We start from the raw sequence: 98033 nt of genomic DNA on the forward strand, positions 1-98033 counted from the left end.
CGACGCCGGTATGGGACAAGAAGCAAGCCAAGCTGGGTTCCCCGCCTACGCGGGGGTGGACCGATTGGGCTTCCGATGGCACGTAACAGCGTACGGGGTTCCCCGCCTACGCGGGGGTGGACCGGTCCCTTGCGGGGTTCCGGCTCGTCTGGCAGGGGGTTCCCCGCCTACGCGGGGGTGGACCGTTCGACTCCCCGTCGTGCGTGACGTGCCAGGTGGGTTCCCCGCCTACGCGGGGGTGGACCGCGGTTCCTCTTCGAGCGCTGCATCGAGTGCGGGGGTTCCCCGCCTACGCGGGGGTGGACCGCTGCTGGACGAGCTGGAGGCCGCCCGTGCCGAGGGTTCCCCGCCTACGCGGGGGTGGACCGTCCTTCACGACGATTTCTCCTTCAGGGATTTCGGGTTCCCCGCCTACGCGGGGGTGGACCGCCAGAACGGTCAGAAAGTGGCCGGCGCGGGCCGGGTTCCCCGCCTACGCGGGGGTGGACCGCCGATCGTCACCTGACCGCCCTCACGGCCGGGGGGGTTCCCCGCCTACGCGGGGGTGGACCGACGGCGATGTGCGAGAACGCGCACGGGGCCGGGGGTTCCCCGCCTACGCGGGGGTGGACCGCCGTGGGCTACAACGTCGACCACCGGGTCGACGGGTTCCCCGCCTACGCGGGGGTGGACCGCCGCACCGGGCCCGAGGGTCCCTCGATGATCAGGGTTCCCCGCCTACGCGGGGGTGGACCGCCGCGGCCCCAGCCCTGGCCGCCCCGATCGCCGGGTTCCCCGCCTACGCGGGGGTGGACCGTGGTCGGCCCATTCGATGTGCGCGGCGGCCTGGGGTTCCCCGCCTACGCGGGGGTGGACCGGTCCTTCTTCTCCTGCTGTGTCACGCTGCTTCCGGGTTCCCCGCCTACGCGGGGGTGGACCGGCGTCGGGGAAGGCGTCCTGGAGGCTCACGCCGGGTTCCCCGCCTACGCGGGGGTGGACCGATGCTGTCCGACCGCGCCGAGAGTGACGGGGAGGGTTCCCCGCCTACGCGGGGGTGGACCGCCACCACCACCGCCGACCTCCACGAGTGGATCGGGTTCCCCGCCTACGCGGGGGTGGACCGAGGCTCCGGTACAGGCTGTTCTGGACCTCGGCGGGTTCCCCGCCTACGCGGGGGTGGACCGCCGGTCCCGCCTCGCAGCGCATGGCCACCGGGGGGTTCCCCGCCTACGCGGGGGTGGACCGCCGCTGCGCCCTTCGGCTTCGCCGTGCTCGCCGGGTTCCCCGCCTACGCGGGGGTGGACCGCGGGTGACCTGCCCCGGCAGGTAGGTCCAGGTGGGTTCCCCGCCTACGCGGGGGTGGACCGGTGATCGTGATCCGAGACGGGCGGCCCGTGGTGGGTTCCCCGCCTACGCGGGGGTGGACCGCAGACCATCGACACCGCCATCGCCGCGCAGAAGGGTTCCCCGCCTACGCGGGGGTGGACCGGCATCCCCGTGACCGATAACCACACCGAGCCGGGGTTCCCCGCCTACGCGGGGGTGGAACGCGCAAGTTCTCCTCCTGGTGGTCGGCAACGAAGGGTTCCCCGCCTACGCGGGGGTGGACCGCCGCCGGTGGCGAACTTCGAGGTGTCGTCGGTGGGTTCCCCGCCTACGCGGGGGTGGACCGGAAGACCGCCTCGGCATCTCGCCGTTCGAGCCGGGTTCCCCGCCTACGCGGGGGTGGACCGGAAGACCGCCTCGGCATCTCGCCGTTCGAGCCGGGTTCCCCGCCTACGCGGGGGTGGACCGGTCATCTCGTCCGACTTCGACGCGGACGCGCCGGGTTCCCCGCCTACGCGGGGGTGGACCGACGGCCTCCTACCTCGAGGTCATCACCGCCGAGGGTTCCCCGCCTACGCGGGGGTGGACCGGACTGGATCGACCTCTGCGAGGAGCTGAAGGAGGGTTCCCCGCCTACGCGGGGGTGGACCGGCGCTTCTCCAGCGCGAAGATAACGCCGCGGGGGGTTCCCCGCCTACGCGGGGGTGGACCGGCAGCCGGATTCACGACCCCCTCAGGCTCGTCGGGTTCCCCGCCTACGCGGGGGTGGACCGACGAGGTGGACGTTGTAGATGGTCATGTCGTTGGGTTCCCCGCCTACGCGGGGGTGGACCGACGAGGTGGACGTTGTAGATGGTCATGTCGTTGGGTTCCCCGCCTACGCGGGGGTGGACCGGCGCTTCTCCAGCGCGAAGATAACGCCGCGGGGGGTTCCCCGCCTACGCGGGGGTGGACCCCCAGCTTGGTGAGCAGGTGCCCCACGTGGGTCGGGTTCCCCGCCTACGCGGGGGTGGACCGGAACAGGGCGGGCTGGTCGAGGGCCATGAGCAGGGTTCCCGCCTACGCGGGGATGGACCACCACTGTCGCGAGCCCCGCTGGGGTACGCCGGATTCCCCGCCGTGCGGGGGTAAACCGTACCCGAACCGACTCAACTCGGCCTGAGCCTGGGATTCCCCGCTGCGATGGCATTGCGATCCGGTCGCCTACCGTTGACCGGGTTCGCCCCGGGTGCTTTAACTCAGGTTCACCAGATCGGTGACGGTGCCACGGGCAAGGACCGGGTCGAGGTGGTGGTCATGGTTGCCGTCAGTGGGGTCGGCGAGACTGGTGTCAAGCAGAGTCGAGCCGCCGGGGGGCCGTTCGATCACCACATCAACGTCGCCGATCACGAGCAGCCCGGTCAGATCGGGTGTCGCATTGAGATCGTCGACGACGGCGCCGTAAAGGTCAATGTGGGCGCGGTAGTACCCCTCAGTGGAAAGGAATTTGCGGAGTTCGAAGGTGACGACCGCGATGTCGCCGGCCGGGTCAATGCCGAGCCGTGCGGCTTCCTCGTCGAACTCCGCAGCCGTGTCGATCATGCAGCTGCCCCACCAGCGTTCACCGGTGATCGGGAAGGGCGACACCGGGTCGCTCCAAGTGAGGTCGAGCCGGGCCGTGAAGTAGGTCGAAAGTGCCGCTGCAGGTGCGACGGGACGGTAGTAGCGGTAGTCCATGGTCATCGCGGTGGCCTCTCCAGATCCAGATGACGGACATGACGGTCCTTGGGCACGGTCACTGCGGAGCGTCCGCTGTTCAGCGCACGTTGTGGCAGTGCTTCGGTCGCTTCCGGGGCGAGGACAATACCGTGCTTGCGGTGAAGCCTGCCGACGCCCTCAACGGTCATGACCGCAACCCGCTACGGCGGTCACGGCAACAAAAGTACCCCTCGCACGTATGCGGAACGGGGCCGTCGCCCTGATACTGATTGCCGAAGGCGTGTCCCACGGTACTGGTGGGGCCGCGGGGGCAGCAGGGATCGGTGTCACCGGACAACCGCCGACGCCTGAGCAGCACATCAGCGGCAGGGTGTCCTTGTCCAAGACCCAGCCGTTTCATTGGCGCAGCTCAAGACGTACCCACAAGCCGTGCACCGAGCGGACCTCGCCCGCTTCCAAAGTCGCGCCGACACCGATCGCGGTTCGTTCCCGCCGGGTCGGCCGGCCGCCAGCGAACCGTTCGCGCAGCCGGACAGGTCCATGACCGAGGACGATCGCCGCCCCTTCGTCGGGAATGTCGGCGCCGCGACGTGCGTGCTCGTCAATCCAGCTCAACCGTCGGGTTTGGCCTTGCGCCTTTGCCTGCCGTCTGGGCGCAGCGGTGACCACGGCAACGAGTGTGCCTTCAATGCCTGCAAGTTCAGCGGGAAAGGCGACGTCGGGTTGGTCGTATCCGGTGCTGGGTGTCAGCGCTACGACGTCGGTCCACACGTACTGTCCAGGGTCAAGGAGGTCCTGAGGGAACTCGATCCCGATGAGGCCTTCGCCGAGTGCGGTCGTAGTGGTTGCAGACATGGTGGGCAGGTCCTGTCCTGTGCAGTGGGCGCTGTAGCGGCAACACTGTATCGAAGGTCGGCCGAGTTGTTCTTCGCTCTGGCGTTCGATGTTGCGTAGGTCTGATCGATGCGCATGTCCGATCCGTGGGTTTTCAGCGACGCTTGCTGCAGCGCGGGTGGCAGGTGCGGCGGTGGGTGGGGACGCGAGCGAGTGTCAGGCCGTGCTGCTGCCTCACTGCGCGCAGGTCGCACGCTTCGAACGAGCAACGCGAACGGTCGACTGGACGCACCGGTGCCGACTGGTGCTTGGCGTCGATACGGCGTTGTCGGCGTTCGGGAACGAGGGCCTCCATGGTGCTCGCCGCGACCGTGCGGGTCGCCGGCGGCAGCATCGCGTGGGGCGCATGCCGCTGGGGCGACTGGGGGCCAGTGCCTGCCAACGGTGGTGCTGCTCCCGGCTCTGACGCTCTACGCTCGGTGTGCGTCGCTGTCACCGGCGGCATGACCGAACAGGAGTGACCTATTCATGACTGAGCTTGCTGGTACCGCCGGGTACCTCTTTGAAGCTGGATTGCTGAAACGCGCCAAGCGCACCGGTTGGTGGGTCACCGGGGTCAAGGACCCTGAGAGTATCGCCGAGCATTCGTGGCGGGCCGCTGTCACCGGCATGGTTCTGGCGAGCCTCGAAGGTGCCGACCCGGCCAGGACGGCCCTGCTGTGCGTCCTCCATGACACTCCCGAGACCCGCATCGGTGACATCCCGAAGCTCGGACGGGACTACTTGACCGCTGCGGACTCGGCGACGGTCGTCGCCGACCAGACGGCCGCGTGCCCTGAACGCGTCACGGCGACCATCCAGGAGGCCATCACCGAGTTCGAGACCGGCGAGACACCTGAAGCCACCTGCGCACGGGACGCGGACCGCCTCGAATGCCTCATCCAAGCCGTCGAGTACCGCCATCAGGGTGTGGCGACCGTTCAGCGGTGGATCGACACCAGCTTCAACGCGTTGGAGTCCGCAACCGCACGGGGGCTCGCGCAGGAAGTGCTGGAGGCCGACCCGCTCGCGTGGGAACTGTTGCGGCAGGACCCGCCGCGCGCCGCAAATGGGAGCGCCCACGGGTAACGCACGCTGGTAGTGCGATGCCCATGGTGTAGATCCGGTCGGGTGATCGCGACGCCAAGACGATGTTGTCCGTTCATGTCCTGTCGGAACCGCGAATCAGCGCCGACCACACCACACAGTGATTACCATGAGTGTTCACAGCGATACGAATAATTGTCGTGTCATCGGAGAGGAGCGCATCATGTCCGCATGGCGCACATCAACCCGAAGTGCCGGTGAGATGAACTGCGTGGAGCTCCGCAGCACCGCTGAGGGCTTCCAGATCCGCGACAGCAAGCTGGAGGAGCGGTCGCCGGTGCTCAACATGACCGACGCCGACCTCATCAGCTTGCTGCACGCAGCCAAGGCCTGATCATCCACCTTGCCGAGGCTCACGCACACAGGCGTGGGCCTCGATGTCGCATGCATCGTCACCCGACGCCCGGTATAGCTGGCGCCATGCCGGGGTCGCAATGGTGCATGAAGTCTGGCCGTTCGTTAACAACATGCTTGTTAGCATTTTGAACATGAAAACCCTGAGCTTGAGTGTCTCTGATGAGACCTACAACAGTCTCAAGGAAGCAGCGTCCCGCCTCGGCCGTTCCGTATCTGACCTGGCCCGCGGCCCGCTCGACGCCGAAGCGGTTCGCCTACGCTTCGCGGACATCACCCCGGTGTCCGCAACGGGCGGCGCTGACGCGGTACTCATGGCCGAACTGGACACCGCCGCCTCCGCCGCGAACGACCCGCGGAACCTTCGGTGAGCCCAAGGCCCGGAGAGGTCTACGCGCGGCGACCTACCCGGAGACCACCGAGTCGTGGTGCTCTCCCACTCCTCGTACAACACTGCGGCCGAACGCGTCTTCGTGTGCCCCCTCGTGTTGACCGAGCAGGTCGGCACGATGCCGCCTCCCGAACGGTTCCACACCCTGTCGGCGTCCCCGGGATACCTGGCACACGGCCTCGCCCTGCACCTGCCATTGGGAGCACTCGCGCAACTGGTCGGCGAAGTCGAAACCGGTGCGTTGGAGGCATGCCGAGACCTGCTGAAAGCCACGCTCACCGGCGGCCTCCGCGGTGCCCCCGCCTGAGCCTCGCGCACCTGCTCCCTCACGCCGGGGTCCTCCAGTGTTGCTCACATGAGGTACTGCGCCCATGCGCGGGCGTGCGCGGCCATGTCGCGCAAGTTCGCTCGCCCGGAGGCGAAGATGCGCCAGGTAAGTCCATGTCCCGAGCATCTGGACGGCGAAGCCGCGGCGTTCGTCCTAGGCAGGTACAAGGTCGGGGATCTGGTCAAGGCGCCATTGATTGGCCTTCTCGCAGGTATGGCCAGCGGCGACCAGACGCATCGTGACCATCTCAGCGTCGACCCAGACCGCGACAGGCCTGGCCCACGCCCGGTCGATGAAGTGCACCCGGCCGTTGGCGCTGAGCATGTTCAGCTCGTGAAGATCGGTAGGCGCCAAGAACCGTCCGGTGATGGCCGCGAGCGCGTCAGGTTCGGATGCCGCAAAGTCCACATCCGTGGAGAACAAGCCGGCAGGCACGCCCTGTGGCGCTTATTGAGACTATCGCCAATGCCCGACACTTTCGACAACCGTTACGAGGATTGAGCCGCCGATGCATGTGCATGAGGGGACGAAATACCACGGTGGGACACGCAGCTCTCCACCGTCATCTCCACCACGGCCATCGCCAGAAGGAGACTTGGTCGTCGCACGAGCCGATCCTCGCGGCAACCTGAAAATCGTAAAGGATCTTCCAGCGTCGACGCATGCGCCAAACAGGAGTCTCCAACAGCGCTGCTGCCACACTCAAGATTTCTGCCTCTTGAAGCGCGCGGCTCTCGCGACGTGTCTCTCCGTGCTCAAGTCTCGCTACCTGCCGCATCATGATTTCCGTTATCTCCTTGAGCGCTCGCTGGTTGTTCGCGTTCCGAAGCCGAGGCATCCGAGCCCGCAACGACAGAAAGTTCCGGCGAAGCTCGGGAAGCTCTACGTCCTCATACTCCAGCACCGTGACTTCCAGCCGCCAAGATTCTTCACGCGCAGCAGCGACAAGCTCACGAAAAACCTCGTGTCGCTTGAGAATCCGTTCCTTGCGCGCTTCAAGGGTGGGTTTAGCGAACCATTCGAGGCCGAGGGCAACGACCGCGGCGGTGACTGCAGAGATGATCGCGGTTAGCAGCAGAGACTGCGCGGTCGGGTCTCCGGCAGCGAGGGTGGTGAAGGGTGGCATAGGGACATGCTCTCAGCCGGAAGGCCGCCGGTGGGAACGGTCAGCGATCATGCAGCGAGAACTGGCGCCCGCTCGTACAGGTCCTCAACATAACCGTCGATCACGGCACTAGCTTCGATGCCGAGCGCTGCGGCGATGACGTGTGCCGCCATGGGTGGCGCGACGACGTCAGCGGCCTGTTGGAACTGCGCGGAGCGACTTCCCTGCCAGGGATAGTCGAGGCCGAATCCGTTCAAGTACCCCGCTTCACCGGGGGTGAGCCGGAGGCCGTCGTCGCGGTGCCAGCCGCGGGCTTTTCCGGTGAGGCACCAGGCAGGTCGGTCCGCTCGGAACGTCCCACCTCCCGTTGGCCTGCGGTTGCCGCGCGTTACCACGTGATGTCCCGGTCCCCAACTAAGCGCCGACGCCATCGACCGCGGTGTTCCTTCGGTTGGCGTCGGTAGACAGCCGGGCCCGAAGGGTGTGTATTCAGGGGCGAAGCGGCGAGCGGTGCGGGTCTGCCCGTGCCGGGAGGCGACCAGGTACGCCCGTTTGCGCCGCGACGGCAGGCCGAAGTTGACGGCGTCGAGCACGCCGACGTTCACGCTCGCGCAGCCGATCGCAGTGAGTTCAGCGGCGAGGTCTTCCCATGCGAACTCGACGGCTGGAACTTGTTCCATGGCAACGAATTCGCACTGTCCTGCCGTCAGCAGGGTCAGGGCCCAAATACCCGCGACCGTCAGGAGCGCAGTGCGTTCGTCTTGGACATCCGCAACGCACCGCATGGCCTCTGCCGCAGTCGCTCCCCAACCGACACTGGTCCACGAGTCAAGCACTGCCTGGTAATCCTTCCCCAGGCCGGTGCGTTTCCCGGAGACACTGAAGGTCGGGCATGGTGGCGAGGCCAAATAGCCGCCGCAGTGGAGGTAGTCCGCGGGGGCCACAGCCCGGACGTCAGTGTGCCGGCGCCTGTGCCCGGCGGCGCGAGCAGTCGCGCACGCGTCCTTGTTGATCTCGATCCCTTCGATCCCGAGGTCGAGGCCGAGGAGGCGGGCGCCTTCGTCCCAGCCGCCGGGGCCCGCGAACAGGTCGACGGTGCGACACGCTGGGGAGTGCGGCTCCAGCAGGGCCGGTTGCCGGTAGCCGGTCACGACGCCCGGCCAGTCAACGTCTCCACATGTGGCGGCAGCGCATCCCCTCTCACGGCTGTGCCGGGCCTCGTGGGCTGACGTCGATGACGTCAGCGAACCCTTCGGCGAGCAGGCCCGCTCGCGTAAGCATGGTCGTTTCTGCCCATGTCCCCTCGATGACATCGATGGGGACGACGCGGTCTTGGGCCGCGTTGCGCTGCAAGCAGAGATGCAGCGGGGTGCGGAACACGATTGCGCGGGCGCGCACGCCGAACCGGGCGGCGGTCTCAAGGTGTACGGCGCGCTGCCATGCGACGGTGCACGTGGCGTCGATGACGGCGAGGCGGCCCGCCAGGAGGTGTGCGTGGAGGTCTCGCTGCTGCCATGCGACCGCTTCGGGGTTCCGGGTCTGGTCGGTGGCGTCACCGGTCAGCCAGAGCCGGTACGTGTCGAGGTTGAACAGGTCTCTCTCGGACCGGTGCTCAGCACACCAGGTGGATTTGCCGGATCCGGGCGGGCCGATGAGGACTTCCATACGCAAGGGCGCGGCGACGTGCGCGGCCAGGCCCGCGGGCGGGACAGGGTGCATCGAGGGTCTGCTTTCTGCGCTGGGTCAGAAGTCGCCGAAGGCGACCTGGTAGACGAGGAGACCGAGTGTGCGCCACCGGTCGACGACGCGGTCGCGGTCGTCGAGGACGAGAACGACGGTGTACTGCGGTTCGATGTGCTCTCGGTAGAAGCCTTCTTTGAGGTCGCCGTCGTGCTGGCTGTCGCCGACGGCCCGCATGTGGAGCGCGGCGTAGTCGACGTCGAGGTGCTGCTTCAGCCACGTCTCAGTGTCAGCGCGGCAGGCGTCGGTGCGGCCAGAAGTGATGACGATCTGGAGGCCTTGCGCGGCGAGGGCACGCACGTTACTGATGACAAGTTCGTGCGGTTCGTCAGTGATGACTCGGGACTCGTCGTAGGGGCTGCGGTGCGCATGGAGGGCGAGGGTGCCGTCAATGTCGACGATAACGGCCCGTGGTTTCACGGGGGATGCGGCGGCGGTCATATCGCTCCAGTTCAGTTGCGTCATGTTCTGTCCATTATGACATAATGAAGTAACGCTCAAAATAACGAAACACCATGGTGTGCAATAGCTCTCGATACCAACTGCAGCGGTCGAGCTGCTGTTCGACGCACCAACGGCCATCGAGTCCACTCCAGGTTCAGGAGGACAATGCACCACTGGTTCGACGTGCTCGCTCTCGCGCTCACGCTCGGGGCCGGCGCTGCCGCCATCCCGGTCACCACAGCTGCATCCCGGTGCGCAGCGGTCCTGGGCCGCACGGTTCGCAAGGCGACCCATCAACGCTCGCACCATCTGGCCATGGGCAGCAGGGCACGCACAAGTCAAGCCGCGCACGACATCCCGTTTGCGGCACCGCAGGAACGCCCTCACACAAACCGGAAGCAGTCGTGAACAGGCATGCATTCGCTGCACGCATTTCGAACCACTGGCTCGTACGTGCGGCGTTCCGCTGTAGCCGCCCTCGCGCCCGGCCCCTGGGACAGGGAGCGTCTCCCGCCATAGCCGCTATCGGGGTTGCGTGCCTGCCGGTCGCAGTCCTCGGGTTGAGCACTGTACTCGCGCGCATGGTCCGTGCGGAAGTCGACGGCACTCACGAGACTTCCGGATTCACCGCCGTGATGGAAGGATAAGCAGATGACAGACCTGGACCTCATCGCATTCCTCCGCGACCGGCTCGACGAGGACGAGAAACTGGCAACGGAAGCCGCCGACGAAGGAGTCGGGGTCATCCTCGGGCGCATCTGGGCCGCGGCTCTGGACGCCAAGGAGATGATGCAGGAACCGGACGGTACCGAGGAGCGCTACCTCGACCAGCAGCGGCAACAAATCAGCCAGGCCCAGAAGATGCTTGCACTCGGCGAACCCCGGCGCGCCCTGCGGGACATCGATGCTAAGCGGAAGCTTCTGGATCGGTTCAGGCGGGCCGTGATACTGAGGTCGCACCCCGGCGGGAAGAAGGTAGGCAACAAGCACCATGCCGCGCTGGGGCCGGTTCTGGAGGTCCTCGCTACCGTGTACTCAGACCATCCGGACTACCGAGAGAAGTGGCTCGTCGGCGGCACCGACAACGCGACCGCCGAGCCCACGACCGCGCCGGGCTCGCCCATGGACGAGTTCGAGGCCGGCGACGACACCGACCGGCGGTGGGAGTGATGGCGACCGACCTGATTCCCGGGGGCAAGGCAAGGACTAGCCCGGCGTGCCTGCCGCTCGGGCAGTCCGCCCGGCGCTAACCTGGCGCCTCGTCCGGGCCTCCGGTGATCGGTGGGGATCGACCCGTAGAACCCGGACACGGCAAAGACCCCCGCTCCATGCGGAGCGGGGGTCTTGTCTGGCTACCGGAGCCGCAGGCGCACGGTCTAGTTGCGTCGGTTCCGGGGCCGACTCGCCCCGCCCTCGTTCCGGTTGAGCGACCGCCACACGTCATCGAACAGCGGGCGGTGCTGCTCCTGGTATTGCGCGACCTTGACCATGTGCCTGTCCACGAGGTCTTCGATCTGCGGCGGGTTGGTCCCGTACACGTCGATGTACTTCGCCTTCAGGCGCTTCCCGAAGACGCCACGCACCTTCTTCACCTCAGCGGACTTGAGGTTGAGACCATCGAGGTAGATCGACACCGTCAGCGGCTTGATCCGCTCGTCGTACTCCGGGCTCTCGCCCAGCACGCGCCCGGTCAGCTGCCGCGCTTTAGTGTCCCAGAACCCGGCGTCGCCGATGCCCGCCTGGGCGAACACGGCGATGACCTTCGCGGCCTGCTCCACGGACACCCGGGGGTTGATGGCGATCCCTTGAGTCCAGTAGTCCCGGAGGGCCTTGGCGCTCTCGCGCTGGTAGGCGATCACGAGCGAACGGGCAGCGAGGCTGACCTTGTTCTCGTCGATGTTCGCCAGGAGCATCGACCAGGTTTCGAGGTCGATGGTGACCATCATGTAGGTCTTGCCGTCAGTTCCAGTTGTGGGCGTCTCGCCCATAACTGCCCAGGACCTCGACTTGAGCTTCCGGAGCTGCGTCGAGTAGTCCAGCCCCATCGCCTCGATGGTCGGCTTGAGGACGATGGCGGGCTCGCCGTCGATCCCCAGGGTGGTGTGAATGACGCGTCCGTGAAAGGGCACGTGAACGATGTCGCTCGGCGTGTTAAAGCCCCCTTGGGGGTTCCCGCCTGCGGAAACGGTGATAGAGTTCAACTCATCTCCATGATTTAGATATGACCTTAAGCGGAGATTTCTGCCCGGCGTCGAGTTGCCGCTCGCGTCGGGCTTCTCCATGTCCGGAGACCAGCGGTTCGCTGGCTGGCATGCGTCGTGGTCTTCCCCTAGCCCTTCCCCCGGGGGTAGATTTCTTCGGCCCGCCGGGGAAGTGTGGCGGGCCGGAGCCTCGCCCGGAAGCTACCCGGGCGGTCCGACGGCGGCGATACGAATCGCGGTCGTCGAGAATCACACTACCATTCCCGACCGACTCCGGAAAGCGCCCGGGCGTCCGCCGGGAACCGTCGCTCTAGGAGATCCCCTACAGAAAGCCTTAAGAGTTTCCCTACGTATCCCGTGGTGTCCCGCAGTGACCCGGCAGGTCCAAGCCACGCAACCTGTGTGATCTGGGCCATCTTCGTAAGCTGCGCAAACATGTTCTGCTCTATCCTCTCGCCTGCGTGTAAATAGAACGTAACGTGCTCCGCTCATCCTACGGACTGAGCGGACTGATCAGACTGAGCGGTTCCATCGGGAGCATCGGAATCAGTAGACAGAAATAGATTTTCGTAAACTGGAATAGGCAGATGTAGGCGCTTGTCTGTACGTGTCAGTGCAAGGCCGTATAACGACATGCGGAAGTATGCGGCGATAAAATAATCCGAATCCATGCTCCGAAGATGCCTCCTGGGCAAGTTGAGCCCTCCGCGCGGGGTTGCAGTACTCCCTCAAGCGTAGGCGCTGGACGTGACAGGTTCAGCCGTCCGACCGTCAGATCCACGACGGCCCGACCCCGGAAACCGCTACGAGCAGAGCGAAGACCCCGTCTTCTACGCGTGAACAGGGCGTCCACGGCGGTCCGGCCGTCACCAGGTCTGGTGAGGAAGGAGAGGTCAGCGAATAGGATGAAGTGGTCGGTGACCCGGTAGAGGCAGGTCTTGAGGGCAGCGGTCGTCTACGGATAGTGCCAGGAGCACCCCTCGAGTGAACTCCTCGGTGGTGAAATACCGGACCGCGGGCACGACGAAAGGCCCCAGCCGAAGCCGGGCCCATCTGCCGCTGGTTGAGCCGCCGTCCCCACCGGAGACGGCGGCCTGGGAGTCAGTACCCCCAAACCTCCACCCGCGGCAGCCGTCAAGCCATCGCCTGAACGGGTGAGGCCGGAGGCTAGCGGAAACGCGTCCAGTCTTCAGCGGACATCCTCCGCAGAACCTCCTCGGCCACCGCGTTGCTGTCCACCTTCACGGTGAGCGCCTGCGTCTTGCGGTAGTTCGGCTGCATGGTCGGTCCCAGCAGGACACCGAAGACCGGCCGCTTCCACTGGAGCAGCAAGGCTGCGGCGTAGTGGCGTCCTCGACCGGATGCTCCGCGAAGTACGCCTTGACCGCCTCGAGAACCCGCTCATCGGTCGGCGGCACCGGCACCGGCTCAGCCGGCCCCTCGTACCCCGGGTCCTCGATCAGCTCCTCAGGTTCCGGGGCGACCGGGTCCTCCCCGGCGGCCTCGACCGCCGACTGCTCTTGACAAGTTGGTCCTGGCGCCGACGGAAGCTACAGGCTTGCGTACGTCCTTCACGTCTGGGACGCTGCACCCGTGACATTGAACAGTGCCAGCACCCCTCAACCCGGGGCCAACGCTGCCTCCGCGCCTTCAGCGGTTGACCAGCGACTAGGTGGCTGGACCCACGGTTGGGCAGCCGCAGCTACCGAACTCTACAACGTGATGGCGGGCTTTGAACCTGGCGACTTCACAGCGATCGGTCGACGCGATGTGTTGGCGCTGTTGCTGGTCAGCGCCGCACGGAACGTTGAACGTGGCGCCGCAGAACTGATCGGCGAACACAGTGCGCCCGTCAAGGGTTTCGCCCAGGCGCATCCCTCGCTCAAGGTCCTGCGCGACAGGATTGAGCACTTCGACGAGTACATTCGCGGCACGGGCCGCTTCCAGACGACCAGAGGTGCCCAAGGTCTCGCGGTGGACTTGGGAGGGGCCGCCGGATTGGATTTCCACAGCGCGTATGGCGGCGGCTCTGAAGGACACACCATCACGTTCCAGAGCACCGAACTGGATAACGGCAAGACCGTCAAGAAGCAGTATGTGGTGTCGATCCGTGCGGTGACCGTTGCCGTGCGGGCCCTGGCTCGGGACACCCTGAGCGAGGCTGGTCAACTGGACGACGAGCATCTTGCCAGGTGTCCGATGTGTCAGGCTCCGGAGAGGATCTGAGGGAGGTCCGAGGCCGTAGTCTCGGCGGGCGTCTTGGCGTCTGCTTTTCGTCGGGCTCCGGCGTAAGCAGCGACGATGGCTGCTCTCAGCTATAATATGTTATCGTATAGCTATGGCTACGGTTCCCATCTCCATGACCCTTCCCTCCGAACTCGCCCAGATGCTGCGCGAGAAAGCCGACAACGGTGAGATCCGGTCGGTGTCGTCCTACGCCGCGGACGCCATCGCCGAGCGCCTTCAACGTGAGGCCGATGCCGCACGGGGGCGTGCCCGTGTCGATGACTATCTCGCCAAGTACTTGACCGCTCCCGATGAGGAATCGGATGCGTTCGTCGCCGACGTCATCGCCGACCTCACCAAGAAGGCCGGCAACGCGTGATCGGCGTCGTGTTCGACACCGCCGCACTGATCCACCTGGGCGCCAACAAGCGCGTCTCGGCCTTCATCGCCGCGGCCGCTCGCGGGGAGCTCCACATCTGCGTCCCCGCCTTGGCTTTGGTGCACCTCGCCTCGGACTCCCCTACCGCCGACCTCGCCGTACATGCCCTCCGGCTGTGCTTGGAGGTACCCGACCAGCGCATGTACGTCGCACCGGTCGCCGAGAACGCCCTCGCCATCGGTGAGTCCATGCAGCAGCAGGACATGACGGCGGACCTGGTCCTCGGGCAGACCACGTTCGAAGCCAGGGAGCTTCGCTGGCCCGTGATCACCACCGCCGACCGCCTCGACACCTTCACTGTTGCCAAGGTCGAAGCGATCGCCGTCGATCGCTGAACTCGACGCGTCGTTCGACAGGCCACACTGCCTGCAAGTTCGGGCACGATGCACTCCAAAGCCACCTGAGCAACCCTGTCGACGATCACCGAAAGCGAACATAAACATGGCCGACCTGCGTTGGGAGAAGATGCGGTACTGCTTCGACCCCGAGTTGATGGGCGCACTGCCCGATCTTCATGTGCCGAGCACGTCAACCGCTGACTGGCAGGCGGTGCTCGACCTGGTCCGGGAACGAGAGTGGACGCACGAGTACACCGAAGGACGCTCGGTACTGTCCGTGCCCTCAGCGCAGACAGTGCTGTCGCGACCCGCTGATGCCGAGTGCGCGCAGTTGCGTGTCTGGTTGACGCCGGTGATGGTGGCGATCTTCCGCTTTTACGCAGAGGACCGGATTGACTTCGATATCGACCTGCGGGTGTTCCGAGGGCAAGCCGACCTCGACGTCTTCTGCGAGTTCCTCACCGTACTCGGGCAGCGGCTGGGGAAACCGGTGCTCATGGACGCCGAAGGCGGCGACGGCAAACACTCCGTACTCGGGTACTCCCCTACTCATGACAGGGTGGTGTGCTTTGTCGAGCCGGTTCGCCGCTGATGCCGATGTCCCCGGGGCACATTGCAGGAAAGGTGCCATGCTGCACGTCGGAGCGCTGAAGCGCCTCCTGCTCGATCTCCTCGCTGACTCCTCGATCGTGCGCGAGGCCATCATCGATGACGTACGCGACCTCGTGCACGCCGGCGAAGAGGTCCTCGGGTTCGAGTTACTGTGCTCATGGCTCTTCGAAGACGACCTTGCGATCACCCAGGCGTACTACGGCCGCCTCGTGGCGGCCGCCGAGGAGCTGGATGCGCCCGAGCCGATCCGGCGTTTGGACGAACTCATCCGTGTCAGCGATCGCTTCGAGGCCGAGCTCGCCCGGCACGACTGGCCCGCTCTCGACAGCTACGGTGATGCCGCTGATCTACCGGAAGCGCTTCGTGCGCTTGCGGCCGCCCGCACCGTCGTCGATCGCGTCGATCAGATCGTGTTCGCCGACGGGTTCCGCTTCCCGGCCGCGACTACGGTCGCTTCCGTACTCGCCCACTCCCTCGAGGTCTTCTCCCCCACCGCGCGCCCCCACGCACTCAATCTGCTCACTAAGCGTTGTCCTGTAAGCGTTCAGCGGAGCCGGTCAGTTGGCGTCCGGAGTTGCCGATGTCGTGCAGGCGTGGCGGGATGCTGGGGGACAATATGAGCGTCCGGCTCGAATCCGCGCTCGGTGGGCCTATCCGATCGAGGCGGTGGCTCCGGGGAAGGGATGGCCGCTGGGTTCGCCGCGTTCGGGGGCGTGACGGCCAGCAACGACCACAGGGCAATAGCGGATGTGCCGGAGTGAACAGAGGATCTGGGTATGCATCAATGGAGACCGGTCATCGAACGCGGTGACGGAGCGTGGATCGGTCGGATGGTCGACGGACGCCTTGGTGTCGGCGTTCTCGGCGAGGAGCGGGTGAGCCTGGTGCAGGCGAACATGGTCCCCATGTGGCCGTTCATGGAACGCCCGCTGGCCGATTGCCTCGGTGAGTTCTCCCAGCACTGGACTGACTTGTGTCCGGAGGAGTTTCGTTCCCCGTCGCATTTGCTGTCAACGGTCATCGGTTCGGCGCGACGATCTTGGTCGCCGTACTGGAGGGAGCGTGCTGCGCAATGGCTCCGGCAGGCCGCCGAGATGCAGGGATTCGATTCCAGTGAACTCGAATCCGTTCGCAGCGAGGTCTACTAACGCCTCCAGGTTCCTGCCCGGTGGGCGCTGACCACTCGCTCATCTCGGACCCGCCGGATCTGAAGCGCAACGGATCACGGTGTGGTGGCAGAAGTGATCACGGCGAAGGACGAGAATTTGGTGCTGTTGTTCAGCGGGCTGAGTCCTGGCCGGTTCGCCAGGTTGGTACGCCAGTAAGCCGCGACCGGCAGCACCCGGTCTTCGGAGGCGAGTTTCCAAGGTCGGCCCCGGAGCGCAGGATCGGCGACCTTCGCGGCGAAGCTGGCGGACCAGCTTGGCGAACCGGCCAGGACTCAGCCCGCTGAACAGGAGCACCATCGATTCGCCTTCGCCGCGATCATTCCTGACACAACATCATGATCTATTGCGTTCCAACGGCGTCCGATTCGGAAGGCTGGAGATGAGCGAGCGGTCGCACGCTCACCAGGCGAGATACCCGTTCGATCTGCAGGATGTCTGTGAGAATCTGTCGCGATGAGTACGTATAGCGAGGTTGAGGTGGGCGAGCGGCTGCATCAGGACGGCTGGCGGAAGGCGTTCACCGTTGCTGAGATGGTCGACAAGTGGGAGCGGCTGGCGGGCGAGGTCGAACAGGGCTATAGCCACACCATCTACGAGTACACCAACGACCTCTACAGCCGGAACTGGCTCCGGGAGGCATCCGGGCTGCTTCATGATTTCGTCGTCCAGGATTGGATGCCGAGGCTGATGGCCTTGGACAACCGCTTCACGGCAGCGACCATCGCCGACGACGGCGCAGCGCTCTCCCAGTTCCATAAGCTTCGTGAGCCTGACTGGTGGTGGTGGCGCCGGTATCCCCGCATCCTCACCGGGCCGCTGGGGAAGTCGCTGCGCGATGCTGGCGCCACCGGAAGCGCCCCCGAAGCGAACTGACCATGGTCCACCCACCGCTTACGGGACAACGCTTGGGATCGCCAGCCGCGAAGCATCCGACGACCGGCACCCCCGTCACGGACCACTGTTGTCCCTACGATGCGTCGAGGAAGTCGCGGTGGCGTTCGACCGCTACTGCGAATTGCTGCACACCAGCACCGACGAGTCCACGCTGCAATCCTGCGTCAGCATCGTCACCGTCTGCGGATCAGCGCTCCTGTCCTTGCACAAGCACGCACGTGCCGAACTCGCGGCCGGGCTCGAACGGTTGCATCGCAAGTGCCTGCACACCATGCTCGTGAACTCGATTGCGGAGCTGGAGACTTTCGCAGCTGGTAGATAACCGATTGGCTGATCGTCGTCATGAGTGCAACACGATAGCGTCGGCACCATGACGATATCGAGTGCACGACAGCGCAACGCGGTATCTGAAGGTATGGCGCTCGGGTTGGTGATGCACGGCCGCTGGTCACTGCCGTTCGACAAGCTCGCAGTCGACCTCGCTTTCGAGAGCGCCTGGCGGCGTTGGCTCTTCACCGGTCAGTTCCCGCAGGTGGACACCGATCTTCGGAAGGGCACAGACCCAGTCTGGGTAATCACCCACACCGACGAGCAGAAACATGTCCTCAGGCTGTACTGGGGCGAACCGGGACGGGAGCTCGCCATTCACGCTCGCCCGATCGTAGCAACAAGTGATGTTGACGCCGACGAGATCGCGGAGCTGATCGACGGTGATGTCCCGGCGAGCGGATGGCATGAGCTTGCAACCGCGTTCCTTGAGCGCTTTGAGCGCGACCGTCAGTAGCAGGAGGCGCCCCGTGCCGAACCCCAGGTCGGGCTGTTCTCTGATAGAACCGTTCCATGCCCTCCCCGCTCCGGTCAAGCCCTTCCCGTCTTCCCTTGTGGCTTCATGTCCTGCTCGTCATGGCGGTCGCGGTCGCAGTCCTCATCGGCATGTGGGTGCTGTTCACAAGCAAGCCAACCACGCCGCTGGCGGCCCCGCCGACCGACGCACTGCTGCTGGAGATCCTACGGTTGATCTTCTACGCCATCGCCGGCATCGGCGGTGTCGTGGCACTGACCATCGCCTACCGTAAGCAGCGCCTCGGGGAAGCCGCTGAAGCCAGGGAAGACGCAAAGCTGTTCACTGAGCAGTTTGCGGCCGCAGCTGACCAGCTCTCCTCCGACCAGGCCGCGAACCGGCTCGCTGGCGTGTACGCCATGGCCAGCCTCGCCGACGACTGGAACCGAGGCAGACAGCAGTGCGTCAACGTGCTGTGCGCCTATCTACAGTTGCCCTATGAGCCGCCGACACTACCGGAGGATCCCACTGCCGAACAGCAGGCAGCGTACAAACTGACCGCTCAAGAACGGCAAGTGCGGCACACGATTGTAAACATCATCGGCGAACGACTCCGCTTCGAACCGGTTCGCGGAAAAACGTGGCATTGGTGCACGTTCGATTTCGAACGGGTCACCTTTGACGGCGGTAGCTTGCACGGAGCGTCGTTCAAGGGCCATGTGTCCTTCAACCAGGCGCAGTTTCCAACGGGTTTCATCGGCTTCGTTGGAACGGAGTTCCCTACCGGTGTCGGGTTCTTCCAAGCTGAGTTCAGCGGCGCTACCGTCAAGTTCATCGACACCAAATTCGCTGGCGAAGTATGCACGTTCTACAGCGCGAAGTTCACTGATGGCATCATCAGTTTCCGGCACGCACAGATCACGGCCGACCTCTTCAACTTTTCACAAGCCAACCTGTCAGGCGGCAGCCTGCACTTCTCGCCGAACGGCAACCTTAACGGTGCTCGGTTCAGCGAAGGATCGGCCTTGTTCGAGGGCGCGTGCTTCTCGGGCGCCGTCGTCGACTTTCAAGGGGCACAGTTTGCAGGCGGCATTGTCGACCTCCGTGAGGTCGCCGACTGGTCGGTGCCGCCGAACTTTGATGCCTTCCCCAACGGGGTTCCTGCCGGGCTCTTGCTCCCCGGTAAGGCAACGGACGCTCCAGCGCCGCCGCGATCCCCATCATGAAGTGACCGTTCATCTCATCGAGGTGGCGGCGGCAACGTCGCGCAACGGATGCAGCGAATGTGGTTGATATGTGGGTGTCATCCGCTCAACGGTTATCTTCGACCACGTCAGGGCGCCCTGTCGTGGTCATGCCTCCGGAAGGATGTCCCCTCGGATGCTGACGAAGCGCTCGATACAGGACCTACCAGCGGTTCTTTCCTGCTGAGTGCCGCCAGCTACTCCTCAATGCGCTCATAGGTCGCTTGGAACTGTTCGTCGCGGCAGGTGTAGTAGTCGCCGTGGGCGTTGCGCACGATCCAGTCGCCGACGCGGGCGCGCAACGGTCCGTGCTCGGTGGCGAATACCAGGCCGCCGCCGGGTAGAGTGCTGCAGCTGCCGCCGACGAACTGTTCACCTACCGTCAAGTTGCCCGCGTTCACACGGACGGCGTGCACGGTCATGGCGCCGTTGCGGTAGGCCGCGACGCCGGTAGCGGCATTGGGACGCAAGGAATCAGGGGTCACAACACGGCTCCCTAGTTTGATACATGTGGAGTGTCCATCGTGCCCGGTCTAGCGTTGTGTCGCAACGTGGTGTTACGGCAATATGCCGTGTTGGTCGTCACGTGTAACGGTGGTAGGCGTCGGCGTCATCCTCGTCAAAGTCATCACCGGCATCGTCACCAGGCGCATAAGATCGCAGCGCAGGTCCACCCGATTGGTCACGGTAGCGACGATGGTGCGCGGTCACGAACGTGTAGCCGTCCGGGAGGGGACCATGGTTGGCGATCTGCCCGTGCTCTTGCGCTTCCTGGTGGGCTCGTTTGGCGTCGTCGCTCGCTCGCTGCCCTGGCTTGAGCTTTCGCGTATGCCCGTAAACGCCCGCTTCATTGTCGTAGCCGTCGCTTGCATGACCGTCAGACCAGGCACGGTACCGATCTGCTTGGAACCGCAGCAGCGGCACCTCGGGCATGCCCGCCACCGGTGGAAAGGTCACCGTGCCGTCGGGTCGACGGGACCCCGTGACGTCCTCGATCACGTTCCGGTGCAGGAGATCCTGGATCGCGAGCGTGATGGTGCGCCGGGTGACCAGGCTGCCGTTGATGGCATCCAACGCGCCCCGGATCGCGTCCTCGTGGAGGTATACCCAGCCGTTGACATCAAGGTAGCCGCGTTCGGTCAATACGAGTGCAACGATGACGTCGGCGAGCCGGTCGGCGGCCACCCGGTCAAGTCGTCCCTGATAGTACGCACGGAGTTGCTGGCGTGAGCGTGTCATGACCCCTAATTGAACTGCACTAAGGGCCGAAGCAGCAACCCGTGCGTGCACGCTGCCCTTACGGCAGCAACGGGACGCGGGTGCGTTGTGCCAGCTGATGTGGTGAACGGGTGGCCTCAAGCGAGCGTTGCACGGCCCATGTAGAGGGCCGCTCCGATCGCGTCGCCTGTTTCCTCGTACGCGTCCCTAGCGGCGGCTTCGGTTGCAGCATCGATCACGGTCGTCGACCCGAAAACGGTGATCACTGCCCACCGTTCGGTGTCGTCGACCGGGTCGGTGTATCGCCGCAGTTCCAGCACGACGTCTGGTCGCTCCGCCGGTGCGGGCCGGAAGGTAACCAGGGCCCCAGTGCGGGCGGCGGCGGTGCGAACGGCGGCGTGTTCAACCTGGTCTGCATCGCCGTTGGAGGCGTACAGGAGCCGCGGCCGGTCGGGCGTGGCTCGGCCTCGTTGTGCACCGTCAGGCCAGACGATGGTGACGTTCATGCTGCGTTGACGGGCGGCGTTGACAACGTCGGCGGTGCCGCCGGGGCCGCGGGGGGCTTGGCCGTCCCATACGGCGATTAGGTGGTCGGCGGCCTCAAGCATGACCAGGGAGGCGGCCATGTGTGCGGTCGCATCGGACGTGCGGTAGTCCAATGCGGTCACGGTGCTGGCGTTGGCTAGGAGGCGGTCGTAGTCGACGACGGCGACCGCGTTGAAGTCGTCACGGGTCGCTGATGCGGGCACGATCGCTTCGATGGTGCCACCGGCGTGCAGGACCGCGTCGGCGAACATTTGGTCGGCGCCTGCGGCGAGGCAGGTGATGCCGACCAGTGCGCGGCCGTCGTCGAGTGCGGCGAGAGCGTCACTGAGGCCGACGTTGACCAGATCGACGGTGGCGCCGTAGAGGTCGCGATGTCCGGAGATGGCAATGCGCATGGGGCGGTCGAGTCCTTACACACCTACAGGGAGAGCTTCAATCATAACGGCGCCACCACCGGGCCGGAGCACTCTGACGTTGGCCCACATCCGGTTTGCTGGTGGCCTGCTTGACGATGACGTTCCCAACGCGCCATGGTGCAGTGGTGCCGGAAACGGTGGCGAAGCGCCGCTCCAGCCGCGATCGCTTCCCAGGCTCGGCATCCAGTCCAATGGTTTGCTCCAGAAGCCAAGTCGAGTCTGCCAACGTCGGGACGATAAACGGATGGCCTGGCGCTCACCTCGTTTTCCACCGCTCGAAAGACTCGCGGATCCATGCCGCATCGTGAACGTAGACGCCCGGCCCGCCATGTGCGATCCAGGTACGCTCAGGATCGGTGTAAACCATGTCGAATCCATGCAGGGATTGGAGCACGTTCTCGATCGTCGGATCAACCTGCTCGAAGAATTCTTCAACCCATGGCTTCGCCCAGGCGTGCGCTTGCTCGCGTGTGATCTCGCCGCGGATCAGGTCGACCCACTGGCGTTCCACCTCCGCTCTCATCGGGGGTTTCATGTCACGCTTCCTTTCCGCCCCGGAACGAGGTCAGCTCACCGCGGATCGTCATTGGAAGGCTCGTTTTGAGGCCGATCCGCGTGAGCAAGGCAAACCTGGCGCTGTGACGGGTCAACCTCGACGATCCTCACCGCGATCATGTCACCGGTGACATAGTCCGGTCCCCCATCGGGCTCGTTGAGCACCAGACCTTCGAAGCCGTCGTCGCGGTCCTCGATGCGCACGAACACTCCGAACGGCACCACCTTCGTAATGGGGCCGCTGACGGTCTGGCCGACCCGATCTACAAGAACCTCCAGCGGGTTGCGGTGGGCGGCCCGCAGTGAGAGCGCCACCCGTTCGCGCACCATGTCGACGTCGAGAATCTTGACGGTGATCTCCTGACCAACCGAGACGACGTCGGTGGGGTGGTCGATGTGCCGCCAGGACAGTTCGGGAACGTTGATCTGCCCGGTGACGCCGCCGATGTCGACGAACGTGACATGGAACGGAGGGATGGCGGTGACGGTTCCGGTGCAGATCTGGCCCTTGCGCAGTGTCGTCAAGACGGCCCAGCGTCGGTCGCTCGCAGTGGGTTCGGTTCGCCACCTGGCCCGTAGCACCCCGTCCCGATCGGGGAGAACCGCAGTGAAGAGCGGCCGGCGTTCGCTGCCGTCGAACCAGACGGCTGCGGCCCGGGCGTTGCGAATGGTCGCGGCGAGCTCGGGGAATGCGGTGTCGTCGGCGAAGGCGCTCGTGAGCCGCCCGTGGTGGTCTTCCCAGACGAGTTCGGCCACGCCTGCTTCGGGAAGCTCGGTGATGACCGCTGCGGGGTCGGTGGAAAGGTCGGGCCACACGGTCAGCATCGCGCGCGGGGCGAGGCGGGCTCGCACGTCGTCTACGGTGTCGCGTGTGAGCCGGTGCCAGCGCGCAGCGCCCGCTACGGCGGTCTCCTCGAGGATCGCCGCCTGGCCCACGGCCACCGACCACTGGAGCCGGGCCCAGAAGTCGTCGTCGGCGGGTCGCTGAGCGACCTCGTGGTCGTCACCGGAGGGATCGTAGGGGGAGGCGTCCACGGGTTCGGGGAACAACCCGAGCGCGCGGGTTCGGGTCAGAGCGGCGTCGCTGGCGGCGTGCGTGCCGAGGTAGACGTACTGGTCCCCTCCGACGTGCACGGCGAACGCGCCCTCGGCTTCCAGGCGGCACCAGGCCCCGGTGTCGCGCAGCATCGCCCGGACCAGTTCCAAACCGACCTCGAGCGTGACTGTCGCTCCGTCGTGGTAGCCGGTCAGGTCAGGCGGGAAGATCCCGGCCAGGCCATGACCGGACACCTTCGGTGTGGCACTGCATCGGTGCACGCTGGTGACGCTCGGCTCCCGGATGGTGAGGCGGTCGATGCCGGCGTCGTCGGCGAAGGCGGCCACCGCGCGGAGATACGCCGCTTCGACCGGGCCGTGGTCGCTGTCGGTGTCTTCGGCACCGATGTAGTGGCCTGAGTCGTCACGGTCGGCAGGATCGTACTTGGTGAGGCGATAGCGGTAAGGAAGCATGCCGTCCTTCATCGTCGGCGAGGTCGAGGGTGTACCAGTGTCCGTCGGTCGTGATCCGGTGAAGCTGGGCCCCTTGGGCGCAGGTGTGGAGCAGGTCGTGGACGGGGCTGGCCCATGCGACCTCGATTCGACGGGTGTCCAACGTTGTCGTCCTGCCGTCCTCGAGCGCGGCCACGGTGAGGACGTCGCCGCCGAAGCCGTAGCCGCCGACGAAAGCAACGGTCGCATGGTGAACGAGAAGGTGGTGAGCTCCAGCGGCGAGTTCGTTGCGCCAGACGGCAATCTCGTCATCTTCGATGCGCAGCACCGGGAAATCGGTGTAGGGGCAGGCCCAAACGGTCTCACCGACAATGTTGAGCGTGTAGCAGTCGATGGTCGGCGGCGGTGACTCCTCCCCCACCGGGTACGTCCAGACCTGCTGCAGGTCGGCGTCGAATTCGACGAGACCGGGCGCGCCGATTGGGTCGGGTCCGTTCGGGCCGCCCCACCCGAGGTTCCCGAATACACCCTCGTCGAAGTAGCCGACGATGACGCGCCCGCTGGTGGTGGTCCGGACGTCCTCGATGCCGTCGCCGAGCACACCGGTCCGCAAGGTCGACCCGTCCGGGCCTATCACCACAGCGTTGTGCTGGGGGCCTGCAGCGGTGTATTCGCAGCGCGGACCGACCATCAGGAAGGCGCCGTCTGGCAGCGGCTGGATCATCGGGAACGTGATCGTCAAGCCGCCGATGTAGAGCACGTGGGTGCGACCGTCAGGGTGGGTGACGACCAGGCTCGCGGTCCATGGCGCGTCGGTGGCGGTTGCAGGGAAGCTCGGCTGGTGTTCCCCTCCGGTTCGGGCGTGCAGCCGTGGGTTGAGCGAGGCTGGGCCCCAGAGTGCGAGCGCTTCCCCGGCGGGGCCGATCGCAGCCGCGAGTGCCACCAGGTCGGGCTGCGGCGGGACAATGCGAGCTTGGAGTGTCATGGGGATCGTTTTGGCGTTCTTGAGTGCTCGCTCGTCGGTTCGGGGTTGGTGCTGCATCGATCGGCTCCAGAAGGGGTTTTGCATTCAGTGCACGAGCGAGAGTGTCGCACGCGTGCCACTGGTGTCCCCGGCTCCGGCCGGGACTGCGGTCGACACGGCAACGGCTGGTCTCCGAAAACACGGGGTTTATGTATGCATACGGTGTGGCATCAACTGCGGAGAGCTATTTCAACTGGTCGTTTTCGGGCATCGTTCTAAGCCCTCGGCGCCGCGTTCGGTCCGTGCGATCGCCGAATACAACCGTTCAAGGGTGACGCCGTGCCGGCTCCCGTGGTCAAGTATCCCGGCGTAGATCATCGTGTGCGTGTCGAACTCGTCCGGCAGCGGCGGCGGCTCCCCCAGCGGCAGCGCCTCGACCTTGCCAGCGCGAACGCCCCAGTGCGCGGCTACCGAGCCTGCTCCTTCGTCGGCGACCAGCCACGATTCGAGCTCAAGGTAGGGAAACGCGGCGGCGATCGTGGCCCATTCGGCAACAACGACTTCCGGTGCAGGCCACTTGCCGAGGTTGTACGTGTTCGTGCCGACCGCGCCCGTCCAGTCGCACCAGCCGTGCGGGCCACCGATCCACGACGTAGCGATGCGTTTGTTCGCGAGGTACCGGACGCGGAGGTTCCGGGTACGTTGCAACGCGTCGCCGATACGGTCGTTCACGATCCCGAACGCAACGTTGACGGCGTTCTCCCATTCGGGATCGTTGCACGTCAACCAGTTCAGGTCAGTGGTTCGGATGATGATCTCGTCGGCCTGCGTTGGGGTGACGTCGGTTCCGGTGACGACCAGCCGCGGCCATTTGCCCGGGTCGACGGGGCTCACGGCCGCCGCATCCCTTCAGCGTCGGTGGCCTCGTTCGCCTCGGCCATGGCGTCATACGACTCGTACAGTTCGGGCCAGTCGGCGCCGGGCTGGAGCGCTTCGGCGGGCAGCTGGTCGAAAGCGACGGCCAGGCGAACGGAGAAGTTCTGGCCGCCGCACGTCGCGAGCCAGCCAGCGCAAGCAACAGCGTCTTGCTCCGGCCGTTCGGGAACCATGTGGCATGCGAACAGTGCTTGCGGGGCACCGTCCCAGTTCTCGGGCTGCTCGCTGGTGTTCTTGAGCGCTTCGAACCGCTCGGGTGGGAACTTGCCCGGTTCAGCGGCGGTCTGCCACGGGCATTCGGTGCAGGGCCGCTTCTGACGGGGCAGTTCACGCTTGTCATTCATCGGTTAGCGCTGCTTTCTGGCGTTGGCGGCCCGGTTCGCTGCGGCCATCGCATCGTAGGAGTCATACAGTTCGGGCCAGTCCTCCCCGGGTTCGAGCGCGTCGGGAGCAATCGTGCCTTGCAGTACCGCCATGCGCACGCTGAGGTTGTCACGGCCGGCGACGGCCAGGAACCCAGCGCATGTCAGGGACGCGGGTGCACCTGTGGAGGGCGCGCTGGCATGGCATCCGAACTGGGCTTGCGCCTGCCCGTCCCAGTGCTCGGGTTGCACGCTCGTGTGTCTGCTGGAGTCGAATACCGAGTCGGGGAAGGCACCCAGGGGGGCGTCTTTGCGCCATGGGCACGTCGCGCACGGGCTTCGGCGGTATCCGGCGACGTTGTCTGTGCGGACGACGCCCCATTCGCCTGCGGGGTCTTCACAGACCCATTCGGGTTCGGTCATGGCGATGCGGTCCTTCACATGGTTCGGTGCGGGGGGCGCTGTCGGGCGTCCGTTCATTCTTCCTGATGCGCGGGGCGGTGTGCGGGCCAGCGCGGGCGGTGGGGTGCGTCTGCGGCGCCTGGACCGCACTGGTCTCAGAAATGCCACCAGCGGTCGTAGCCGTCCGGCACGGTCGGGAACGCCGCGAGCATCGGCCGCAGGATCGCCAGGTGCGCAGCCATGGTTACCGGTTCGTCGGCACCCCAGTAGGTGTGGCCGTCCCAGCGGCCGGTGCGCTTAGCGCCGCAGCGGCCGTCGAGGCCTGCGGTGAGCACCGAGCGCGGGCTGGATACGTCGACCGGTTCGGTGCGTGTGTGGCTCCACAGGCGCAGGGGCCCGAGGCAGGCGGGCGTGTAGCCGTGTTTGCGGCGGTACCAGAGCGCGTCGACGGTGCCGTTGACGGTGTACCAGGTGCGGCCGTACTCGATGGTGGCGTGCTGTTCGGCGGTGAGCGTGGCGAGGTCGCGGGCGTAGTGTCCGACGATGCGGCATCGGTCGGTGCGGTACATGGCGGCTCCGTGCGGTTCGGTGCGCGGCGGTGGCGGGGCGCGGGCGCCTGGCGGCCCGGGTGCGCGGGCCGCCAGCGCGGCGGTGAATTACGCGGCAGTGGCGAGCGTGCGGGCAGCGTGACGGCGGCGGCGTTCGATGAAGCTGCGGTGGACCTCGCGGGCCGCGGTGAGCGTTGCTTCGCGTCCGTTTGCGAGGTGTTCCCAGCGGGCGACGTCGGCTTCCGCGTTCGCTTTGGCGGTGACCAGGCGGGTGATCGTGTTCGGTGCGGTGGTGCCGTGTTCGGCGTCCCACAGGTCGCGGGCGGCCTTGGTAATTGATGCTTTCGCGTTGCGGACCTGTTGGCGCGCGTGGCGGAGCCCGTCGATGGCGTCGGTTTCGCGTGCGGCGAGCGCAGCGGCTGCTTTGTCAAGGATCGCGTCGAGGTCGTCGACGTGCCAGATCGTGGCCAAGGCCGCGCGTTGGGCGGGGTCAATGTCGGGGTCGGCGAGCCAGAGCGCGGTGTCGGCGCGGGCCTCGATGGTGGCGGCGTGGAACTTGTCGGGGCCCGGCAGCGGCAGGTTCGGGTCGTGCGCCCAGGCGGGCCCGGTGGGTGTCCACTGTCCGGCGGCCGGGAGTAGCAGGCCGCCCCAGGGTGTGGCGGGGCCGCGCGTCTCGCGGTGGCGGGGGTCGACGGTGGCGGCGACTTTCCGGATGTTGGCGGCGTGCCAGCCTTTGCACTTAGGGCGGTCGCAGCGGCAGGCGACGATTTCGGCTCGGTAACGGTCGGCGGCGGGGTCGATGCCGGTCACGGTCCAGGTGCCGGAGTCGGGACCCCACGTGTCGGCGCCGTTCGCGGTGCCGGTGAGCGGGTGCGGGTAGTGAGTGAGGGTGTAGCGGGGGGCGGCGGGTGTGCGTGCCATGTCGGAGGGTCCTTCCGTGGTGTGCGGTGCGGCGGGTCCGGCCGGACCAGTGGGTTACGCCCAGGTGCATCCGGGGAAGGTGAGGACGGTTGCGGAGGTGCCGTTGGCGGCGCGGCCGAGGGCGGCCCCGGCGCGGTCGCCTGCGGCGGCAGCGGCGGCGAACATGGCGCGGAATTGGTCGCAGGCGAGCGGTGTGCCGGTGACGGCGGGGGTGCCGCCTTCAGTGCCGGTGGCGAGCGCGAGGCCGGTGCTGGCGATGAGCGCGGCGAAGGCGGTGCGGTTGAGGGTCATGGGGTGGTGCTCCGTTCAGTGCTTGTCCGTGTAGGTCAAGCATAACCGAAGTGAAGACAATTGTCTTCAGTCGTTGCGGTGTTGTGGTCAGTTGCGACCGTTTCGTTGTCAATGGCGCGGTGGCAGCGAATCCCGCCCCACATACCACCGGGCAAACCGCGTCACCAGCTCGCCCCGGGTGAAACCGTCGTGGTCGGCCAGTGCCCCGAACTGTTCCCACACGCCCGTCGGCAAGGGCACCGTGACCGAGAGCCGCTCGTCGCGACTGGCGCTGCGACCGCTCCATTCGGGGCGCACCGGGGGGCGTCCCTCCCCGCACCACCATGCGATGAACGCACCGATGAGTTCGGGTGCGCGGGCTTCGACCGAGGCGGCGGCGGCGGTGAAGTCCGCCGCGAGCGCTGGCGGCAGTTTGACGACGGCGCGGGTGCCTTTCAGGTGGTCGGTCATGCGTGGCCCCTCCCAATTCAAGACGATCGTCTTCAATGGTAGCGGATTCGGGGCGAGCGCGCTCCCGGGCGCGCCGGCAGGGGGCGCCGGCCCCCGCAGCACCGGGACCCGGGCCCAGTGGCGGCACGGGGCCGCCCGCACACGCGGGCGGCCCCGTCGTTCACTGCTGCCGGTGGCCGAACGCGGGCGCGAGGTTCACGCGGGGCCTGCCGGTAAGCAGCGGGGCGGGTGCATGTTCCATAAGCGCCCCTATGGCCGCGAACGGCATCTCGAGCCACAGTGTCGCGCCTGGGCACCGGCGCGGCAGCGGCCGCGCGGGGCGGTGGGCGGCGACGCGATGCAAGGCGACGTTGACACCAACGGCGGCGAAGTCGGCGCCGTACATGCGGTGGTCGCACTCCTCGCAGTGCGCGACCCAGTCGCCCGAGGTCCGGCGGGGGCGGTGGATAACGGTCTTGTCGCGGGTCAAAGCAAGCTCCTTGATCAGATCAGCGGAAGTCGGGGCGGCCCGGCCGAGCAGGCCGGGCCGTCTGCGCGTCAGAACCGGTCGAGGGCCGCCTCGGCGTCGGTCGCCAGCGGCGCGGCGGCGGCGGCCGCTTTCGCACTGGCGGCAGCGTCGGCAAGTGCGGTCACGACGGCGAGCAGTTCGGCCGGGCATCCGGTGATCTCGACGCCGAAGCGTTCGCGCGCCTGCGTCCGCATGGCGTCGGCGAACGCCTCCAGGCAGGCCGCGCCAAGGGTGCGCGCGTCGGGCAGTTCGACGCGCTCCAGTCGCTTCGCGGCGAGCATGTCGGCCCATTCGGCCGGTCCCATCGCGCGGGTCTGCGAGATGTCGAACACCGACCCGACCGGGCGGAAGCACCGCTGGCCCTGGACGGTCTTGGGCACGAACACTTTCGCGGCTTTTTCGCCGTGGATCACGACGCGGCCGCGCTGGACCCATCCGGCCCACGTGTCGAGCGCAGTCGGCGCGATGGCCCGGCGGGTGAACTGGCGGTAGACGAAGTGGAGGTTGCGGGCCGAGTAGCCGGTCACGGCCGGGGAGGCGGCGACGAATCCGAGGATCGCCTGCTGGGCGGCGCGGTTCGAGTCGGCGAGCGCGACGGAGGCGTCCTGTTCGGCCTCGTGAGCCTCGGCCGCTTTGAGGAGGGCGGTAGCGCCGCGCTCGGCGGCGGTGCGGGTGGTGCTGCGGTACATGGTGTCGCTCCGTTCGTTGCTGGTCCGTGTACCGCCAAGTCTAATTTGATCTAAGACAATTGTCTTCACTTGTTGTCGTATTGCGATCGGACGTTGCGGAGTTGTTGCACCGCGATCGTCCGTAATTTTCGAGGAAACGAACGGATCGCAGCACGACTACAAGTCGACTACAACCCCCATCAGATGAAGACGATTGTCTTCATATCGAGTAGGCTTGCGGTACACGGACAACCAACCGAACGGAGCCACCGTGATCAAGCCAACCGCAGCCGCCGCACTCACCGCCGCCGCCGCCGCATTCGCGATCTGCCCCCAGGCCGCGCACGCCGCCACCCTCACCGGCGACGCCGCCCTCGTCATCGGCGGCACGCCCGCCACCGTCACCGTCACCGCACCCGCGCCCCTCAAGCAGGCCGTCACCGTCACCGTCGCCGTGACCGGCCTCGACGCCTACGCCACCGCAACCACCGACACCGCCGGATGCACACCCACCGCACCGGCCGTCATCACCTGCACATTCACCGACTCCAAGCAGGACATCACCATTCCCGTCCAGATCACCCCCGCCCCGGACGCAGGCCTGTATGAGTCCGAGACCGTCACCGGCGCGCTCACCGCGACCGACGCCACTGGAACGGCGACGCTCCCGGTCACCGTGACGGGGAGCCTCCCCGACCCGGACGTCTCCCCGTCCCCCTCGCCCGACCCCTCGGACTCGCCCCACCCGATCGACCCGACGCCGAGCCCGAACGACGAGCCGACCGACACACCCGAGACGAACACCGCCACCGACACCGAAACGGTGTTCCTCCCCGACCCCGCCGACCCCGGGACCGGCTACCACTACCCGACCGGCAGGACGGACCCGGGCACGGGCAGCGAATACGCGGCTCCCTCGGTTGCCGATGCGTCCCCGGCGGTCACCGAGTGGCCCTCGTACTCCCCCGAAGCGCCGAGCGCGGACACGTTCGTCATGCCCGCCGCCGCCACCGGTGACGACGGCGGCGGCATCAACTGGTGGATCACCGGCGGCATCGCTGCCGCTGCGGTCGGCGCAGCGACTGCCGTCGCCGTGCTCAAGCGCCGCCGCGCGAAGCGCGGCGCCGACGCCGGGGACACCGTTGCGGACGATGCCGAGGACACCACGAAGAAAATGCCCACAGTAGAGGCTGAGCGCGCGGCGGCACCCGCGAAGTAGACCGTACGGGAGAGCGGGGCACCAGCTCCGCTCTCCCGATCGAGACAGCTTTGAGCTGGTAATCAACTGTCTATAAGCGACGACAACAAGTCGACTACAACGCACCCGGATGCTTGCGTTTGTGGGTGCGCCACGACAGGATTGGTATATCGCAAGCAAGCAAAAAGTGTTGTTAGACAACTCAACAGGGACATCACAACGACAACGGGACCGCTCGCGCTGCCACGCGAACCGCCCCGAAAGCACGCCTCAACACCATTGTAAGGGAGCGAAACATGGCTCTTGAATGGACACACCTCGCGATCCCCTACCCGGGCAACCGGACCGTGATCGAAGCGCACGCCACCCACTGCCGACACGCTGCGCTCGGCTACGCCGCCGATCCCGCCCGCGACTGTGCCGACATCGAACACCGGCTTACCGCACTCGCGGCCGAAACGGCCAACCTTGCGCACCGCCTTACCGGCACCACACCGACCGTCACCGTCTATCAAGGCCGATGCCTGCTCGGCACCGACCGCCAATGCGTCACCGGCGACGGCATCCCGACCGACGCCCCAGCGCAGGCCGCCCCGGACACTGACGCTGCCGTTCGCGACCGCGCAATCGACGCAGTCATCACCGCACTCGGCGGCGACGAGACCCGCAACGGCCACACCGGCGACCTCGGCACGATCAAGGCGTATCGCGCGCTCGCGGCCGCCGCCGTCGACGCGCTCGGCACCCGCTTCACACTCACGCCCCGATCGGCCGACACCGCCGCACGCTAACCACCGGGCGGGCACCGCTCGGCGGTGTCCGCCCCGCCGTCAACCGCACTCACTGAAAGCGACCCAGTATGACCGCATCCGTCACCACGGCTCACGCCATCCTCGTCGGACACACCACGCGCCGTGCCATCGAACTTGACGCCGCACTGGTCTCGCTCTACCGCCAAGGCCACACCTGGGGCGAAACCTGCGTGAACGATGCCGCCGACCGCTTTCGCGACACCCGCATGAACCTCGCCGCGCTCGCCGGTCACGACCGGCTCCGCCGCGCCTGGCGTGAAGACATCAGAACCCTCGCGCTCCGCCATCACTGCGGCGTCCTCACCACCAGTGAGATCGCCGCGCTCGCGGTAAACATGCTCCACCCCGGGCCGCCTGGTCGCCTCGTCCGCAAGCGCGGCATGGTCGGGTTCCATATCGAACACGACTTCGACTATCTGATGACTCGCGCGCTCACCTCAGGCGCCATCGTCCACGCACTGAACGCCGCGCCGCGCTGACCACCACTGCTCCCCCGCCGGGCCCGGCTCCCGACGGGGGCCTCCAACGCACAGGACGCGCCATAACACACACCTGCCCCGATGCGACACTCGCACTCCGGCCGCGAACCTTCACGCCGACACCAACCACCGCGGCCGCACTACCCCGGGCGCCGACCCTCAGCAATCCCCCGGGCTCGCACATGCATCCACCGTCTCCCGACACCGACGCCCTCGCACCCGCGCTCCTGGCGCTCACCGACGACAGCTACACCATCGCCGACACCGCCGCTCAGTAAGGAAGGCACACCCGTGCACAACGGCCGCATCATGACGCTCATCGCGCACTGCCCCACCTGCGCTGACGACATCATCACCACCGCTACCGTCCGGTACGCGAATGACGGCACCGCCGCGGCACACGGCACGTGCGCGTGCGGTACCCGCGTCATGCGCCCCGTCCTCGGCGGACACCTGCCCCTCCGGCCTGTCTGCGCCTCCTGCGCACCTAGCCCCAGCCCCACCCGCGCCCACGCGCTCCCCGCCAAGGCAGGCGACACCTACCGGCTCGACCTGCCCACGGTCCCCGGCAACCCGACCTGGCCCGCTGACCTTTCCGCCGCCGTCCGCGACGTCGCCGCCCTCCTCGCCGACAACGCCGGCCACAACAACGCCAGCATGTACGCCCCGCTCGCGGCAACGATCGTCGAAGGGGTCTTCGGCCACGTGGCCGCAACCGCGTTCCACGCCGCCGAAGCATGGTTCATCGAACACCGCAAACAGCCGTTCATGGGATGGGGACACGACGCGTCCAAAATACTGCGGGACTGGGCCTGGGAGTATGAAGCGACACTGCCTGAACACGTCGACCGCTAACCGCCGCTACCGCGTACGGATGGGGCGGCGCTTGCGAACGCCGCCCCATGACCGCCCGGCCCTGCACCGTCCCGCTGTCCTTACCGCAATGGAGACCACCCGGCATGTCCACCACCGCATTCCGTGTCACCTTCCGCATCGACCGCGCCCTGTGGCAGGCCTACAGGGACGCTGCCGCCAGTGCCGAACGCGACCCGACCGGGGTCCTCGTCGCCGTCCTCACCGCATGGGCGGAGGCCGCCCCGCTCCCCCACCGGCCGACACCCCCACCAATCGCCATCGCATGGGGCCGCGGCCGCAACGTCACGGTCACCGTCGACCCCGACTGGTGGAGCGCGTTCGCAGACGTGACCGAGGACGCCGGGTACACACGCGCTGCCGTGATCGACCGGGCGTGCCGGTGGTGGCTCGGCATTGACACGCTGCCGCACTCCCCCGCACCGACTAGCGGTTGACGCTGTTGCAGACCCCGGTCAGACTGCACTATGGGCACACGCACTGAAGCAACCACCGACCAGCGTGAGACGGACTTCCACATGTTCGGGCCGGCGACGCTCATCAGAGAAGGGCGCCCCGTTGACTTGCCTACCGGCGGCCCGCGTGAACTGATGGCGCTCCTCCTGATCAATCCGGAGCGCACGGTTCCAGCATCATTGTTCGCGGCAGTGGTGGCCGCCCCTGGAGGGAATGGCACCCAGATCGCCGAAAACAGCTTTGCTGCACTCCGCACCGCTTTGAACGGCAGTGGCGTTGATATCACCCGGTACACGGTCAACCGCGACGGGCACCACCGACGCGAGGAAGGGTTTGCACTTGTCGGCGACGCGGACGTCGACCTCGACCGGTGCAAGTCGCTTCTCGACAGCGCGTTTCTCACGCTGCGCAGCAACAAGGCATCGCGAATCGTCGAGGCCGCCGCGTTTTCCATCGTCGGTGAACCGCTGATCGGACTGACCGGCCCCTACTTTGGGAACCTGCGCGTCCAACTCGAAGCAGCACAGGCACTCCTCATTGACCTTCTCGAGGACATGCGTGAATCTGGGGAAACCTCGCTGGCAAGGGTGTGGAGGAGGCACGCTCCCAAGCTCGAACCGAACGTGTTCGTCGACCACTGGTGTAGCGCCGTCGGCAACCCCGGCACTACGCTCATCACATCAGCGGTGTACGGCACGACCGATGCCAGTCGGAACGTCTGGGTGAGGCGAGATGATGACGTCGCTGAGACTTCGATCTATCTCGGCCGCGGCGACAACGCCGCAGCAGCGCAGCGGGCACTGGTGCGGCTGCTTGACGAGGCGGGCCTCGAAGGGTCCTGGCATGCACCACCCCGTCGCGGCTCCTGGTACCGCAAGCTCTGGGTTCGGACACGCAAGCAGACGTCGCACCTGAGCCTGGAGCAGATCACCGCTGAAATCGAACGCAAGGTCCGCATGGAGGTTTTCGACAAGGACCAAGCAGCCATTGACAACCAGGAAGCCACCGGCGCCGCCGCGCTCATCGCTGCACTCCAGGGCGAGGATCGCGCTTGCATCCGGGTCGGGACGTTGCTCGTCATCAAAGTAGACAGGCAGATCGTGGTGAACAACCTGACGCAGTATCAACTGGCATGGCTTGAACGGCACCAGGCACTGCTGCTGGATCCGGCAGGGCTGCTGCGCGGCCTTGAAGCGTTGCTGGCTTCCGAGCCGTTGGCGGAACTTCCACCGTCCAGTGCGCATTGACATGCGCGCGTGTCGAGAGCAGCGGTAGCCGACGCAGGCTGAACGTTCACGCTGTGCGTTGCAGCGGGGCATTCGTGGGGAGTCGGGCCCGGACGTTCACCGCGTGAACATTCGGGCCGAGCGGCACTCGATGCAACGACAGTGTTTCCCGCGGGACACCCGGCACCGGTTCACGAGGCGACGGTGAGGATGTATGACGCCGAGACGCTGAATCCGCCGGATTCGCCTTCGAACGCCACCGTGTGCTCCCCGGCCGGCAGCGGTTCGAGCGCCACCCAAAGTCCACACATGGTCACTTCGAAGGTGCCGCCGTCACCGAACATGGCGTTGCCGTCGACCACATCGATGATGGCCGTGGTTCCCGGGAACTCATGGGCTTGGACCGACGCCCCGCCGACACTCGCGGCGCCTGCCGCTGCGGACAGGAAACCGTCGCAGTCGTCCGGGCCGCCTGCCATGTTCATGAGCGGGAACACGATCGGGACGTCAGCGGGAATGTCGCAGGCACGGTCGGCATGGCCGCCGAACGTTCCCGCAAGGAACCAGACATCCTCGGGTTGGTTCGCAGCGCAGTTGGCGCCGGTGGCGTCCTCTACCGGGCCTTGCCCGTGCAGTTCGCTGCCTGCCCACGTCCACCAGGCTTCCTGGTCGATCAGTGCCGGGTCAGCGCCGGTGAGCGGGGCCGGTGAAGTCAAGTCAGAGGCTGCAACAGTGGTCGGCTCCTGCGCGGCAGCAGTCGGGCTTGGGGTCGATTCCCGTTCAGCCGTGCCGCAAGCGGACAGGAGAACTATTGCCGCAGCGGCAGTGAGGGAGATTCGCATGAGAGACACGGCGAGAACCTATCAGGCCCCGTCAGTGCAGTCCCAATTCTCCCTCCGGCGTGACAAGTGGCGTTCGCCGAGGGGCATCGTCGATGCGTAGGCGCTTGGCTGCCGGCCCGCCATTCAACGGGGTATCGATGCACCTCAGCGCTGCACTGGCGACGGCCTTACCGTGGCAGGCATCCTCCCTGAGCACCTTCTCGACCGTCGGCGTCGTCGCCCAGCTGATCAGGCGCGGGCGGTGACTCAGATCCGGATCCCGGTAAGGTTCGTTGTCGCGAACGTTCACCGCGTGAACGTTGCGGCGCTGCGGCGTTCGCCGACGCTGCCGGTCACGACATTGCCGACGGCATAGCAATGACAACACTGACGACCACGACAACCATCCAGCGGGGTGCCAGCCATGTGTCGGGCCGCATCCACGGGTACCAGTCACTTTGCTGACGGTCGGTGAGACTGGCTCGCAGCGGCAGCTCGAGGTGCGGTTTCGCTGCGGGGATCGTCGCAAGGTCATGATCGGGGCACGTGCGTGCGGCGGCACGCGTGCGGTGGCGGCAGACGCGTTGGATTTCCAGCGAGCCGATGAGCGGCTGGGGCAGTTTGGCGGCGAAGGAGTGCACTTCTCTCGGGGACAGCCAATGCGCCCACGGGTGCTCGTGACGGTCGAAGGTCAGTTGCCCAAGGTTTCGCTGCGGCGCCATCATGGCGTGACCGTAACTAAGGTCCGGGCCGTAGCGTGGGAGGCGCGGCGGTGCGCGTCAGGCAGTCGCAGTGCACTGCCGCGGTTGAGCGCGGCATGAAACCTTGCACGACCACTGTCAGACGGCGCGGTGTTCGCGAAAGACGGAGGTGTGCTTTGACGTGTTCGCGCGGCGTATACACGACGGGGCACCCGGGCACCGGATCTGTTGTTCACCGGGTGAACAACAGGGCGCGCCGCTTGACGTGGTCGTGTCAGCATGGGAGGGGCCGGTGGCACCAGTGGAGCAGTGTTCCTTGCACGAAAGGGGTGTCTCCTGTAGGAGACACCCACGGTAATGACGTGGGCACCATTGGCGCCCTGACCCTGGCGGCAGCCAACGGAGCACACGTCACCGCTCGCAATGCTCGTTACCGGTCCTCCATCAAGACCTGGTGGTGCTCCCCCGTACTTGGCCGGAGCGTCGACGAGCGTCCGTAACATGCCCCAACGCAGGAGGCGCGGTCCGCTGACGTGCTTACAACGCGACGCCGTCCAATTGCTCGGCGGTGATGTTCATCCATCCGGTCGCCATCGCTTCGGTGAACTCGGCCGTTTGCATCCCGAGCGCCGCAATGGACCAGTCGAGTTGTGTTTGCAGCAGGCGCATGCATTCAGCGGCGATGAACACGGCTGCGGTCGTGCCGTGCAGTGCGAAGGCAAGCGTGTCCGGTTGCGGCGGTGCCTCCTGCGTGGCGGTCACCCCGGTGATGCGGGTGGTGAGGTCGAGGGCGTGTCGTCGCGCGGTCGTGCCGGCGCCGGCGATGGTGATGGTGTGTGTCGCGGCGTCGCCGGCAGTGTCGCGGCAGTGTGCGGCGGCGATCGCAGCGAGTTTGCGTCGTGCCGCGTACATGCCGGGCCTTTCCTGGAGTGCGATCACGGCGTCCACTTGGTCCGCGAAGAGGTGGTACGTCGGGCCAGGGGCAGCATTCATGCCGTCATGATACGGGTGAGCGACCGTGTGAGCGGCGCAGAGCGGCAGTGCGCGACGGTGTCATGCCATGGCGCGGTGTCGTTGTTCACGGGGTGAACATGGCTGCCGGTGTCAACGCTCACCAGAAAAGATGTCATACCTTAGACATCTTTTGGAAGTCGTGATGGACGCCCAGAACCCACCTCATGTTGGCGCTCCCGCGCGCTTCGAGTCCCCCACCGTTGCAGCCGTGGGTGACTACTGGGCCGATGCCACCGGCGACGACGTTCCAACGGTCACTGCGATGCGGCACTGGGCCTACGTCGGCGAGATCGGCACCGGCATCGCCTACGTCGACGACGACCACGGTTGGCTCTGGGTCGCCTACCCCGCCGACAACGGCGACACCGATCGCGCGCTGCGTGCGCACTTTCCCGAAGCACCCGTCCACCGATTCGGTCGCGGCGGCCTCATACGGCTCCTTCGACGACCGCTCACCAACGATGACAACACCAACCTCGACGACTTCCAGCCATGGCCGCGTCCGGTGTTCCACAACGAAGTCCCCGACTGGTGCAACCCGGTCTACCTGTACCGGTTCGCCAACGCCGGTTGGATCAGCGCCGACACCGACGATGCCGCGCTGCATGTGCCGTGGACCGTCGCCACTGACGCCGACGCGGACGCGCTCCTCGCGCGCCCCCGTACATGGTGGGCCGACCACGGCTGGCTCGACCTTGACACGGCGCCCGGTGACTCCGAACCGCCTCCCGCACGGCACCTGACGGCACTGGTCGACCGGGGCGTCCGCGCCGACGTCGCCATCGCGGCCTTCGGTGCGGGCCTCACGGACGTGGACGCCATTGCGGCACTGGAAGCGCCAGCCGTGCCGGAGGCAGCGACGCGAGTCGTCGTTGAACAGGTCGGGTGGCTGTCACGGTTGCGCCGCGCCGGTCTCGCCGCCGTGTTCGCGGACGCCGCCAGTGCGACCGCCGTCTTGGCCGAGAATCCCTCCTGGTGGTTCCGTCCCCTCGTGATCGACACCGATCCGGCAGTGCAACTCATCCATGACAGCGATGACTGGTCAGCGTGGTCAGATGGCTTGTTCGGGCCGTTGTGGCAGCCGGCAGCAAGCGAGCGGCCGAAGGCGCTGCAAGGTGTCACCGCGCTCATGGACATGGTGTGCGCGAGCGAGAACCTGACCGAGCTTGACGCGGCGGGCTTGTGGACGCAATGGATTAACGCGTCGGGTTTCCGCAGTGTCATCATCGACACGGTCGTGCACTCGCGGTCGATCGCGGTCGCGCCGGACAAGGTTGCCGAGCGGACGCTGACGCTCCTCCGCCATGACGTCGGCGTTCTCTCTGGCGCACCGGTGTCGGCTTGGCAGTTGCGTTCGTCGTTCGCCGTCCGGTATGGGGTCCAGGGGCTCGGGGTGGACCGCGGCGGCCATACGGCGTTCTTTCCCACGGCAGCCTCGGCTCGCGCGGCGTGGCAGGAAGCGGCCGGTCTCGAGCAGCCGGTCATGTCGCTGGAGGAGTTGGCGTCCGTGATCGGGGTGCGGCACACGGCGCTGTACCGTGCGCTCAACCGGGCGACGCAACCGGACGTGATGTATCGCGGGCCGGTGCCGACACTGACTATGGAGGACGGCCGCCGGTGGTTTGAGCCGTGGCCGGTCATCACGTGGCATCGGGGCCGGCCGGGCCGGGGACCGGGCCGCGGCCACCGGTCCGTGTGCCGCGGCCGCTGAACCTACCCGTACATGGCTGTTGTTCACCGGGTGAACAACAGCAGGGCCGCCAAGGTTGCCGCTGCCTCGATAGTCGAGGTGTTGTTCACGGCGTGAACAACGGTGGGTCCAGTGGCGTCCGGTGGCGCCGCACGGCGTTCCTATCAGGAGCGGCTGCCGCCACGGCAACGCCAGAAGCGCCACGCCGTAGTATTGGTGCAGGTGGAAGCCGCTCTGTGCAGGCCCCGGTTGCATGAGCTTGGCGCGCATCGACACCGACCTCGGCCGGTAAAATAATGTTTTACTGCGAATGCTCGTGAATCCAAGGGCGCGTTTAGCATCGTCGATCAACGCTTGCACGTCACTGTCATCGGTGGTCAACGCGGGTAGAACCTGGCCGTCATCGGTGAAGTCGACACTGCTGAGCAAGTACCGCACATGCTGCCGCAAGTCCTCCATGGCGCCGAGGTCCGACCGATCCTCAGCGGCGACCTCGAACAGTGCCGCCAGTTCCGCGACACCCCCCGCTTCACTGAACCGAAGTGCGCGACGTCGCAACACCAATGCCCGCACTTGCGCGAACCAGGCCGCGCCGTCGTCGCGGGCCACCGGCCGGGCATCAGGTGACGCGGGCTGCGCTGGCAGCGTCGGTCGGGCCGCAGCGGACTCCGCATACTCGTTCGGACGTGCTTCGCTGCGGCGCAGGAACCGTTCCGCAACCTTGAGGCGGCCGTTGAACGCTTGCTTCGACAACCGGCCGAAGCAGTGGTACGCGAACGTCCCCAAGTCGATTTGGCCGACGCCGGTGCGTTTCTTCCGCCGTACCGCTTCGGCGAGCGCCAGACGTCGCTGGTGCGCGCGCCGCTCGTCGACGAACAGTCGCCATTCCAGCCATGCCGCGAGCACGCCCGCGTCGAACAGGTCCTCTTCAGCGAACCGGTCGACGTGTGCGATCACTAGTGAGCAGACGGCGGCGGCATCGTCAAGGTCGCGACTCAGGCGGGCTTCCAACGGGTCGTCAAGTGCGCGCCGCCGGTCGGCAATGGCGTCAAGGGCGGCCTGTGCCGCATCGCGGTCAACCGGATGCACACGCGTCGCCGGTCGCCCCGGGGTGCGTCCGCGGGCTTTCTCCACTCGGCCTCCTGGTTCCCGTTCGCTGCTATCGTCACTGAGACTGACGCTACAGGCACGGCGCCGTACCCGATGACGTACACCGCCGTCGTGACACCTGCACGGCATGGGGCCAGTGCGGCTCACTTCGTGACGCTTGCTTCGGCCGTGCCGTGAGGAGCGATGGGGCAGGAGAAATGCTCGATCTGGTAGTGCCCACGGGTATGCCGTCGTCACGGCGAACTTTGCACCGTGGGAGTGCCGTGATCGTTCACCGCGTGAACATGCCGTCCGTGCGATGGTCGCTGGAAGGCGGGGGACGTCAGCAGCCATGGTTGTTCACGCGATGAACAACCGGGCGCCATTCGCGCATGCCATCACCCGTCTCCAGGGTGCACCGTCTAGGCTCGGAGCAGCCACATGGAGGCAGTCCGCCAATGCTGCCGCCAACGGGAGCGTTCGCGGAGAGCTGCGCATACGCCGCTGGCGTGTTGTTCACGCGGTGAACAACCACAGGTGCGACCCGTGTACGCCGACGCGAAGCCGCGCGTTCACCCCGTGAACAACAGCGACACCCAGCAGCTTTCGAAATACCCGAAATATGGCCTCTTGTGTAACGCCGCCAACGGGAAAGAGCCCTACAACTCAAAAAATACGCGTGTCAGGGGTGTGCGTGCTTTCCGCCGATGGTTATGCTCGACCTCGTGACCACGTCCCAACCTGTGAAGGTGCATCAGCCATGACCGTCCCTCTCCGCCAGCAATGGATGATCCGACACGGCATCGCCCCCTCCGACCTCGCCGGGAAGATCTTCACCGTTGCCGCCTACAAGGGAGGCGTGGGCAAGACCTTCCTCGCCACCGAACTCGCGTACCTCCTCGGCGCGATCCTCATCGACTTCGAATGGGATGAAGGCTCCGCGTCCATCGCCTTGGGCTACCACCCTGAGGACCGGCAGCGGTCCATCATCATCGACGCGATCAACAACGAGCGCACCCCCCGTCCCATCTGGGCCGGTGACCATGAGCAACCCGGACGGCCCGCGCTCATCCCCGGACACTCCGACTTCGAAGACCGCCAGCCTTCCGCGGCCGCGACCGCGAAGCTCCTCAACGCGTGGGCCGCCGAACTCGGTACCAAGTACGGCCGCCCCATCGTCCTCGACACCCACCCCGGCGGGTCCCCCTCCACCTTGGGAGCGATCAGCGCCGCGAACCTCACGATCATCCCGACCGTGTTCAAAGAACGCGAAATGCAAGCGCTCGAAGGCATGCTGAAAGAAGTCGGCGACTACCCGCTCCTCATGGTCCCCAACATGACCTCGGCCTCCCCGCCCGACCGGTTCCTCACCTGGGCCGTCCGCCTCTCCGAGACCTACCAGGTCCCGATCGCTGACGACTTCATCCGCAACTACGCGTGGCTGCCCAGCCGCGCCCTGCGCATGGTCAACAGCTCGGTCGACCACGCCCCCGTGAAGAAAGCCGCCCCGCTCGTCGCATCGTTGAACACCATCGCCAAGGAGGTCGCCGTCCGGTGTCTGGCAACGCAGTAGAGAAACTGAAAGCGAAAAAGGAAGCGGCGAAGCGCGGTCGGGGAGCGCCACCGCCGGCACACCCGAAACCGCCCATGGACCTGGGCGTCAGTGACAGCGGCGGCGGCACGGTGCCGCCCGCGGACGTCCCTGACGGACCCGGCGAGTACGGGGCACTGCCGATCAAGAAAGTCGCCGCGAACCCGCGAAACCCACGGAAGGTCTTCCGCGGCCTGGACGGCCTGGCGAACTCGATCCGCACCGACGGGCAACTGCAACCGGTCACCGTCGTCACCCGCGCCGCGTATCTCGCGCTGTTCCCCGACGATGCGGCCGCCATCGCGAAAGCCGAATGGGTGGCGTGCATGGGGTCGCGTCGCATCAACGCCATCCAGCAAGCACCCGACCTCACCACCGTGAACGCGGTCGTGGACGACCGGTTGGCCGAGTCCGCGCTCAGGTTCCACAAAGCGGCCGTCGAGGAGAACCAGAACCGCGCGGACCTGACGCCCATGGAAGAAGGCCGGGCGTTCATCGAGATCGCCGACGTTATTGGCTACGGCGGGCAAACCAAAGTCGCCGAGATGTTCATCTTGTCCAAAGCGTACGTGTCGCAGCGGATCAAGTTGCTGAAACTCATCGACCCCATGCAGGCGATCCTGGACCGCTCGGACTACAAAGAGCTCGTGCCGCTGTCGACCGCGGTCACGCTCGCGCAGCTCGACGCTGCCGAGCAGGAAACGGTGGCGAAGCCGATCCTGGCGCTCCCCGCCGAGGAGCAGTACGCGGCATGGAAAATGTGGGCGGCGTCGTCGCGAGACGCGTCCACGGTCGCACCAGCGCCGGCAGCGCCTGAACCTGTTCACGACGTGAACAACATTGAGCCCGCTCGTTCAGCACCGGCCGCACCCGCAGCGCCCGAACCCACACCGGCAACGCCCAGCGCCGACGGCGCAACGCCACCCGAGGTGTCGGCCGCGCCCGTTCCTGCGGCCGCCGAGCCGCCAGCGGCACACGCACCAGCTGCTGGCCTGGCTGTTCCCTCGGCACCGCCGCGCCGTACCGCCGAGGACACCGCTGCGGCACCGGTCCCGAATGTGCCCGAGCAAACCACACCAGTGGCAGCGGCGCCCTCGGCGAAGGACGACACTGCCGTGCGCGCTGCCGTGTCGGTGCTGAAACGGTACGACGCGGAGACGATCGCGACCATGCTCATCGCCGAATGCGACCCTGATGACGTCTCACGGCTCGCTGAGGTCCTGTACGAACGCGTCAGCGCCGCTTAGACCCGACAACCACGGTCGCTTCGCGTCTGCAACGAGTGCGGCCCCGGGGGATGACTCCTCCGGGGCCGCACTCGTTCCTATGCGGGAGGTTGTTCACCGGGTGAACACTGCGGCCACAGGACCCGCCCGTCCCACACCTCGACGGCCCAACCGGGCCGGGCACGCCACTCGGTCAGGGTCTCCTGGAATCCCGGCGCGTCGAACACGCCGGAGCGCACACCGACGTATTCGCGTTTCGTCTCGTTCGGGTGTTCGGTCATGACCACTTCAATCCACACGTCCAGGTGCGGATCCAGGTTGAGGCCGGTGAGTGCGCATTGGTTGCAGCCTCGTGCGCACACGAGGTGGATCGTGGCGCGGCCTTCAGCGGTCCGGTGGTCGATCTTCTGCGTGAGCGCATCCATCATGTTCTGTGCGAACGGGTCCACGAGGTATTCCTTTGCAAGCGGTAGGCACCGGCAGGTGGCCGCATCGACAGTGCTGCCGAGCGCGTCGGGGAAGCGGCCGACCGCGAGGTGCAGCGGCTCGGTGGCACGCGACGACGGCGGACGAGGGCGTCAACGGATCGAATGAGCGGGGGAGGAGCGGCCGGGGCCCCGTTGCGGTCCCGGCCGCTGCGGCGCCGCTGGTGGCGTGCCGGTCCCGCAGCGGTCCATGCGGCAGGGATGGCCTTCGTCATGGTGCGACTCGCCGCCGCGACAGCCGCATCGATCGTGCGGCTTGCCTGGGGACACTGCAATATTGTCGTCCGCTATAGGTATGGACCAGCGAAACGGCCGCTTGTAGCGCAGCTGTTGCGCGGTCGTGGTGCCTGGTTGATCGCCGGGGGAGGGGGTCCGGCAATCTTTTCCGGACCTATCGGTGGCCTCGTCTTGTGGGCGCGTGACGCCGTTCCCATCAGCGGCTCTCGCGCTCACGCGAGCCGGACCGTGGTGCGGCGTTGTCGTGGCCGACTCGATCGACGGGACCGGGCATGCGAACGGCCCGCAGACCCCGCATCGAGTCTTCGGGCCGTTCCACGGACACGAACCGTGGCCGGGCCTGCCCCTCAACAGACCCGGCCACGCGAACGAACGGGCGCAAGCACCCGCGTCCCCAGGGAGCGGCAGGGCTCCCGTCGGCAGGGGCACCTACCGTATTCCCTGCTGCCTCGCACCACTCGGAGCACTACTCGTGATGCGGTTTCCCTTGGGACGGTGCAATATTGTCGTGTCTCAGCCCGCCGCACCACCTGTTTTCCCTGTTCAACAGGGTTGTAGTGCGATCGTTGTACCACGTCGCATCATCCGATCCGAGGCGTGAGCCGCGGTGAACACGTTCACCGCGTGAACAGCGTCCCGGGGTCAGTACCCCACGGGCGGCCCGGCAGGGTCGCTCCAGTGCAGTACCGGCCTGACCGGGACCGTGTACCCGGTGCGAACGTACAGGCGCCACTGGTCGACCGTGTCACTGTGGGATTCGCATGCCAGGTAGCCGAGGAACCGGCGCGCGTCGACGGCAGGCGTGCGGGCCAGCACGCGAACGACCGCTTGTACATCGTCCTCAAGGTCGTAGGCTTTATAAGGCTCATCGCCGGGAATACCGGTGATGGCGACGACGTGACGCGTGATGATCTCGCGGCCGTTCGGTGTGTGTTCGCGGTGTTCGTCGAGGCGGAGCGCGCACGGTCGGGCGATGAGGGAGTCCGGGGTTCCCGGGTCGTGCACGAATCCGGTGGCAGTGGTGACCGCCTAATGCGGCCGCGTGGCAGGTCTGCCGAACGCGGCCAGGATTTCAGGCCACGTGGCGGGCGGGTCGAGCCGGATGGCTTCGGTCACGTGTGTGGTGAAACCCACGAGTATGCCTTTCCTTGAGATCTTGCATGCGGGGGAGTAGCGGTGGCGCCGGTCGGTTCCAGCGAAGGACCCGACCGGTGTGGTGGTGCATCGCAGCGGGCGTCGACCGGTGGTGTGGCCTGCGGCCGGTCGCCAGCGCGGTCATGATCGCAGCGGGGTATCGATGAGTTCGGTTACACCGGGATTGGTGTGGGCACTGGCGTCAGGACCGCGCGGCCGCCTTGCACGGTCAGCTCGTCGCATCGGACCGGGCGGGGGGCGTCGGTGTGGTACTCGATGGTGATCGCGCCGGACCATACACGAGCGACGCCCGCCTGGGTCGTGTGACAGTCGGCCAGGAGCGCGTCAAGGGCCTCGGTGACGCCCTCGCCGGTGGCATCGGGTCCGGGCCAGCCGCACACGAACGCGATCGTGTTGTCGAGGACGTGCAAGGCGAGATTGCCGATGCGGATCACGTGTCCTTCTCCGGTGCGGTGGAACACGGTGGCGGGGACGGCGCTCCATGCGCCGCTATCGAGTTGCGGTTGGAAGTCAGTTCGCTCGAGCGGCGGTTCGATGTAAAGGGCGTCAAGGAATTGCACGTGTTCACAGGTCATGCCGTTGTTGTTCCGTTCAGGTGGATCGTGTACAAGGGTCAATGTTGTCGTGTTGGATGGGGCCGCTGCATGCGTTGAGAGACGCGACAGCGACCAGTGCGGAGTCAACGGCGAGGTTGTCTATCGGATGCGCGGGTGTGGCGGGCGGCGGGCCGGGTTCGTAGGTTTCCCTGAGTCGTCGTATTCCTCGTCGTACCACAGGTCGAGGTTGTCTTTGAGTGCTACGGCTGCGAAGACGCGGCAGTCGAGGTGTTCGCGTGTGAACGCGGCCGTGTCCTCGGGAAGGTCGCAGAAGGCGACGCCGACGCACTGGCCGAGCAGCAGCGCGGGCCGGGTGAGTTCCATGTTGACCGTGGCGGTGATGTCCAACAGCGCGAGCGCGGTGTCGTCGCCGTCGAGGTCTTCAAAGTCGTCCATGCAGGTGCGACTTTCGTAGGCGGGGCGGTCCCGTGTCGGGCCGTCCCGTTCGGTGTCAACGTCGGGTGTTGATGAGTGCGATGGTGAGGGCGAGCGCCATGTGGCGGTAGGCGTCGTTTTCGGCGCTGGTCGCGGGGCGCACTTCGCCGTAGACGTCACCGGCGACGGGGCCGTACACGACCATGGCGGCGGCGAGGTTGGCGAGCCGGACCGTGTGGAGGCCGCCAGCGCGCCAGGCCCGTGCGGCTCGGCGGATGTCGCCGCGCCACCAGTCGGGGTTCACGCCGATCTGGTCGGCAAGTGCGGCTTTGACCTGCCGGAAGTGGTCGTAGGCGGCGTTCGCTTGTGCCAGGTTGAACCGGAACGTGCAGCACGGGCAGCCGTCGTTGCCGTACCGGTCGTAGGTTTCCTGCGGCGTGAGTTCGCCGAAGGGGATGAGTGGGGCGTCAGCGGCGATCAGGTCGCGGAGTGTCCGGGCGATGGTCACCGGGTCGTGCATGTGGGTTCCTTTCACGGCGTGGCGTCAGGCCTGCGGTCGGGGAGGTCGCGCAGCGGGAGTCGGTCGGCCGCGCGGCGTGTCGGATGGCCTTCAGGGGGCCCGGGGCGATGCGGCCGCGAAACGCGGCCGTTCGGCGTCGATGCTCCGGGGTCTCATTCACTCTGTTGCGTTGTCTAACAACGCATCTCGCTTGCTTGCGATATACCAATCCTGTCGTGCCACACCCACAAACGCAAGCGATCGGGGGCGTTGTAGTCCACTTGTTGCCATCGAATTCGGACAGTGTTCTCGCAGGTGAAGGCATACATCATGCCAGGGGCGAGGACATGCGTCCCCGCCCCGCATTGCTCGCTAGGCGGTAGTTGCGTCCTGCTGCTCAGCATCCACTGTGGGCGTCACTTCCGTAGCCGTGTCATCGCGCGCATGGTCTGCCGCTGCCGCCTCGCGGGCCGTGCGCCGCCGTTGGACGATGCCTGCGCCGACCGCCGTGGCGGCGGCCGCGCCGAGGACCCCGGCCACGATCCACCAGTTGACCCCGCCCGGTGCCGAGGCGTGTACTAGCGCCACCGGTTCAGCGGTGGACGCAGGCGCGCTCGGCAAGGTCCAGGTCACAGGATCGCTCTCGGTCACGGTGGGTGTCTCGGACGGCAGCGGTGTACCGGCAGCGGGAAGCGCACTACCTGAGCCCTGGTCGGCAGTCGGGGCAGCGGGGTCGGGGAGGTAGACCGTTGCAGTCTCGGTCGCCGTGACCGCAGGCTCGGTAGGGGCCTCGGTCGGTACCGGTGAGGGCAGCGGCGTCGGCTCCAGCGGCCCGGACGGCTCGTCGGGCGTCGGCAGGTCGTCGGCCGGGTCGGGCCGGTTCCCGGTGACGGTGACCGGGAGCGTCGCGGTTCCGGTGGCGTCGGTCGCGGTGAGCGTGCCGGTGATGGTCTCGGACTCGTACAAGTGCGCGTCCGGTGCGGGCGTGATCTGGACTGGAATGGTGATGTCCTGTTTGGAGTCGGCGTAGGTGCACACGAGGGTGTTCGCGGCAGGGGCAGTGCACTCGGGCGCGTCGGTGGCGGCGGTCGCGTAGTCCTCCATGCCGGTGAGGTGCACCGTGATGGTGACTGTGGATTTGAGGGGGGCCGGTGCGGTCACGGTGGCGGTGGCGGCTGTGCCCGCGATGGTCAGGTCGGCATTGCCGGTGATGTCGGCGGCGTGCGCTGCCCGTGGGCAGAGGGCGAGTACGGCGGCGGTAATGGCGACTGCGGCGGATGGTTTTGGCACTGGAATGCTCCGTTCAATGCTTGTCCGTGTACCGCAATCGTAACCAATATGAAGACAATTGTCTTCACTTTATGCAAGCCGTAGTCAACTTGTTGTGCATTTCCCCAACGCGATCGCACCGTCAATGCCTATCGCCCCATCACGCACGTCTTTGCAGGTAGGAACGGTCAGACCTTGACAGGACCATGCAATGGCGCCGCACACGGACACCGCGATAACGACTCGACTACAACTCGTTGATGCGCCGTACAGAAGCTTGCATTTGTGGGTGTACAACGACAGTATTGACCTATCGCGGCAACGCGGGAAATGTTGTTATCAAACGCCATAGGGCAACGACGCCATGCACAGCGCCATAGCGGCAGATCGCACCGCCAGGCCCGCAATGCCAGCACACCGCTCACCGGAAAGGAGCCCCCATATGCGACACCGCCGCGCTCGCCGGCCCCAGGCGCTCCGGGGGTACCACTGGGCGCACAGCACCTGGCGGTACGGCACCATGCCGACCCCCGACTTGAGCGACCTCACCGGTTTCCCGCGCGCCTGGGTCACCGACTACCTCGATCAGTACCACTCGAACGGACTGTGCCCTGACTGCCGCACCTTCGACAACGACGCGGCCGCCGACCGCATCGTCCACGGCGCCATGACCGCGTGCTTGGACGAAGCCACCCATGCGGCGTGCACGGACCCGGACGTGACCGCACGACCCCGCCAATACCAGGCCGCACTCGTCATGCGCCTGATCGTCGCGTGCGAAGCCGACATCATCGCGCAGGAAGCCGCGCCCGAACCCTGGGAGCGGGTGATCGCCGCGCACGCCAGCGCATGCCCCGCCCTCGCCGCCGATGACGCCGACGACGCATGGGCCTGGCGCCACGCAGGCCGCTAACGCCGAGCTCGGCACACCGTTCCCGTCACCACTGGAGCAAGCGCACCCACATGACCGACACGATCACACCCGAATGCATCGACGCCGACACGGCCTCCGAGCCGTGCACCGGCCCGGCCTACGACCGCCCGGCCCTGTCCGGTTCCGGGTTCACCTATGCCCGCTGCGACCGCCACTACGACGCCTACGCCGCACGCCTCGCACCCATCCTGGCCGACTCGCCCGATACGGACACGCCGCCGTGGTGGTGGGACACCAGCTCCGACGAGACCTGGAACGATCCCTACGACTGCTGAACCCCAGCGGGGCCGCACGGCACCGGTGCCCGTGCGGCCCCGCCATCACGCCAGGCACCTCACCACATGCACCACCCGTACAACGCCGTCCACAGCCGCGTCCGCGCCGGCATGATCAGCGACCCGTTCACGCCCTGCTGTATCCCGCCGACCGGTCCATGATCTGCGGCCGATACGCATAGACCGTCACCGACCCGGGCACGATCGGCTCTGTCGCCGCCCATCTCAGGCCCCGCGCTGCAGGCCATGGCCGCCCCCGGCTCCTGGGTGTATGTCCTCGCGCCAACCCGCGTCGACATCATCGCGGCCGACCGCGACACCACCACCGGAGCCACTCGCACGGCTCCGGCCACCTGGTGCACCATGGCCCACGCCAACGCGGCCGCTACGCTCACCGCCGCGAACCACGACCGGCACCTGCTCCTGTCGTGACCGCCGGCCCACCCTGACGACACCTACCGCGGCCACCGCATCATCCTCATCGGGTTCGGGTCCACCGGGGTGTGCGATGACGACCGGTTCCATGACATGCTCGCCACAGACTGGACTGCCGTGGACGCGCACGAACCGGTCCACTGGGTTCGGCATCGGCAACACCGTAGCCGTCGACGACCGTGTCCCGCCACAATGAACCCGCACCCTGCATCCAAGACCTCCAGGAACCCGCGCCATGAACACCACCACGGTCCGCACCGAACGCGTCAACGTCCGCCTTGACACCCACGTGTCCGCCGTACTCACCAGCGAAGCCGCATGGCGGCGCTGCACACGCTCCGACCTGGCAGCCGCACTCATCGCATGGCACCTCGACACCGGGCCCGCACCCGCGCTCGCCGACCCGCCGCGGCCGCGCCCGACCGGACCCGCACCAACGCTCCACACGAGCTTCACACTCCCCGCAGGCCTCTGGAACACCTTCCGGGACACCTGTTGCGCAGGCGGCCGGACCGCGCCCGCGACCCTGACGCGGCTGCTGCGGTGGATGCTCGGCGACGAAACCCCGCCACCGCGGCATTAACCCCCTGACGCAGTGGGGGAGTGGAGTCCCGGTCCGCTACACGGACAAGGTGTGAACGGAGAGCGGCATCTGACCGCCAACGCGCAGACCGGGACGCCGACCACCATAACGCAACCGCGAACCCCCGCATCCGCACCGGCGTAGGCACACCCGCCCGCCGTCAACGTCGTTGCCACGCACACCGACACGACGATACGATCACCCACGCCCACCCTCATGCGCGCCACCGCGGACACGACCAGTGGACACCATCACGCGCCCCTCACCAGCACCACCACGCTCGCGCCACCGATCACGATGGAAACCACTCCGCGGCAGCACCCTCACCAGCACCAACACCCCGGCATGACGTCCACTGGACACCATCACCGCCACCACCAGCACGTGCCACCGAACCCGCCTCCGGCACGCGCACACCCCCCTATGGGATCCTGAACCCATGGCAGCGCCCGCCACCGACACCACCACCTCCAGTCCCGAACCGGTCACGATGATCGCCGCCGTCGTCCTCAACGACCTCCCCGCCCACCTCACCCGCACCTGGGAATACCGCATCCCCGCCGCACTCACCGCCGACGTCCGCATCGGCTGCCGCATCAAAGCCCACCTCGCCCGACGCTCCCGCACCGGCTACGTCACCGCCCTCCGGCCCGCCACACCCAACGACACTGCCCTCAAAACCCTCACCGGACTCATCTCGGCGCAACCGGTCCTCACCGCCGAAACCCTCCACCTCACCAAAGCCATCGCCGACCGGTACGCCGGCACCCACGCCGACGTCCTGCGCCTGGCCGTCCCCGAACGCCGCGCCAGCGCCGAACACCAACCCGCAACAACACCGCTACCCATCACCGCGCCGCCCCTCGACGCCTGGGCCCCCTACACGCACGGCACCGCCTACCTCCGCGCCCTCCACACCGGCAAACAGGCCCGCGCCGTATGGAACACCCGGCCCGGCGAGGACTGGGCCACCCGCCTCGCCGAAGCCGCCGCCGCTACTGCCGCCGGCGGCCGCAGCGCCGTCCTCATCGTCCCTGACCAAATCCACCTCGAGCTCCTCGACACCGCCCTCACGACACTGCTCGGCCCCGGTCGCCACGTCACCCTCACTGCCAACATGGGCGCCACCCCCCGCTACCGCGCCTACCTCCAGGCCCTCCGCGGCGACGTCCGCATCGTCGCCGGCACCCGCAGCGCCGCCTACACTCCCGTCACCAACCTCGGCCTCGTCGCCATCTGGGACGACGGCCACCCCGCCCACGTCGAACAGCGCGCCCCCTACCCGCACGCCCGCGACGTCATCCTCACCCGCGCCCACCACACCGGCGCCGCCGTCCTCATCGCCGGCAACGCCCGCACCCCCCAGGCGCAACTCCTCGTCGACACCGACTGGGCCGCCTCCCTCACCCCCACCAAACAAGGACGGCACGAACTGCGGGTCCTGGCGACCGGCACCGAAACCCACCTCGCCAGCGACGGCACGAACGCCCGCATCCCCACGTTCGCATGGAAAGCCGCCAAAGCCGCCCTCGCAAACGACCACAACGTCCTCGTCCAAGTACCCCGCGCCGGCTACCTGCCCGCACTCGCCTGCCAGCAATGCCGCACCCGCGCCACCTGCCCCCAATGCGGCGCCACCCTCGCCCGCACCGGACCGCACTCGCCACCCACCTGTACCCGATGCCAGCACACCGTCGACGACAGCCGATGCGGCACCTGCGGCTCCCGGCACATCACCGCCCGCGCCATCGGCACCGAACGCACCGCATGGGAACTCACCCAAAGCTTCCCCAGCACCACCGTCACCGAGTCCACCGGCGCCCACCGCTTGCACACAGCCCCTGCCGGGCCCGCCATCGTCGTCGCCACCCCCGGCGCTGAACCGCCCACCGCCGGCGGCTACGGCGCAGTCCTCCTCCTGGACACCTGGACCCTCCTCACCCGGCCCGAGTGGAACGCCAGCGAAGAGGCCGTCCGCTACTGGATGAACGCTGCCGCGCTCGCCGCCCCGGACGGCACCGTAGCCGTCGTCGCCGACCACGCCCTCCCGCAAGTCCAAGCGCTCCTGCGATGGGACGCGACCTGGTTCGCCGCACGGGAACTGACCGACCGTGCCGCACTCGGATTCCCTCCGCTGAAGCGGTTCGCGGCGATCACCGGCCCGGCCGGTGCACCCGAGCAGGCCGCCACCGCCCTACCGTCGAGCCTGAACGCCGAGCACTTCGGCCCCTTCCCTGTCGACGACGACACCGAACAGATCCTGGTGCGCGTCGACCGCCAGCACGCTGCCAAGCTGGCACGGGAACTGTCGGCACTGCGGATCCAACGCCAGCTCGACCCCGGCCACCTCCAAGTCCGGATCGACCCGCTGACCATCGCCTAGACCTCCTGGCCTTGCAACAGCGTGCCATGGGCCGCTGAACGCCCCGCTCACGATCGCCATCGGCAACATCGAAGAGGGACAGGGGCCACGGCAGTTTCGTATGCGAGGAGGCTCGCTAGGGCCCGCAAACACCAATGCCGCCAGCGGCAGTGACGCTCGGTCTTCGCGTCAGTCGCGCCCGGGCCTGGCCGCTGTGGCAGCACTGGGCCATTCCGCGGCCCGGCCGCTTCGCCTCCGTTGCCGACATGCCCCTTGACCTGCAAACTTCCTGCTCAAGCCGGGCTGCACCATCGCTTCGCGCGCGGTCGGTGGCCCGGGACGGTGGCCCGGGAGGTCACCCCTACCACCGAACAGGTCAGGAAACACAGGTGCAGCACTCCACACCGATACCCGCCTACCTGAGGACGGACACCGACCGAAACCTACACAGGTTCACATTGCCGTGGTTCCGTGCAGCGATTCACTGCCGAAGATCAGATGCAACGGTTCAAAGGCGAAGGTTCCCTGCATGCGTTCCGATCGGGCAGGTTCAACTGCAGAGGTTAGATGTAGAGGTTCTAGCGGAAGAATCTTCCGGACCCGCCCGGAAACCTTTACCGGACCTGCCCGGAAAACACTTCCGGACCCCACCGGAAGCCGCTTCCGCACCCTCCGGAAAAACCTGCCGGACCCCGCCGGAAAAATTTGCCGGACAGGTCCGGAAGTATTTACCGGACCCTCCGGAAACCACTTCCGGACGGGTCCGGAAAATTTTGCCGAAGGGTCCGGAAGTGGTTTCCGGACCCTCCGGCAGTATTTTCCGGACCTCTACCTCCGGAAAAATCTTCCGCACCCCCACCGGAAAACTCTTCCGGACCCCTAACCAGCGCAAACGTCAGGGCCCGGGTCAACAGACCCGGGCCCTGACGTGCCGATGCCGTAACTTCTTGCTGTGCTGGTTCCTCGGCGCCTCAGTCGACAGCTCCGTCTCCTTCGGCAGGTCCCGAATACTCAACTCCATCGCAAACGCACGCTCACGCACCTCAACCACCCGCCGCAGGAGCGCCGGCCGGTCCTCCAACACGTCATCAAGCCACCCGTCGACGTTGAGCACATACACGCACCCTGAGGGCTCCTTGCCCCGCCACAGGTACAGCACGCCGACCACGTGCTTGTCCTCAAGATCGCGAAGCGCCGTCCGCACCGACCGGCTCGTCGAGCACACATCCGCCGCCAACCGCTCCTGTCCCGGCCAGCACACCAGCGTCTCGTCAAGGCGCAGCGCCAACGCCATCGCCACGGCGACCGCTGTCGTGGCCCGCGGCCAGTCGACGGCGTCCCGAGCCCACTCGACCGCGCCCAAGCGGGAGGGCACCCGCTCACCGCTGCCGTAGGTGAGGGACTTCTTCTCACCGTCATAGGTGCGACTCGGACGCGAGGGCCGCGACCCGGTCCCCTTCTTGGCTTTACTGGAGCGAGCTGGCGCGGACTTCTTAGCCGCAGGCGCTACCGCGGCCTTGGAGGCGGCATCGGCCGCGCGGGCGCTTGCCGTGGGTGGGAACAGCTCCTCACGGAAGAACGCGGTGTCCAGCAGCGTGTCGCCACTGGTTTCGGTCGTGTCGGTCATGGCTTTCTCCACATCGGTTGACGCGGAAGTTGCCGACCCTGTAGCATGGCGACTCGAACGTAACGGAGTTCGCGGATGCTCGGTCCGCAACTTCACTCCGAGGGCCGGTGTTGACGCACCGGCCCTCAGTGCTTTCTTGGGCAGTTGCAGTCCACGCGCCCGCGAGACGGCCGCAGTCGGCCTCTCCATGCGCAGCGTGAACTGGGAACAGACGCCAGGAACAAACCATGTTCGACCCGGCGGGGCTTTGAGCAGCGCAGACGCTGCACATGCCCTGGTCAGCGCTGCACCACATCGGGGAGCGATAACTTTGACCAGGGAAAACAACCTCAGGACCGCATATCGTGGCTGATCGTGAGGTACGCGACAGGGAGTGAACTGTCAGGTTGGATCGACGCGGCAGGGCAGCGTCATGTACTCTGGCAGACACAAGACCTCCCTTCGCGGGGGTTGAACAACCTTCTTGCGAAGGATCTCGAAGAATCGAGCGAGGAACGGCCGCCAAACCAGCCTCGCTCTTTTCTTTTGCTCTCGGTTAGGTGATCATACACAGTACCCTGCCAGTCAAGGTCCCTGTGTCCGATTCTGAAGGCCGTACGCATCTGCCCGTTCCTGCAAGGAATCCCAGCGTGCAGCCGGGGAACACCCGCCGTTGACGGCGCTGCACCGGCCGGGGCGAGGCCCCGGCCCGGCCGTGCACGAAGGCCCGAGTTCGACTGCCGCATCGAAAACCTGGGGATGGAAGTGCTCACGTGGGCAGCGTCGTGTACGCTGACAGACAACAGGGACCTCCTTCCGAGGTTCGTGTTCCAATCCCGCAGGTCGACGTTCGCCAAAACAGGACGACCTAGCGGGATTAACTTTTGTCTTCCTCTGGTCAGCTGATCTTACACAGCTATGATCCTTTTCCACGGGCCGAGTCCGGATTCCACGGCAGAACCTTCCGGACCCGGCCAGTTCGTGCTACCGCAACCGGTTTCGCGTCAGAGCGCTCCGCGGCATCACCTTCCGAACAGGGCTGGCACGGCGACACCGCTGCGACCGTGACCTGTGCTGCTGCCGCACTACTGTCGCGTCACGAGCTGCCTGCCACGCTTCCATACGCATGACGGGTAGCCCCGCATGCGTTCGCTGCCGCAGCCAGGTCACGTCCGCGTACTTGTCCACAGTGTCCACAGCACCCGCAACGTCACCTACGCGAACGTGAACCCGACCCGGTGCGCCGGGTAGAACGACTCGGTCACCGCCAGGACCTGCCCCGACGTCGCGTCCTTGACCGTCCACACCTCACGCCACAAGGCCTCGCCCCGGTCGACGTCCAGCTTCGTCGACACGTCGCTCCTGCCGCGGTCGCCCGCTTCGGCGTGCGTGAGGCTCGCCGACATGTCCAGGTCGAACCCGGCATCCTCCAGGCGCGAGAGGAACCCGCCAGCGCCAGTGTCCTGCTCGGCGATCTGCGGCGCGGCCGCGATGACTTCCGGAGGAAACACGCTCGTCGACACCTGGAACGGCACGCCGTCACTAGCGGCCACGCGCCGGCGGACCACCCCGGGGTTCGTCAACCAGTTCACGGCCCCGAACACGGCAGCGGCGTCACCGCCGAGCGTGCCGCCGGGCATCGCTGTCGTCGACAGGTCCGTGGTGACCGCGACATCGGGCGCGTCAGCGTAGACGCCCCGCTGGTCGGCACGTTCGGTACGACCGGACATGGTCCGGTTGATGAAGATCGTCACAAGGTCTTCCTTCCTAGTTCGGCAGCAGTCGCATTCTCGCGGCCAAGTCAAGCGTCTCGCGTCCGGGGACCCGGGCGCGCAGCGCATGGCGAATGATTTCACGACCCATGCGGTGCGCTCGGGCCTGCTCGGGCGCGACCTGCTCAGCGGACCGGATCTCACTGATCGCGCCCGCAAGGTCACCGGTTGCGAACCTTGCTCGGGCGAGTTCCAGCCGGTGGCGCACATGCCGTTCCACCGGCATCGCGGTCACGTCCAAGCGCTCACCGAGCACCAGGGCCCGCTGCGGGTTGTCAAGTTCAGCTTCGACCGCGATCGTGTGCATGGCCGTGTTCGTCGGCCCGAACGCCGAGTACCCGAAGTTCGCATCAACGCCGAGCCGGACCGCCAAACGCCCGGCCTCACCGATGAAGTCCTCAGCTGAGCGTCGGTCACCGGCTTTCGCGGCCGCGAGCCCGCCGACGAGCCACAGCATGCCGCTCATCGACAACGCATGCCCGTCCGCGTCACTGCGCTCCAGCACCGGCGCGAGCGTCGTCGCGGCCTGTTCACACAATGACGCCGCCCCTTCGAAATCACCCGTGGCCACGAGCGTGTGCCCCGCAGACCGGTAGAGCGCCCCCAAAAGCGCCGAATCGTCGACGTCGCGAGCGAGATCCAAACCCCGGCATGCGGCCGACCACGCGAGATCCCCTTCGCCGAACTTCGTGAGGAACACGGCCGCCAACTGATGGGTGAGCGCCGCGAGCCGTTTCGCGTCGCGCCGCTCGGGCCCCGAGGTCGCGCGCACCGCACTGCCGGTTTCACGCAGCAGCGCCGGCAACCGGTCATGCACCCGCGCGTACCGCGATTCTTGATAGTCGGCCCATACGGCGTCGACCACGGTCGCGAGCCGCGACAGGTCAGGAGCGGGTTCAGGAGTCAGACCGGGAATGAGGCCCCGCCAGTCAGTGAGTGCCGCTCGCAGTGCCGGGATCGTGTCCTGGCGTTTACCAGACACGACCCACTCCGCCGGAAACGGCTCTCCCAGCAGATAGGCGAGCGACACGTCAAGCGCCCGTGCGAACGCACGAATGGTGTTGATGTCGTTCAAGGGCCGCTCACCGGTTTCGATGCGACGCAGCCAGCGCGTGTCACCTTTACCCACCAGCGCACACAGGGCCTCCTGCGTCATGCCGCGGCGCTGGCGCACGTGCCGGAGGCGTTCGCCGATCGTGAGCGTGCCGTCTCGAACGTCCATGGTGACGAGTCTGCCAAACCGTGATGGCACAAGCCGGGCCAAATTGGCCCGGTAGCGGACCGTGACCGGTCGTATGGTGTGACCAGTGTCCGTACCGCAGCGGACGCGATCGATGTCGAACAACAGCACAGTGTGCATCGCAAGCCCACGTCGCCAGGCCCGTCACATGTTCACGCGGTGAACAATGAGGCCGCTATCTCGGCGACGGGACCGCCGCGTTCATCACCATGTATCACCCGCGCGGGCACATGCCACGCCCGCGCCCTCGGGTCCTCGCCCAGACTGAGCGCACCGCCGACGTCAGCGACCGCAACCGGCACGCACCCCTGGCAGTCCTCCCGCGCTCCTGGTGACGCTTGCGCCTGCGATGCACCTGCTTGCACGTACGACCATGAGCAGACCACCGTTCGTGCACGGCGCTGGCCCTGCCAAAGCCGCCACGAGGACCGAACACTGACCTTTAACAGCGTGACGTGGCAGGACACCGCCGTTACCGAACAGCGAGGAGCACCGCATGGACACCACCTGCCGCCAACACTGCGCCGCCACTGCCAGCGCGACCCCACGCCGTGGCGGGACCGCATGAACGTCACCGCCCGCCTCACCGGGCGCCGCCGCTCCCGTGTCCTCCGACGTGAAAACCAGCGCCTGGCCGACCAGAACACGGTCTTGCGTGAACGCATCGCCGCGCTCGAATACGAGCGCACCCGCGACCAGTTGTGCCCCGCCATCCGCAACCGGCGTGGCTTCGACCTTGCCGCCGCCGACCTTGCCGCCCGTACGCAAGACAACGACACCACCGACTACTGGGTGGGCATCGTCGACCTCGACGACTTCAAAGACGTGAACGACCGCTTCGGGCACGCCGTCGGCGACTGCGTTATCCAAGCCACCAGTGGCACGCTGCTCAACCTGTTTGCGCACTCAAGCGACCGCACCATCGTCGCGCGCCTCGGCGGCGACGAGTTCGGCTTCCTCACCAACGGCACCGGACTTGACGCGCTCAACATCGCGCACTACGCCCACATGCTCACGGTGACCGCCGAGCCCGCGACCTGCAACGGCCTCCTGGACCAGCCGGTCACCGTCACCATGTCCATCGGTGTTGCCGCATTCCACCCATGGGCGCCGTGGAGCATGCTCAAACACGCCGCTGACTGCGCCATGTACGAAGCCAAACAAATGCATGGCACCGGCAGTCTCGTCATACACACCGCACTTGACGGTGTCGCGGTCGACGCCCGGCCGACCAGCCGGATTCGCGACCAGCGGCATGCGCACCCCGTTCCGTTGCACGCGTGACGCTCCGATACGTCGAGCGGGGGTCGCTACGATGCGGTGCATGGGTGCATGGGGCGTCAAGGCGCTGGAGAGTGACGAAGGCCTTGACGTACTGGCCTTGGTCGAGGAGCTAGCCGCCGGCAGGGACCGGGTCACGGCTGACGAACTGGTGGACGCGGCCCGCGCGGCGGGTCTGCTCGGTGACGACCCGACTGTTGACGAGTACTTGTATGACGTGACCGCGTTGGCGCTCGCCGAGATCCTCACCGGGGACACTGAGCAGCTTGCCGACCCGACCTTCGGTGGGACCGCGTTCGTGGCGACGCCTCACGGCACCGCTGCACTGATCGCGTGGGTAACGCAGCTGCGCGGCGGCGATGCTGACCGCGAGTTCTGTGAGCTGCGCATGCATGACCAACGACAGCTCGGCCACGTCATCGCGGTATTCGACGCGTTGGGGCGCTTGCGGCACGCCCGCTAACTCTGTGGCGGCAACGTGGATGCCGTGGCGGCACCTGGGGGCGTTCGCGCCAGCTCGGTCCGTTGCTCATCCACGTTCCAGAGCCCACCGGGTCGCGTGAACGCCTCGCGAGCGCGGATGCGGATTCAGGACAACGAGGCGACTACCGTGTCCTTGCCGTACATAAACCAACGCAATGTTGTTATATCGTCAACGATGTATGCACATCGTCATGGCCCACCGCGTTGACGCCTCCGATAATGACGATCCGGGCTCCGCCCGGAGCAGCCACACACCCAACCCTGCGCCAGTCCGCATCTGTCTCAACGCTTTATGTGACCCTCGAATGAGGCCGCCCGCCGCTTCGCCAGGTTGTGTTGCGAAGCGGCAGGCAGTTCCCGTTCTGAGCACCGGTCCCCTCGACTTGGAACGAGATCGGATCGGTCATACGGTCCGAGCTACCACCACCCGGTCTGGTGATCGGGGTGGCACGGCCGCTCCTCGTGATAGTCGAGCCTGGCGCAGGCCTTAAACGCCCGGTCGCTCGACGACGACGCATAGAACAACCGGGAGACACCGTCCCACGCGCCGTCCGCGCCGCAGGAGACGTCGACGATGCGGTCGCCGTTCAAGTCGACCTTCATGACCACGCCCGAGACCACGTCCGCGTTCAGGACGCGCGCCCACCCCACGAGCTGCCCGTTCCGATAGCCGGCACGGAGTTGGATGGTGCCTCTGGAGGTGGTGAGGCTGCGGACGGTGTGCTTCCCGGTGATGAGCGAGTTCCCTTCGGCTCCGCCGCTCACGCCGAAACAGGTTTGCTGCACAGCGACGTCACCGGCCGCGGTCGTCGGTACGGCGGCTGCAGCCGCCGCCGGGATGGACAGGATGAGCGCGGCCGCTACGGCGAGCGCTGGAAAGATCCGTTTCATGGCGGTGTCCTCTCGTGAAGGTGCAAGGCTGCCGCTGACCGTGACAGGTCGGTGCTCGCTCAGGGAGGTCAACACGACCCCGAGTCAAGCGGCGGCATTGCCGGACCAAGGTGTGCCCTGACCGTCCGGTACGTCGCGCCTGTGACCAGATGACAGACCCGCATATGTTGGATGACTTCGTTGCATTATGGAGCGAATGGCGTATCACGGTCATCCGTTGAGCGGCGTAGTTGTTCCTACGTCAGATCGCGTAGTGTGCCCGTCGCGGTGAGTAAATCATGCTGAACCGCGTTGCGCGACATGGCTATGGGCTGTCTGCTTGCTGAACGTTGACACTCCATGAGGGGACGTGATCTTCGGGCTCTCGGACCTGTGCGCCGGGGTGATGACCCCGATGCCCGGGAGATTGCCCCGCTGCGCAGCAGGCGAACGTGGTCCGGTACCTGCTGTCCGCCTTACGCGAACGTGAAGTCCACCAGAGTAGTACTGTCCGGGTATCTCTCTAAGTGATGATGCTGTTACGTTCTGCTATCTGGCGTCTCGGCGTCTGGATTGCGAGCGAAGTTGCAAGAGAACGCAAGCCGCAACTGATGATGCGTATGAAATCATCGACAGCATGCCCTCAGTTTCCCTCCTTCGCTTCTCTCGCCCGTCATGGAGATATCGGGATGCGATTCGCTCCTACCGCCTGGAGATCGACGGAGTCGAGCGCGGTTTCATCAAGGCTGGCGGAGAGTTTTTCCTCCAGGTTCCTTCCGGGGCCCACACGGTTCAAGCTCGGCTTGATTGGAGCGGCAGCCGTTCACTGACCATCAACGCTGAACCCGACCAAACCATACATATTCGCGTCGAACCGAACGGCTGCGTCCTGCGTGCTTTCTACCAGGTGTTCACCAGGCAATCCTGGATTCGAATCTCGCAGATCGATACCCCTCTTGCTGTGTAGTACCGTTCGGGTTTCGCGTTGAGTCATGCGGCGAGCACAAGTCGAAGCCGGGCTTGGTGGTGGTGCCAGCGGGCGTGGGCCTGGTATCGCCGTCGCCAGATCGACCATTGCGCCTGGCGCGCTTCGGAATCTGGCGGGGAGTGCGCGATGAGAACGGCAAGGCGGGCGCGGATCTCGTAGCGGCTGGGCGGGAGCGGAGGCAGGTCGGCTGGGATCTGCTGGCCTGGTTGTTTCGGCAAGTGGAGCGCATCGTCCCATGTAGATCGTTTGTTCTCAGCGGCCTCGACGAGGGTGTAGACGAGCATCGCCATGATGGCCAGAGCCAGGTGCCGGTGGAGCGCAGCCCAGCATCGGACCTGGTAGGCATCCATGCAGGCCAGTTGCTTGGCATTGCGGTGAATCTCCTCGATCGGCTAACGGCGACCGACGATCCGCAGAAACACTGACGGCGGACAGCGGGCTCCTTCTGGTGCGGCGCACAGGTAGAAGCCGATCTTCTCGCAGTCTCTCTCAGGCGTGCGGCGGCGCATCAGCAGCGTCGTACCGTCAGCCAAGCCCAGGTGTGCCCACTGGTAGAGCCGCATACCTTTCGATCCGGTCCCGCACGAGCGGGTTTCCCAGATCAATGATGGTGCGACCGAGGCCAGGGCTTCGGCGGCCCGCAAGTGCTCGCCCGAGTCAAGGTCGATCCAGTGGTTGGACCGGACAGCCATGACGAAGCCGAGTCCTACGGCCGCGGCGACACCGCGCAGTTCGCTAGAGGCGCCGTAGACCTCGTCGCCGGCCAGCCACCGCACCAGAAGGCCCCGCTGAAGGGCGCCGGTGAGCATCTGGGCGGCCAGGGCTTAGTCGTAAAGACGGCCTGGTCGTCGACCCCGGCACCCTGGAGTTGCGCGGTGTCACTGGCCCAGCATTCGGGCAAGTAGAGCCGGAAGTCCACCCATGTCTCCACGGTCCCGTTGTCGAAGACGGCGTTCACGATGGTCTGACAGTTCTCAAGTCGGCCGGTCACCCCTGCATGCTGGGTAGCCACTCCTACCGACGCCGAACCATGCTTGAGCATCGCCGTCTCGTCCACGATGAACACACCCTCCTCGCCGACCGACAGATCCTGCACCACTCGCAGGTTGACCTGTTCGATCAGACCGGCGTGGCCCCAAACCGCCTCACGCAGCAGCGCCTGGAACCGGCCCGGCGTTCGGTGCCCTGATGCCTCGGCCAGACCCCACGTCGATCCCGCCTCCGGCGCGCACACCAGCGCCCGGACATAGTCGGCCCCGCATGCAGCAGTCCTGGCCTGCGCGAACACTCCACTGATCGAGTCGATGGTCTCGGTGAAGACCCTGCGTAGACCGTCATCATCAATCGCTACGCTGGCAGCAGCGACCACTTCTTCTTTATTGCTCACACAACGAAGGATGAGTAGTCGTCTTCTCGTTGCCCCGCAACATCACCGCGTCCCCATCTGACAAGGCGCCAAGCAGCTCAAAGCATCAAGACCAGCACTCACAGTGAAACCCGGACGGCACTACAGGGCGAGTCCGCCAGGGGGCTCCCTCCAATGCACTCATGGTATGGCCGTGCGGGCAGCAACAAGACAGTGACGCCCATGGATGCAGTACTCACCATGACCGTGTTCGCCCCTGAGCATGACGCGTCAGAGCCAGTATCGCTGTGGCCGCCACAACCACTACGGTCCCGGTCTGAGCAGCATTAGTGACTCAGTAAGCCCCATGCTGTCCCAAGATGCAGTTCCTACAGCAAGATCGAGTCTGGGATGCCAAGTTCATGCCGTCCGCACTCGTTGACGGCGTCGACGCACTTATCAATGATTGAAAAGTCGTACATTTCAATTTCCGAGATCATTTGGACTGGAAGTTTTGCCAGCTCGCTCGAAAGATTGAGAATTGAGTCAGCATACGTGCCTCCGCCTCGTGTCGACAGCATTCTCATGAAAGCGACCGCTTCTGCAAGGGCAGCGCTGAAATCTGCTTCGCTGGTTTCTTTCCGTGTCGCCACTTGCAGTACAGCAAGGGCTCGCACTGTACCGTCAAAGGTGTGCGCGAAATCGTCGCGAACCCATCGGTCCTGCTCAATCTTATGTTGATCGCGGGAGAGTTTCAGTTGCGCTTGGCTCGACGCCAGCTGCGTACGAGCGGAATGCATAGTGGTGAAGTACGAGACCAATGCACCGAGCAGTGCACCAACCAGCCCGAAAATACCAGCAGTCACGATCGCTCCAAGGCAGTGCGGGCAGGTGGAAGCAGGAGAACGCGGCCGGCAGTCAAGCGACCTCTCCCATGAGCCGGCGGTGCTCGTTCACAAGCGTCACCAGTTCATCGAAGCTTTCCACAGGGAACAGCTTCACCAACTCGAGCAGATCAATGTCGGCAGTGACCGGCGTGGCGTCGACCATGGCCCGCATCAGATGACCGCGGAGCATACGGGTGACCGCGAGCTCGGCCTGCAACTTCCGTTCATGCTGGCCGAGATGCCGTGCGGTAGCCTCCTGGGTCTCGATGGCGCGGCCGATGGCACGCAGGGACGCTGCATGGACGTTCGTGAGCTCGTCCAAAGCTGTCCGAAGTGACTGCGTCTCCGCAGGGTCGATCCCCCACGTTTCGGCGCGGTCGGCGAGCAAGTCGGTGAAATTGGGGTCGGTCATCCATTCGTGCCCGGCGATGCCCGTCAGGTAAATGTCAGGTTCGCGATCGCTTTGTTGCGCGCCGTGGGACATGTCGTTGAGGGTGACGAGCGTGCCCGTGGCACGGTCCAGGCGGGCATCAATGCCGAGGTAGGTCGAGAGCGCGGGAAGCGGCTCGGCGTCGGGCCAACGTTCGTTGCGGGCGGCAACGGCGTCGGTGAGGACAGTGAAGGTCGCGTCAGTCATGCTCCGCACGCTAAAGCGTGCGCCCCGAACCGTCAACCGACACTTGGTGCGATGCGGAGTGAACAGCGCTCCTGCGAGAGAATCAACGAGTGCCGACGACGTTCACTCAACTTGCCTTGTTCGTGCTCCTGGCCCTGCCGGGCCTACCGTATCTGGCCGTGCGCCGCCGTGAACGATCCGACCTGGACCGGTCAGTCCTTCGCGAAACCGTGAATGTGGTTGCTGCCGGATTCATCGCGGACGTGATCGCGATCTTCCCCGCATGGCTGATCGCCACCTGGTGGCCTGCAGTGGCGTTGGACGTGGGGGCACTCATCGCGAACGCACCCGCATATCTCGCACACCACTACACGCGGGCAGGCCTGTGGCTCCTGGTGGTGCTGCTCACCGCCGCCGCGATCGCCTACAGCCTAGGGCGGCTCGTGAACTGGCGCGTACCGACACATCCGTCGTCGGGGTCGTCATGGGACTTGCTGTGCCATGGATGGCTCCAAGGACGACCGATGCGGGTTGGCTGTGAACTCGATGACGGGTCGTGGCTGGAAGGCGATCTTGGGTCGGCGAACACGGACATAACTGAGCACGCCGACCGTGACGTGATCCTCGTGCAACCGTTGCATGCCATCGAACCTGAGCAGATGACCTTGAAGCCGCTGACGGACTTTTCGGCAGTGTGCGTGTCAGCGCGGAACATTCGGGTCTTGTACGTCACGTACCTGGACCGGCAGGCCGAGGCGACATCGTCGGCAGCAGCGGTCGTCAATCAGATTTCATCTGCTGCGGCTTCGGACGGGGCACCGACGTCGATGCCACCGGAGCATCGACCACCGGACGTTGACCGAACTCCTCTTTAACGGTCTTGCCGCTGCCATCAGGGAACACGACGCGATCGTTCGTGCGCGTGGTCATGGCCTGCCTGCTTGCACCTTGATCTGCCATAGCGGTTCTCTTCTCACACGGCTTCACGGGCGGGTGCCGTGATCGATGAAGGGTACCGCTTGAAGGAGACACGCGCGGAACCGAACACCGGTCAGGACGAATGAGCTCCCGAGTACGCGCCCTTTGCAAGCATCGCTGGGTTGTGTATTTGATGGTGAGCACCAAGGACCCGGCCTGCTACGGCCACGACAGTCCGAGCAGAACGCGAACGAGCACCTGCAGTGAACATGAACAGCGGCGGGCCACCCACATGGGTGGCCCGCCGCTACTGGTTTAAGTCAGATCACTTCGCCCATGAGCCGACGGTGGTCGTTCACGAGCGCGACCAGCTCTTCGAAACTGTCAACGGGGTACTGCAAGGCGACGTCGACCCGTTCCATGTCCGCGGTCGGCGGTGCATCGGTGACAAGGTCGCGCACCACATGGGCACGAAGCATGCGCGTGAGTGCCAACTGGGCGCGAAGGTCATGCTCCTGCGACGCCAGAGCGGAAGCGACCGCCTCCCGCGTGCCACTACTGGGGCGGTCAGCATGCAGCGACGCGGCATAGCTGTTAGCGAGCTCGTTCAGCGCCGTTTGCAGGGTCGCGATCTCGGTGGGGTCAGTGCCCCAGTCACTGGCCCGATCAGACATGAGATCGGTGAAGTCCGCGTCGCCGGTCCACTCCCGAGCTGGGAACGCGTTCAGGTAGACGTGTGGCTCAGCGACGGACCGCGTGTCCTGAGGATCCGACATATCGTTGAGGATGACGAGCGTGCCAGTTGCACGGTCGCAGCGGACATCCGAACCGAGCCACGCCGACAGCCCCAGCAACGGTTCAGCATCAGGCCAGTCGCGATCCCTGGCTGCAACGGCGTCGTCGAGGGCGATGAAGCGCAAGTCAGTCATGAGTCGCACGCTAGACCGGCGCATACGTCGCGTCAACCCGCATCAGTGCACGATGGTGGGGACTACGCCGAAAGCCGATCCACGGCACACTCGCTACATGAGCGAGACACGCGAACGGTCCGGCCGTGGTCGGTGGATCTGGGTAGTGGTCGTCGCCGGCGTCGTCATCATCGGCGCGGGAGCTGGCGCTTGGTGGCTGGTTGATCCGCTGTCGGCCGCGACAACAGCTGACCGTGCAGGCGCGGTGCAAGCGACGTTCACCCTGGCGTTTGGATTCGGCGGCGTGGCCACGCTCGCGCTGTTCGCACGGCGGCAATGGCATCAGGAACGAGTGCATGAGCATGAGCGGCAGGTCGCCGCTGACGGCCGGTACGACGCTGAGCAGAAGCGCATCACCGACCAGTACATTCAAGCAATTGAGCAGCTCGGGCACGACAGTTCCTCGGTCCGACTCGGCGGCTTGTACGCCTTGGACCGGCTTGGCAGGAATCACCCGGATCAGCGGCAGGTGGTTGCGGAGGTGTGGTGCGCGTACCTGCGGCGGCGGTTTGATCCCTACCAAGTCCTTGTCGAACCTATTGGCGATCGCACGTCTGCTGATGTGGTGACGGCGGCGTTCGAAGAGTTCCAAGTGCGCGCGACCACGCAACGTCTTCTGGCACGGCACCTTCGTCCCCGGCCGAACCCGAGTACGGGAGCGGATGAGCATTGGCAGCTGGAGCGCATCGACTTGACCGGCGCGGCCTTGGTAAACCCTGATTTCAGGGATTGCGTCCTGCCATTGATGGAGGCTCGAGGATTGCAGTGCTTCCGGCGTGCAAGGTTCGATCGTGCGAGGTTCACGGCGCCCTCGTTCTTGCAGGAGGCCAGGTTTCACGAACCGGCGAGTTTCGAGGACGCGCAGTTCGCGGAAATCGTGTCGTTCCACGGAGCGGTGTTTGCCGAGGACGTGAGCTTTCGCGGTGTCGAGTTCAAGGGTGTGGCACGGTTCGATGAGGTCCAGTTTGACGGCGTCACCGGATTGCAGGAGGCCATGTTCCACCAGCAAGCGCGTTTCAGCTTCCTGACCATCGGCGACCCGGCGGCGGTTGACCTGTCGGGTGCTGCCGCTGCGGACGCAAGCTTCGACGATCCCCAAACAGTGTGGCCCCCGGGATGGGAGAAAGGCACCACGACTGGAATTGGCTGCCGCGCGTTGTGCCGCAACGATAACAGCCCGTCCGGTAACGAATCATGGCCGCGACCCACCACGTGACACGCCAAAAAGGGCCCCGCGCTCGTGCGCGGGGCCAGTGCGGATGCGGTCAGGGACGCGGCCAGCGGGTGATGGTTTGCACCTCCACGACGCGGCCGTTCTCGTCGTAGATGGGCTTCGATGCAGTCAAGGCCTGGTCGCCGTAGACGGGCGCGCCGATCATGCCGAGGAGCACACCAAGCTTCGGCCACCTCGCTTCAAGGCCGCGGACGATCGCGGCGTAAATGGCGGCAACAGCACCGGTCGCGCCGACTGCGAGCGCGGTCGAGGTGTCCTGGTCGAGGATGATGCCGTATTCGGTGGCGGCCCAGGTGACGGTGATGCCGACGCCGAGGGGGACATAGGTGCGGATGAGGGACACAATGGTGTTTGACAGCAATGCCGGTTACTCCTGGTCAGTGGAGGTTGCGTGGTGACGCCGGTAGCGGCGGGCGAAGTGGGCGACGAGCCACAGCGTCCGGGCGCCGATGGCAGCCGCCGTGGCTTCACCGGGGACGTGGTCGGTGATGGAGTCGGTCCACGGCACGGTCGCGGGGTTCTGGTCGGCGGCCCCGATCTCCATGCCGAGGACGACGCCGGTGAGGCCGAGGAAGACCACGCCTCACACGGCCTGGTGCTTCACGCGCTGGCGCGGGTGAGGCGCGGCCACGCCCAACAACCCGGCCCCGGGGCGCCGTCAGAGCCGGGCCCGTAGGGCACGTTCGTTTCTGCGAAGCCGTCCCGACCGGGCGTGAACACCTGCAAGTGGACGTGCTGCGGCGAGTCGAGCGCTTCGACCGTGCCCGCGTCGACGCCGCGCGGATCGAGGGTGCGGGAGGTGGCGGTAATGATCGCGGCCCGGAGTGTCTGGAGGCCTTCGCGGCCGCGGTAGTGGACGATCCGGCCCAGGCCTGCATTAGTCATGGTCGGTCTCCTTCACGTCGGGTCCCTGGTGGGCATCGGGGTCGTTGATGTGGTCGGTGAGCTGGCGTTCGATCCGGTCGGCGACGTCGCGCAGCGACCCGCCATGATTGGGATGCACCTGGGCGTCGAGGCGTTCGAGCCGGGCGAGGACGCCGAGGCGGGCCGGTACGCCTGGTCGAGGTGGTTGGCCATGCCAGTCCTCGAGGAAGTCGTCGAAGCCTTTGAGTCGCTTGACGACCCACCGGAGCGTCATTCCGATCGCGGTGGCAGCGGCGAGGACCGCGGAAATGGTCAGAGCAAGGTCGCGCACGGTCACCCCGTGACCGGGTTGGTGAAGGCCGCGGCCCACGTGACCGGCCCGAGGAGGCCGTCCTGTTTCAGGCCCTGATCGGCCTGGAACGCCTTGATGAGTCGCCGGTACTCATCGCCGTAACGGCCGTCGTTGCCGAACCGGCGCAGGTAGGTCTTGCCTTTGCCGACTGACCAGCCGCGCCGGTCAAGCTGCCGGACCCACAGCTGGAGCCACTCCGAGTCTGTCTTGCCGTTGAAGCGGCGGCCGTAGAATCCGGACACGGAGTACCGGTCGCCCGACTTCGGCCCGAAATAAAAGGAGCTCGACGGGAGCGGGAAGGCGACGTTCGGGCCCGGCGCGGGCCGGTTCCCGGCCGGAGGTGCCGCGGGGGCCTTGCCGCCTTCGAACCAGCGGCGGAAGACCGCGAGCTTGTCCCGGTTTTCTGCGTCGCGGAAGAACGACACGTGGGTGTGCCACCGGTGCGACGCATCGCCCGTCGAAGACTGGTCGAGACGGTCCCAACGCTTGACCTTGCGGCCATCGGGGGAGTAGATGACCTCGCGAATGTCGCGGGTGTCCGCAGTGCCTTCACGGCACTGCTTGACCAGCCACAGCGAGAACGCGCGCAGGTCGTCGAACGAGCCGATGTCGATCGCGGACGCGGCGTTCGTTTTGCGACGCGAGTCCCGGGAGGAGTCCTCCCATGAGTAGTCGGCCAGGTCGCCGCGACTGTTTTTACTGCGGCGGTCCCAGCCGCAGTGGTAGCCGCCGCGGTGGGTGCGGTCGCCGACGACGCCGAGCGCGGCATGTGACAGGCCGGTCTGGTCGTGCAGGTACTCCTGGAGGGCGGACAGCGTTGCAGGTTCGTACGTCACAGGGGGTCTCCGTATGCAGTTGTGGTGGTGCCAGGCCACGCCAAGGGCAGTGCACTGGCGCCGGTGTTATAGAGGCAGGACGAGCAGTTTCCGTTCAGCGAACGTCACCGTGTGCGAGGTTCCGGACAGGTACTTGACCGTGAAGTGATTCGTGCCGGGCTGCAACGCAGGCATGAAGAACGTCGCGGCGGTGTTGCCGTTGTTCGCCGGGTGTCCGTCCCACACCAGGCGTCGGCCGGCACCGGGGGCGACCTGGGTCGCGCCCGATATTGCTATGGCGGCTTGCGCGGAGACGTTGTCGGCTGAAACGCTCGCTTGCGCCGCCAGGCACACGATCGCCGTGTCACCGGTGGTCATGGTGACCTGCGGGCCGACGGTGCTCAAGTCTGTCCACGTGGACCCGGTGTTGACGGCGTCCTCGGCGGCCGCAATATAGGCGTAGCCGGGGGTACGGGCCATGATGGCGTCAAGGCGAGCAGCAAGGTTGCCCAGTTCGGCATCGAGTTCGTGCAAACGCGACAGGACGGTGTGCATGTCGGTGTCGAGCAGGTCGGCGAGAATGAGTCCGGCGCCGGTGGCGCCGCCGTGCAAGCTCATGCCGGCCTCGTCGACCGTGCGGTCTTCGATGGGGTATTGACGGTGGCGGGTTAGGCGCATAGGGATCCTTGGTGCAGTTGAACGGCCGGGGTCAGCCGGTGAGCGACAGGGCCAGCCATGACACTTGGATGTTGTTCCATGCGGTGTCGGCGCCGGTGGCGTTGCTGTAGACGAAGAACGTGAACCCGGTCGTGGCGGCGTTGATGGCGCGGACGTCCCATCGAGCGGTAGCGGCGGGGGCGACGTCGATGTTCGGCACGATGACGGGCACGGCCGCGAACGGCGTCGGGAACGTAATGCGATGGGAGTGGGCGTCAGCGGAGGCGAACGTGATCGTGGTTCGTCCGGTCTGGAGGCGCAGGTTCGGGAACTGGTCGATGAACGCCTGGACGGCAGTGAGGTGGGCGGTGTGCTCGGCGACGCGGGTACTGAGACTGCCGAGGTGGCCCGCGATGGTGTGCAGGTCGGCGTCGACCGCGTCAGCGAGTACGGGTTGGGTGCCGTCGTGGCCGCCGTGGAGGCTCGCACCGGCTTCGTCAACGTGTCGTTCTTCGGCGGGGTAATGCCGGTGTTGGGTGTAACGCACAGGAAGGCCTCCAGGAGGTCAGGGCGCGAGCACGGCCGTTCAGGTGACGGGAGGAGCGACATACGGACGCGTGCCCTTGCGGTGTCCAGCGTTGATGCGGCGATGCCTGTGTTGGGGCAGCGTGGGCGTGCGCGAGCAGCGTGGTGTCCGGTGCTATTCGAGTCCTCGACGTGTTGCTGCTCGCCGGATGCCGGTGCACAGGCATCGGTGGCCTGCACGTCATTGGCGGCTGCGCGGGTTAACCGATGGTGAGTGCCAGCCGCGACACAGGGATGTTGGACCAGCTGGAGGTGTCGCCGATGTTGTTCGGGTAGCAGAACAGTGGGAACCCTTGGGCGGTGATGTTGAACGCGCGAGCATCCCAGCGGCCGGTCACGCCCGATCCTGACTCCAAGCTGCAGAACACGGACGGGGCCGTCGGGAATGGTCGGGGAGAGGTGAGCACACGCGTGTGCAAGCTCTGGTTGGTGAACGAGACGGCCTGCCTGCCGACTTGAAGGTCAAGGTTCGGCAAGGCCGCTTGGAAGGCCTCTAACGCGGTGAGTCGGGTCGCGTGTTCGTCGAAGTGGCTGTCATGTGCGGCGTCGCGGTCGGCAAGGTGTTGCACGTCGACGTCGACTGCTTCGGAGAGCAGGGGCGCGTTCCCGGTGGCGCCGCCGTGAAGGGAGGAACCGGCTTCGTCAACCGACCCGGTAGCCGCGATGTCGGGTGTAGCGCATATGGCGGCCCTTAGAACGCGATGACGAGCATCGTGCGGTCGTCCATCAGCATCGGTTCCGTCGAGGTCGGATGCCGTGAGTACTGCATGGTGAAGGTGTGCAGGCCGGGGTTCAGGCCGGTTTCGACGACGATTTTCGACAGGGTCGCGGCCGTGTTAATGCCGGCGACCATGTCGACCTGACCGTTGTTGTTGTACTTCTGCACGAGCGCGCCGAGTGATTTGTCGGTGCGGCTGGGTGCGACCGTGGTGGCGCCGGTGATGGCGTAGGAGATGACGCCGCCGGAGGCCTGGTCGTTCGACGCGGTGTCATCGGACGATGCTTTCAAGTTCGCCGAGATCATCACGATGGCTTTGCCGGTGGTGATGGGGATGTCCGCAATGACGGGGCCGGGGTCGCCTGAGGTGTCCGGGTCGCCGAACGTTGTACCGTTGTGGCTGGCGATGCCGGGCGCGGCCGCGGTGTAGATCCGGTCGGCGAACACTTCACCGGACAGGGACCGGGCGAGGTCCCCGCGCAGGAAGTCCAGGGCGGCACCGACACCGGCGGTCCCGGGGATCGTGATGCGCCCGAGCACGAAGAATGCGCCCGAGCCGCCCCCGGGTGTCGAGGACAAGATCGCGACCTGGTCGCCGGGGCGGATGACGAGCATGTCCGTGGACGAGAACACGGGCGGGTCGATTAGTTCGATGCCGCGGTAGCGGACACGGGTGCCGCCGGGCACGAGCGGATCCCATACCTCGACGGTGCCTTGCCCGAGTTCGAGACCGGCGGCGGCGCTGATGCCGGGCCGGGGCCCGGCTTCTGCGGACCAGTGCGGGGCGATGAGGCCAGCGAGGTCGCTGACGGCGTCAGTCATGAACGGTGGGCTCCAATATGCAGTTGTCGAGAGCGTCACGGCTGGTGCAACCGAGTGCCGGTTAGGGCGTGTAGGTGCGCACGGTCACATGGGTTTGCTCGCTGGTGTTCGCTGTGAGGGCACTGTCAACGGTGAGCGGCACCGTGACCTTCGTCAGGACGTGCCGTTCACGGTCGCCGTCTTTCGTGGTCACGAGCACGGGATCCCACGGGCGAACCGCAGGGTTGCACACGGCGGTGAGGTTCGCCGTGTAGGGCACACCGAGCTGGTTCGCGAGCATCGTGGCCGCGGCTGCTCGTGCCCCGGCGTCATCGGCCAAGAGCGGGGATGAGTAGAACTTGGGGACCTGCCCGAACCGGCCCGAGAAATACGTGGGGCTCGCCGGATTGTCGTCAATGGCGATGCCGAGCGCCGCGGTTTCCTCACCGGCGCCTTCACCGCGGGCGACCACGGCGTTGTACACGCCCTGGCGGGAGAGCCGCTGCTCGGCGCGGATGAGGATGCCGCCGGGGCCGGCGCCGATCCGCCACCGCGGCGCCGTGGCCGGGGCCGGAGTGCGGAACTGGAGCCGACCGGTGCCGTCCCAGAACATGACCTTCCCCAGGGACGCGGCGAGGTCGGCGAGGAACTGGTAGCGGTCTTTCTCCACGATCACGTCGCGTTTGAGCGTGGCGAACTCGGCGGCGTCATCGAAGACGACCTCAGCGAGCGGGTAAACCGCTTCGACGAGATCGCGGGCGACGTTCCCGATCGTGCGGCCTTTGGCGATGACACGAGGGGTCAAGAACCGAGCGTCAATGAGGCCCGCCATGCGGTCCTCAAGGCCGACGCGAATAACACCGTCGCCTTCCCCGGTGGGTTCGGTGATGCGGAAATACCCCAGTTCGGACCAAATGGTGCCGCCCACGCCACCGAGGTCGATGCCGCGGCGCAGGAAAATCTCGTTCCCGTACGGCGCAAGCGCACTGGCGGCAGTGCGCGGCCACGCCCCCTTGGCGGTCAGTTCTGCGGTGGCGTAAATGTCGGCGCCCGCATCGAAGGCGACGTCACCGCCAAGCACGAGCGTTTCGTGGCCGTCCGGGTCGGGCCCGGTCTGGTAGCGGGTGAGCAGGCGCGCTTCGATGCGAGCCGTATGCGATCCTGCGGTCACGTCCTGAAACAAGACATCGGGGACGGCCATTTAGGGCACCACCAGGCTGTCGGCGACCGTGACCGTGGCCGCGGCGAGTTCGGGCCATGTGAGCGGCCCGGCGTCGGCCCACGTGCCCCACTGGTGGGCGATCGCCGCCCATGACGGCTCCGCTGCGGTAATGGCCGGGTCGGGTGCGGCGGCGATACGGCACGCGACCTGCAGGAGCCGGGAGGCCTCGGCCGGGCCGCGCCCGACCTGGCGCACCTCCAGCGGCTCCACCCATCCCGAAGGCAGGTTGCTGCCCGGTGGCGTCTCCACAAGGACGGTCCCGGCGTGCGTGAGCACGGTCTCCAACGCGTCCGCTTCCGCCATGGACGCGAGCCGGAACGTGACCGTGAACGCCCGCGAGGCGTGCACGTCAGCGACGACCACAGGCACGGACCGCCCGGCGACGTCGAACAGGCCTTTGCGTGGCGCCCGGGTCGTCTCAGAGATGTCAGCGATGTGCACGGTTCGGTTCAGTGACGGGTACCGCGGCCACTTCAACCAGACCGCGGCGACGGCAGGGGCCGCAACCTCGGTGGTGACCGGACCGGTCGCGATCTCCCAGGAGCGCACGAGGACACGCCCGTGTCCACCCAGACCCGCCGTCCCGCCCGCGCCCTGCCCGCCGCCGCCCGCGCCGGGGACCGATCCGTGCTGCCCGGCAGCGCCCGTCGCACCCCCGGCGGCGCCTTGAACGGGCCCGAAGGAGGTCACACCGGTCATGGTGAACACCGACAGGAAGTTGTCCGTTGCCGTGTCGGCCGCGACCGTGACCGTTTGCGGACCAGCGGCCGTGACCTGCCGGGCCCATACGGCGATCCGTGACGTTGCCGCACTCACCGCAGTCGCGGTCAGCTGGTACCAGGGACCACCGGACGGCGCCGTATCGAGCGCGACCGCGTCGCCGTCGTCGTGCGCGGTCACGGCCACGAGCCACGTGCCAGCGGTGACGTCCGCGAGCGTGACCGTGGCAGGCGCCGACGTGGCCAGCGTATGCGCAGCCAGGCCGACCTGGACGTTCGCGCCGTGAACGAACACGGACGCGGACGTGTACCGGTCGGCCGTGGGGACCGTGGCCGTTCGCGTGCCCGTTGAACCGGCCGCCGTGACCGATTCGACGGCCGCGGCGAACGTCGCCCACGTTCCCGACTGGTTCCGCATGGCCGTCATCGACGTCGGGAGCGTGTAGACACCGGTGCGCTCCCAGGAAATCCACGCGGCCAAGAGCAGCCCTGGCCCGGTCGCGGTGACCGCGTCGGCGACGTGCGCGGTCGCCGCGGTCGTGACCGACCGCGCCGCCGCCGCGACCGGCCAGGCAGCCCGGCCGCCAGGTCCACCGGTCCCTGCCGTGCCGGACCCGCCAGGGCCACCGTGCCCGGTCGCGGTACCGGGGGCGCCGCCGCCGCCGCCGGCGCCGGCCGCCGACTCACGCAGACCGCCGGGCCCGCCCTGGGCGGTGCGGTCCCCGATCGACTGGGGGAAGATTCCGGAACCACCGGCGCCGGGACGGCCGGGGTCGGTGACGGACTCGCCCGGAGCGGCAAGCACGACCTGTTCGCCGCTGTGAAGGAACGCTGAGCTGTTCCCCGTTTGTCCCGCGGCTCCGGCACGGCCGACAACAATGTTGACGGTGTCGCCGGGAACGAGGGGCACGGTCGAGGACGCCACCGCGCCGCCGCCACCACCGGCGGCGGCGACCATTCCGGGCGCAGCGGACCCGCCGGGCCCCGTGCATTCGACGGTAGCCGAGGTGATTCCGGCAGGGACTTGCCATGACTCGCCCCACGTCGGGTCGGCGGAGGGCGTGACCTGGTCGCGCCAGACGGCGGCGACCACGCGGTACCGGTTGATTCGACCGGGCGTGTACTCGCGGTCGATGACGGTGAGGGTGCCGTCTGCGGGTACGGCGAGCACGGTCGCGCCGCGCACCGGCGTCCATGAGGCCTGGTTGTCGGCGTGACGTTCGATGCGGACGTGTCCGGTGCCGTGGTCGGTCAGGCCCGTTGCGGTCACGGTGACGGCAGCATCAGCGGGGGAGAAGACGGCGGTGAGGTTCATGCGGTGGCTCCAGCGAGGGCACGGCGGCGCACGGCTCGGTTCCGTTCGTTGATTTCGACGCCGACGATGTCGCGGATTTCGCGGTCGCCGAGGCGAACGGTGACGTCGATCTGGTTGTTGACCTGCGCGCTACTGCCGCCAGTGAGCCGGTCGAGGGGGGAGACGGCGGCGCCTTTGGGGAGGTGGAGGACTTCGGGGCCCCGTTCGCCGACCATGGCCAGGCCTGCTTGGCGGACGAGGCCGCCGTCGGCGAGGTAGGGCATTTGCGGGAACCCGATGGAGTTCCCGCCGACGCCGGGGACCCACGAGGGCACTTCCCAGCGGATCGACCCGAGCGAGTTGTTCCAGAGGCTGGCGACAGCGTTGAACGCTGACTTGAAGGGCGACAACAGGAACGAGGACAGCGCGGACAGTTTGGACTTGATGTTGCCTGGCAAGTCACGGAAAAATTTGAGAATTTCGTCCTTTTTGCCGCGAATGAAGTTCACGGCAGTGCCGATCGGATTGGTCAAGAACGCCTTGACCTGCGGCCAATGCTGCTTGACCCACTGGAACGGCACCTGCAGCCACTGACCGACCTTCGCGAATGCCGACTTCGTGAACGCGACGATCGCATCCCAGTTCGCGACAATGAGCGCGGCCAGGCCCACGATCGCCGCGATCACCCAGCCCACCGGCCCCATCGCGAGCACCCACGCTGCCGCCATGCGACCGGCCTGCAACAGCGACTGGACACCCATGAGCAGCCACCCGGCCACCACACGAGCAGCGACCGTTGCAAACGTCAGCGTGATTCGGCCGGCCGCAAGCAAGATCTGCCCCGCAGCGGTGAAGAACGACGCCGACGCCCTCGCCGCACCTACCACGATCGACCCGAACGCCAGACCCCACCGGGCCGCCACAATCGCGCCCTGCACGATCGCGAGACCACCGAGGAACTGCATAGCAATTGCCGCAGCACCCAGGATCGCGATCGCATGCTGCGCGGGCCCGGGCAGGAGCCCGATCGCCCCCGCAACGTCCGCGAACGCCGACGCGACAACGGGAATGACCTGCATGAGCGCCTGCGCGATCGACCCGAGCAGCGACATGATGGCGGCAATGTCCCGCTGACCTTCAGCGGAGTTTGCCCACTCAGCGAACTGCGCCGTCAGCGCCTCGATGTTGCCCAACAGTCCCGAACCGTCAGCGGCGGTGAAGATCCCATAGAGCGCGGTCACGAGGTTGCCGGCGATGGACCACAGGGTGCCCATGGCGTCTTTCGCGGTGTCGAACCACGCCAGGGCCTGCCCGGACGCGGCGATCTCGGACATCCACTGACCCCACCGAGTCAGGCCGTCACCGACAACGGCACCCATGTCAGACATACCGGGAATGAACACGCTGGTGAGGTCGCCCAGGCCCTGGAGGAACACGCCGAACCCGGCACGGGCATTGTCGATGCCTTCGGCGGTCTCGTCGAACAAGTCCGCGATACCGGCGACCGCCTGCGCCGACGTTGCCGTCTCCAGGAACTCCGCGCCGAGGCCACCGAGCGCGAGCGACACCGACTCGATACCTGCGTTCAACGGCCCTGAGAGGCGGTCGGCGAGACCGTCAGCGGACGCGGTCATAGGCGTGAAGAAGCTCGACTGCGCCGTCTCCTGCAAACCCACGAGGCTGCCGCCGAGCTCGCGAACCACGGTGCGCGCCGCTGGCGGCAGGTCCTGGAGGGACTCCTCGAAGGCCGCCATGTCCCCGGCGGCAGCCGAGGAGAGCGCTTCGCCGACGCCGTCAACAGCGAGCGACAGCGATATGAGCGCCGCACTCGCGCCGCCCGCGAGCGCCGGTACGGCCGTGAGGATCCCCGCGGCCGGAACCAGCGCGGACCCGAGCGAGACCGCCGACGTCGCCAGCACGGCCATGCCGAGCTTCGCACCAACGTTTGCGAACGCGGTCGCTTGCTTCGACATGCGGTCGAAGGACTTCTCGACCGCTACCGCGCCCTTGTCGAAGCCGCGTGTGTCCATGTCGACATTGGTGAACAGGTCAGCGACTTTGAGGGCCATAGAGCATCACCAGGTTCTTCTATGCAGTTGTGGGCGTGCCGCAGTGGCAGTGGTCATGGGGTGCGCGCCAGTGGGACGGCTTTCGCTTCCGCTGGGGTCCGGAAGGTGCGGCGGCCGCGTTTGGCGGCTTCGAACTCGGCCGACAGGACCGTGTTGATCCGGGAGTGCTCGGAGGCGAGCAGCCCCGTGATCCGCACCCGCAGCCACCGCCACGACCGGACCTCGAGCACGGACGGTGCGGCCTCCAAGTCAAGGCCGTACGCGTCAGCGAGATCCGCTTCGATCAGCGCCCAGTGCCGGAGGAGGTCGGCCCATGAGACGGCCCGCCCTGACCCCCGCCCGCGGGACGACGCCTGCGGCGCTTCCGGTTCGGGCTCGTCGTAGTACTCCCAGAGCCCGGTTTCGGGGTCGAAGACGCCACGCCCTGCGGGTTCGAGGCGGGCGCGGCCAGCGCTTTTCCCTCCCACACGCGCTTCGCCGCGGCCTCGTCGAACGCCACCCACACGATCGCAGTCAACGCCGCGTGCTTGACCGCTTCGATCGGCACGCCGTCAGCCTCCATGGCCTCCAGAGCGGTCCCGAGGACGTCGCGGTACAGGTCGAGCTCGGCGGCGTCGTCTAGGACCTCCTGGTCGAAGTCGATCTCGCCGTTGTCCTTGATCGCCTGCGCCTGCGCGGCGAGGAGCTCCTGCATGAACGCCTGGACCCTAAGGCCCACACCCGCAGGGGGCGAGGGCACCGTGTAGACGGTGCCGCTGATGGGCAGCGGCAGGGCCGCGCCCTTGTCGAGGTCGGCCCAGTCCTTGAACGCGCCCATCACGCCCCCTCAGGAGCGGCCGGGTTCGTGATCGCTACGAGCGGGCCGTTCCCGGTGAGCGTCACGGTGACCCGGTCGGGGTTGGTGTGCTCGCCGCCTTCAGGCTCCCAGGTGACGAGCGCGTCGCCCTGCCAGGCGTCGTCGACGGCACCGGCCCGGTCGAAGTAACGGACCGGGACGAGCGAACCGGCACCGAACGCCATCGCGGAGTTCCGCAGGTGGCGGTGGACCGCGTTGTAAGCGCCGGTGGTGGTGTTCACGCGGTGGGAGATGACGACTTCAGCCGACCAGGCGAGGGCGGTGCGGACGTTGCCCACCCAGCCGTCGTGCTCGTAGAGCGAGTCGTCCTCGTGCGTGGGTTCGATCTGGGGCGAGAACTCGCGGACGCCCAGGAGGCGCTCCCAGGTCGGCTCGGACGTGGTCTCGTCGACGCCGGTCTGGATGTCGATGGCGTACCGGCGCGCGAGCGCGGTGACCTCACTCATCAGTGGGGCTCCTTATTCAGTTGTATGCAGTTGTGGCAACAGTTAGGGCAAGGGTCTACTTCGACATCATTAGTTACAGAGGGTGCTTGCGGCTAACCGTGGTGAAGCTGGAAAGATTAAGCCGTGAAGATGGGGAAGCTGGTGGGATGATGCGAACGCAGGATTACAACAGGGAGTCGCTTCGAATTGCGCGACGCGGCATGTGGTTGACAGTTGCGGGCCTGGTGCTGAGTGTGTTCAGCATTGGATGGACAATTCTGGATAATTCCCGCGATGACGACAATTCAAAAGCATTGGCAACCGCTGAGGCAGCATCATCTGGCGATACTGAGAGCCCCCATCAGTCCGCATCGGTGAAGGATGCTAATACGGGCAACATTGAGACCCAGTCCAGCTCTGAATCACTGGCCTGCTGTGCGTGGTATTCCATTGGTGCCGAGGGGAACTGGATGGAAGTCGCAAACGTCGTCTTCTGGAGAACTGCTGCGATTGGCCTATCGGGCGGACTAATATTTGGGTGCCTGAACAGGCGATGGGCCACTAGCAAGTATGAATTGAGTCGGCGCAGTAGGAAGAGCTTGTGGATATCTTATGGGTTCCAGATAGCGGTTGGAGCTGTAACCTTGCTCGGATCGCGTATTTCTGAGTCGGGAGGGCCCGGAGTGATTGCGATCTTTCTGTTGATTTCCACAGTGACGATTATGCCGCTTGCATGGTACGGAGCTGCTTTGTATGCGGGAGGGGTTAAAGAAGAACCCTACGGCACTAACAGGCCCTCGAAAGCTTAACGCGACGTTGCGATTGGTGGATGTGCATTTCCAACCCAGGGAAACTACCGGTCAACCGTAGGAAGTATGTCCCTCACCAAGTTAATCTGATAATTCTCGCTAACCTGGTATCGCCAGTTCTCATCGGCGCCCAGCGGCAACGGACCGGAGTCGTGGAAGATCCCGGAAACGGCATACCCACCGATCGTGACCCGCTCCAGGAATGAGAGCCGGTCCCGGATCCTGTCGGCGATCGTCTCGCACGAGGCGAGGTCATGCGGGAAGCCCCGGACTCGCACCTGGACGCGGACCGTCTCGTCACCCTGACCGTCGCTGACGAACCCATACACGCGCAACGCGACCGCCCGGTGCGGCTCGGCCGGTAGGTCGCCGACGGCGATGCCGACCTCGTCCTCCTGGTAGACGCCGTGTGGCCGCCAGACGCAGTCGGTGTTCGCGGCGAGGTCGTCGGCGAGACCGGCGATGAGGGCAGGGAACAAGGAACCTCCAGATTGGGGGAGTTATCGTCGCAGGAGGGCGCGCATGCGGCCTGCTGCGGCCTTGGCCATCGCGGGACGTTCGCTGGCCGAGGGACCTTCGAGGAATTTCGCTTCGCCGCCGCCGGGGTGCTCGAGCGTCAAGTCCTCGTGCTGGACGGCGGCATGGTCGGTGCCGAACGAGACCGCAGCCGTGCGGCCGTCGTCCTCGGTTGAGACGGCCCCGGTGTTTGCGAGGTCGTTCGTGTCCCTCGGGACGCGGTCGAGTGCGGCGGCCAGGAGGACGTCGGCGGATGCGGTGTTGCCGTCCCCGGCTGCTTGATGGACGCGGCGGATGACGGCGCGGCCGTTCCAGGTTTTCTTCACGTGGGAGGCCATCAGGTGCACCCGATTTCCCAGTGGTCGAGGCCGTCGGCGAGCCCGCCGGTGTCGCGCCGCAGGACCGTTTGCACTGTCCCGGTTGACCCGTCGCCGAACGTGACCTTGGAGGCGACGCGGAGGCCGTCGATCGCTTCGATCGGGACGACTACGGTCGCGGTGAGGGTGACTTCGGAGCCGTCGTCACGGCGGACGAGACGGGTGCCGCGATCGATGAAGGCGTGCACGGTCACCGCATGCCCATACACGGGCCCGGACCCGCCCGCACCCAAGTACGGCTGGAACGCGACCGTGTGCCGCAGGAGCGTGGAAGGGAACAGCATCGACGCGGCCCCTATCCGATGATGTGCGGCTGGTCGCCCGCGAGCCCGGCCTCATGCAGGATCCGGTACGCCGCAGCGGCAAGGTCGGTGGTGTCACCACGTTTGACCTTGACTGATCCCACGGTGAGGTCCGTGTTCGCGGCCGCGCCGGTGAGGTCGCCGATGTCGAGGAGGTACGCCGTGTGCGCGCACACGGCCTCCCGGAACGCGGCGGTTACCTCCGGGTCGAGCGGGAGCCGGTCGGCGCCGGTGTCGTACCGGGCCGTGAGCGTCGCGGCGCGCACAGCCCGGTTTGCGGCGCGTACGGCGCGGGCCAGACCCGGCGGGGCGGCATCCAGCTCCGCCCACGCCAGGTAGTCCGCTGGGGTCGCCCAGGTGATCATCAGGCGGCAGCCGGGACGATCTTGACCGCACGCGCGGCGTCGAGGACCTTGACGCCGTACAGGCAGTCGATCGAGATCCGGTCCTCCTTGCGGTCCATGTCGTAGCCGTACACGACACGAATCGACAGGCTCTCGTAGTTCTCCACCGCGGCGTTCGCAGCACCGCGCGGCAGGTCCAGGGGCCTGCACACCAGGGCCGCAGCCGTGCGGTGAAGCGCGAGCGCCTGGTCCGCGATCTCGTTCTGCGACATGAACGTGTCGAAGCCGGAGGCGCGGCCGATGGAGGCCTCGCGCAGGCCCTCGGTGGACCCGGCTCGGTCAGCGGACCGCCAGGTGCGTTCGGCGGCCCACGCGGCCTTGATGGTGCGTCCGGCAATGACGCGCCGGTCGGTGAAGGGCACGTTCGCGCCGTCGAGCGCGGCCGCGGCCTGCACGAGCACACGGGAGTCGGAGGCGGGGTAGGCGCCGTTGTAGCCGTTGTAGTCCTCGCCGGCTTCGTTCGCAGCGACGCCGCCGACCGTGGCGGTGACGGCGGTGTTCAGGGCGGCGATGACGTCACGGTCGACCTTCTGCTGGATCGCTTCCATCGCCGGGGTGAGGAACTGCTCGTCGAAGTCGGTGATCGACAGGGCCATCTCCTCGGCGGTGACGGCGAAGGATACGTCGGCGAGGTGGTCGAGGGTGACTTCAACGAAGCCTTCGTTCGCGTCCTGCATCTGGACGCCGGTCTCGCGGTCGAACTCGTTCGCGACGAACATGGCGGGCTTGCGGACGCGCACGGTCGCGCCAGTACCGGAGACGAAGTCGTCCTCGAAGTCGCGGTGGACGAGCTGGGCGGCCACAGTGGTCTCGTACAGGTTCGCGAGGGCCTGACGCGCGATGGTCTGCGCGGTGAGCAGGGTGTTAGCCATATGAAGTTGTCCTTATTGCGTTGTGGCAGTGCATGTTCAGGGAACCGGGATGTTTCCTGCATACGGAGCGCTGGTATTCAGGTCGACGTGAGGTTGTGCGAAGGGTTAGAGCTTGCGGCGGGCGGTGCGGGCTTCACGGAGCTCGTCGACGCTCATCTGGTCGGGACGCTTCGCCGGTTCGGCCGTACCGGTCACGTCCGGGCCCGACTGCGCAGGCGCCGCTGGCACCGCCGGGGCGGTGAAACGCGGGTCGGCACCGGCTTCGGTGATGAGCGTGGCAAGGTCGGTCGCGTACGACTCGGCGGCGGGGTCAAGGCCGTCCACACGCGCCATGAACGACCGCGAGTCCAGCAGTGCCGCCGCGTCAGCGCCCGTGTTGCCGGCGGTTTTGTACACGGCGAGTTCGACATCCCGGGCTCGCAGGGCCGACTGGGCTTCGGCGAGCTGGTCAGCAATCGCGGGCGGCGGGGCCTGGGGGGCGGGCGGAGTGTCAGTCAACACGGCTCCTGTTCTCGGGGTATACGAAAGGCCAGCACCGGTCCGGTGCTGGCCTGTTGGGGGGGGAAGGCTCGGGGGACTGAGTGTTAGGGCACGGGCGGCCCGGGGGCGGCCTGCGGCTCGGTGGTGTCAACGAACCGGTAGTAGCTCGCCTCATGTGGCGCCATGAGCGCGGTCATGAACGCTGCCGGGGTTTCGATCGTGACCGGTTCGGTCTGGTCTGACCCGGTCGGCCGGTATCCTTCGGTGAGCATCGCCGTGATGAGGTCAGCGGCTTCGGGTTCGTGCACGACACCGATCTGGCCGTCAACGAGCCGGAACTGCGCGACCCGCTCCCACGTGCCTGAGCCGCGGAAGTACAGGTCAACGCTCACGGGAACAGCCATGGGTCGCAGTCCTCTTTCTGGTGGCGCGGCAGGCCATCATAGCTGGTATTCAGGCATGATGGCGCCGAAAGCGTGGACGTTCGCGAGGCTGGCGAACATGGCGTTGATTTCGGCGATCGGTAGTCCCAGTGCCGTCAGCGCCTGTCCTAGCGCGTTCGTGTCGGCGCCGCGCAACTGCCGCAGGAAGTCCGCACCTATGGGTTTTCCCATGGGCCACCATCGTTGCAGTGTCGTCCGCATGACGGCGTCCATGCCGTTGCGGTGTCGCAGCGACAGACCGTGGTCAATGGTGATGAGTCGGCCGTCATGCGTGGTCAAGTAGTTGTCGCTGTGACGGTCGTAGTTGCCGAGGATGAAGTCGAACACGGCGAGCCGCTGCCGTTCATCATCGGTGTATCGCACTGCGGGGAGCCCGGGGAAGACGGGGGCGGCCCATCGTTGCAATGAACCGGGGCCTTCAGGGCCGTTCCACCACCGTGTCGCTGGCGTCAAGTTGATGCCGAGGGCCCGGTCGATGCGGTACGCGGCCACTTCGCGCAGCGACGAGGACGAGGCCGCGTCCGGTGCCACGCCAAGGAGTCCCAGTTGACTGTTGTCGCCGTGCAGGGGCTTGTAAAGGCCTTTTGAACCGTCGGCGAACGTCACTTCGATGCTGCGGTTGATACCGGTTGAGTTGTCCACCCAGTCGGTGATCGCAAGGCCGCTCATATCGCGGGGCCAGTCGTGCAAGTACGGGCCGGTGACGGGTTTCGGGTCGCGGCGCGGCAATGTGGCAGGTTTTGCGGGCCCGCCCCATGCGGTGACGAACGCGCCGCCGAGGCCGCGCGCGAGGTCGTCATCGGCACCGGCGAGCGTGGCTTTCACGGCGGGGTGCCGCGGGGGTCCGACGACGGTGACGCTGAATCCGCCGACGTCGTTGTCGGCCCGGTCTCGGACACGGAACCGCAGACTGGTGTGTCCTGGTGTGGCCTGCAGGTCGGCGAGCGTGAACCGGTGCCCGCCGGGGTTGCGCGCGGCATCGTCGGTGAACTCGAGGGCGGCTCCGACCGCGAACGCTTTCAACGCCATGGTCGCGGTGAAGTTGCCCGGGTCGGCGCCTTCAGGGAGGAGTACGCCTTTGGGTTCGGCGATCATGGGCCTGCCCGGGTCGGCTTGTGGCGCTTGCATCACCGGCGCCGGCGCCGGTGGCGTGTTGTCGTGCCGGGCCTGAATACGCCGGTCGTGCTCGATCAGTTCGGTCCGCCACGCGGCCGCTTTCGTTCGCGCTCTGGCTTGGTCGGCGCCGGTGAGCGCGAACGCGGCCCGTCGATCCCAGGCCGCGACCGTGCGCTCCAGTTCACGCAGCCGCGCCGCCCCAGAGTCGGCGGTAGCGGCCGGGCCGCGGTGTACCGGCAGGACCGAGACACCTTCGATCCATGCGGTGACGTCGTGACGGCAACCAGGGTGAAACAAGCCGCCGGCGAGCGCTTGGTCGAACGTGTGCGTCACCTGACGCACCTGGCGGTCGTCCGATGCGCTCGCTCGGGCGAGTACGGCCCGGGACCGGGCGAGCAGGCGGCCTTCCCACGGCCCGCACATGGCGCATTCACGGGCCGAGACCGACACGGCGACGAAACCGGTACCGGCTGCCGTCGCCCGGTTGCAATACCCGGACATGCCCGCGGCGGTCAACCGGGTTACGGTGAGCGCCCGGGTGTAGGCGTTAACGCTCATGCGGCGCTCACCAAAGGGGACCGTGAGACCGCGGTCCAGGAACCGGTTCCAGATCGACGCCGCAGCCGCCAAACGATCGGCGTCGTCAGCACCGGTCGTCGCAGACGCGTCCTGCAACGTCTGCTCCAGCGACCGTGCCGCTGCCGTGAACGCCTGATCAAGATCGGCCCCGAGCTGGGCTGCTGCCGACCGGAGGTCACCGTCAGCGTCCGGGAGCCGCTCGACCGCAGTGCCGAACGAAGCGGTACCGGCCAGGTAGGCGCGCAGGCCCGCCAGGGCTTCGTCGAGGACGCCGTCCGCATCGACACCGGCGGCGTGCACGTCACTGTTGAGCGCCTGCGCGCCGGTCAGCCATGCGCGTGCCGCCGCGGGTATCAGGGCCGCGCGGAGCTGGTCATGGAAGTCCCGGCGTGCTTCCCGGATCGTTTTCTCGAGGACGTCGCGGGCGCCGTCAAGGTCGTCCCGGTAATGCCCGGTGGTCAGGAAGTCACTGCCGGCCCGGTACAGGCTCCAGGCCGCGTCGGCGACCGCGGTAGTGACCGGTGCTGCCGCGTCCGTGACGCGGTTAGGGCCGACCGGCATGCCGCACGGTCGGGGCAGCGGACAAGATGCAGGTCACGACCGGGTCCTCTATGCAGTTGTTCAGGGGTACACGTCAGCCGGGCCCGGCATGGTGGCGTGGACCCGGCTGACGTGATGCCGTATCGGTGTTACATGGCTTTGATGCGGTCGTGGTACGCGTTCGTGTACGTGATGCGGATGGCGTCCAGTTCTTGGTCGAGTTCCGCCCGGACCTCGTCGGGCACGATGAGGTCAGTGGCTTCACCGTCAGCGATACTGTCAGGGTCGGGTGGGTATGCGCCCGCGTACCGCTCACGCCATGCCCGGCGGGCGGCCTCCTGGTCGCGCAGCATCTGGACGCGTTCAGGGGACGGCCGGTGGGCCGGTTCGGTGCCATGCGCCTGGGAATTAGTCCTCATTGATCCATTTTACGCCGTGCCAACGGGTGATGACCAGGGTTTCCTTCCCGATCCATTCCTGGTCACGAGACGCCTTCGCGGGCCTGCCGACTTCGGAAACGTCGAACGGTTGCGGATAGTCCGGTGCGCCCCACACCGTTTGGTCGACCCGTTCCAGCAAGTCAAATGCTGCTTGCGCTTGCGCGGCGAGCCATGCGGCACGGGCACGCAGATCCGCCGCCAACGCAGGACCGGTGCCTGGTGCAGCGGCGTCGGTGCGGCATCGTTCGGCGGCCGTCTGATAGATGCGCGCCGTTCTCGTCAACGCCTGCCACATCGTGTTCGCCTGGGACTCCCACGCCCACTCGTATCCGGCCCGCGCCCACGCATACCCGCCTGCTTCCAGCGCCGCGTACACGCGAATGGATTCGACCCTTGAAGCCTGGTACCAGCCCATCAAATGGTCGTTGAACGCTTGCGCGATCCCTTGACCGTGGAAGTCCGCATCAATGCTGAGGAAATTGTGGTGCGCGGTGAGCCGGTGCCCGTCCGCGTGGAGCGAGCGTTCGAAATGGCCGACGGAGGTCCCGTTCACGAGCAGGTCGCCCTTGATGAACCATTGGTCGCCCGACTGGATCGCGCTGGCGACTTCGACAGTGAACGGGCCATAGTCGTGCTCTTCAAACACCGCGAACACGGCGTCGCGAACGGCTGAGCGGTTCCCGGTGGCGAACATGTCACGAACCAGCAGCGGGTAGGTGCCGCTGCCGAAGTCCACGGCGGAACGTTCGCCGCGCCACGCGTCCGCGAACGATGCCGCGATCGCACCGATCACGTCATCGTCGGTGCCGCGCGCCCACATGACCTCGACCCGGTTCGCTTGCTTGCTCGTCCCGTCGACGGCGATGCGGAACCGCCCCGCGGGTGTCTCGTCGCCAGGGTCAGCGAAATACAAAACGTCAACGTACGTGACCGAGCCAACCGTGGTGAGGTCGTCAAATTCGACGTAGTCGCCGAACTGGTCGGTGTACGCCGCAGCGGCCTGTTCAGCGGCCCCGCGCGCATAGTTCATGGCGCGGGCGTCGCGACCGGTGCCCGCAAACAGGACCCCGGCCGGGTCGACACCCAGTGACGCTGCCGCATCCGGTACTGCCGTATCTGACCGGTTCCACGCGTCAACGAACGCGGCACCAAGGTCGGCAACGAACGCACGGTCATCGGGGGCACCAGTGACCGCGTCAGCAGACGACAGGACCACTTCGGGCCCTCGACCTGCGTCGGTGACGACCACGGTCAGGACACCGAAGTCGTCATCGTGCTCATCGAGCACGTCGAACGTCACCAAGGTCCGTGCAGGCTCGGCGTGCAGACCAGCGAGGCGCACCAAGTACTCCTCAGGATTGAGGAACGCGTCGGCCGTGAACGCATCCGCGGCATCGGAAGCGGCCTGTCGCAGCCGGCGCTGCACGCGCACGTCTCCGGTCTCGTGGCCACCGACGAGGAGTGCCCCCGGGTCAACCCCAAGCGACGGCGGTGCCGCCGGGTCGGTGTCGGTATCGGAGGTGGCGGGCGCTTGGAAGATCGCGGCCAGCCCCGCCGCCAGGTCGGGCCGGTCCTGCTCGTGGTGTGCTGTGTCAAGGAAACCGGCGGTGACCGTGCGATGCTCCGTCAGTTTCGTGCGCCACGTGTTCGCGTGCCGGGCGGCGGCGAGCCGGTCCAGGCGCGTGAGCGCCAAGTCGGCTTTGCGGTCCCAAACGTCGATGTGCCGTTCGATCTCACGTTCGCGCTGTACCGCTGCGTCACCACCGGGATGGTCAGGGCCGCGGTCAGGCAGCGTCGAGACGCCCGGTATCCATGCGGTGAGCGTGTGACGGCAATGCGGATGCAGCAAACCTGCGGCGATAGCTGTCGCCAGGGTGCCTTTCGGGACCGGGCGGGCGCCACTGCCGACGTAGGCGGCCAACGCGTCATCGTCGCGGGCGAGCACGCGGCCCTCCCACGGGCGGCACGTGACGCACCGCTGCGCCGACACGGACACGGACACGCACGCGATACCAGCGCTGCCGGCGTACTCGAGGTAGGCGTCCGTAGCGGTGCGACGCAGACGCGTCTGACAAAGCGTCTGCGTCCATGACCCGACCGCATGCATACGGCCGTGCTGGTCGGGCACCGTCAGGCCCCGGTCCAGGAACCGGTTCCAGGCAGCGTTTCGCAGCGTCTCACGGGCGAGCCCGGTGAACCCGGCCTGCGGGGACGCGTCACGCACGGCCTGTTCCAGACGTGCCGCAGCGGCCGTGAACGCGCCGTCAAGACCGGTCATGAGGCCGGCGGCGGTCTCCCGCACCACCGTGTCCACGTCAGGCAGGTGTTCGACCGCTTGAGCGAACGTGACCGGCTGACCCGTCGTGTACAGGAACAGCGGCCCGAGCGGCGCCCCGAGGTCAGTGACGTCAAGCCCGGCTGCTTGGGCATCCTCCAGGAGCGCCGCGACGCCAGCGATGTAGGCCTGAGCAGTGGCAGGGACAGCGGCACGCAGCGCTTCCCGCAGGCGACTGCGGGCCCGCTCAGTCGCGGTACGCACCTCATGCCAGGCTCGATCGGCGTCGTCATCGAACGCTCCCGCGCCGAGGAGACGCCCCGCGAGACGCACCAGCGGTGCCGTGGCGTCCGTGACCGTGTCAGCGAGCAGCCCGGAGGCGTCGGTGACGCTGTCGCGTCCGACTGGCATCAGGGCCGTCCGGTGCGCGGGCCCGAAGGCATCTCGGCCATGCAGGGGCTCACTGCGGTGCCTCGATTCAGTTGTGGTGGCGAAAAAACCAAGACTGGACCGGCAACAGGGCAGCACCGGCGTCAGTGCGATGCGTGGATCAGGTGGCAGTGATGCGGTCGTGGCATCAGGTGATGCCGTGTCCGCGGCGGCGACCGGTGCCGGCCTACAGTGCGGCACCGATGCCGAGCAGGGCGATCAGGTTGAGGAGCAGACCGTGCCCGTCGACCGCGACAGAATTGACGGGGTGCCAGTCACGCCAGGGAGTGACCGCTCCGGTGTGCACGGCAGTACCGTTGCGACTGTTGCCGGTCCGGTCCGGACGCGGCCTACACGTCACCCTCACCGTCAAGCCATTGCACGCCGTACCACTGGTGACTGAGCAAGACGTCTTTCCCCAGCCACCGGCCCGTGCGGGCACGGTCAGGTGGCATGCCCACTTCCGAAAGGTCCTTCGGCGTCGGATAGTCCGGTGCACCCCAAACGGTGGCGTCAACGCGTTCCAGGAGCGCGAACGCGTCCCGCGCCTGCGCCGCAATCGTGTCCGCCGCTGTGCGCAACTGCGCGGCAGTACCCGGATTCGCATGCCCTGCGGCTCGTGTCCGCAAGTCGTCAGCCAAAGCCTGGTAGCGAGGCGCGGTCTCGCGCAGCAACTCCCACATGGGCAAGGCGTCCCGTTCCGCCACCCAGTCATAGCCGGCTCGCGCCCACGCATACCCGCCTGCTTCCAACGCAGCCAACACCGTGACGCTGCGGAACCCCGACCGGCGGTACCAGCCGAACAGGTGCCGGTTGAAACCGGTAGCGATACCGCGGCCGTGATATTCAGGCAGCAGATACAAGTAGTCATGGCCGACGTCGACACGGTCACCGCGGGCCCGGAACGACCGTGTGAACGTCCCCGCCGTGGCCCCGTCGACCACTATGTCGCCGCGAACGGTCACGGTGTCACCGACACGGTTGATGCTAGCCACCTCAACGTTGAATCCGTTCCAGGCGCCGCGTTCGAACACGTCGGCGACACCCGCACGGATCACCGACAGTGGCACGCCCGGAGCGAGCAGGTGGCTGCCGACGTCGACCGGTTCGACGCCGGCCGTGGGCGCGGCAGCGCTGGCACGCCAGGCGTCGGCGAACCGGTGCACCGCGGCATCAACTGCTGCCGGGTCGGCTGTGTCACGGACGTCAAGGTAGTCAAGGCCGACCTGGTGTCCCCACCGTTCGCTGCCGGCAATCGATATCGCGAACGTCGCGAGCGTGCCCGTTTCGTGCTCCGGTGTGACCGTGAAATGCGCCAACACACCGGGTTCGCCTTCGCTGGTGAACTGGTATACGACCGTGAACGGCGCCGCATCAGCGGTGTTGAACGCTCGCGCCATCTGCGTCGCCGCTTCGTTGGCGGCCGCATGCGACTGGTCGCCGGACGCGTTCGTGAACGCAGCCAGGTCAACGAGGAGGCGGGCGCGGTCAGGTTCGGTGACGTCGACCGTCACCACCGGTGCACGGTTCCACGCGGCCGCGAACGCCACGGCAGCGTCGGCGACCGCATCGTTGAACGGGTGCGCCGGTGCAACGTCGGTGACGGTGACGCCGTCAGCGTCAACGTTGACGGTGAACGTACCAAGATCGTCATCGTCATCGTTGGTGTCGGTGACGTCGATGTCCATGACCGTGCGCGATGGTGACACTGCCAGCGTCGAACGAAACAAGGTCACCTGGTGGTCAGCGGTGAACGACTCGTTGTCGTTGAACGCGTCCACGGCATCCGTGACCGCCTGCCGGACGCGCCGCAGCACAGCACGGTCCAGCTGCCCGCCAGCAACAGCCGCACTCGGATGCGCCGCCAACACGGGTTCGGTGTCGACCGTGGCCCGCCACATGCTGGCGAACTCGGTCGCGGTGTCCCACACGGCCGCCGGACCTGACGCCGACGACACTTCCAGGACCGGAGCGTCCGGGGTGCCCCGAACCGTGAAGATGGCATACCCGACACGGTCACCTGTCGGGTCCAACATGTGAAAGGACACCCAGGTGGCGTCAGTGTCCGCCCGGGTGAACGCGGGCGTGAACCGGTGGACGGCGTCGGGGTGCACGGCGGCGAAGTCACGTGCGGCCCTGGCGGCGGCGGCCGTGCGTTCCCGGTCGGCGGTCGCACCGCCAGGGCCGGTCAGCATCTGCCCGAGCGGCACGGTGATGCGGTCAGGGGCCTCGCGGCCGTGTTCGTTCGAGTCACGGGTTTCCGTGTCGGCGTCGGTGGCCGGTGCCGCGTCGGAATCGGTCGTGTCCGCCGCGGTTGCTGAACCCGAATTGAGATATTTGATGCCGTCCCAGTTCGCACCGACCATGGCGGCTTTCCCCAGGTGCTGTTCGAAGATCGCGTCAGTGCGACCCTCGGGCGCAGGACGGGCCCGGCCGATGGACGCAATGTCGTAAGCGGTCGGGAATCCAGGGGTGCCGAACGTATGCGCTTCGGCGCGGTCGAGGACCACATCGGCGTCGTCCAGTTGCGCTTCGATCCAGGCGAGCCCGGCCGCTTCGATATCGGTCAGGGTCCCTTCCCGGGCGGCACGCCGCAGCGGCGCCGCATACCGGTTCCATGCCCGCCGCTGCTCGTTCAGGCGCCCGATGATCTTGTCGGCGTCATCCTCGGTGAGGAAGTCAAACCCGGCGCGCGCCCACGCGTACCCGCCGATGTCCGTAGTCGACACCGTCACCGCGTCAACACCCGAGTCGCGATACCAGTTGAACAGGCGACCGTTGAACGCGGCGGCGACACCGTTGCCGCGGAAGGCGTCAGCGACCGTCAAACTGTTGTGGCCTGCTTGCAGCAGGTGGTCTTCGACGAAGATGCTGCGGTCGAACCGGGCCACAACGGCGCCGTCACGGTCATAAAGTCGACCTTCAACGGCGACACCGTCACCCCTGACGGTCACATTGACCAAGTCGCAGGTGAGGCGCCCGAACCCCGGCACGTCCAGCGGTGTCGCTTCGAACAGGGCACGGACGGCGTCGCGACGGGCGTCGTCGGGGTACGGCTGTGCAAGGTCAGCGGCTGACACCGTCCAGTGACCGGGCCCGTCAGGAAGCACCTGGCCCTGGAGCGAGCCGGACACCGGCGCTGGCGCTCCTGGTGCAGATCCGGCCCCCACGGCGGACGTGCGCAGGGCCGCCAGTTCGGCGCGGGCCGCCGCGGCCGCGGCAGCCACCCGGTCGCCCAATGCAGGGTCGAGCGCGTAAGTTTTGCGCCGTTCGAAACTGGTGAGGCGACGCGTCAGTGCACGCTCGTCCCGTTCGGCAGCCGCGGCCGCAGGAGTACGGCCGTCACCTGCCGGTATGAGCGGTCGATCCGGTGTCCACACGTGCGCGCGGTGGCGGCAATGCGGATGGAACAGGCCCTTCGCGCGCGCCTCCACCAACGTTCCCACTACCGCCGGTGCACCGCCCGGGTCAGTGCCGGGATCGGCGAGTGCGAGCCTGGCGCCTTCCCACGGGTCACACCTCGGACAGTCCGCCACCGACCGGGACACGGTCACATAAGCGGCGCCAGCGGTCTCGAGCACGTGCACGTACGCGTCGAGGACGGTCGCACCGACCATGGCGTCAACGGTCGACGCGGCGTAATCGGCCAGGTTCCACGTCCGGCCGAACTCGTCACCAGGCGTCCGCAATCCCCGGGCGAGGTACGCATCCCAAGTTGTCGCGCCCGCACGGGCACGTTCAGGACCGCTCCTTGCTGCCGCGCCCACTTCCCCGAGCGCATGTTCCACAGTCGAGCGCGTGGCCATAGCGGCGTCCTCGAGCGACCGGGTGAGGTCACGGACGCGTTCACGCACCACTTCCAAGCCCGGGACGATCTCCCGCAGCTGCATGAACGACCGTGAACCGTGACCGGTCACGAACGCGGCCACCGCGTCCAGGTCACCTGCCGCGTCCGGGTCGAATCCCGTGCCATTGAGGTCGACGGCAGCCGCTTGTGCCCCGGCGAGCCACGCACGCAGCAACGCGTCCCGTGCCGCCGTCGACACGTTCGCGAGGTGTGCTTGCTGCGCCCGCGCGTACGCTCGCGTGAGCTGTCGTGTCAACGCCGCCGGGTTCCCGCCCGGCGCATCCGCCCGCAACTGCGCGGTCGCCCACGCGAGCACGTCAGCAGTGAACGGCGCGAACGGCGCCCTCAACGCGTCGCCCAGCCCGGCCGCAAGGACCCGGGAAACCGGCATTTACACCCCGGGGACGGCGGCAGGATCAGCGAGCGGACCCAGGCCGCGCTCCGTGGCGATCTGGGTCGCTTCCGCGTCGATCTGCTCGGTCGACCAGTCCGGGTGCAGGAGCGCCACACGCGTACGAATGGACGTGGCTTCGGCGATGTTGAGCGCCTGCAGCGTCTGCGCGTCCTCCAACGCCGACGCCGGAACCGGGTCGCCGAAGTCAACCAGGACCGGGCCCGCCTCCGGTGCCGCATCGGTACCGAACACGGCCCGGGTGACGTCCATGAGCGCCTGCGTGATCTGCGCGAGCGGCGGCGCGACGTACCGCGTCATTTTCGCTCGCGTTGCGAGGGACGCGGACTGCCGGGCACGGAACTCGGTCGCGGTGACCGCCGCGGGCCCTTCGGATTCGTGCCCGAATGACGCGGGGGAGTACCCGGCTTTACGGAGGATCTGATGCATGAGTTCACGCGCGGTCCTGGAGTGTTCCTCGACGCGAATGGCGAACTGGGTTGCGGTGATCTGTGGGCCGCCGTCACTGGAGGGCAGCATGCGCAGCGGCACGAACACTTCCTGGTCCGCGTGCCACGTCGCACCGTCACCAGGTGCACCGGGACGCAGGTAATCCTGCGGGACCACGAGGCGGGCTTTACCGAGCCGGAGGTCCCGCATCCACGACGACCACGTTTCGTCGAACGCGTCCAGGAGCGGTTCCGACCCGGCAATGTCGGCGCGGCCGAGTCCGGCCGCTGCAGGCACATGCCGCCACAGGGGTGCGGGGCGCACGTTCGGGAGGTACGCGATCGCGAGACCGGTCGTCCCGGTCGCTACGGCCGCTTCACGTTCCGAACCGGTCGCTAGGCCTGCCGTCATGGGGTGCGCGGCGAGCGCGAGCGGACGGCCCAGCCGCGTCCCCGTGCCCTGGTACAGGCCGTGAAGGATGACGCCAGGTTCGTACCGTTCAAGATGGCGGATGACCGTGGCGCCGTCGTGTTCGAGGACGGTACTGACGGTGACCGCCGCAAGGCGACCCCACCGCCATTCGGGGTACACACGGTCGGCCTCAACGGTGTCAAGCCAAGCTTCACCGGCGACATTCCGGTCCCAGCAGATCCGCAAGAACACGCCGCCGAGCGCGGACTTTGCCTCGCCAGCTTCCATGAGCGTCGCGGCGAGGCCGCCCGCCATACGCTCGCTCAGCCATGCAGTCGCTTCAGTGTTCCCGGCGACGGTGAGCGTCGGCGGCTTCGCGAACAGGAGCTCAGCGGACTTCGCGGCGATGTCGGCCGCGAGCGGCACATGCAGTTTCGTGCGCTGCTCGCCCACGGGAAGGGGCTGCCCCCACCACATGCGCGCGAGCGTTCCCTGAACACCCCCGCGGTACTGTGCCGGGTGATTGTGCAGCGCCGGGGACGCCTGCCCACCGTAAATCGCAGCCAGGGCCTCAGCGTCACCGGACCACCAAGCGCCCCATTCGGCGTGTTTGACGCGAACGGGTTCGAGCGCTTTCGGCAGCCACGGTTGATCGGTAGTAGGCAGTGGCATGAGCGAAGGTCTCCATATGCAGTTGTGTGCGGCAGAACGTCAGCGGACGTGTACAGGTCCGGCCTGCGGGGGCGGCATCAACCGGCGGCGCATGAGGTCGACGTACTCCGGGTGTATGTCGATGCCCGTGAAAGGCACGATCTTCAGCGAGAGCCGCCAAACCGGTCGAACCGGACCCTGCGAACGGGTCCAGGACACGGCCGCCAGGCGGGCAGACGTAGCGGATGATCCACGCCGCGAGCGCGGGAGGGAACGGGGCTGGGTGCGCGACCTCGTCACCGGTAATGTTCTGGCCCAGGCGGATGCGGGCAAGGTCGATGCCGCGTGCGATGGGATGCGGGACGTATGGTGCCGTACGGAGCTTGTGCCGGCCGTAGCCGTTGCGGAAGAGTCGGCCTTCTACTTTGAACGGCTGCGTTTGCGGCCGCCCGTTCGCGCGCGGGTCGCACCACGGGCGGGTCCTGCTGGGAGCGAACCAGAGAATGTGCTCCCAGGATCGCCGGGGCCGGTCGTTTGGCGCGGTCGGCATGCCGGAGCCTTTGTCCCAAATCCACTCATCCACTTCGACCCAGCCGCGTTCGCGAAGCTCAAGCCGGGTCCGCAGGACGTAGTCGGAGAGTTGGCCGCCGCGAATGTGGGGCCGGATCACGATGGCGACGGAGGCTCGGTCGGTGAGGGCGGGTTTGGCGGCGTCGAGGCGGTCGGCCAGCCAGGTCGGGTAGATGCGTTCGTGCACACCGCCGTAGTCGGCTTTGCGCTGCTCAGCATACGGCGGCGAGGTCACAATGCAGTCAACGGATCGCGGCGTCAAGCGCGGCAGCACGTCAAGGGCGTCGCCGCAGTGTAGGTCGAAGGAAGCGGTCATGACAGCTCCTGCGACAGGAGTGGGGTAGGGCCCGGGTCGCTGACGGCGGCAGCGGCGGTTGCCGCGGCGCTCGCGAGGCGGCGGCCCATCATGGCCACGTAGTCGCCGTCGCGGTCGACACCGACGAACGAGCGGCCTTCCGCGATCGCGGCGACACCGGTCGAACCCGAACCGGCGAACGGATCAAGCACCGTCCCACCAGGAGGCGCGAGATAACGGATGATCCACGCTGCGAGCTTCGGCGGGAACGGCGCCGGGTGTGCGACGTCATCACCTTTCGTGTTGTGCGCGCACGGCACGCGCGCGACGTCAGTGCCGCGGGCGATACCCGCATAGGGCGCGGAGTCCGCGGTGACGCCGCCGTACTGGTGCCGAAACATGCGGCCGCCGTGGCCGGTGAACATGCGTTCGGTGGCGCGGCCGTTCGCTCGCGGGTCGCACCACGGATGCTTGCGGGGCGCGAACCACAGGATGTGCTCCCATGATCGGCGCGGCCACAGTTTCGACCCGATCGGCGGCCCGGAGCCCTTGTCCCAGATCCACTCGTCGCATTCGATCCAGCCGCGTTCGCGCAGCTCCAAACGGGTGCGTAGGACATAGTCGGACAGTTCACCGCGGCGCACATGCGGCCGGATCACGATCGCGACCGATCCACGGACGGTCAGGGCCGGACGTGCCGCCTCCAGCCGGTCGGCGAACCACACCGGATAGTGCGCTTCGTCGACGCCGCCGTATTCGCGGCGGCGTTGCTGCGCGTACGGCGGCGACGTGACAACGCAGTCCACTGAGCCTGGCGCGAGACGAGGGAGCACGTCGAGGGCGTCGCCGCAGTGCAGCTGGAACGAGGCGGTCATGGGTCCTATGCAGTTGTGAGGTGAGTGCGCTCGTTTCGGCGCCTCAAACGTGCTGTTTCAACAGGTTGGGGGGCTGCGGTGGGGCCCGAGAACTGCTAGCGTCGTTCCATGATTGAACCCCTCATCCCAGTACTCGCCAGCATGGTCCCGGCCCTGGCCCGTACCACAGCGCAGGCGGTGGAACGCTGGCTACTGGCAAGAAAGCACGAAGACCTTCGCTTGGTGCACGTCTACACCAGCGACACCGAAGCTGGTGAGGCACTAGTCAAAGCGATCGAAGAACTTGCCGAGCAATGTGACGCTGAGGAAACGAAACACACTGAGCCGATCTACGGGTCGCTTAGGCAGTGGGTGGTGGCTCGATTCCAGAGGAAAGCCGCATCTGAAAAGTTCGACGCATATATGGCAGCGCTCGCTCGATCGTTGGAGACCAAAGCAGTAGAAAAGGAGCGTGCCCAACTTGCTGCCTTGGAAGCGCAGACACTCATGGCAATGTCGTCAGCGGTCGCGGCGACTCCTGACGCTGCCATCATGACTGAGAAGTTGCTTCTTGTGAAGTCCGGCGAATGCACTGTCGCGAAACCGATCACTGAGGCCGAGCGGAAGTTCCTCATGGAAAACCACGATCTCTTGTCGAAACCAGCGACCCTTCTGGAGATGATGCAGGTGGCGCCGTCGTTGACCACTGCGCCCGAACTGATCGAAGGTGACGCGAGCTGATCGTTTAGGTGCTGAGCAATCGTCCATTCCACGTCCCACGCGTGGTGTGGAGCCCGTACCTGAGAGCGTCGCAGTTGTGCACGAGTATGCCTGAAGCGAAGTACTCAGGGCAGTCAGCGACCGTGAGGTTCCAGACGGCCTGCTTCTCGGGCATGGCGGTTACTCGCAGCACATGAACGTCCGCAGAAGCGGCTTCTGCTGTACTTGTTGGTGCGGAAGGCGGCACCGCAGTGCTCACATGAGCGGGTGACGTCGTCAATGCCAGAGGCGCGCCGCCACGCCGACTTGCAGGCGTTGGTGCAGAACCGTTCACTACCGTGCTTCGAGAGCGTGTCGTAGTGTGCCCCGCACTGGTCGCATCGGCGTTCATGCGGTTGACGGTTTGCCCAGGTGCGGGCACCGTGCCTGGTGTGCCAGGCCCGTCCAGCTTCGGATTGGTGCCACGCGCTGGCCAAAGGTCGGATGCGTTCGAGGTGGGCGAGCCGTTCGGGTGCGCATTCACCGGCGCGATCGTCGCTGTGGTGCAACTGGTGCGCTGCAGCGGTGATGCATTCGAGATTACTTGGGTTGTTGTTGAGCGGGTCACCGTCGCTGTGATGGATGTGGTGGCCTTCGGGGATGGCGCGATCGTGCTCGGCCATCCAGATTTCTTCGTGAAGACGCTTGACGCCGCGTTGCCGGTCGGCGATCCCTGGAACGTAGTAGGCGCGCTCGGCCCACTGCTTGGCATCGAGGTACCGGCGGAACTTGATCCCTTGGAAGACAACGGTATCGACTCGTTTTGCCACACATGAAGTTTATCCGCGTATCGCAGTGTGTCCAATCGTTTCCAGCCGTGGCCCACAACCCAAACTGGATGGTTTCCTGTCCCTGTGAGCATGCGGCCGTCCGAAGTCTCCACCTGATACACCGTGGCGCTGGCGCTGGTCATCCCTGAGGCGATGACAGGCTTCATGCCTTTGCGGGTCAGTACCCGGTCCCCCGGAGCAACGGTCTCGATCGGCCGCAGCCCGGCGCCGGTCACTACCGGCGTGCCCGTGACAAAGCAACCGTGGTCGTCGACTTTCACGGGCGCATCGATACCGAGCTTGGCTTTCTTCGGGTCCCACGCGTACGACGCGATCTCGTCGATGAGGCCTTCGCAGGACTCGTGGACGCGGAGTCGATCCGTGGCGATCAAACCGGAAACGGTCCGGATGCCGTCGGCGACCGCGTTGTTCGCACGGACCGGGTTGAGACCGTCGCGGTGCGCCTGCTCAATGAATGACGCCGCCGACGGGTCGATGACCACGTACGGGTCGCCGAGCTGCTGCGCGGCCATCCAGTCGCGGACGTGTCGTGAATATTCGACGTCGGTCAGCTGCCGCTGCTGATGGCGTTTGCGCGACGCCCACCGCCACTCCGAGGCCACATGGAGCCGGCGGTCGATGCCAAGGCCGATCGCGAGCGCAACGAAGTCGTTCACGGTGCCGTAGTCGATGCCGACGCTGATCCATTCGAGGATCTCCGGCACCGTCTTCTCGACATGGGCCTCGGGGTTCCAGGCGTCGAAAATGACGCCGTCGGCCATGACCCACAGGCCTTCAATGAACCGCTGGTACCACAAGCCGGTGTACTCGGCTTTGAGGTTCTGGACGTAATCGGCGCCGAGCCCGGGGTTGTCGGCGAGGGTGAACCGGAACCGGGCGAGCGAGAGTTCACTGGCACGGTCGAGGAAGCCGACCTTAAGCCAGTGCCGGGGCCCGTCCGGGTTCGTCGTCGCTAGGAGCCTCGCGCCGGGGACGGACAGGCGGGCGAGGAGCTGCCGGAAGAACGCCTCGGGCACGAGCGTGGCTTCGTCCACGTACGCGAGGTACGCGGTCATGCCGCGGATTTTTTCTTCGGCTCTCGCGTCGTTCGCGCCGACCAAATGCACGGTCCGGCCGAGAATGACGGCCCTGCTTGAACCCGTGGTGTGCTTGACGGTGTCGGCGACCGGCCCGAACAGTGCCCTGTCCTGCAATGGCGCAATGATGTTGCGTTCGATGGCTGCGAGAGTGCGGCCTGCGCAGACGATCAACCCGGTGTCGGGTGCTGCCTGCACTGCGAGGATGAACGCAACGAGCGACGCGATGGTCTTACCTGACCTGACCGCGCCGTCGAGCACGGTTATGCGCCGTTTGCCGGATTCACGGATCGCTTCGAGTTGCTTCGGCGACAGCAGCAAGATCAGTAGGGGTGGAGCTATGGAGTTGTGCCGCCAGGCCCTCCAGGAGGGACGTGGCGTGTTCGAGGCCAGGACCGTCACCGCCGACGAGCGCCAGGTACCGGTCGACCGTGGTCGCATACAAGCGGATCAGGTCGGCAGGATCGAGGTCGTCCAAGCGGGTGCGCACGGTGGTGAGCGCTGCCGTGGCCGTTTCCAGGGCGATGTCGGCGGCGCGGCCGCGCGCGGACCCGGGTGCGGCCGCTTCGGCGGCAGTGAGGAGGGTGATGCCGGCGCGGCGGGCGACGTTGGAGACGGTGGAGGGGGCGACGCCGTGCCGCTTTGCAATCTGGTTCCGTGACAGGGCGCGTTCGCGCAGGTCTTCGAGGATCGCTTGCCGCTTCACTGCGGGGAGGCCACGGTTCATGGTGGACCTCCATGGCGATATTCGATTGTGGGCACAGTTCAGGCCAGCACCGGAAACACTATCGTTGCGCAGATCCTGCGGCAAAAAAGTTCGCCGCACTACGGTGAACTGCAAGAACACAGTGCTCAGACCGGTGTGTCA

The 98033-nt window shown here is 66.7% G+C and carries 110 protein-coding genes, 1 pseudogene and 1 CRISPR repeat array; of the genes and pseudogenes, 37 read left to right on the forward strand and 74 right to left on the reverse strand.

The features are described from left to right. The first annotated feature begins 34 nt into the window (after positions 1-34). A CRISPR array of direct repeats spans positions 35-2382; the repeat unit is 29 nt; unit sequence GGGTTCCCCGCCTACGCGGGGGTGGACCG. A 156-nt stretch (positions 2383-2538) separates the two neighbouring features. Beyond that, entirely contained in the window at positions 2539-3027 is a 489-nt protein-coding gene (locus LO763_RS22390; RefSeq protein WP_230789146.1) for a hypothetical protein, read from the reverse strand. A gap of 372 nt (positions 3028-3399) precedes the next feature. Beyond that, positions 3400-3858 carry a hypothetical protein gene (locus LO763_RS22395; RefSeq protein WP_230789149.1) on the reverse strand — a complete coding sequence of 153 codons (459 nt, stop codon included), beginning with the start codon at positions 3856-3858 and terminating at the stop codon, positions 3400-3402. Positions 3859-4365: 507 nt separating this feature from the next. Here LO763_RS22395 and LO763_RS22400 point away from each other — a divergent pair. From LO763_RS22400 to LO763_RS22415, 4 genes are all read left to right on the forward strand, one after another. Beyond that, positions 4366-4965 carry an HD domain-containing protein gene (locus tag LO763_RS22400; protein WP_230789151.1) on the forward strand — a complete coding sequence of 200 codons (600 nt, stop codon included), beginning with the start codon at positions 4366-4368 and terminating at the stop codon, positions 4963-4965. Positions 4966-5146: 181 nt separating this feature from the next. Then, entirely contained in the window at positions 5147-5317 is a 171-nt protein-coding gene (locus LO763_RS22405; protein WP_255672920.1) for a DUF397 domain-containing protein, read from the forward strand. Between the two features lie 154 nt (positions 5318-5471). Then, positions 5472-5708, forward strand: coding sequence for a hypothetical protein (locus LO763_RS22410; RefSeq protein ID WP_230789157.1), 237 nt, complete (start codon positions 5472-5474; stop codon positions 5706-5708). 54 nt (positions 5709-5762) lie between these two features. Next, the gene (locus tag LO763_RS22415) at positions 5763-6035 is read left to right on the forward strand and encodes a hypothetical protein (RefSeq protein WP_230789160.1); all 273 of its coding nucleotides are present in this window, start codon (positions 5763-5765) and stop codon (positions 6033-6035) included. A 174-nt stretch (positions 6036-6209) separates the two neighbouring features. Here the strand turns inward: LO763_RS22415 and LO763_RS22420 are convergent, their stop codons facing one another. From LO763_RS22420 to LO763_RS22440, 5 genes are all read right to left on the reverse strand, one after another. After that, positions 6210-6479, reverse strand: coding sequence for a hypothetical protein (locus LO763_RS22420; RefSeq protein ID WP_230789163.1), 270 nt, complete (start codon positions 6477-6479; stop codon positions 6210-6212). A 139-nt stretch (positions 6480-6618) separates the two neighbouring features. Further along, positions 6619-7182, reverse strand: coding sequence for a hypothetical protein (locus LO763_RS22425; RefSeq protein ID WP_230789166.1), 564 nt, complete (start codon positions 7180-7182; stop codon positions 6619-6621). A gap of 47 nt (positions 7183-7229) precedes the next feature. Next, entirely contained in the window at positions 7230-8312 is a 1083-nt protein-coding gene (locus LO763_RS22430) for a DNA cytosine methyltransferase (protein ID WP_230789169.1), read from the reverse strand. Between the two features lie 49 nt (positions 8313-8361). Beyond that, on the reverse strand, positions 8362-8880 hold the full coding sequence (locus tag LO763_RS22435) for an AAA family ATPase (protein WP_230789172.1): 519 nt from the start codon (positions 8878-8880) through the stop codon (positions 8362-8364). A 24-nt stretch (positions 8881-8904) separates the two neighbouring features. Continuing rightward, the gene (locus LO763_RS22440; protein ID WP_230789174.1) at positions 8905-9366 is read right to left on the reverse strand and encodes a phosphatase domain-containing protein; all 462 of its coding nucleotides are present in this window, start codon (positions 9364-9366) and stop codon (positions 8905-8907) included. A gap of 630 nt (positions 9367-9996) precedes the next feature. Here LO763_RS22440 and LO763_RS22445 point away from each other — a divergent pair. Further along, positions 9997-10515 (forward strand): DUF6221 family protein, encoded by a 519-nt coding sequence (locus LO763_RS22445; RefSeq protein WP_230789176.1) that lies wholly within the window; start codon positions 9997-9999, stop codon positions 10513-10515. Between the two features lie 206 nt (positions 10516-10721). Here the strand turns inward: LO763_RS22445 and LO763_RS22450 are convergent, their stop codons facing one another. After that, the gene (locus LO763_RS22450; protein ID WP_230789178.1) at positions 10722-11474 is read right to left on the reverse strand and encodes a phage antirepressor N-terminal domain-containing protein; all 753 of its coding nucleotides are present in this window, start codon (positions 11472-11474) and stop codon (positions 10722-10724) included. Positions 11475-12713: 1239 nt separating this feature from the next. After that, positions 12714-12878, reverse strand: a complete 165-nt coding sequence (locus LO763_RS22455; RefSeq protein ID WP_230789180.1) for a hypothetical protein — start codon at positions 12876-12878, stop codon at positions 12714-12716. A 261-nt stretch (positions 12879-13139) separates the two neighbouring features. Between LO763_RS22455 and LO763_RS22460 the strand changes: the two genes are divergently transcribed. The 10 genes from LO763_RS22460 to LO763_RS22505 all read left to right on the forward strand — a co-directional run bounded on the left by LO763_RS22460 (position 13140) and on the right by LO763_RS22505 (position 19231). After that, positions 13140-13772, forward strand: coding sequence for a hypothetical protein (locus tag LO763_RS22460; protein WP_230789182.1), 633 nt, complete (start codon positions 13140-13142; stop codon positions 13770-13772). Between the two features lie 112 nt (positions 13773-13884). Further along, entirely contained in the window at positions 13885-14151 is a 267-nt protein-coding gene (locus LO763_RS22465) for a hypothetical protein (RefSeq protein ID WP_230789184.1), read from the forward strand. Then, a complete protein-coding gene (locus tag LO763_RS22470; protein WP_230789185.1) occupies positions 14148-14546 on the forward strand; it encodes a hypothetical protein in 399 nt (132 codons plus the stop codon). Before LO763_RS22465 ends, LO763_RS22470 begins: the two co-directional genes overlap by 4 nt. 106 nt (positions 14547-14652) lie before the next feature. Next, a complete protein-coding gene (locus LO763_RS22475) occupies positions 14653-15141 on the forward strand; it encodes a hypothetical protein (protein ID WP_230789187.1) in 489 nt (162 codons plus the stop codon). Between the two features lie 37 nt (positions 15142-15178). Then, positions 15179-15781: a MafI family immunity protein gene (locus tag LO763_RS22480; protein WP_230789190.1), complete on the forward strand. Its 603-nt coding sequence runs from the start codon at positions 15179-15181 to the stop codon at positions 15779-15781. Positions 15782-15937: 156 nt separating this feature from the next. Then, positions 15938-16309 carry a hypothetical protein gene (locus LO763_RS22485; RefSeq protein WP_230789192.1) on the forward strand — a complete coding sequence of 124 codons (372 nt, stop codon included), beginning with the start codon at positions 15938-15940 and terminating at the stop codon, positions 16307-16309. Positions 16310-16807: 498 nt separating this feature from the next. Continuing rightward, the gene (locus LO763_RS22490) at positions 16808-17203 is read left to right on the forward strand and encodes a hypothetical protein (protein WP_230789195.1); all 396 of its coding nucleotides are present in this window, start codon (positions 16808-16810) and stop codon (positions 17201-17203) included. 118 nt (positions 17204-17321) lie between these two features. Continuing rightward, the gene (locus tag LO763_RS22495) at positions 17322-17546 is read left to right on the forward strand and encodes a hypothetical protein (RefSeq protein WP_230789198.1); all 225 of its coding nucleotides are present in this window, start codon (positions 17322-17324) and stop codon (positions 17544-17546) included. 48 nt (positions 17547-17594) lie between these two features. Then, entirely contained in the window at positions 17595-18008 is a 414-nt protein-coding gene (locus LO763_RS22500; RefSeq protein ID WP_230789200.1) for a hypothetical protein, read from the forward strand. 119 nt (positions 18009-18127) lie between these two features. Beyond that, a complete protein-coding gene (locus tag LO763_RS22505) occupies positions 18128-19231 on the forward strand; it encodes a pentapeptide repeat-containing protein (RefSeq protein WP_230789203.1) in 1104 nt (367 codons plus the stop codon). A gap of 215 nt (positions 19232-19446) precedes the next feature. Here LO763_RS22505 and LO763_RS22510 read toward each other — a convergent pair whose 3' ends face one another. The 15 genes from LO763_RS22510 to LO763_RS22580 all read right to left on the reverse strand — a co-directional run bounded on the left by LO763_RS22510 (position 19447) and on the right by LO763_RS22580 (position 29543). Continuing rightward, positions 19447-19734, reverse strand: a complete 288-nt coding sequence (locus tag LO763_RS22510; protein ID WP_230789205.1) for a hypothetical protein — start codon at positions 19732-19734, stop codon at positions 19447-19449. A 97-nt stretch (positions 19735-19831) separates the two neighbouring features. Beyond that, positions 19832-20488 carry a hypothetical protein gene (locus LO763_RS22515; RefSeq protein WP_230789208.1) on the reverse strand — a complete coding sequence of 219 codons (657 nt, stop codon included), beginning with the start codon at positions 20486-20488 and terminating at the stop codon, positions 19832-19834. A gap of 116 nt (positions 20489-20604) precedes the next feature. Continuing rightward, positions 20605-21408 (reverse strand): hypothetical protein, encoded by an 804-nt coding sequence (locus LO763_RS22520; protein WP_230789211.1) that lies wholly within the window; start codon positions 21406-21408, stop codon positions 20605-20607. A gap of 277 nt (positions 21409-21685) precedes the next feature. Continuing rightward, a complete protein-coding gene (locus LO763_RS22525) occupies positions 21686-21964 on the reverse strand; it encodes a hypothetical protein (protein ID WP_230789213.1) in 279 nt (92 codons plus the stop codon). A gap of 35 nt (positions 21965-21999) precedes the next feature. Then, entirely contained in the window at positions 22000-23493 is a 1494-nt protein-coding gene (locus LO763_RS22530; RefSeq protein WP_230789214.1) for a S1 RNA-binding domain-containing protein, read from the reverse strand. Then, complete coding sequence (locus tag LO763_RS22535) at positions 23444-24514, reverse strand: hypothetical protein (protein WP_230789216.1); 1071 nt, start codon at positions 24512-24514, stop codon at positions 23444-23446. The genes LO763_RS22530 and LO763_RS22535 overlap by 50 nt, the downstream gene beginning before the upstream one ends. A gap of 171 nt (positions 24515-24685) precedes the next feature. Beyond that, the gene (locus LO763_RS22540) at positions 24686-25330 is read right to left on the reverse strand and encodes a hypothetical protein (protein WP_230789218.1); all 645 of its coding nucleotides are present in this window, start codon (positions 25328-25330) and stop codon (positions 24686-24688) included. Next, complete coding sequence (locus LO763_RS22545) at positions 25327-25716, reverse strand: DUF6283 family protein (RefSeq protein WP_230789220.1); 390 nt, start codon at positions 25714-25716, stop codon at positions 25327-25329. The genes LO763_RS22540 and LO763_RS22545 overlap by 4 nt, the downstream gene beginning before the upstream one ends. Before the next feature lie 3 nt (positions 25717-25719). After that, the gene (locus tag LO763_RS22550) at positions 25720-26157 is read right to left on the reverse strand and encodes a DUF6283 family protein (protein WP_230789222.1); all 438 of its coding nucleotides are present in this window, start codon (positions 26155-26157) and stop codon (positions 25720-25722) included. Positions 26158-26291: 134 nt separating this feature from the next. Beyond that, entirely contained in the window at positions 26292-26705 is a 414-nt protein-coding gene (locus LO763_RS22555; RefSeq protein WP_230789225.1) for a hypothetical protein, read from the reverse strand. 87 nt (positions 26706-26792) lie between these two features. Further along, a complete protein-coding gene (locus LO763_RS22560) occupies positions 26793-27605 on the reverse strand; it encodes a hypothetical protein (protein ID WP_230789228.1) in 813 nt (270 codons plus the stop codon). A gap of 54 nt (positions 27606-27659) precedes the next feature. Continuing rightward, a complete protein-coding gene (locus LO763_RS22565; RefSeq protein ID WP_230789231.1) occupies positions 27660-27896 on the reverse strand; it encodes a hypothetical protein in 237 nt (78 codons plus the stop codon). Positions 27897-28004: 108 nt separating this feature from the next. Next, positions 28005-28346: a hypothetical protein gene (locus tag LO763_RS22570; protein ID WP_230789234.1), complete on the reverse strand. Its 342-nt coding sequence runs from the start codon at positions 28344-28346 to the stop codon at positions 28005-28007. A gap of 160 nt (positions 28347-28506) precedes the next feature. Further along, complete coding sequence (locus tag LO763_RS22575; RefSeq protein ID WP_230789237.1) at positions 28507-28815, reverse strand: hypothetical protein; 309 nt, start codon at positions 28813-28815, stop codon at positions 28507-28509. A gap of 68 nt (positions 28816-28883) precedes the next feature. Beyond that, positions 28884-29543: a hypothetical protein gene (locus LO763_RS22580; RefSeq protein ID WP_230789239.1), complete on the reverse strand. Its 660-nt coding sequence runs from the start codon at positions 29541-29543 to the stop codon at positions 28884-28886. A 250-nt stretch (positions 29544-29793) separates the two neighbouring features. Between LO763_RS22580 and LO763_RS22585 the strand changes: the two genes are divergently transcribed. From LO763_RS22585 to LO763_RS22610, 6 genes are all read left to right on the forward strand, one after another. Then, complete coding sequence (locus LO763_RS22585; protein WP_230789241.1) at positions 29794-30741, forward strand: hypothetical protein; 948 nt, start codon at positions 29794-29796, stop codon at positions 30739-30741. Positions 30742-31016: 275 nt separating this feature from the next. Beyond that, entirely contained in the window at positions 31017-31511 is a 495-nt protein-coding gene (locus LO763_RS22590) for a hypothetical protein (protein WP_230789242.1), read from the forward strand. Between the two features lie 68 nt (positions 31512-31579). Beyond that, entirely contained in the window at positions 31580-32011 is a 432-nt protein-coding gene (locus LO763_RS22595; RefSeq protein ID WP_230789244.1) for a hypothetical protein, read from the forward strand. 291 nt (positions 32012-32302) lie between these two features. Beyond that, entirely contained in the window at positions 32303-32866 is a 564-nt protein-coding gene (locus tag LO763_RS22600) for a hypothetical protein (RefSeq protein WP_230789246.1), read from the forward strand. Positions 32867-32970: 104 nt separating this feature from the next. Then, on the forward strand, positions 32971-33321 hold the full coding sequence (locus LO763_RS22605) for a hypothetical protein (RefSeq protein ID WP_230789249.1): 351 nt from the start codon (positions 32971-32973) through the stop codon (positions 33319-33321). A gap of 30 nt (positions 33322-33351) precedes the next feature. Next, a complete protein-coding gene (locus tag LO763_RS22610) occupies positions 33352-34587 on the forward strand; it encodes an AfsR/SARP family transcriptional regulator (protein ID WP_230789251.1) in 1236 nt (411 codons plus the stop codon). A 170-nt stretch (positions 34588-34757) separates the two neighbouring features. Here LO763_RS22610 and LO763_RS22615 read toward each other — a convergent pair whose 3' ends face one another. The 4 genes from LO763_RS22615 to LO763_RS22630 form a co-directional block, all read right to left on the reverse strand. Further along, positions 34758-35417 carry a hypothetical protein gene (locus tag LO763_RS22615; RefSeq protein ID WP_230789253.1) on the reverse strand — a complete coding sequence of 220 codons (660 nt, stop codon included), beginning with the start codon at positions 35415-35417 and terminating at the stop codon, positions 34758-34760. A gap of 22 nt (positions 35418-35439) precedes the next feature. Beyond that, the gene (locus LO763_RS22620; RefSeq protein ID WP_230789255.1) at positions 35440-35697 is read right to left on the reverse strand and encodes a hypothetical protein; all 258 of its coding nucleotides are present in this window, start codon (positions 35695-35697) and stop codon (positions 35440-35442) included. 43 nt (positions 35698-35740) lie between these two features. Beyond that, positions 35741-36112, reverse strand: coding sequence for a hypothetical protein (locus tag LO763_RS22625; protein ID WP_230789257.1), 372 nt, complete (start codon positions 36110-36112; stop codon positions 35741-35743). 513 nt (positions 36113-36625) lie between these two features. Beyond that, positions 36626-37081, reverse strand: coding sequence for a hypothetical protein (locus LO763_RS22630; RefSeq protein WP_230789259.1), 456 nt, complete (start codon positions 37079-37081; stop codon positions 36626-36628). A 229-nt stretch (positions 37082-37310) separates the two neighbouring features. On the opposite strand from LO763_RS22630, the gene LO763_RS22635 reads away from it, so the two are divergent. From LO763_RS22635 to LO763_RS22650, 4 genes are all read left to right on the forward strand, one after another. Next, positions 37311-38813 (forward strand): hypothetical protein, encoded by a 1503-nt coding sequence (locus LO763_RS22635; RefSeq protein WP_230789261.1) that lies wholly within the window; start codon positions 37311-37313, stop codon positions 38811-38813. A gap of 720 nt (positions 38814-39533) precedes the next feature. Continuing rightward, positions 39534-39752 carry a hypothetical protein gene (locus tag LO763_RS22640; protein WP_230789263.1) on the forward strand — a complete coding sequence of 73 codons (219 nt, stop codon included), beginning with the start codon at positions 39534-39536 and terminating at the stop codon, positions 39750-39752. A gap of 889 nt (positions 39753-40641) precedes the next feature. Beyond that, entirely contained in the window at positions 40642-41454 is an 813-nt protein-coding gene (locus LO763_RS22645; protein ID WP_230789266.1) for a ParA family protein, read from the forward strand. Beyond that, positions 41436-42719: a ParB/RepB/Spo0J family partition protein gene (locus tag LO763_RS22650; RefSeq protein ID WP_230789269.1), complete on the forward strand. Its 1284-nt coding sequence runs from the start codon at positions 41436-41438 to the stop codon at positions 42717-42719. Before LO763_RS22645 ends, LO763_RS22650 begins: the two co-directional genes overlap by 19 nt. Before the next feature lie 77 nt (positions 42720-42796). On the opposite strand, the gene LO763_RS22655 is transcribed toward LO763_RS22650, so the two are convergent. From LO763_RS22655 to LO763_RS22680, 6 genes are all read right to left on the reverse strand, one after another. Next, positions 42797-43147: a hypothetical protein gene (locus LO763_RS22655; protein ID WP_230789272.1), complete on the reverse strand. Its 351-nt coding sequence runs from the start codon at positions 43145-43147 to the stop codon at positions 42797-42799. Positions 43148-44062: 915 nt separating this feature from the next. Next, the gene (locus LO763_RS22660; protein ID WP_230789274.1) at positions 44063-44425 is read right to left on the reverse strand and encodes a hypothetical protein; all 363 of its coding nucleotides are present in this window, start codon (positions 44423-44425) and stop codon (positions 44063-44065) included. Between the two features lie 302 nt (positions 44426-44727). After that, positions 44728-45009 carry a hypothetical protein gene (locus tag LO763_RS22665; RefSeq protein WP_230789277.1) on the reverse strand — a complete coding sequence of 94 codons (282 nt, stop codon included), beginning with the start codon at positions 45007-45009 and terminating at the stop codon, positions 44728-44730. A 261-nt stretch (positions 45010-45270) separates the two neighbouring features. Further along, positions 45271-45567: a hypothetical protein gene (locus LO763_RS22670; RefSeq protein WP_230789280.1), complete on the reverse strand. Its 297-nt coding sequence runs from the start codon at positions 45565-45567 to the stop codon at positions 45271-45273. Positions 45568-45622: 55 nt separating this feature from the next. Then, on the reverse strand, positions 45623-46066 hold the full coding sequence (locus tag LO763_RS22675; protein WP_230789284.1) for a hypothetical protein: 444 nt from the start codon (positions 46064-46066) through the stop codon (positions 45623-45625). Positions 46067-46417: 351 nt separating this feature from the next. After that, positions 46418-47335 carry a hypothetical protein gene (locus tag LO763_RS22680; RefSeq protein WP_230789287.1) on the reverse strand — a complete coding sequence of 306 codons (918 nt, stop codon included), beginning with the start codon at positions 47333-47335 and terminating at the stop codon, positions 46418-46420. A 421-nt stretch (positions 47336-47756) separates the two neighbouring features. Here LO763_RS22680 and LO763_RS22685 point away from each other — a divergent pair, with 421 nt between their 5' ends. The 5 genes from LO763_RS22685 (at position 47757) to LO763_RS29455 (ending at position 51924) form a co-directional block, all read left to right on the forward strand. After that, positions 47757-48227, forward strand: coding sequence for a hypothetical protein (locus LO763_RS22685; protein WP_230789290.1), 471 nt, complete (start codon positions 47757-47759; stop codon positions 48225-48227). A gap of 50 nt (positions 48228-48277) precedes the next feature. Next, positions 48278-48523, forward strand: a complete 246-nt coding sequence (locus LO763_RS22690) for a hypothetical protein (protein WP_230789292.1) — start codon at positions 48278-48280, stop codon at positions 48521-48523. A 246-nt stretch (positions 48524-48769) separates the two neighbouring features. Continuing rightward, entirely contained in the window at positions 48770-48955 is a 186-nt protein-coding gene (locus LO763_RS22695; protein WP_230789295.1) for a hypothetical protein, read from the forward strand. A 238-nt stretch (positions 48956-49193) separates the two neighbouring features. After that, positions 49194-49541 (forward strand): hypothetical protein, encoded by a 348-nt coding sequence (locus tag LO763_RS22700; protein ID WP_230789297.1) that lies wholly within the window; start codon positions 49194-49196, stop codon positions 49539-49541. 439 nt (positions 49542-49980) lie between these two features. After that, on the forward strand, positions 49981-51924 hold the full coding sequence (locus LO763_RS29455; protein ID WP_304608868.1) for a primosomal protein N' family DNA-binding protein: 1944 nt from the start codon (positions 49981-49983) through the stop codon (positions 51922-51924). A gap of 886 nt (positions 51925-52810) precedes the next feature. Here the strand turns inward: LO763_RS29455 and LO763_RS22710 are convergent. The 3 genes from LO763_RS22710 to LO763_RS22720 all read right to left on the reverse strand — a co-directional run bounded on the left by LO763_RS22710 (position 52811) and on the right by LO763_RS22720 (position 56503). Then, positions 52811-53530: a hypothetical protein gene (locus LO763_RS22710; protein ID WP_230789299.1), complete on the reverse strand. Its 720-nt coding sequence runs from the start codon at positions 53528-53530 to the stop codon at positions 52811-52813. Positions 53531-54723: 1193 nt separating this feature from the next. Next, on the reverse strand, positions 54724-55263 hold the full coding sequence (locus tag LO763_RS22715) for a GntR family transcriptional regulator (RefSeq protein ID WP_230789301.1): 540 nt from the start codon (positions 55261-55263) through the stop codon (positions 54724-54726). Between the two features lie 13 nt (positions 55264-55276). Continuing rightward, positions 55277-56503 carry a helix-turn-helix domain-containing protein gene (locus LO763_RS22720; protein ID WP_230789303.1) on the reverse strand — a complete coding sequence of 409 codons (1227 nt, stop codon included), beginning with the start codon at positions 56501-56503 and terminating at the stop codon, positions 55277-55279. Positions 56504-57085: 582 nt separating this feature from the next. Here LO763_RS22720 and LO763_RS22725 point away from each other — a divergent pair. Both LO763_RS22725 and LO763_RS22730 read left to right on the forward strand, forming a co-directional pair. After that, entirely contained in the window at positions 57086-57805 is a 720-nt protein-coding gene (locus tag LO763_RS22725; protein WP_230789304.1) for a GGDEF domain-containing protein, read from the forward strand. Positions 57806-57845: 40 nt separating this feature from the next. Further along, on the forward strand, positions 57846-58265 hold the full coding sequence (locus LO763_RS22730; RefSeq protein ID WP_230789306.1) for a DUF4259 domain-containing protein: 420 nt from the start codon (positions 57846-57848) through the stop codon (positions 58263-58265). A gap of 437 nt (positions 58266-58702) precedes the next feature. Here LO763_RS22730 and LO763_RS22735 read toward each other — a convergent pair whose 3' ends face one another. Beyond that, a complete protein-coding gene (locus tag LO763_RS22735; protein WP_230789308.1) occupies positions 58703-59176 on the reverse strand; it encodes a hypothetical protein in 474 nt (157 codons plus the stop codon). Between the two features lie 616 nt (positions 59177-59792). Between LO763_RS22735 and LO763_RS22740 the strand changes: the two genes are divergently transcribed. Both LO763_RS22740 and LO763_RS22745 read left to right on the forward strand, forming a co-directional pair. Next, positions 59793-60122, forward strand: a complete 330-nt coding sequence (locus LO763_RS22740) for a hypothetical protein (RefSeq protein ID WP_230789311.1) — start codon at positions 59793-59795, stop codon at positions 60120-60122. Between the two features lie 140 nt (positions 60123-60262). Next, positions 60263-60568: a hypothetical protein gene (locus LO763_RS22745; protein WP_230789313.1), complete on the forward strand. Its 306-nt coding sequence runs from the start codon at positions 60263-60265 to the stop codon at positions 60566-60568. 281 nt (positions 60569-60849) lie between these two features. Here the strand turns inward: LO763_RS22745 and LO763_RS22750 are convergent, their stop codons facing one another. The 3 genes from LO763_RS22750 to LO763_RS22760 form a co-directional block, all read right to left on the reverse strand. Then, positions 60850-61530, reverse strand: a complete 681-nt coding sequence (locus tag LO763_RS22750; protein WP_230789315.1) for a transposase — start codon at positions 61528-61530, stop codon at positions 60850-60852. Positions 61531-61877: 347 nt separating this feature from the next. Further along, positions 61878-62354 (reverse strand): hypothetical protein, encoded by a 477-nt coding sequence (locus LO763_RS22755; RefSeq protein WP_230789317.1) that lies wholly within the window; start codon positions 62352-62354, stop codon positions 61878-61880. 52 nt (positions 62355-62406) lie between these two features. Then, positions 62407-63012 (reverse strand): hypothetical protein, encoded by a 606-nt coding sequence (locus LO763_RS22760; RefSeq protein ID WP_230789319.1) that lies wholly within the window; start codon positions 63010-63012, stop codon positions 62407-62409. A gap of 89 nt (positions 63013-63101) precedes the next feature. Here LO763_RS22760 and LO763_RS22765 point away from each other — a divergent pair, with 89 nt between their 5' ends. Then, positions 63102-63866 (forward strand): DUF6338 family protein, encoded by a 765-nt coding sequence (locus tag LO763_RS22765; RefSeq protein ID WP_230789321.1) that lies wholly within the window; start codon positions 63102-63104, stop codon positions 63864-63866. Positions 63867-64229: 363 nt separating this feature from the next. Here the strand turns inward: LO763_RS22765 and LO763_RS22770 are convergent, their stop codons facing one another. After that, positions 64230-64838: a hypothetical protein gene (locus tag LO763_RS22770; protein WP_230789323.1), complete on the reverse strand. Its 609-nt coding sequence runs from the start codon at positions 64836-64838 to the stop codon at positions 64230-64232. Between the two features lie 97 nt (positions 64839-64935). On the opposite strand from LO763_RS22770, the gene LO763_RS22775 reads away from it, so the two are divergent. Further along, positions 64936-66093 (forward strand): pentapeptide repeat-containing protein, encoded by a 1158-nt coding sequence (locus LO763_RS22775; RefSeq protein ID WP_230789325.1) that lies wholly within the window; start codon positions 64936-64938, stop codon positions 66091-66093. Between the two features lie 49 nt (positions 66094-66142). Here the strand turns inward: LO763_RS22775 and LO763_RS22780 are convergent, their stop codons facing one another. From LO763_RS22780 to LO763_RS22920, 29 genes are all read right to left on the reverse strand, one after another. Then, positions 66143-66472 (reverse strand): hypothetical protein, encoded by a 330-nt coding sequence (locus LO763_RS22780; RefSeq protein ID WP_230789328.1) that lies wholly within the window; start codon positions 66470-66472, stop codon positions 66143-66145. 6 nt (positions 66473-66478) lie between these two features. Further along, a complete protein-coding gene (locus tag LO763_RS22785; protein ID WP_230789332.1) occupies positions 66479-66691 on the reverse strand; it encodes a hypothetical protein in 213 nt (70 codons plus the stop codon). Positions 66692-66711: 20 nt separating this feature from the next. Further along, the gene (locus LO763_RS22790; protein WP_230789335.1) at positions 66712-66996 is read right to left on the reverse strand and encodes a hypothetical protein; all 285 of its coding nucleotides are present in this window, start codon (positions 66994-66996) and stop codon (positions 66712-66714) included. Further along, positions 66989-67312, reverse strand: coding sequence for a hypothetical protein (locus tag LO763_RS22795; protein ID WP_230789338.1), 324 nt, complete (start codon positions 67310-67312; stop codon positions 66989-66991). The genes LO763_RS22790 and LO763_RS22795 overlap by 8 nt, the downstream gene beginning before the upstream one ends. Continuing rightward, a complete protein-coding gene (locus LO763_RS30075; RefSeq protein WP_230789341.1) occupies positions 67309-68163 on the reverse strand; it encodes a peptidoglycan-binding domain-containing protein in 855 nt (284 codons plus the stop codon). The genes LO763_RS22795 and LO763_RS30075 overlap by 4 nt, the downstream gene beginning before the upstream one ends. Positions 68164-68229: 66 nt before the next feature. Next, positions 68230-68820 carry a hypothetical protein gene (locus tag LO763_RS22805; RefSeq protein ID WP_230789343.1) on the reverse strand — a complete coding sequence of 197 codons (591 nt, stop codon included), beginning with the start codon at positions 68818-68820 and terminating at the stop codon, positions 68230-68232. Between the two features lie 31 nt (positions 68821-68851). Further along, positions 68852-69346, reverse strand: coding sequence for an H-type lectin domain-containing protein (locus LO763_RS30080; protein WP_230789345.1), 495 nt, complete (start codon positions 69344-69346; stop codon positions 68852-68854). A 238-nt stretch (positions 69347-69584) separates the two neighbouring features. Continuing rightward, positions 69585-69953, reverse strand: a complete 369-nt coding sequence (locus LO763_RS22815; RefSeq protein WP_230789347.1) for an H-type lectin domain-containing protein — start codon at positions 69951-69953, stop codon at positions 69585-69587. Between the two features lie 122 nt (positions 69954-70075). Continuing rightward, on the reverse strand, positions 70076-70924 hold the full coding sequence (locus tag LO763_RS22820; RefSeq protein WP_230789349.1) for a hypothetical protein: 849 nt from the start codon (positions 70922-70924) through the stop codon (positions 70076-70078). Positions 70925-70985: 61 nt separating this feature from the next. Further along, positions 70986-72104, reverse strand: coding sequence for a DUF5047 domain-containing protein (locus LO763_RS22825; RefSeq protein WP_230789351.1), 1119 nt, complete (start codon positions 72102-72104; stop codon positions 70986-70988). Continuing rightward, positions 72105-74159 (reverse strand): glycine-rich domain-containing protein, encoded by a 2055-nt coding sequence (locus LO763_RS22830; protein ID WP_230789353.1) that lies wholly within the window; start codon positions 74157-74159, stop codon positions 72105-72107. It abuts the gene before it with no gap. Then, positions 74156-76207 carry a hypothetical protein gene (locus LO763_RS22835; protein WP_230789354.1) on the reverse strand — a complete coding sequence of 684 codons (2052 nt, stop codon included), beginning with the start codon at positions 76205-76207 and terminating at the stop codon, positions 74156-74158. Before LO763_RS22835 ends, LO763_RS22830 begins: the two co-directional genes overlap by 4 nt. Before the next feature lie 53 nt (positions 76208-76260). Continuing rightward, positions 76261-76455 (reverse strand): hypothetical protein, encoded by a 195-nt coding sequence (locus LO763_RS22840; RefSeq protein ID WP_230789356.1) that lies wholly within the window; start codon positions 76453-76455, stop codon positions 76261-76263. A 35-nt stretch (positions 76456-76490) separates the two neighbouring features. Beyond that, entirely contained in the window at positions 76491-77024 is a 534-nt protein-coding gene (locus LO763_RS22845) for a DUF7426 family protein (protein WP_230789358.1), read from the reverse strand. Then, complete coding sequence (locus LO763_RS22850; RefSeq protein ID WP_230789361.1) at positions 77024-77509, reverse strand: phage tail tube protein; 486 nt, start codon at positions 77507-77509, stop codon at positions 77024-77026. The genes LO763_RS22845 and LO763_RS22850 overlap by 1 nt, the downstream gene beginning before the upstream one ends. A gap of 832 nt (positions 77510-78341) precedes the next feature. Further along, positions 78342-78776 carry a minor capsid protein gene (locus LO763_RS22855; protein WP_230789364.1) on the reverse strand — a complete coding sequence of 145 codons (435 nt, stop codon included), beginning with the start codon at positions 78774-78776 and terminating at the stop codon, positions 78342-78344. A 21-nt stretch (positions 78777-78797) separates the two neighbouring features. Next, positions 78798-79151, reverse strand: a complete 354-nt coding sequence (locus tag LO763_RS22860; RefSeq protein ID WP_230789367.1) for a hypothetical protein — start codon at positions 79149-79151, stop codon at positions 78798-78800. After that, complete coding sequence (locus LO763_RS22865) at positions 79151-79384, reverse strand: hypothetical protein (protein WP_230789370.1); 234 nt, start codon at positions 79382-79384, stop codon at positions 79151-79153. Before LO763_RS22865 ends, LO763_RS22860 begins: the two co-directional genes overlap by 1 nt. 101 nt (positions 79385-79485) lie before the next feature. After that, positions 79486-79857 carry a hypothetical protein gene (locus LO763_RS22870; protein ID WP_230789372.1) on the reverse strand — a complete coding sequence of 124 codons (372 nt, stop codon included), beginning with the start codon at positions 79855-79857 and terminating at the stop codon, positions 79486-79488. Next, positions 79857-80768: a major capsid protein gene (locus LO763_RS22875; protein ID WP_230789374.1), complete on the reverse strand. Its 912-nt coding sequence runs from the start codon at positions 80766-80768 to the stop codon at positions 79857-79859. The genes LO763_RS22870 and LO763_RS22875 overlap by 1 nt, the downstream gene beginning before the upstream one ends. A gap of 105 nt (positions 80769-80873) precedes the next feature. Continuing rightward, positions 80874-81266, reverse strand: a complete 393-nt coding sequence (locus tag LO763_RS22880) for a hypothetical protein (protein WP_230789375.1) — start codon at positions 81264-81266, stop codon at positions 80874-80876. A gap of 86 nt (positions 81267-81352) precedes the next feature. Continuing rightward, a complete protein-coding gene (locus LO763_RS22885) occupies positions 81353-81640 on the reverse strand; it encodes a hypothetical protein (RefSeq protein WP_230789377.1) in 288 nt (95 codons plus the stop codon). Positions 81641-81688: 48 nt separating this feature from the next. After that, a complete protein-coding gene (locus LO763_RS22890; protein WP_230789379.1) occupies positions 81689-83947 on the reverse strand; it encodes a phage minor capsid protein in 2259 nt (752 codons plus the stop codon). Between the two features lie 128 nt (positions 83948-84075). Then, a complete protein-coding gene (locus LO763_RS22895) occupies positions 84076-84345 on the reverse strand; it encodes a hypothetical protein (protein ID WP_230789381.1) in 270 nt (89 codons plus the stop codon). Continuing rightward, positions 84335-87052, reverse strand: a complete 2718-nt coding sequence (locus LO763_RS22900; protein ID WP_230789383.1) for a phage minor capsid protein — start codon at positions 87050-87052, stop codon at positions 84335-84337. The genes LO763_RS22895 and LO763_RS22900 overlap by 11 nt, the downstream gene beginning before the upstream one ends. 368 nt (positions 87053-87420) lie before the next feature. Continuing rightward, complete coding sequence (locus LO763_RS22905; protein ID WP_230789386.1) at positions 87421-91308, reverse strand: phage minor capsid protein; 3888 nt, start codon at positions 91306-91308, stop codon at positions 87421-87423. After that, positions 91309-92622: a phage portal protein gene (locus LO763_RS22910; protein WP_230789389.1), complete on the reverse strand. Its 1314-nt coding sequence runs from the start codon at positions 92620-92622 to the stop codon at positions 91309-91311. Between the two features lie 124 nt (positions 92623-92746). Beyond that, entirely contained in the window at positions 92747-93706 is a 960-nt protein-coding gene (locus tag LO763_RS22915) for a DNA-methyltransferase (protein WP_230789392.1), read from the reverse strand. Beyond that, positions 93703-94560 (reverse strand): DNA-methyltransferase, encoded by an 858-nt coding sequence (locus LO763_RS22920; RefSeq protein ID WP_230789394.1) that lies wholly within the window; start codon positions 94558-94560, stop codon positions 93703-93705. The genes LO763_RS22915 and LO763_RS22920 overlap by 4 nt, the downstream gene beginning before the upstream one ends. A gap of 108 nt (positions 94561-94668) precedes the next feature. Here LO763_RS22920 and LO763_RS22925 point away from each other — a divergent pair, with 108 nt between their 5' ends. After that, positions 94669-95280, forward strand: a complete 612-nt coding sequence (locus LO763_RS22925) for a hypothetical protein (protein ID WP_230789396.1) — start codon at positions 94669-94671, stop codon at positions 95278-95280. Between the two features lie 113 nt (positions 95281-95393). On the opposite strand, the gene LO763_RS30085 is transcribed toward LO763_RS22925, so the two are convergent. The 3 genes and pseudogenes from LO763_RS30085 to LO763_RS22935 form a co-directional block, all read right to left on the reverse strand. After that, positions 95394-95921, reverse strand: coding sequence for an HNH endonuclease (locus tag LO763_RS30085; protein WP_369432060.1), 528 nt, complete (start codon positions 95919-95921; stop codon positions 95394-95396). Positions 95922-96202: 281 nt separating this feature from the next. Continuing rightward, positions 96203-97567 (reverse strand): annotated as a pseudogene (locus tag LO763_RS30090) (PBSX family phage terminase large subunit); the annotation flags it as partial. Then, on the reverse strand, positions 97449-97892 hold the full coding sequence (locus LO763_RS22935; protein ID WP_230789399.1) for a hypothetical protein: 444 nt from the start codon (positions 97890-97892) through the stop codon (positions 97449-97451). The pseudogene LO763_RS30090 and the gene LO763_RS22935, both read right to left, overlap by 119 nt. Positions 97893-98033: the final 141 nt, after the last annotated feature.

It is taken from the genome of Glycomyces amatae, from assembly GCF_020991375.1.
Classification (GTDB): Bacteria; Actinomycetota; Actinomycetes; order Mycobacteriales; family Micromonosporaceae; genus Glycomyces; species Glycomyces amatae.

Bases quoted from the DNA above. Each gene is read 5' to 3' on its own strand.
- LO763_RS22390 (WP_230789146.1), bottom strand. From the start codon at position 3,027: ATGACCATGGACTACCGCTACTACCGTCCCGTCGCACCTGCAGCGGCA.
- LO763_RS22395 (WP_230789149.1), bottom strand. From the start codon at position 3,858: ATGTCTGCAACCACTACGACCGCACTCGGCGAAGGCCTCATCGGGATC.
- LO763_RS22400 (WP_230789151.1), top strand. From the start codon at position 4,366: ATGACTGAGCTTGCTGGTACCGCCGGGTACCTCTTTGAAGCTGGATTG.
- LO763_RS22405 (WP_255672920.1), top strand. From the start codon at position 5,147: ATGTCCGCATGGCGCACATCAACCCGAAGTGCCGGTGAGATGAACTGC.
- LO763_RS22410 (WP_230789157.1), top strand. From the start codon at position 5,472: ATGAAAACCCTGAGCTTGAGTGTCTCTGATGAGACCTACAACAGTCTC.
- LO763_RS22425 (WP_230789166.1), bottom strand. From the start codon at position 7,182: ATGCCACCCTTCACCACCCTCGCTGCCGGAGACCCGACCGCGCAGTCT.
- LO763_RS22435 (WP_230789172.1), bottom strand. From the start codon at position 8,880: ATGCACCCTGTCCCGCCCGCGGGCCTGGCCGCGCACGTCGCCGCGCCC.
- LO763_RS22440 (WP_230789174.1), bottom strand. From the start codon at position 9,366: ATGACGCAACTGAACTGGAGCGATATGACCGCCGCCGCATCCCCCGTG.
- LO763_RS22445 (WP_230789176.1), top strand. From the start codon at position 9,997: ATGACAGACCTGGACCTCATCGCATTCCTCCGCGACCGGCTCGACGAG.
- LO763_RS22465 (WP_230789184.1), top strand. From the start codon at position 13,885: ATGGCTACGGTTCCCATCTCCATGACCCTTCCCTCCGAACTCGCCCAG.
- LO763_RS22475 (WP_230789187.1), top strand. From the start codon at position 14,653: ATGGCCGACCTGCGTTGGGAGAAGATGCGGTACTGCTTCGACCCCGAG.
- LO763_RS22480 (WP_230789190.1), top strand. From the start codon at position 15,179: ATGCTGCACGTCGGAGCGCTGAAGCGCCTCCTGCTCGATCTCCTCGCT.
- LO763_RS22485 (WP_230789192.1), top strand. From the start codon at position 15,938: ATGCATCAATGGAGACCGGTCATCGAACGCGGTGACGGAGCGTGGATC.
- LO763_RS22500 (WP_230789200.1), top strand. From the start codon at position 17,595: ATGACGATATCGAGTGCACGACAGCGCAACGCGGTATCTGAAGGTATG.
- LO763_RS22505 (WP_230789203.1), top strand. From the start codon at position 18,128: ATGGCGGTCGCGGTCGCAGTCCTCATCGGCATGTGGGTGCTGTTCACA.
- LO763_RS22515 (WP_230789208.1), bottom strand. From the start codon at position 20,488: ATGACACGCTCACGCCAGCAACTCCGTGCGTACTATCAGGGACGACTT.
- LO763_RS22520 (WP_230789211.1), bottom strand. From the start codon at position 21,408: ATGCGCATTGCCATCTCCGGACATCGCGACCTCTACGGCGCCACCGTC.
- LO763_RS22525 (WP_230789213.1), bottom strand. From the start codon at position 21,964: ATGAAACCCCCGATGAGAGCGGAGGTGGAACGCCAGTGGGTCGACCTG.
- LO763_RS22530 (WP_230789214.1), bottom strand. From the start codon at position 23,493: ATGCTTCCTTACCGCTATCGCCTCACCAAGTACGATCCTGCCGACCGT.
- LO763_RS22535 (WP_230789216.1), bottom strand. From the start codon at position 24,514: ATGCAGCACCAACCCCGAACCGACGAGCGAGCACTCAAGAACGCCAAA.
- LO763_RS22545 (WP_230789220.1), bottom strand. From the start codon at position 25,716: ATGAATGACAAGCGTGAACTGCCCCGTCAGAAGCGGCCCTGCACCGAA.
- LO763_RS22550 (WP_230789222.1), bottom strand. From the start codon at position 26,157: ATGACCGAACCCGAATGGGTCTGTGAAGACCCCGCAGGCGAATGGGGC.
- LO763_RS22555 (WP_230789225.1), bottom strand. From the start codon at position 26,705: ATGTACCGCACCGACCGATGCCGCATCGTCGGACACTACGCCCGCGAC.
- LO763_RS22560 (WP_230789228.1), bottom strand. From the start codon at position 27,605: ATGGCACGCACACCCGCCGCCCCCCGCTACACCCTCACTCACTACCCG.
- LO763_RS22565 (WP_230789231.1), bottom strand. From the start codon at position 27,896: ATGACCCTCAACCGCACCGCCTTCGCCGCGCTCATCGCCAGCACCGGC.
- LO763_RS22570 (WP_230789234.1), bottom strand. From the start codon at position 28,346: ATGACCGACCACCTGAAAGGCACCCGCGCCGTCGTCAAACTGCCGCCA.
- LO763_RS22580 (WP_230789239.1), bottom strand. From the start codon at position 29,543: ATGTACCGCAGCACCACCCGCACCGCCGCCGAGCGCGGCGCTACCGCC.
- LO763_RS22590 (WP_230789242.1), top strand. From the start codon at position 31,017: ATGGCTCTTGAATGGACACACCTCGCGATCCCCTACCCGGGCAACCGG.
- LO763_RS22595 (WP_230789244.1), top strand. From the start codon at position 31,580: ATGACCGCATCCGTCACCACGGCTCACGCCATCCTCGTCGGACACACC.
- LO763_RS22605 (WP_230789249.1), top strand. From the start codon at position 32,971: ATGTCCACCACCGCATTCCGTGTCACCTTCCGCATCGACCGCGCCCTG.
- LO763_RS22610 (WP_230789251.1), top strand. From the start codon at position 33,352: ATGGGCACACGCACTGAAGCAACCACCGACCAGCGTGAGACGGACTTC.
- LO763_RS22625 (WP_230789257.1), bottom strand. From the start codon at position 36,112: ATGATGGCGCCGCAGCGAAACCTTGGGCAACTGACCTTCGACCGTCAC.
- LO763_RS22630 (WP_230789259.1), bottom strand. From the start codon at position 37,081: ATGAATGCTGCCCCTGGCCCGACGTACCACCTCTTCGCGGACCAAGTG.
- LO763_RS22645 (WP_230789266.1), top strand. From the start codon at position 40,642: ATGACCGTCCCTCTCCGCCAGCAATGGATGATCCGACACGGCATCGCC.
- LO763_RS22670 (WP_230789280.1), bottom strand. From the start codon at position 45,567: ATGGACGACTTTGAAGACCTCGACGGCGACGACACCGCGCTCGCGCTG.
- LO763_RS22675 (WP_230789284.1), bottom strand. From the start codon at position 46,066: ATGCACGACCCGGTGACCATCGCCCGGACACTCCGCGACCTGATCGCC.
- LO763_RS22685 (WP_230789290.1), top strand. From the start codon at position 47,757: ATGCGACACCGCCGCGCTCGCCGGCCCCAGGCGCTCCGGGGGTACCAC.
- LO763_RS22690 (WP_230789292.1), top strand. From the start codon at position 48,278: ATGACCGACACGATCACACCCGAATGCATCGACGCCGACACGGCCTCC.
- LO763_RS22695 (WP_230789295.1), top strand. From the start codon at position 48,770: ATGGCCGCCCCCGGCTCCTGGGTGTATGTCCTCGCGCCAACCCGCGTC.
- LO763_RS22700 (WP_230789297.1), top strand. From the start codon at position 49,194: ATGAACACCACCACGGTCCGCACCGAACGCGTCAACGTCCGCCTTGAC.
- LO763_RS29455 (WP_304608868.1), top strand. From the start codon at position 49,981: ATGGCAGCGCCCGCCACCGACACCACCACCTCCAGTCCCGAACCGGTC.
- LO763_RS22710 (WP_230789299.1), bottom strand. From the start codon at position 53,530: ATGACCGACACGACCGAAACCAGTGGCGACACGCTGCTGGACACCGCG.
- LO763_RS22720 (WP_230789303.1), bottom strand. From the start codon at position 56,503: ATGGACGTTCGAGACGGCACGCTCACGATCGGCGAACGCCTCCGGCAC.
- LO763_RS22725 (WP_230789304.1), top strand. From the start codon at position 57,086: ATGAACGTCACCGCCCGCCTCACCGGGCGCCGCCGCTCCCGTGTCCTC.
- LO763_RS22730 (WP_230789306.1), top strand. From the start codon at position 57,846: ATGGGTGCATGGGGCGTCAAGGCGCTGGAGAGTGACGAAGGCCTTGAC.
- LO763_RS22735 (WP_230789308.1), bottom strand. From the start codon at position 59,176: ATGAAACGGATCTTTCCAGCGCTCGCCGTAGCGGCCGCGCTCATCCTG.
- LO763_RS22740 (WP_230789311.1), top strand. From the start codon at position 59,793: ATGCCCTCAGTTTCCCTCCTTCGCTTCTCTCGCCCGTCATGGAGATAT.
- LO763_RS22760 (WP_230789319.1), bottom strand. From the start codon at position 63,012: ATGACTGACGCGACCTTCACTGTCCTCACCGACGCCGTTGCCGCCCGC.
- LO763_RS22770 (WP_230789323.1), bottom strand. From the start codon at position 64,838: ATGACTGACTTGCGCTTCATCGCCCTCGACGACGCCGTTGCAGCCAGG.
- LO763_RS22775 (WP_230789325.1), top strand. From the start codon at position 64,936: ATGAGCGAGACACGCGAACGGTCCGGCCGTGGTCGGTGGATCTGGGTA.
- LO763_RS22790 (WP_230789335.1), bottom strand. From the start codon at position 66,996: ATGACTAATGCAGGCCTGGGCCGGATCGTCCACTACCGCGGCCGCGAA.
- LO763_RS22805 (WP_230789343.1), bottom strand. From the start codon at position 68,820: ATGCGCCTAACCCGCCACCGTCAATACCCCATCGAAGACCGCACGGTC.
- LO763_RS22820 (WP_230789349.1), bottom strand. From the start codon at position 70,924: ATGACTGACGCCGTCAGCGACCTCGCTGGCCTCATCGCCCCGCACTGG.
- LO763_RS22825 (WP_230789351.1), bottom strand. From the start codon at position 72,104: ATGGCCGTCCCCGATGTCTTGTTTCAGGACGTGACCGCAGGATCGCAT.
- LO763_RS22830 (WP_230789353.1), bottom strand. From the start codon at position 74,159: ATGAACCTCACCGCCGTCTTCTCCCCCGCTGATGCTGCCGTCACCGTG.
- LO763_RS22835 (WP_230789354.1), bottom strand. From the start codon at position 76,207: ATGGCCCTCAAAGTCGCTGACCTGTTCACCAATGTCGACATGGACACA.
- LO763_RS22845 (WP_230789358.1), bottom strand. From the start codon at position 77,024: ATGGGCGCGTTCAAGGACTGGGCCGACCTCGACAAGGGCGCGGCCCTG.
- LO763_RS22850 (WP_230789361.1), bottom strand. From the start codon at position 77,509: ATGAGTGAGGTCACCGCGCTCGCGCGCCGGTACGCCATCGACATCCAG.
- LO763_RS22860 (WP_230789367.1), bottom strand. From the start codon at position 79,151: ATGGCCTCCCACGTGAAGAAAACCTGGAACGGCCGCGCCGTCATCCGC.
- LO763_RS22870 (WP_230789372.1), bottom strand. From the start codon at position 79,857: ATGATCACCTGGGCGACCCCAGCGGACTACCTGGCGTGGGCGGAGCTG.
- LO763_RS22875 (WP_230789374.1), bottom strand. From the start codon at position 80,768: ATGGCTAACACCCTGCTCACCGCGCAGACCATCGCGCGTCAGGCCCTC.
- LO763_RS22890 (WP_230789379.1), bottom strand. From the start codon at position 83,947: ATGCCGGTCGGCCCTAACCGCGTCACGGACGCGGCAGCACCGGTCACT.
- LO763_RS22895 (WP_230789381.1), bottom strand. From the start codon at position 84,345: ATGAGGACTAATTCCCAGGCGCATGGCACCGAACCGGCCCACCGGCCG.
- LO763_RS22900 (WP_230789383.1), bottom strand. From the start codon at position 87,052: ATGCCAGTCGGACGCGACAGCGTCACCGACGCCTCCGGGCTGCTCGCT.
- LO763_RS22905 (WP_230789386.1), bottom strand. From the start codon at position 91,308: ATGCCGGTTTCCCGGGTCCTTGCGGCCGGGCTGGGCGACGCGTTGAGG.
- LO763_RS22915 (WP_230789392.1), bottom strand. From the start codon at position 93,706: ATGACCGCTTCCTTCGACCTACACTGCGGCGACGCCCTTGACGTGCTG.
- LO763_RS22920 (WP_230789394.1), bottom strand. From the start codon at position 94,560: ATGACCGCCTCGTTCCAGCTGCACTGCGGCGACGCCCTCGACGTGCTC.
- LO763_RS22925 (WP_230789396.1), top strand. From the start codon at position 94,669: ATGATTGAACCCCTCATCCCAGTACTCGCCAGCATGGTCCCGGCCCTG.
- LO763_RS30085 (WP_369432060.1), bottom strand. From the start codon at position 95,921: ATGGCCGAGCACGATCGCGCCATCCCCGAAGGCCACCACATCCATCAC.
- LO763_RS22935 (WP_230789399.1), bottom strand. From the start codon at position 97,892: ATGAACCGTGGCCTCCCCGCAGTGAAGCGGCAAGCGATCCTCGAAGAC.